The sequence below is a fragment of the Helicobacter typhlonius genome, from assembly GCF_001460635.1.
Taxonomy (GTDB): Bacteria; Campylobacterota; Campylobacteria; order Campylobacterales; family Helicobacteraceae; genus Helicobacter_C; species Helicobacter_C typhlonius.
Map to the genome: position 1 here is coordinate 1,266,393 of NZ_LN907858.1, position 115,343 is coordinate 1,381,735.

The following is a 115,343-nucleotide window of genomic DNA, read 5'->3' on the forward strand; positions in this document are numbered from 1 at the left end:
TTGTGATTGTATTCTTATCTACACTCATCTCAATGCCCGCAGGGATAGGATAAATCACAGGGTGAGAAAATCCTAGAGCCATTTCAAGATTCTTACCACTCACACTTGCTTTGTAACCAACACCATTAATCTCAAGCACTTTTGTGAATCCTTGAGACAAACCAATCACAATATTATTCGCCAATGCACGATAAGTTCCCCAATATGCACGAGACTGCGCTTGAGAATCAATACATTCAAAGCTTAACGTATCACCTTGTAAATCAATCTTAACACGTCCGTGCGTTTCAAGCTCTTTTTGCTCTTTAGCACCCTTAAACACAACTTTACTCCCTTGTAAAGAGACTTCAACACCCTTTGGGATATTAATAGGTTTTTTTCCAACTCTTGACATATCTTTCTCCTACCATATACTGCAAAGTGCTTCGCCACCGACATTAGCACGATACGCATCATCATTAGAAATCACACCTTTGCTCGTGCTTACCACTATCGTGCCATAGCCATTTTTAAAACGTTTTAGCTCATTTCTACCCTTATATACACGTCTTCCGGGTTTGCTAATGCGCTTAATCTCACTAATCGCGCTTTTACCGCGCTCATCATAAGCAAGCTGCACCATAATAGATTGTTTGCCATCTTTATCATTAACCTTATAATCCTTAATAAAACCCTTTGCCTTAAATACTTCTAGCACAGATACGACAATCTTTGCGTAATACAATGTAGTAACCTCTAGTCTCCTCATAGAAGCATTACGAATACGCGTCAAAGAATCTGCAATAATATCATTTACCATTTTCTCTCCTTACCAACTTGCTTTACGAAGCCCGGGTATTAAACCCTCATTACCCATTTTGCGTAAGCATACCCTACACAAACCAAAATCTCTATAAACAGAATGCGGTCGCCCACACACTTGACATCTCGTATAGGCTCTCGCGCTAAACTTTGCCTTTCTTTTTGCCTTTGCAATAATTGATTTTTTCGCCATTTTATCGTCCTTTCGCAAAAGGCATACCAAGAAGTTCAAGCAACTTGAAAGCCTCTTTATCACTTTGAGTAGAAGTTACAAATGTAATATTCATTCCGTGAGTTACCATAATGTCATCATATACAACCTCTGGAAACATCAACTGCTCATTTAAGCCAAAGCTATAATTGCCTCTTCCGTCAAAACCATTGCGCTTCACACCTCTAAAGTCTTTCACACGAGGCAAAGCTATAACAATGAGTTTTTCAAGGAAGTTATACATCATTTTACCACGAAGCGTTACTTTCACACCCATAGGCATTCCCTCACGCATTTTGAATCCTGCGACAGATTTTTTTGCGATAGTGATAACTGCCTTTTGCCCTGCGATAAGCGAAATGGTATCTGCGATATTTTGCATCACTTTAGAATCTTTTGCATAATCTCCAGCACCAACGCTAATAACAATCTTTTCTAATTTTGGTAAAAGCATAGGATTGCTGATATTAAGCTCACTTTTAAGCTGTGGGATAATCTCATTTTTATATTTTTCTCTTAGAGCAAACATCAATTATCTCCTTGTGCTTTTTTCACATTCGAAATACTCATTGGCATTTCTTTTGTGATAAAGCCACCTTTTGGATTTTTCTCACTTGATTTTACAGATTTTTTTGCGACTTTACACCCTTCCACGATTACCTGTGCTTTTTTGGGTAAGACTTGCAAAACTTTCGCCTTTGTGCCCTTATTATCGCCCGCAATGACTTGCACCATATCACCTTTTTTAATTTTAAACTTTGCCACTATAACACCTCCGGAGCTAACGATACTATTTTCATAAAATTCGCGTATCGCACTTCTCTACTTACTGGTCCAAAGATTCTTGTGCCAATAGGTTCTTTCTTCGCATCAAGAATCACCGCCGCATTATCATCAAAGCGCACTAAAGAACCATTTTCTCTATGAATCTCTTTTTTTGTTCGCACGACAACCGCCTTGACAACCTGTCCTTTTTTCACCTTTCCATTGGGGATAGCTTTTTTCACAGATGCGACAATCACATCACCCACACGCGCATATCGTCTATGGCTACCGCCTAGAATCTTAATGCACATAATTTCCTTTGCACCGCTATTATCTGCAACATTTAATCTTGTAAAACTCTGTATCATAGCTCTACTCCCGCGGTAATAATTTCTTTAAATCTAGACGCCTTTGTTTTAGAAATAGGCTTACACTCAATCGCACTTACCACATCACCGATTTTTGCACTATGATTCTCATCGTGTATAGTGTATTTTTTGAAACGTTTAACAATCTTACGATATTTCGCGTGAACCACCTTGCGCTCCACCAAAATAACTATACTCTTATCACCAGCTTTGCTGATAACCCTACCTTGAATCACTCTCTTATGTGCTTGTTTTTCACTCATATTCAATCCTTCTTCGCACTTAAGGCTGTATTAATTCTTGCAATATCCTTGCGGATTATTTTGATTTCGCCAGGATTGGTAAGCTGCATTGTTTTAAGTTGCAATCTTTTTTCAAAAAGCAACGACTTTTTCTCTTTCAACATCTTTTGCAATTCTGCAATGTCCTTATCTTTCAAATCAATAAATTTCATTTTCACTCTCGCTGGTTATGATTTTGGTTCTAAAGGGAAGTTTGCTTTGAGCCAAAGCTAAAGCTTCTCTTGCTAAAGCTTCATCAATTCCCGCCATTTCGTATATCATACGACCGGGCTTGATGTTCATTACCCATTTTTCTACACCACCTTTACCTTTACCCATTCTCGTTTCAAGTGGTTTAGCGGTAAGTGGTTTATCGGGAAATACGCGTATCCACACTTTTCCAGCTCTCTTAGTATGTCTTGTCATAGCAATACGAGCAGATTCGATTTGACGAGAGTCGATTCTGCCGTGTTCTACAGCCTTAATCCCAATATCTCCAAATGCTAGCTTCGCACCGCGGAAAGACTTTCCACGATTGCGCCCTTTCATTTGTTTTCTATATTTTGTTCGTTTTGGCATTAACATAATCTATTGTCTCCCTCTTCGTGATTTAGGACGTGATTCTTTATCGCCACTTTTGCTTTCCTCTTTTTTGTCTGGCAAAATACCCTTGTGTAGCACTTCACCCTTGAAAATCCATACCTTCACGCCAATAATTCCATAAGTCGTCATCGCCTCGGCAAAGCCATAATCAATCTTTGCGCGAAGTGTGTGAAGAGGTACACGACCTTCCATATACCACTCTGTGCGAGCCATTTCAGCCCCAGCCAAACGACCCGAAACTTTGACTTTGATGCCCTTTACACCAGCTTTCATTGCTGCTTGCATTACCTTTTTCATTGCGCGTCTAAAGGCTACGCGTTTTTCAAGCTGTGTTGCGATATTTTCCGCTGCAAGTTGAGCATTCGCTTGGGGACGCTTCGCCTCTTTAATATTAATGAATACTTCTTTATTAAGAATCTTTTTCAAAGCTTCTTTATGTTTATCAATATCCACACCCTTTTTACCAATAATCAAACCCGGACGAGAAGCCACAACGGTTACGCGAATCTTATTTGCCGCACGCTCAATAATAATTTCGCTCACCCCCGCATAATACATCTCACGTTTTAAAAACTTGCGAATCTTGTGGTCTTCTAAAATATTTGAAGGTGTCGTTTGAGACACTGAAAACCATCGAGAAGACCAGTTACGATTAATGCCCAATCTCAAACCTATTGGATTAACTTTTTGACCCATTGCTATTTTTCCTCACCTTCAGTTTTTTTTGTGCTTACCTTCTTGGCATCTTCTGTTTTTTTCGCTGTTGTTTTTGCCTTAGATTCAGTTTTTACCTCTGCCTTTGGCTTAGTAGCAGTTTTTACTTTAGTGGATTCTTTCGCCTCTATTCTTTTACCTGAATCCTTTTGCTTTGGAGCTTCCACACTTTTCTTTGCTCCCTTGCTTGTGCCAACTTCCACTAGGATATGTGCCGTTGGTTTGCGAATAGGAGTAGCTCTCCCCTTTGCGCGAGGCATAAAGCGTCTAAGCACAGGACCAGCATCAATACGACAAGAAGTAATAATCACATCTTGTGCATCATAACCACCATTTGCCACTGCCGAAGCAATTACCTTTGAAATTAATTTTGCTGCTTTGTTTGGAGTAAATTCCAAACTTGCAATCGCAACTTCAGCATTCATACCTTGCACTTCTCTTGCAATAAGTCGCGCCTTTGTCGGGGATAATCGAATATATCTTAATAATGCTCTACTCATCTCAACCCCTTACTTCCCAATTTTCTTTTGGACACTGCCCTTGTGTCCTTTGAAAGTGCGTGTGGGTGCAAACTCGCCAAGCTTGTAACCAACGTGGTTTTCAGTAATATATACAGGAACGAACGCTCTACCATTATGGACATTAAAAGTCAGCCCTATCATATCAGGCAAAATAGTGCTGCGTCTTGACCAAGTTTTGATAGGTTTATTATCCTTACCTTGCTTTGCTTTCTCAACTTTCTTGACGAGGTAATCATCAATAAATGGACCCTTTTTAATTGATCTTGCCATATTTCCTACCTTATTTTTTCTTTCTTGAAATAATCAATCTATCACTCGCTTTTTTCTTACGAGTTTTAAAGCCTTTTGCCGGAGTTCCCCAAGGAGATACAGGATGTCCGCTAGAACCGGTTTTACCCTCACCACCGCCGTGTGGGTGATCCACAGGGTTCATAGCACTACCACGCGTTTGTGGGCGAATACCACGATGACGATTGCGTCCTGCCTTACCAATAGAGATATTGATAAAATCCTCGTTGCCAACAACACCAATAGTCGCCATACATTCTTCTAAAATATACCTCATCTCACCACTTGGCATACGTAAGATAATGTATTTACCTTCGCGTCCCATAATCTGCGCACTCGCACCCGCACTTCTAGCGAGTTGTCCGCCCGCACCCGGGTACATTTCTATATTATGCACGATTGTCCCAATAGGTATGCTTTTTAGCTTCATCGCAAAACCTGTCTTAATATCAAGTCCAGATTCCGCAGAAAGCACTGTATCGCCTACATTTAAGCCACTAGGTTGAATAATGTAGCGTTTATCACCATCAGCATAATTGACAAGAGCAATACGACAATTTCTGTATGGGTCATACTCTATTGCAGCTACTTTGCCTTGTATGTTGAACTTATTGCGCTTAAAGTCAATAATTCTGTATAACTTTTTCGCACCACCTTCTTTATGACGACTTGTAATGCGCCCATTATTATTACGCCCTGCAGTTACAGGAAGCTTTACAAGCAAACCTCTTACACTTGCTTTGCCTGTAATATCACTTGAGCTAAGATTGCTCATAAACCTACGACTTGGGGTATAGGGCTTATAAGTTTTGACTGCCATATTTTCTCCTTACACCGATAGCGCATCAAGTTTTGCGCCCTCTGGAATCTTTACATAAAATTTTTTAAATGAAGTCCTTTGACCAATCTTGCCCCTAAATCGCTTTACTTTGCCTTCTTGTCGCAAAGAGTTGATTCTAAGAGGAGTAATGCCAAAATACTCTTTAAAAATTCCTTTCAATTGATTTTTGCTCACATTTGTAGCAGTCTGCACAACAAGCACACCGCTTTCTTGCATCGATAGCGACTTTTCAGTATAGAGGATTGACTTAATATCTGTAATATCTGCCATTTTATTTCCCCTCCTTTCCTGTGATAATTTCATCAAAAACAGCCTTTTCAATCACAACCGAGCGGAATGTAGCCACCAAATATGCGTTTAGTTCGTTTGCATCAGCCAAATAGCATTGTTGCAAATTTCTAAAAGCAAGGAAAGTTTGCTCATCACTAAGCTGTGTAACAAACAAAGCATTGCGTTTGTTTAATGCCTTAAACATCGCATACGCATCTTTTGTCTTGCCACTTGGTAATGATATAGAATCTACGACAAAGAGTGCGCCCTCTTGTGCCTTTTGATACAAAGCGCATTCTAAGGCTAAACGCTTTTGTTTTTTGTTGATTTTAAGATTATAGTTTTTATCATTACTTGGTCCGTGTGCTACACCACCACCTACAAACACAGGAGATGTGATACTTCCTGCACGAGCGCGACCACCACCTTTTTGATTCCACGGCTTCTTACCACCGCCACTTACTTCACCTCGTTTTTTAGCATAAGCATTGTTTGCTCGAAGTGAAGCGAGATAAGACTTCACATACAAATACAAATTGTGCTCTTTTACTTGTGAATACTTTTCGGGCAATGTAAGCTCACCACTCTGTGCGAACTTTTCATTTAATACGATTACTTTACTCATATTGCTACCTTATTTTATGATTTGTATTCTGCCAAATGCACCATTGTGTCCAGCCACAGAGCCTTTAAGCACCAAAATAGCACTTTGCTTATCAAATGATAGAACATCATTTTTTGCACTTACAAGCTCATTCCCATAGTGTCCAGCCATTTTTTTACCCGGCTGAACGCGTCCGGGCCACTCGCGATTTCCAATAGAGCCTAAACGTCTGTGGAATCTACTTCCGTGCGCGCCGGGACCACCTTGAAAATTCCAACGTTTCATAGCACCGCTAAATCCTCGTCCCTTTGTCTTAAAGCGTACTTGCACGCGCTTTGCCTCGCCTAAATTACTTGTATCAAGCTCGCCTAGCTCTTTATTGCTTACCTTAAGTGTTGCGAAACGATTAAACTCTTTGCTAAGATTATATTTCTTTTGTTGCCCCGCAATGGCTCTATTATTCACCTTGCCTTGTGAGTAAGCCACAAGTGCTTTGCCATTATCATATATCTCGCATACTTTCGCCCCAAGCACACGCAAAAGCGTTACTGCTTCACTTTTTGCGCCTATGGTGCGACTCATACCGATTTTTTCAACTATAAATTCCATATCCTCAATCCTTACATCTTATTTACTTACTCATAGACATTACTTCAACATCTACTTCCGGTGCCAAATCAAGCTTCATAAGGCTATCCACGGTATCAGGAGTCGCTGACATAATATCAATAATGCGATGATGCACTCTAATTTCAAACTGCTCACGCGAATCTTTATTGATATGTGGCGAACGCAAAACGGTGTATCTCTTCTTTTTGGTAGGAAGTGGCACGGGACCTCTTATCTCTGAACCTGTCCTTTTAACTGCTTCTATAATAGATGCGACCGATCTATCAAGAACTCTATGGTCATAAGCTTTAAGCCTAAGTCGTATTCTTTCCATATTTTTTCCTTATATCCTTAAAGAACTCATCAAAATCATTTTTGATGTTTTTTTGAGCGCGTGATTATAGTCAATTTTGCAAAAATAAGTCAAGCATTTTGCCTATTTTTGCCTACTTTTTCATTTTTTAACTTCCTTAGTATAAGGAAAATAAAACATTGCTCTTTTCACTTTTACAAAGAATCTTTTAAGGTAATATTCAAACATTTTTTCTCCTTGATTAACAATTTTCAAATTTCCATAATGTTACACTAAATCCTAGCTCTTTATCAAACTCTTGGCTAAATCTTTCGCACCTTTGAAATCCACCTTACCCGAGCCAAGCACGGGGATAGATTCCACTCTTAGAATCTTAGATGGCTTAAAAAGTGCTGGGATTTGCGCTTCTTTGTGCAAAACTTAGGCAATGAAATCAATGAGAAGTTTTTTGAAGCACTTGGCTTTAATCCTGAAACTAGGGGTTCTAGAGATAACTTTAATGAAAAAACAATTGATATATTTTTTAAGGAGCTTTTAGCACACTACCCTAAAGAAATTTTCACTGATAAAAAAATGTTGGGTTTTTTTATTAATACGGATTTAATTTACATACTTTTTAATAATGGCATAGAGGTGGATTTACAAGGGGTGGAAATTAACCCTAGAGCTATTGATTATTACCTTGATAAATACTTGCCAAAATTTTTAAAATTTTTAGAGCTTCATCTTTTACAAGCAGATACTATAGTTGAACATTATATTTATTATCCAAGAGATACTTTCGTGAAAGTGAGTGTTTTGCTTTTGTTTCTCGATGAGTTCAAAAATAAACTTACAAACAATAATATCCAAAAAATCTTAAAGCAGTTTGCAAAAAATGGTATAGATGTGAAAAAACTCGGCACTTATGAAGGAAAGAATCTCTATGAGATACTAGAGGATAGTGAGCATAAAGAGGAGATTTTATCCTTACTAAAGATAAAATGATGTAATCCTTTACATTCACACATTGAGGAGCTTTTGTGCTAAATCTTTCGCACCTTTGAAATCCACCTTACCCGAGCCAAGCACGGGGATAGATTCCACTCTTAGAATCTTAGATGGCTTAAAAAGTGCTGGGATTTGCACTTCTTTGATAATTTTTTCTATTTTTTCATATTCTGTCTTTTCACCGCTCACAAGAAGAATGACACTCTCGCCCTTTTTGCTATCATCTATCGCTGTGGCAACATATTTAAGCCCATCATCAATCTCATATTTTTTGATAAGCTTTGCAATCTCTTCCTCAATCCCACCAAGACTTACCATTTCCCCACCAATTTTTGCAAAACGCGAATATCTATCCACAATATGAATGAATCCATCGGCATCTAAATGCCCCTTATCGCCACTTTTATACCACCTAATCCCATCAATTTCTACAATCACCTCTTTGGTTTTTTCCTCATCATTGAGATACCCTACCATTACTTGATGTCCGCCGATAAGTATCAACCCGTCCTCGCCCACAGGCATTTCCTGCATAGTATTTGGCTCAACAATTCTAATGGCACTTCCGGGCAAAGGCATACCCACGCTGCCCTCCTTACTTGCTTTATGTAATTCCCAATTATCCACATCAAATTCACTCGGTAGATTCACACTTGCCACAGGTGTAGTCTCTGTCGCACCATAGCCTTCATAGATTTCTTTATTAAACTTCATCACAAAGGCTTCTTTTACATCTTTTTTGAGTTTTTCCGCTCCCGCTACCACAAGTCGCAAAGAATCAAACATAAGCTTATCTACCTTATTACTACGCGCATAAATACCCAAAAACGTAGAAGTGCCGCACATCACACTCACTTTGTTTTTTGCTATTGCCTTAGCAACGCCTATTGCATCAGTTGGGTCTGCGTGTGTAACAGAGAGCATACCCTCAAGCAAAGGCATAAGTGTAGTAACGGTTAAACCAAAGGCGTGAAATGGTGGCAAAGACGAAAGCATAGAATCCCCATCGCGCGCGTGAATGACATCAGAAATTTGCAAAATATTGCTCATAATATTTAAATGTGAAAGCATTACACCTTTTGGCTTACCCTCACTCCCACTACTAAAAAGAATTGCGGCTATATCTGTGTTTTTCTGCGCTTTTATATAAAACCATTTAAGCATAAAAGAGGGCAATAAAATCGCTTGAGCCATTTTACACACAAAATCAAGCTTATTTGCTTTAACCTTATCAACTAAATCCTCCATATATAACACTCTCACATTTTGCGAGAAATTTAAACTCACGCCCTTGCCTTCAAGTTTATCCATAAATTTTTGTGAAGTATAAATTGTCTGAATTTGTGCGGATTTAATAGCAGCATCAATCGCCTTTTGTCCAGCCGTGAAATTAAGATTCACAATGGTTTTTGTCGCCATAAGCAAAGAAAGATTACATAATGCACTTGCAAGTGAGGCAGGAAGTATAATTCCCACATTTTGCTGCTCCTTTGTCTGCTCTGCAAAAAGCTTAGAGAGAATAAGTGTAAGGCTAAGCATTCGCGTATAACTCATAGAACCACTTAGGCTATCTATAATAGCCACTTCACTTCCCCACTTCTTTGCAGAATCTACCCACGCCTTGCCAAGTGTAGGCAAGACTTCGCATTGAGATTTCCACGCACTAAAAGATAACTCAAACACTTTAGCCTTAACCTGCTGTGCGTTAGAGTGAATATCTAAAGATTCTCCAAAAGCAATCGTGATATTGCGTTTAGCAAAGCTTTTGCGTCTTTCTTGGAATCCTTGATGAGAGTGTGAAAATGCACTCCCCCATAAACCGCGTATATAAAAGGGCAATATTACAGCTTGATTTTCATTTACATTTTTAGCAGCAAGTTCAAAGCCATTTTTAAAGGTATTTAAATGCCCGTGTCGCGATATTGCACCTTCCGGAAAAATACATACCATATGCCCTTGTATGAGTTTTTGTGCAATAGATTCTAAAGCTTTTCTGCTTCCGGCATTTGAGACAGGAATCACACCAAAAAAATCAAGAAAAATGCGTATATACCACCTATCATAATAACTCCGCTCCATTACAAAATACACCTTACGCGGTAGTGCCAACTGCACCATAGCCCAATCTATGAAAGATATATGATTGCCAAGTAATAATACGCCGCCTCGTTCAGGGACATTTTCAAAACCCTCTACATTTAAGCGGTATCTTTGAAAAAATGCAAGAGTAACAAGCATTCTTACAAGCGAAAAGGGCAAAAGCTTCACAACATAAATTGCCCCACACAATGCGACAATCATACAAAAATAAAAAAGATACACTACATCAATATTACCTAAAGATACAAGAGTGCCTATAAGCAAAAATAAAAGCATAGCAATATTTTGCACGAAATTATTACCTGCTAGAATCTTGCCTAACTCACCCTCTTTGGCGTGGAATTGTATTAAAGCATTAAGCGGAACTATAAAAAGTGCGCCACCCACACCAAAAAAGAAAAAGAGCACAGCATAAGATGTAAGAGAAGAAAAACTTAAAATCAGCATAGTAGTTATACAAATAAATCCTGCCCCAATAGGGATAAGCCCTGTTTCAATATATTGCTTTGAAAATCGTCCCGCAATAATAGAGCCTATAATAATTCCAAAGCCCGAACAAGCAATAATCATCTGCACCTTAAAGGTATTTAACTCCGCAAAAGTCATCTTTACATAAGTCGGAAAAGTCGCTAAAAGTAATTGAGAGATAGACCAAAATACAGCTATGCCTATTACAGATAACCAAATATTACGATGAGAAGTGAGTAATTTAAAATTTGCTTTTAATAAAGAACCTCTCAAATATGCTTCCTTATCAAAAACCTCTTGTGTGCGTTGCGTAAGTGTGGGAAGGGTATAGCATAAATATAATTCTATTAGAGCACACGCAATAAGCACAAAACCAAGCGGAGCAACACTTTGCAAAATCTCACCTTTTTGTGCTAGGAATCCTAAATCACTCAAAGCATACAAAGATTCAAATAGAAGTGAGAAAACGCTCATACCTGCTAAAATAGCTACAATCGCTACTGCCTGCATCACACCATTTCCCCACGCAAGTAAATCCTTACCTACCAAATCTTTGATAAAGCCATATTTTGCAGGAGAATAAATCGCCGATTGAGCTGCCATAAACAAAGTAGCTATAAAAGCAAACCAAAAATAACCCAAAAAATAACACAACGCAATAATGATACTAAGCAACAAGCCAAACCACGCACATATACGCATAACAACATTTTTAGGATATTTATCAGCCAAGAAACCAGAAGGAGAAAAAAGAAATATAAAAGGAAGTAAGATAAGTGCGTTAATAATGCTTGTTAAGAGTGTAAGTTCGCTTCCATCATAGACTTTATAAATTGTATTTTGAATAGTGATTTTATGCCCTAAATCCATAAAAGCATTGATAAAAGCCACAACGATAAATGGCAAAAATCCCGTGATTTTCCATAGTCTATTCATACAATCTCCTTAGTTTATTCACTCTGCTACGCATTTTATTCTATTCTATCCAAGATTTCATAACATAGAAGATTCTATTTGAGTTTAAGAATCTCCCACCCAAATGCGCATTTCAAACCATAATATTTATATGATAATTCAAAGCGATTGCAAGTTTTTAGCATCTGGTGAGAAAATTTATAACTTTAGATTACACAAAAGCACCCATATTTATTTCACTAACCACGAAAACTAGATTCTAGCGTGTAAGGCGCGTATTGCTATTTTGAAAAAAATATACTATAATCACGGCTTTTGTGTGTGGGCTACAGATATCATAGATGTGGCTTAAGATTCTTAAAATAAGATGATTCTAAAATCAATTTAAGATGTGTTTTTTAATGAGGATTTACAAGATACGAGAATTCTCATTGCGCTATTTGCACATTTTGGGTTTCCAAGCACACAATCAATAAAAGCACAAAACAAAGGATTTAAAAAATGGCATTTTTTAAGACTACCCTACCCATTATCCCAGACAATGTGCCAATCCACCACATCGACAACACGCCGCAGTTAAAGAGAGCTAAAGGATTATTTATCGCTGTTTTGATACTCAATATACTCTATATATGTTTTGCCTTTAGTTTTGCACTTAGTAGTATCGCTACTGCTGAGGGAATATTATTGAACTATGAAGAGGTAATGAAAGATGTGATGTTTTACGCATACATTGTTAATTTTATATCAGTCATTGGCGTTTTTTTTGCTCTTTTTTACATATCAAAGCTAAGTTTGAGAAGGAGAGCTTTTAATCTCTACATAGCGTTGTTTGTCATTTCAGCTATTATAAATTGTATTAGCTTTTTTGGTAGAAACGACTTATACACGCTTGAAAATATGGAATTAAATACTTTTATTGTGTTGTATTTGATTTTTATACTTATCGCAATCCCTGTGTGTATTTATTTGCAATGGCAGCTTAGCAAAGAACTAAGCTTTGTTTTGCACGATGGATTATTCTTTCAAGGATTTAAGATACTTATTGTGAGCGTCATTGGTCTCATTTTGATGTATATTGTTATGATTTCTGTGCTGATTTTTGATAGTATGGCAATACTCGTGATTGCTCTCATTGGACTTATGAGCTTTAGCATACTTGCTATTGTTGGTGGAATTATGTTTCTTATCGCTATTTTTAGAATCCGCCAAGTCGTAGCCTATGGCGAAAATATACGCAATCCTATCTCATAAGATACAGCAATGCAACAAGAAACATTAAGCGTAGATATTTATTGTAAGAAAGAGCTAAAAGACTCTATTGTAGATATGCTATTAGAGGACGGATATGATGATTTTTTTTATATCCAGTGTGAAAAATATGCCTCAAGCTCATTCCTTAAAAGCACCATAGAGCAAGTAAGTGGTAGGCAGGAATATGGACTATTTAGAATGTTTCTAAGCGACCAGCAAGGTGTGCGTTCTGTAATAAATAAGCTTTTCCAAGCCTTTGGCACAGATAATGTGAGAATCTACACACATTCTGTATTTTCGCCTTTGGAGTTCACTACTAACGCGAAAGAAACCTAAAGTCTAGATTCTATATGATTATACCTCTTTAACCCAAGTGAGACAAAACCAAAACATTTCTTTTTGTGGGGGGGGGCAGAACTAAGTCTTTTTAGGGCTAAAACTTTTATAAGTAACCTTTTATCCTCTCAACACTTTTGGTAGAGTTATCCCAATCTGCCCTTGATACTTACCATTCTTATCCTTATAGCTTACCTCACAAGACTCATCGCCCTCAAGGAAAAGCACCTGCGCTATACCCTCATTGGCATAAATTTTTGCCGGAAGCGGCGTAGTGTTGCTAATCTCAATCGTGATATGCCCCTCAAATTCGGGTTCAAAAGGTGTAACATTGACGATTATCCCACAGCGCGCATAGGTGCTTTTACCTAGACAAATCGCCAAAACATTGCGCGGGATTCTAAAATATTCTATTGTGCGTGCAAGAGCAAAGGAGTTTGGAGGCACGAGGCAAAAGCCCTCCTTACTTGCATCTACCTCCACAACATTGCGTTCATCAAAGCTTTTAGGATCAACCAAAGTTGCGCCGATATTTGTAAAAATCATAAATTCGTGTCCCACGCGAATATCATACCCATAGCTTGAAAGTCCATAACTTACGATATTTTTTCCCACTTGCTTTTCACAAAATGGCTCAATCATACCATTTTTACTCATTTCTTTAATCCACAAATCCGACTTTAACCCCATTGCAAACCTCACTTTTATAAATTGTTTTTTTTAAAAAATCGTGTTATTATAGCAAATTAAATTCACTCTAAAAGGTGCGACAATGAATCTACAAGAAATAAAAAAAATTATGGAACTTTTTGATAACAGCAACATAGCGAAGTTTCAGCTTAAGCAAGAAGGTATCGAACTCAAGCTCCAAAAAGCTACTGCTTGTAATGTAGTGCAGTCTCTCCCACAAGTTACCACACAAACCATTCCACAAGCTCCAGTAGCTACCGAATCTAGTGCGCCGAGTGCGCCACAAAGCGCTTCGAAAGAAAGTAGTGGCGTTTTTGTTACTTCACCAATGGTAGGGACTTTCTACCGCTCGCCAAGCCCAGGCGCGGCTCCCTATGTGAATGTTGGGGATATTGTGAAAAAGGGGCAAACCGTTGGGATTATCGAAGCAATGAAAATTATGAATGAAATCGAAGCAGATTTTGACTGCAAAATTGTCGCGCTTGAAGTCAATGATGGGCAACCGGTAGAATATGGTGCAAATCTCATCAAAGTCGAAAAACTCTAAGGCAAAGTAATGAGTATTGAGAAAAAGAATATACAAAAGATTCTTATTGCAAACCGCGGTGAAATCACGCTACGCGCAATTAGAACAATTCAGGAAATGGGAAAAGAGGCAATCGCTATCTATTCAACCGCAGACAAAGATGCCTATTATCTTGATGTAGCAGATGCAAAAATCTGCGTAGGTGGGGACAAATCGAATGAGAGCTATCTCAATATCCCAGCAATTATGAGCGCGGCAGAGCTTTTAAAAGCTGATGCGATTTTTCCGGGTTATGGATTTTTAAGTGAGAATCAAAACTTTGTGGAGATTTGCTCTCATCACGGCATAGAGTTTATTGGTCCAACCGCTGATGTTATGGTGCTAATGAGCGATAAATCGAAAGCAAAAGATGTAATGAAAGAAGCGGGTGTGCCGGTGATTTTAGGAAGTGATGGTGCGCTTAAGGACTATAAGGAGGCGCAAAAAATCGCTGATGAAATTGGCTATCCCGTGATTCTAAAGGCTGCTGCGGGTGGTGGTGGTAGAGGTATGCGCGTGGTAGAAAAGCCAGAAATGCTTAAGAATCTCTATCTCGCGGCTGAATCTGAAGCTGTTAGCGCATTTGGTGATGGCACAATCTATATGGAGAAATTTATCCGCAATCCTAAACATATTGAGGTGCAGATTCTAGCCGATAAGCACGGCAATGTGTTGCATATCGGTGAGCGCGACTGCTCCGCACAAAGACGTCAGCAAAAACTCATCGAAGAATCTCCAGCAATTGTACTTAAACCTGAAGTGCGCAAAAGGCTTCTTGAAACCGCAGTAAAAGCAGCGCAATACATCAAATATGTGGGCGCGGGGACTTTTGAGTTTTTACTCGATGCGAATTATGAGGATTTCTATTTTATGGAGATGAATACACGCTTACAGGTCGAACACACCGTGAGTGAAATGGTAAGCGGACTTGATTTGGTGGAGTGGATGATACGCATAGCAGAGGGAGAGAAGCTCCCAAATCAAGAAAGCATTAGCTTTAAAGGACATTCTATTGAGTGCCGAATCACCGCCGAAGATCCAGAAAAATTCTACCCTTGCCCGGGTAAAATCACAAAATGGGTAGCACCGGGTGGGGCGAATGTGCGCCTTGATACTCACGCGTATGGTGGATATGTCGTGCCAATGCACTATGATTCTATGATTGGCAAACTCATCGTGTGGGGCAAGGATAGAACCCAAGCCATTAATCGTATGCACCGAGCTTTGAGGGAATTTTGTGTCGAGGGCGTAAAAACAACTATTCCCTTTCACATCAAGATGATGCAAAATCGAGATTTTATTGCTTCAAATATTCACACGAAATATTTGGAACAAAATATGCTTAATTTAGAGCAGTAGGCGAGGATGAGGATTTATTTTACTTAAAGGAGCAAGTATGAAAATTAGCAATACAACACAAAAGCTCGCCCAAGAAGAACTAAGAAGAGACGAGCTAAAAAAACAAGACAATAAGGTAAAGCAAACTCAAGCCGCGCAAAAAAGTGCTGTTGCAAGTAGTGTGGGCAAAAGTGCAGATACAAGCGAGATGAGCAATAACCCACTTGCACAGGATATTAAGAGGATTAATAGCGACATCGGTAAGCTTCAGGTCGCGCAAAAATCACTCAAATCCATAGAGCCAGATGCAAAGAAAATACTAGAACTTTCTAAGGATTATGAGGAAAGCCTAGACAAAACAGAACAAAGTAGCATAAAAGAAGAAATAAGCACATTAAAAAAAGGTATAGAATCTATACTCAAAGGGGCTACTTTTGAGGGTTCTAGCGTATTTAATAAAAACATCAAGGACAACAAAGAGCGAGTGATTTTTGACGCACAAAAACTTGATACAAAGCTCATAAATAATGACGCACAAAAGTTTTATGATGTATTAAAGGAGCAACAAAGTCAGATTCAAGACGCTATCCAAACCCTGCAAGGACAAGCGCAAGAAAGCACAGGCAAACTTGCTTCAAAGGACATTAAGATAGATAAAAATCACAGCACAGAAAGCACTGATGGTTCATTCCTTAAGAAATTTAGCTCACTTTTCCGCGCCTCGCACAATGCAGAAAAATTAAACAATCAGCGAGTGCAAGAGCTTTTAGCTTAGTTTGCCCTAGATTCAAAAGTAATGCCTGTGATACCTTATAGTAGGCAACTCATCGAGCAAGACGATATAGACGCACTTTGCTCTCTTGCACGCTCATCTCATCTCACACAAGGCAATATGACAAAAATCTTTGAAACCGCGATATGTGAAAAATCTAACGCACAATATGCCATTACCTTTAATTCCGCTACCTCCGCACTATATGCGCTTTATGGCGCCTTTATGTATAAATATTTCCCGCAGTATTTAGATTCTAAAAATTCCCAAACAAATACATTCATAGAGGAAATATATTTTGTTACCTCGCCCATAAGCTTTGTGGCTACGACTAATATGATGCTGCAGTGGGGGATTAAACCCATTTTTTGTGATGTAAAGAGCGATGGCAATATTGATGAAAATATCTTAGAAACCTTGCTCACCACGCATAGCAAACGAGATTCTATAAAGGCGATTGTAAGCGTGGATTATGCTGGTAAAAGTGTAGAGATAGAATCCTTACGTGCAATCGCAAACAAACATAATCTTTTATTGTTTTCCGATAGCTCCCATTCATTTGGTGGTAGCTACAATGGCTCTCCTATAGGCTCTCTCGCCGATGCGACTATTTTTAGCTTCCACGCGGTAAAGCCTATCACAACCGCAGAGGGCGGTGCATTAGTAACTAATGATAAAGATTTAGCGCATTATGCGAGGCTTTTGCTCTCTCACGGCGTGGAAAAGCAGGGTTTATGGCACTATGACTGCACACTTGCTGGTATGAATTTTCGTCTAAGTGATCTTGGCTCGGCACTCGGGCTTAGTCAGTTTCAAAAGATTGAACGTTTTATCGCACATCGCCATCAAATCGCACTTTTTTATGATGAGTTTTTTAAGGACAATATACACTTTCATACCATTCCCATAGATTCACACATTGTGAGCACTCATCATCTCTACCCGATTTTGCTACTCCCACACCTCCATACTCATAAGGAGCAAATCTTTAAATCCTTACAGGCACAAGGACTTGGTGTGCAGGTGCATTACAAACCCATTTATCAATTTAGCCTTTATAAGAATCTTTTTGGTGAGATGAGTTTGCCTAATGCCGATAATTTTTATCTCTCTACCCTCTCTATCCCTTGTCATCAGGCTTTGAGTATGGAACAGGCACAAGATATAGCCAATATTGTTTTGAAAGAATGCAATAAAATCCGCTAATCCACAAAGCGCAAAAAAGCCATCGCTACTCATAGATTTAAACAATACACAATAGATTCAAAAAAGCACCAAACTCGCTTAATCCTCGCATACGCGCATAAAACAATGTATTATTTACTTTCTTTCAATACAATTTAGCATATATTGTTCATTTCATTACACAATGGAGATTATTATGTTTAATCGTCTCTCGCTTCGAATCAAATTAGCTTCTCTTGTCTTTGCTTCCACTATTAGTTTTGCTGTGCTTGTTGTATTTGTATTTGTCGAACAAGAAGAACTCGCACAGCAAGCAAGTGATCATTTATATCAAGTCATTCAAACAGAAGTCGAGCAACGTATAAAACTCTCTACAGATTTACTCGCAGAGTCGCTTGGCACACTCGTCAAGGGACGTAATGAAGCCGAGCAGATTCGCATTATCGCTGAAGCCATAGAGGATTTTCGCTTTGAAGATGATAAATCTGGTTATTTTTTCGCCTATAAAGAATATGTCCCTGTGGCTCACCCTACGCGCAAAGACTTAATTGGCAAATCTCTTGCGCAGACCAAAGATGCAAATGGCGTATATTATGTGCGAGAGCTTTATGATAGCGCAAAAACGCAGACAAAAGAGGGAAAATTCGTGCATTTTGTGTTTTCAAAGCCTATGCCTAATGGTTCTTTAGATAATGCACCAAAAATCGCCTATGCCGCGCTCATACCAAACACACAAGATATTTGGCTATCTACTGGCGTATATATAGATACCCTAGGCATTTATACACAGGATATTTCATCGATTCTTATAGATTTGGTGCATAGCACAATGGGAGAGGCTGTCATCATAGGCTTATGTGTATTTATTTGTGTGTTTGTGCCACTGATTATACTTTTCTACCGCTCATTGTTTAGGAGCGTTCGTGTCTTGCGAGAGAACTTGACTTTATTCTTTAAATATCTTAGCCACGAGAGCACTAAGATAGACATCATTGAGCTTGAAGGCAAAGATGAGTTTGCGCAAATGGTGCGTGATATTAAAGAAAATATCAAAGATGTAACCACAGGCTTAGAGCAAGACCAAAAGCTTGTAAAGCAGTCTTTGCAGGTTATTGAAAGGGCAAAACAAGGATATGCTGACACGCTTATTGAACTTAAAGGACATAATCCCGAATTGAATAAATTACGAGATTCTATGAATGACCTTTTAGAACTTCTCCAAAATGCGGTAGGAAAGAATCTCCCAGAGATTGTTCGTGTATTCGATAGCTATACTAAACTAGACTTCACCACAGAAGTAAAAGATGCAAGTGGTAGAGTAGAAGTTGTTACAAATACTCTAGGCGAAGAGATTAGAAAAATGCTCTCTACAAGTGCTGCCTTTGCTCAAACATTAGGTAATGAAGCACAAGGCTTACAAGAAGCAGTGAATAAACTCACAAATCTTACAAACTCTCAAGCAAGTAGCTTAGAACAAACAGCTCAAGCAGTAGAAGAAATTACTTCATCTATGCAAAATGTAAGCAGTAAGACAAGTGAAGTCATTCAACAAAGTGAAGATATTAAAAATGTCATTGGCATTATTAGAGACATTGCAGACCAAACAAACTTACTTGCTCTTAATGCAGCAATAGAAGCTGCACGTGCAGGAGAGCACGGAAGAGGATTTGCTGTTGTTGCTGATGAAGTAAGAAAACTAGCAGAGCGCACTCAAAAATCTCTAGGTGAGATTGAAGCCAATACAAATCTCTTGGTTCAATCTATTAATGATATGGGTGAATCTATTAGAGAGCAAACAACTGGTGTTACTCAAATTAATGATGCTATATCACATTTAGAATCTGTAACACAAGAGAATGTTGAGATTGCTAATGCAAGCTCAGAGATTAGTGAAAGAGTAGATAAAGTAGCTAAAGATATTCTAGATGATGTGAATAAGAAGAAGTTCTAAGCTCTAAGTAGGGCTTAAAAGTTTGCTTGGCTCTAGTAGCTAAGAGTCATCAAAAACTAGGGCTTTATCTAAAGACTTTAGCTCTATGGGCTATGAGCTAATAGATGAAGTTTTAGACTAAAAGTCTCTAGTGGCTCTTATGTCCTCTATGATAGAAAAATTTAAAGCAACCAATTTGCTTTAAATCCCAAAGACTACTCTTGCCCTAGTAAGTATGCTATTGGATAAAAGAAATGCTTAACTCATTAAAATAGGGATTGTGCCTAAGATAGAAAGAGCACTAGCCATAGCTCTTGCGAGATTCTATAAAGATTTAATATTCTTTAGGGTAGAAAGAAAAGAGCAATCTAACCAAAAGAGGCTTTATTATAAAACACACAAAAGATTATCTCAATTCCCCAAACATCATTAGCCATAAACCAAAGTAATAAGATAAGATTGTTAAGCTTCCCAAAACTCATAAAGGCTAAAATAACGATGTATCCCATAAAAACTATAACTAAAATAATTCCTAAAGGGTTTTTATGATGCTTCAAGACTCTTGGGCTTCTTTGAGAAATGCCACTCCATATATTAAGATGAATAAATAATGCTACTTACTCAAAATGGAATTTGTGTGCTATGAGCTTGGCTCTTTGAAAATGCTCCTTATTTAAAGATTCTTATAAGATTTATCAAATCTCACTTCTTTTAGAAACTTTGCCAAAGTATATTAGAATAAGAAAGACATTAAAGCAAATAAGTAGCATTTACTTATTTGCTTTAATGTCTTTGTGATACTTACTTATCTTTGCTTTACTTTTATATATAAACAAAATACTTTATAAAAGCTTTATCCTTATATTTAGAATAATCTACTCCATAGAAATGGCTTTTAATAAGGATTTAGAATCTAGCTTAGGCAATCCTTGAAAACGAGTAAAAACAATAAAGATAAAGCACAAGTAAAAGCATTAAGGAATCTAGGATAAATGGCTATTATTCTAAGAATGATGATAAAGTCATAAGGAGAATGATTAAGTGCAGTGGCAAAACCACAGAGCCACACTTATATATTTATCCCCTTTTATTTGAAATATACCGCTCACGCACTTAAAAAACTTTTTGTGAAAGAAAGATTCTATCTCATCTTACCTCTCACTTAGAATCTTCATCTTGCCATTTTCTACGACTACATACATATCTTTCTTGCCATTTGAGTTAAAGCTTGGTTTGCCATTGAGAAATGCCTTATAATCCTGCATAAAGCTTATGCGATACATATTGCGGTGCTCCTCATTTGGATAAATCGAAACATTTATATGTGAAATGTGTATGCTCTTGCTCTCATTCTTAGCAAAAATAAGCCTTTTATGCTCCTTAAATGCCTTGAAGCTCATACCATCTGGGCGATAGAAATTCTGCTCATCATAAAAGCTTAAATAAGTTTGCAAGTCGCTTTTTTGCCACACATTTTTCCATTGATACAAACTAGAGAGCACAATAGCAAGTTCATCGGTATTTGTTGGCTTAAACTTATCCTCATAAGTAATTAACATCGTTTTTTGCCAATCAATAAGCTTGTCATATTTTTTTAGAATCTCATTATCAATGGCGATACACCCGCGCGTATTAAGCTCTTCCCTATCACCATTAAGTGGTAAGCCGTGTATCCAGATTCCCCCGCCTGTCTTTTTCAAAGATCTATCATACACATTAGGATAGCTTGTAGCAAATGCGAGTGGTCCATAATATTGATCTAACCCCGTTAAACGCGCGTTCAAATCATATGAGCCAATGGGTGTGGTTAAATCGCCCTCTTTTTTCTTATTCCCCTTACCCTTTGCCACAAGCGCACTTGAAGTGCCAAGCTCCTTTAGCTTTGCATTTTGCAATTCGTAAAGAGTGAGTGAGGGCATACTCTTGTTTGATACAAACAAAAATTTCATATCCTCAAAATATCCATATTCTGTGCTATTGTCCTTCAAATATTCCGCCCAATACTCCTTGTTGAGCAGATATTCCTCGAGTATGCCTTCCACCGCTCCTATACCATTTTTTTTGTATTCATTGACAAGCTTTAGCATTTGCGCATCAATACCAAACACGCTTGAGAACCCCACAGCTACGCACAAGAGCCATTTTACTAATGCATTCATTCTTCACTACTCCTTTTTGCATTATTCATTAAAATCATATCCAATTTTTTTCAACACATCTTTTTGTTTGCTCCAGCCTTTTTGCACTACCACATCAAGCTGTAAAAACACATTCTTGCCACTAAAAACCTGCATTTTTTCTCTCGCACCTATGCCTATGCGTTTGATGCTTGAGCCCTCCTTGCCAATCACAACCGCCTTTTGACTATGCTTTTCTACAATGATATGCGCGTGGATTCTATCAAGCTTTTGATTTTCTTTGAAGCTTTTTATCAGCACATCGGCTTCATATGGAATCTCATCGCTAAGATTCTCAAAAAGACTTTCCCGTATCATTTCTTTATAAATTTCTTTAAGATTTACAGGTGTAAGTAACTCTTCATCATAAAAAAATGGCGCAAAAGGTAAGTGCATAGCGACTTGACGCAAAATATAATCCCTATCAAATCCCTTTTTCACGCTTATAGGGATGAGCTCAAGAAAATACGTATCATAGGCTTGATACTGCGCGATTTTTAGCAAAAGCTGCTCCTTACTACAAGTATCACTTTTTGTTAAAAGCAGTATGTGTGCCAAACCACCACTTAGGCGCAAAAATTCCTCATAATGCGCCACCTCATCGCTCACAGGCGCGAGATAAAGTGCCAAATCACAATCCCCCATAGCCTTTAGGGCTTGTGAAAGCATATACTGATTCAAAAGCTTTTCATTATGATGAATACCCGGCGTATCCACAAACACAATCTGTGCGTGCAATGGAGGATATGGCACAATCATTTGCATTTGTTTGCGCGTGGCATTTGCCTTGTGTGATACAAGCGCAATCCTCTCTCCCAAAAGTGCATTAAGCAAAGTAGATTTTCCCGCATTTGGTCTGCCCAGTGTAGCGACAAACCCCGCACGAGTATGCGAATCCTGTGCCTTATGCTTTGGTAGAGGCTCTAGCGTAGGTTTTGAAGTATGTGTGGATTCCATAGATTCTAAAGTATATATCGCGCTAAATCAACATTCTCTACCAAATCCGCCAACGCCTCACGCACCATTTCACCACTTATCTCTACTTCCTTGCCCCTGTATTTATCCACATCAAAGCTAATATCCTCCAAAACTCGCTCTATGGTCGTGTGTAGTCGCCTTGCACCAATATCCTCTGTGCGCTCATTTGCATTATGTGAAAGCCGAGCCAACTCTCTAATCGCCTCATCGCTAAATTCAAGACATATATCCTCTGTATCAAGTAAAAGCTGATATTGCCGCAAAAGAGAACTTTTTGTTTGGGTGAGGATTCTATATAAACTCTCCTCATCAAGTGTGCTTAGCTCCACGCGCAATGGAAATCTTCCCTGCAACTCCGGGATTAAATCACTCGGTTTGCTAAAATGAAACGCTCCCGCCGCGATGAATAAAATATAATCTGTCTTAATCTGCCCATATTTAGTATTGACGACACTTCCCTCTACGATAGGGAGCAAATCCCGCTGTACACCCTCTTTGCTAGGGTCTTGCCTTGAGCTATCTTTATGCCCAAGTGCCACCTTATCAATTTCATCGATAAAAATCACACCGCTTTGCTCTGCTCTCCTTAGCCCCTCCGAGCGGATATTCTCCGTGTCAAGCACAGATTCTGTTGCTTCATTTGTGAGGGCTTCTTTCGCCTCTTTCACACTCATTTCTTTCTTAACTTTATCTTGCGTAACATTGAGCACTTTGAATATAGATTCTTGCATTTTAACCATATCCGGTGGGAGATTATCATCACTGATATTTTGTTTTTTGCTTATCTCCACTTCTATCATCAAGTCATCGACTTCACCCTTAATTACGCGCTGCTTCATTTTCGCAAAACTTATATCATACTCGCTTTTTTTCGCATCACTCGCGCCGCTTGGCAATGGTGGGAGCAGTTTTTGAGTAATTTTTTCGATGATATAGTCATTAATTTGCGCCTGTGCTTTTTGTCTATGCTCATTTTCGACAAGATTTACACTTGCAAGGACCAAATCCCTTACCATAGATTCTACATCTCGACCCACAAAACCCACTTCTGTGTATTTACTCGCCTCAACCTTCACAAAGGGCAATCCCATCATTTTTGCCATTCGTCTTGCAATTTCTGTCTTACCCACACCTGTTGAGCCAATCATAAGAATATTTTTTGGCGTAATCTCCTCCTGCACCTCTTTATCGAGCTTCATTCTTCTATAACGATTTCGTAAAGCAATGGCAACTGCCTTTTTTGCCTCATACTGACCGATGATGTAGCCATCAAGGTAGCTTACAATTTCTTTTGGTGTCATATTTTCTTTCATATACACTCCATTTTATAATTCCAAAATCTTAATCTGCGTATTTGTATAAATACATATCTCCCCTGCGATACGCAAAGATTGCTCAACAAGCTCCTTTGGTGCTAAATTGCTATGTGCATTTAATGCCCGAGCCGCACTTAATGCGTAATTCCCACCACTGCCGATAGCAGCGATTTGTCCATCTTCTGGCTCTACCACATCGCCACTTCCGCTTAAAATAAAGATATGCTCTTTATTAAGCACTATCATCATCGCTTCTAATTTACGCAGATATTTATCGCTTCGCCACTGCTTTGCAAACTCCATTACACTACGCACCAAGTCGCCCTTGCGCCCTTCCAAAATGCGCTCAAATGTATCAAAGAGGCTAAACGCATCGGCGGTGCTTCCAGCAAACCCACTAAGAATTTGCCCATTGTAAAGGGTGCGGATTTTTGTCGCATTCCCTTTTAATACACAATTTCCAAAGGTTACCTGCCCGTCTCCGCCAATAATTGCGCATTGTTTGCCATTATATTCGCCCCGAAAGCCAAGTATGGTGGTCGCCTCAAACATATTTATTCCTTAATGGATTTTATTGTAAGCTTGAGAGTTGCATTGATACTATGCCCCAATTTTACTTGCACTTCAAATTCCCCTGTGTGCTTTATGGCTTGAGGTATGTCAATATGCTTTTTATCAATCTCTATCTTGTGTTCGCTCAAAACCACAGCAATCTCATCTTTAGTAATTGAGCCAAAAAGCGTATCGTTCGCACCCACTTTTTTATGCAAAGTGAGTTTTAAAGATTCTATACTTTGTTTAAGTTGCTTGAGTTCTGCAATCTCTAGTGCCTCTATTTCTTGCTGTTTTTTGATTTGTGCTTTATATTTGTTTATTACCTCATTTGTTGCGCGCTGTGCCTTACCCTTAGCAATAAGAAAATTTTGACCATAGCCATCTTTTACCTCAACAATTTCTCCTTTTTTGCCACAACCCTGCACATTTTCTAAAAGCAAAACTTTCATATTTTCTCCATTTTGTTATAATGGGCGAAATTATAACTCAAAGTAGCCACATTTATGTTAAACATACTGCAAAAAACTTATCCAAATGCCCTATCAATCCACATTCAACACAAAAATATAGCCTACCCGCGCATTGTGATTAAAAACAATCTCTCTATGTATGTGCGCGTGCCACTACATTTTTCACATACGCGTTTGCTCGACTTTGTGATGAATAATCACTTGTGGATAGAATCCACACTGCATAAACTTAAAAACAATCGTATCAATTTACAAACTTGCCTAGAAAATCACAACAATCAAATACTTATTTTTGGCAAATGGTATAAATTGCATCAAATCCACACCTTATCCCCTCAAGCACTCAATTTAAGCCCCAACACATTAGATTCTATCCCAAAGACTTCTTCACTACAAGCAAGGCTTAAGGCTTTACTTTTTGCCTACATTGGCATCAAGGTAGATTCACAAGCAATGCTTATGGGCTTAGAATATCGCTCGGTGAAAATCACTCAAGCCCTATCACGCTTTGGGAGTTGTAGCGGTAAAAACCGCCTCTGCTTTTCCTTTATGCTAATTTTTGCCAAACAGACATTAATTGATTATGTGATTATCCACGAACTAGCCCATATCGTGCATAAAAATCACTCTAAAGCTTTTTGGAATCTTGTGATACAATACTGCCCTGATGCCAAAATATTGCGCGAAAATTTGCGACAAGAGGCTAGAATCTACCCCGCACTTTTACAATATCTAAAGGAGCTAGAATGAAGAATATTCTATGGAGTGTATGTATAGCTGCGAATCTATTTGCCGGAGAATGGGTGATGTTTTCAGATGGCAAAGACACCTATATCTACTCGCAAAATAGCGGAGAGATTTATATTCGTCATCATTTGGGTAAGAAAAATTATGAAGATATATTTGTCAAAATGCCCCGCGGTATGCTTCCTAATGAGATAAATAAAAATCAAGCAGCCACTGCACCCACCACACCAATGGCACCCACTAAACCAAACACAAATGCACTTAAAGATTTTCAGCTCGAGGCACTCAAAAAATCCCAAGAGATACTACACTCTGCTATTGAGTAGCTGTAATTTTTTTAAGCTCATTATAGAGAGCTAGAATCTGCTCCTTCTTTTCATAAAAGCTATTGTTATTAACCACAAGATACGCACTAGATTCCATAATCACTTCATCAATTTTAAGATTATTTTGCGCCATAGTGCTGCCAGTCTCCACAATATCTACAATCGCATCGCTTAAACCCACAAGCGGGGCTAACTCAATCGAACCATAGAGTTTCAAAGATTCGATAGACACAGCTTTGTTTGCAAAATATTTGCGCGTGATATTTGGCATTTTTGTCGCAATCTTTAACTTTGGCTTTTGATAATCTAGACTCTTTCCTACAGGTGAGCCAACCACAACCTTACACTTGCCAAAGCCAAGATTCAAAAGCCGCACGATATTAGCCTCTTGCTCCTCAATCACATCTAGTCCCACAATCCCCACATCAGCCGCCTGATGAAAGACATAGGTCGGCACATCTTGACTACGTACAAGCAAAAAAGTAAAATCATTATGTTCTAAAATTAATTTCCTATCGTCAAAAACAAAATTCCCACTATAAAGTCGTTCAAATAATGCTAAACTCTCTTGTGCTATGCGCCCTTTAGGCAAGGCTATTTTTATCATTTTTCTCTCCTTTCTCTTTTAGAATCTTCCAAATTTTTTAAAGTCTAATTCGCTCATATATGCTTTTGTAAGACTTTTTGCATACCCTTAAACACGAGCGTATTATCATAAATTGCGTTTTCAAAAAAACGTGCAAAAAACTTGCCATCACCCCCTGTGAAATACAATTTCTTTGTGCGTGAGGTATTTTTAATCATTAAAACCACGCTTTTAAGCACACCAAAACTTATGGCATCTGTCGTGTTTTGAGGGAGATTTGCTAGATTCACAGCCATTTCTATACTGCGGTCTAACACGGGCGAAATCTCCGCATACATCTTTCTATATGCCTCCAACCCGGGCATAATATAGCCACCGATATGTATGCCTGAATCCATCACATCAATCGTCATCGCGCTACCCGCGTCAATAATCACTCCATCATCAATCGCCCTGCACGCTGCCTTTCTATCCACGCCTAAGCCTGCATATCCGCTCTCTACCTCAATATGCCCACCTACATTTATACAATAGGGGTGCGAGGCAAGCAGACAGCGCTCAAATCGCTCATTCACGCTAATATAATAAATAGGAATATCGCTTCTTTTTTTTGTGAGCGAATATGGCTTTTCTTTCCATATCTTGCCATTATGGTAAAAATGCAAAAAAGTATTGCCTATATCACACAGAAGCATTATTAAAACCTCTTATATACTTTATCATAAAATATCGTATTTCGATTATAAAAAAGGCTTTTTTTCTTAGACAGATTATGCTTATATACCATAGGGGCAAAATCATCGAAACTTAAAGCGATGAGATAACCACCCTTTTCGAGCGTATAAAGCGTATTGTCTGCAATCACAATGCCACTTAGCACCGCAAAAGGCAGTCGCACCTTACGCAAGAGTTTCAAAGTATGATCAAACTCTAAAATCTCCCCCTCAATGCTAAGCACATATACCTTATTATCATAAAACAACACATCACGCGAATCTATATCATATTTAAAGCTCCTATCATCGATAATCGCACTCACTCTCTTTGCAGTCGCCGCCAAGAGATAATTATCTTTCGCATACATATAAATCACATTACTAAAAAACTTGTCACTTACGATTAAAATATCTTTAATAATCTTATTTTGTGCCTTATCATAGACAAGAATCTTTCCTTCCAAATCAGGAAAAATAACATACTTATCGCCAATTTGCGGTGAAGCAATATAGGAGTTTATCGCTAGGACAGGCGAAAGTTTTTGAGAGAAAAGATCTTTTTTTTGTGCTATATCATAATAAACTATGGTGTTATCAATCAGCACCAAGGCAAGTTCATTACCCTTAATATCAGCAGAGAGCGCACATTTATCAAAAGGTATGCTTTGTAAAAAATCGTGTGCAGATTCCATAATCAAAATTTCCCCACACCCCTTTTGCAACACATAAGTGTTTTTATCCTCTGCTAAAAATTTATGATTAGATTCCAAAATAATAGGTGTGATGCCACGTGTATAGCTCACTAGCGTATTGTCTTTAAGTATTGCGCCCTCACGCGTAGCACTCTTTATGGGTGCGCTCAACTTGTCGCTAAAATTTACCTTGCCACTAATGATTTTAGGCTCAAAATGTTTTTTCGAGCTACAACCAGATATGATGAAAGCGCACACGCAAGTGCAATAAATGAGATTTTTAAAAATCATATTTTTGATATATTTTTGCGACATCAATTACTCTCTTTTTGACGATACGCCCAAATGCTTTAGACTCACAGCCTCTGCCCAAAATAGGCTATTTTCAGGTATAAGCATAAGCTTTTGATGAGCCTCATCTGCTTTATTAAAAGTAAAAAGCAAATACGCTTCCTGTAAAAGGGCAAGATTTCTTAAACCCCTTAAACTCGTGTGCTCAAGCATTGCAACGCGATTTTTCAAAGCTTCAGAATCTACATTAGAGCTTATCTCACCCGATGAAGCAGTATGAGATTCTACAAACGCGGTTGCTTGTAGAGAAGCTACCTCATAAGCAGCCAAGGAGCGCACAAAGGAATTATTAGAAATTGCTAACTCTTTGTAAGTCTCTATATCATTATCTGCATTAAAAAAGCGATACATATCATACAACTCCGGGCTTTTGTTTTTGAGCGTAGCTAATGCCTCCTCATCACTGCTATTGATGAGGATCTTTGCATACGCACTTGTCGCTTCATCTGCGCGTTTAGATTCTATATATCCGCTCACATACCAGCCTAAGAGCGCGCATACAGCAAGTGCAAAAATCGCTATGAAATACTTGCGATATCGCTTCCATAAAATCTCCAGCGCAAACGCACTCTCTAGAATCTTCTCATCTCTATCAAAAGATTCTTTGACATTTTTTAAATTTGATTGCAAACTCATTTATTCTCCTTTATATCACTTCACACCAGAAGAGCCAAAGCCCCTGTCTCCGCGCTCACTTTCCTCTAGATTCTCCACTTCGATAAAAACCGCTTGAGTTACCTCGCTTATCACCGCTTGAGCAATTCTATCACCCGCACAAATATGAAAATCCTCATCGGCGTGATTGACAAGAATTACCTTAATTTCTCCACGATAATCACTATCAATCGTGCCAGGGGTATTTAACACAGATATACCATTTTTGAGTGCCAAGCCACTGCGTGGGCGCACCTGCACTTCAAAGCCAGATTCTATTTCAAAAGCTAAGCCCGTTTCGATGAGTGCTCTACTTCTCGCACCCAATACAAAATCCTTGAGTGCGTGTAGATCAAAACCAGCAGCCTGTGCGCTTTGATAGCTTGGAATAATGGCTTTTTGATGAAGTTTTTTGATTTTGATATAAGCTTGTTTCATCACTCACCTTTAAAATTAATCTCTCTATAAAAAACTTCTAAGATTTCAAATTCATTCTCACCACTCGGTAGCATTATACTTACCTCATCACCCTCTTTTTTGCCAATGAGAGCCTTTGCGATAGGTGAAGACACAGAGATAAGCCCCCTAGATGGGTCGCTCTCCATTGAGCCTACCAATGTATAGATAAACTCCTTGTCAGTATCAAGATTCACAATTTTCACACTTGAGCCAAAACTTACTTTGTCGTGTGGCAAACTCGCGGGATCAATAATTTGCGCATTTGCCAACATCTGCCCTAACTCGTTTATACGCGCCTCAATAAAGGCTTGTTTCTCTCGTGCAGCGTGATATTCTGCATTTTCTTTTAAATCCCCGTGGCTTCGTGCTACATCGATTTCCACCACGATACGCGGACGCTCCACTTCTTTAAGATTCTTAAGCTCTGCGCACAGCTTCTCATAGCCATAATTCGTCATTGGTTCTGTCGCCATTACTCCTCCCAAAAATCATAATTTACAATAAACCTACCATTTTAGCTAAAGTAAAAAAACAAGGGCTAAATACTACATTTTTGCGCAATATAACGCACGGCTTCAAGTGCGTTCTCGCATATGAGTGCATTTTGGGCTTCTAGGCTTTTTCTATCGCCAAAGCCACACAGCACACCCACAGATTGAATCTGCGCATTTTTAGCAGCACAAATATCAAGCGAAGTATCGCCCACCATAAAGATTCTATCCTGCGCTATGCCCCTTTGCGCAACGCGTAAATGCTCCAACATCTTTAAAATGGGTTCAGCATCGGGCTTGGGGCGACTCACAGATTCAATACCAATAATACCATCAAAATACTGCCACACACCGAGCTTTTCTAATAGAATCTGCGAAAAATCTCCGCGCTTTGTTGTTACGACACCAAGATACGCAAAGTCATAAGCCTCAATCACCGCTTCTTTTGCGTGAGGGATTAAATGTGTGCCAGCCTCCATAAGAGTGCGGTAGCAGATTCTATAATGGCGCACATATTCATCAACTTCTGTATGCAATACACCATTTTGCATAAACATATTTTCTAAAGTATGCCCGATTGTTTTAATTACTTCCTCACGACTTGGAGCGACTTTGCCCATACTCTTATATGCCTCGCAAAAACTCGCATAAATCGCCTGTGTAGAATCTACAAGTGTCCCGTCCAAATCAAAAAGCACAATGGCATTTTTTGCCTTATCTTGCATCTGTCTATCCTTTGTTATTTTTGAAAGGCAGTATTATAATATTTTTAGATTCTATTTACACACATTACAGGTAATTTCACACTACATTATATAATTTAAAATATATATGTAAAACCCAAAAAGTTAAAAAATATTTTTATAAGTTTGATTTTTATCAAATAGCACGATGAGAATAAGCATTAAAGTGCTAAAAGGCATTTGGAGAGACCAAATGTATACAAATTTCAAGGAGGTTTTATGACAAACAAGATGCAAAATAAGCCTACCCTTTCACGCCGCGACTTTATCAAAAGTGCGGCAGCGGCTTCAGCAGCAGCAAGTGTGGGGCTAAGTATCCCAAGCGTAATGAGTGCAGAGGCACAAGAGGCACAAAAGCTATGGAAATGGGATAAATCTGTGTGTAGATTCTGTGGAACAGGCTGTGGCATTATGGTAGCCACACAAAAAGACGCGCAAGGCAAGGCAAAAATTGTAGCCGTCAAGGGTGATCCCGAAGCACCTGTAAATCGAGGCTTGAATTGTATCAAAGGATACTTTTGCGCCAAAATTATGTATGGAGCAGATAGACTTACAAAACCTCTTTTGCGCGTAAATAGCAATGGAGAATTTGACAAAAAAGGAAAATTTGCGCCTGTAAGCTGGAAAAGGGCGTTTGATGAGATGGAAAAGCAATTCAAAAAAGCTTACAACGAACTAGGACCAACAGGCATAGGTGTTTTTGGCTCTGGGCAATACACCGTGCAAGAGGGTTATGCAGCAGTAAAGCTCATTAAAGGTGGCTTTAGAAGTAATAACATTGATCCTAACGCAAGGCATTGTATGGCGAGTGCGGTTGTTGGTTTCATAGAGACATTTGGTATCGATGAACCCGCTGGGTGCTATGATGATATTGAGCTTACCGATACGATTATCACTTGGGGTGCGAATATGGCTGAAATGCACCCTGTGCTATGGAGTCGTGTGAGCGATAGAAAACTTAGCAATAGCAATGTAAAGATTATCAATCTCTCCACTTTCACTAACCGCACATCGGATTTAGCGGATATTGAAATCATCTTTAAGCCTCACACTGATTTGGCGATTTGGAATTATCTTGCGCGTGAGATTATCAATCGTAACGCCGTAGATGAAAACTTTGTCAAAGAAAATTGTGTATTTAGCACAGGCTTTGTGAATATTGGCTATGGTATGCGAAATAATCCTAATCACCCAAAATTTAAAGATTCAGAAAAAGACATTGTTGCTAAGGAAGTTTCAAAAATTGTAAGCGAAGATGAGGGTATCACACTACAATACCTTGGTATCAAAGCGGGTGATGAGATGAAAATGGATAAAGCTGGTGCAGCTGGCAATCACTGGGGCATTAGCTTTGAGGACTTCAAAAAAGGCTTAGAACCTTATACACTTGATTTTGTAGCAAATCTCGCTAAGGGTAACCCCGATGAAAGTATAGAATCTTTCAAGCAAAAGCTTCAAACAATGGCGGATTACTATATCGATAAAAGTCGCAAAGTCGTAAGTTTTTGGACAATGGGTATGAATCAACACCAAAGAGGCACTTGGGTCAATGAGCAAAGCTATATGGTGCATATGCTCCTTGGCAAACAAGCAAAACCCGGCAGTGGTGCATTCTCACTCACAGGACAACCAAGTGCGTGTGGAACAGCGCGTGAGGTTGGGACATTTGCACACCGCCTCCCTGCGGATATGGTAGTAGCAAATCCAAAACATAGAGAGATGACTGAAAAAATATGGAAGCTTCCCGCTGGAACGCTCAATGGCAAAATAGGCTCACCATTTTTGAAAATTATGCGTGATTTGGAAGATTCTAAAATCAAATGGGCGTGGGTTCACGTAAATAACCCGTGGCAAAATACTGCTAATGCTAATCACTGGATTGCTGCAGCAAGGGAGCAAGATAACTTTATTGTTGTAAGCGAATGCTATCCGGGCATAAGCGCAAAAGTCGCGGATTTGATTTTGCCAACAGCAATGATTTATGAAAAATGGGGTGCATATGGTAACGCCGAGAGACGCACACAACATTGGAAACAACAAGTTGTCGCACCGGGTGAGGCGATGACTGATGTATGGCAAATACTCGAATTTTCTAAGAGATTCAAACTTAGCGAAGTGTGGGCTAAAGAATACGCTGACCTTGATTTGAAGCCGGTTTTAGAAGATGCTAAGGCTATGGGTTACAAAGAAGATGATACGCTCTTTGATGTGCTCTTTGCAAACAAGGACGCAAAAGCCTTTAGTGTAGAAGATTCTATGTTAAAAAATGAACTCAACACCGAAGTTTTGGGCGATTATCGCAATGTAGAGGGAAGTGATGGCGAAGTCTTTAGGGGCTATGGATTCTTTGTCCATAAATATTTGTGGGAAGAATATCGCCAATTTGGCTTAGGACACGCACACGATTTAGCGGATTTTGACACCTATCATCGTGTGAGAGGCTTACGATGGCCTGTAGTCAATGGCAAAGAAACACAATGGAGATTTAACGCAAAATACGACTTCTACGCACAAAAGCTCGGTAATGGCAAGGCGTTTGCATTCTATGGTAATCAAGGCAAAAGTATGCCTGCTGGCTCACTTCAAGCACCAAATGATGATAAAGTGAGTATTGATAATAAGGCAAAAATTTTCTTGCGCCCTTATATGGACCCTTGCGAAATGCCCGATAAAACATATCCTTTATGGCTTTGCACCGGACGTGTGCTTGAGCATTGGCACTCTGGCACGATGACTATGCGTGTGCCTGAACTCTATCGTGCTGTGCCTGAAGCACTCTGCTATATGCACCCTGAAGACGCAAAGGCACAGAATCTTGAACAAAATCAAGTCGTGTGGGTAGAATCTCGCCGTGGCAAAGTCAAGGCAAAACTTGATTTACGCGGACGAAATCGCCCACCAAAAGGGCTTATTTATGTGCCTTGGTTTGATGAAAATGTATTCATCAATAAAGTGTGCCTTGATGCGACTTGTCCTATTTCAAAACAAACAGACTTTAAAAAATGCGCTGTGAAAGTATATAAAGCATAAGGATAAAATGTGCAAAAAGACACAAAGCCACAGAATCCGCAGAGACGACAAGCTCTACTCAAAATAGGACAAAACGCAGGTTTTGCTCTATTTGGCGCGTTTGTTTGGGGAGCGTATGTCAATGTCGCTAAGGCTGGGAATGCAAATATTTTGCGCCCACCCGGTGCGAGTAAAAATGACGCTGAATTTATATCAAGCTGCATTAAATGTGGTTTGTGTGTAGAGGCGTGTCCTTTTTATACGCTTAAACTTGCAACGCCAAATGATGATACCACGCTTGGCACACCATTTTTTGAGGCAAGGAAAGTGCCTTGCTATATGTGTAAGGACATTCCTTGTGCGGAGGCTTGTCCCACCGATGCGCTTCAGCTTGAGCGTCTGTATCAGCCAAAGAAGCCCGATACAGACAAAAGTTACACAGAGGCGGATATTAATAACGCCACAATGGGTGTAGCAATTGTAGATTCAAAGCATTGCGTAGCTTATGCAGGGATTCAATGTGATGCGTGCTACCGCGCCTGTCCGATTATTGATAAGGCAATAAGCCTCGAATATAAGCGCAATGAGCGCACCGGCAAACACGGCTTTTTGCTACCCATTGTAGATAGCGACTACTGCACTGGTTGCGGTATGTGTGAAAAAGCCTGTGTTACAGAGCTTCCTACGATTATTGTCTTACCTCGTAGCGTTGCACTGGGCAAAATGGGGACAAACTATATCAAGGGTTGGGATAAGACTGATGAAAATCGGCTTTTTGAGCTTAAAGAGCAAAGTAAGTCTAAAAATACTGCACCAAAGGACACTCTAGACTATCTTAATCGCTCACTAGGAGAGATAGAATGAAATATACAAAATTCAAATATCTCTTTCTTAGGCGGGTGATGCAGATTCTTATCCTCGTGTTTTTTGTGCTAGGGAATTACTCTATTGCGACATTGAAAAATGTCCAAAGCAAGGAACAAAGAGGTGTCTTTGGTGGCAATATAGAATCTTTCATCGGGGATTCTAGCTCAATCGTGGCAAAAGAACAAAGTGCGCTAAGCAATATCGCACAGGGCAATCTTAGCCACGCAAAATGGTTTGGTATGGTAAATCTCACCGACCCATTAAGCGCACTACAAATTTTCCTCGCAGGTGGTGGATTTGCACTTGATGTCGCGCTTGGAGTGTTGCTTGTCGTGTTTATTTATGGGGTATTTTTAGGACGCGCGTATTGCGCCTTTGTTTGCCCTATGAATCTTGTAACTGATTTTGCCAACTTCTTGCGTGAGAAGCTAGGATTCAATCAGGCTCGGCACATACTCGCTATTCCTCGCTCCACACGATTTGTGATTTTAGCGATAGGATTAGTGCTTAGCGCGATAAGCGGTGTGGCAGCTTTCGAGCTACTTAGCCCCATTTCTATGCTTCATCGTGGGCTTATTTTTGGTATGGGCTTTGGAATCTTTGCCATTTTGGCGGTGTTTGTGTTTGATTTGTTTGTGCTAAAAAATGGCTTTTGTGGGCATATCTGTCCGCTTGGAGCAATGTATTCACTCATTGGCAAATTTGCACTTTTGCGCGTATATCACGTAAAAGATAATTGCACCAAATGTATGCAATGTGTGCGCATTTGTCCAGAGCCTGAAGTGCTAAAACCCATTGGTAAAACAGAGGGCGCATTAAAAGATATAGCGTGTTTGCGCTGTGGTAGGTGTATTGAGGTGTGCGATGATGACGCACTAAAATTTAGTATTGTGAATTTCACACAAAAGGAGAAAAAATGAAAAAATACATTCAGGGCTTAATGATAGGCTTAGTTGGATTGGCATTTTTTGCGTGTTCGGATTCTACAGAATCTAAGGGCGATAATGCACCTAAAGAAATACAAAGTGGCGAAATGCTTAAAGATAATGAGATTGGGTTGAGAAAAGTGGATTTGCAAGATGAAAAAGATGTCAAATTGCTTCAATACGCATATCCTAATGCTTCTGCTGGTGAAAGCACACCTATTGAACGTTCATTTGAAAATGCACCGCCTATGATTTCCCATAGCATAGAGGATATGCTCCCTATCACACAGGATAACAATCAATGCCTTGCGTGCCACGACCCGGCTATTGCAAAAGATGTAGGCGCAGTGGCTGCTCCGGCTTCACACACTTATGATTTACGCACAAATAAGGATTTAGCAGGTGTCTCTCCAGCGCGATTTAATTGTGTGCTATGCCATACGCCACAAGCCGAAGTATCGCCAACAATTGCAAATACTTTCTCGCCTGACTTCCGCACACAAGGTTCTAAAAATTCATCGAATCTGCTTGATGTGCTTAACGAAGGTGTCAAGTAAGAATGTGCAGATTCTGTGTTCCATTACTCGCCTTGCTTTGTATGCTGCCCCTATGGGCGCAGTATGGCGCGAATAGTGGATTGACAAAGCCGATTGTTATAGAAAGCACAAATGCACAGATAATCCATACGAGCGCGATTATCACGCATATAAGTAGCTTTAATAATCAAATCTTCGTGGGTAATGCCAGTGGTGGCATCGATGTGTTTAGCCTTGATAAAAGTAAAAGGGCGCATAAGGCATATAGCCTCACTTTGCCCCTCGTGAAAGATTATTTTGACAATGACTTTGCGCCACGCGTGTTTGATATTACAACCTTTGATGGCAAAACACTTTTTGTGCTAAGTGAGGCTTCACGCGGTGGAAAGCAGATTCTCAAAATCTCCGCTATGCAAGAAGCAGAGGTGATTTACCAAACGACCACTTCACCTAAGCGCATTATCGCCTTTGATAAAGACAAACTCGTTGTTGGTTTTTTGAGTAATGAAATTGGGCTTTTTGATATAAAAAACGCGAATTTTATCTATATGAGCCACCCTAGCCTTGCTGGTTTTTCGGATTTATGCGTGAATGCACCATTTATCTTTAGCACCGATGAATCCGGTATAGTCAATGTGCTTAATGTGTCTAATGGTGAGCTACTTGCACGACTTGAAAACATCAATAAGGACAATAACTACCAAATCGCCTCTGCGCGTGATAAGATTCTAACTGCGGGTGCAGATAGGCAAATGGGCGTTTATACTTTTAGCACACAGCCACAAAATAGCACACAAAAAGCGCAATTTAGCCTAAAAAATGCTGCAAGTATAAAAAGTCATTTTCTTATCTACGCGGTGGGAATCTCACCACAAGCAAATTTTGGGGCATTTAGCAAAAATGAACAAAACGACATAGGCGTGATACATTTGCCCACTATGCGCGAAATTTACACATTGAAAGGCACAACCTCGCTTATTAATAGCATTATTTTTTATGATGAGAAAACAATCATTAGCGGAAGTGATGATAAAAGTATGATTATTTGGCAACTAAAGGACTAAGATGAATATTTCAAGCATTATTGTAAAAACCACAGAAGAGCATTTTGAATCCGTGAAAGAGGTAATAGATGAACTGCAAAATTGTGAGATTTATATCGCAGATAAGCCCACACATCAGCTTATTGTAGTAGTAGAAGCCCCTAGCACAGAGGAGGAAATCGCCCTCAATAAACATATAGAATCCTTGCGCGGTGTGATAAGTGCGAATATGCACTACGCTTATCAAGAAAGCGAAATTAACGCGCAGCTTAAAAACATAGATGGTGGTGTAAGTGAATTTCTCAATAATGATTCTATCCCTATTGAAAACATCGCATATTCTGGCTCTGTGGCACATCTTATGGGTAAAAAACGCAAAAAATAGTGCTTATTGCATTAAAGTATCTAAGCCTAAATTTAAAGCATAAGGAATAGAGCTCCCGTGATTTTGCCCCATTAACTCAACAAATACAATACTTTTGGGATTGGGTGCGCTCTTTTGCAAAGCTTGCACAATCTCTTCAATCTTGTATTTTGCTTGTCTTTGAGAATTTGCCTCTAAACTACCACGAGTGGAAATAATAGAATCTGGATAATGCGTTATCTCAAGAGGTAAGGTTATAAATTTCCCCTCACCCCACCAAAGTGAAGGCGAAGCACAAACATAATGGCTAAAACTTCGCGGCTTATGCAAAAGTGTATATAACACAAAAAGCCCGCCAAAAGAATGTCCAAAAAGTAGCTCTTTATGAGGTATACCAAATCGCTTATGTATCAATGGTTGGACTTTTTGCGTGATAAAATCTAAAAATATATTGATTCCACCGCCACCACTAAATGAATCCCGCAATTCTTTAGAAAGCAAAGGCGTATAATCATAAGTGCGCGATGCCCTATCAAAAGCCAATGTGCTATCGTGCCCGATTCCTACGATGATAGGCAATGATTGAAAAGGCTGTGTAGATTCTTTTTTGGCAATTTCATTGAGTAACAAGGGGAAAAACGCATTGCCATCTAGCATATAAAATACACTTGTTTTATCTTTTTTATGCTTTGGAATAGCGATGTAAATATTATAGAATCTGCCCTGCGTATTTTGTAAGCGTATAGATTCTATTGCAAAAAGTGCCTTTGCTTCTTGGGTGATAGGCGAGATTTCTTGCGAGGGTGCGCCAAACGCAGAGGAGCAAAGCAACACGATTAATATCGTTATTTTGCAGATTCTCATCAAAGCTCTTTTAATGGTGCAACCCACTCTCATACATCATATATTGGAATCTTTGGGCTATCATTTGAGCCCGCTGCATTATTACTACGATATGCTCCTCTTTTGCATACACTGCCCTCAAACTCTCCTCAAAGAGACTAAGCCACACATTAAAAAGTTCGCGTGGAAAAGGTGGCAAATCAAGGTGAGCTTTGAGCGGTTGCCCATTATAATCGCCCATACTCAAAAGCATACCTTGCCAAAAATTTGCAATCTTTGCCTTATGTGCTTCCCATACCTCATCGCTTGTGCCAACTTTGGTATTAAAAATTTCGCCAAGCCCACTTTTATCCGCACGCACCTTAGCATAAAAAATATCCATAAGCTGACGGATAGAATCCACATTAATTTCTTCAAACATCTTTTCTCCTTATTTTAAAAATAACGCAAGCTTTAGCAAAATAAAAACCACCAAGCTTACAAACAATACCATACTGACTATCTCTATGCTCATCATTTCCTCCTTACACTTACACATAAAATGCCACTTTTGCCAATAGCACAATGAATAACCCAAGAAATAAGGCAATGGGGTGAATCACTTTTGCCAAAGGATTCTTAAGCCCTAAAAACTTGCAGCTTAGCGAGATAACCACCATTAATACAATGGCGAATGCAAGGCACATTTTTATAAGCAAAAAGATTTGAAACGATGTCTCAAAAAAGCCTTGATTACCGCCGATATAGCGACTTATCATCGCTCCACCTGTCAGCACCAAGAAAAGCAGACATAAAGGCATTATCTTTACGCCCCTTTTGCTTATTACGCCAAATACCTTATCAGCAATCTCATCGCCTAGAATCCTCCTCAAAGGAGTGAGTAGCACCACATCAGTAAAAATATAGCCTAAAAATATTATCACACACAACAAATGGAGTGTGAGAAAATAGGGATAAAGTGCTTCCACAAAACCTCCCATATACTCTTTTTGGATTTAAAATACAAAATCTTAAAGCAAAATATATAAAAAAACATTGATATAGGTTAAGATTTGCTACAATATATCCATAAATCTATACAGAGGCGACCCCTTATGCAGCGACTTTTTGACACCCTCACACATATCGGGCAAAAACGGCATTACAATGCAGGAGAGCTACTCTTTTTTGAGGGAGAATGTGTATCCTCTTTGCTTTTACTCACTCAAGGCGAGGTGCGCCTCTATAAAAGCAAAACAGATATTGATGATAGTGAATGCACCCTGCATATCATCACTGCACCTTCTCTTATTGCTGAAATGCCCTTTTTTATGCGATTAAAATATCCATCAAATGCACAATGTATGCAGCCTTGCGAAATCATCAAGATTCGGCTTGAGATCTTTCATACACATATTTTGCAAGATGTGCAAATGTGCTCACTTTTTATCACTTCTTTATGCCACAAGATACAAATCTTAGAATCTCACATCAATGCACACAATCAAAACTTGCAAACACGGCTTTTAGCCTATCTCAATGCGCATAAAGATTTACTCCACACACAAACTCAAAGGCAAATTGCCCAAAGTCTCAATGTCTCTCCAGAGTCGCTCTCGCGCACCCTTAAGATGCTTAAAAATAAAGGCATCATTACTACAATCAAGGGCAAGATTCAGATTCTATGAGCTAGATTTAGCACACCATAGCGAAACTCATAGATAATCACACCAATCACCACCACACTTGAACACACAAGAGAAAGCGGATAAGAAAACCACACGCCAAAAACACCATAATAATAAGACAAAACAAAAAGTAAAATACTCACAAAAATGAGATTATAAGAGAGTGTGATAAGAAAAGAGCTTTTTGGACGTTGGATTGATTGAAAAAATATTGCACTCACAATATTAAATCCTAAAAATATATAGCCTATAAAATACACTTTCATTGCTTCAAGGGTTGGCTCTAAAATCATTTCTTGCCCACTTTTTAAAAAAAGTTTGACGAGCATAGAATCTATACTCATAAATACTGCATAAACTAAAATGCCTAAAGCAGTAGCAAAGCCCACTCCAAAAGCATAAATCCCCCTCACTCGCTTCATCTCTCCAGCTCCATAGTTATAGCTTGCTACAGGCTGCACACCTTGAGCGCAAGAGAGTAAAATTGTAAAACAAACTACACCCACATACATCACGATACTATAAATAGCAAGATAGCTCACTTTCATCTCTTCGCTTTCAGCTAAAGCTTTCAATGTGTGATTAAACATAATCATTACAAATGCTACGCTAAGCTCAGAAATGCTTTGAGGCACACCATTTTTTGCAGAAGCAAACACAGCATTGAGTGAAAAACGCCATACAAAATAAATGCGCCCTCTTTTACGCACAAAATGGCTTAAAAGTATCATCATACCTAATCCGTGTCCCATAGCAGTAGCAAGTGCAGAGCCAAACATACCAAGCTCTAACACAAATAAAAAAATATAATTTAATACAATATTTGATGCAGAGCCAATAATCATCGCCATCATTGCCAAAATCGGGCGTTTATCATTAATCACAAAAATATCAAGCAAAGGGTGAAGCACCATAATCACAGCACTCAAAAAAATCACTTGCAAATACTCTACTACATAGGGCAGCACCAACTCATTTGCCCCAAGTGCAAGAGCGACTTTTTCTACGCAGAAAAAAAGAATTACGCCGATAATGACAGAAGAGAGGGTAGCAAAATAAAATACCGAGCTAAACATTAATCTTGCACGGTTATCTTGTCCTTTACCCAAAAAATACGAAGCAATAGAAGCAGCTCCTAAGCCAAAGAGTAATTCAAAAGCAATGAGAGCAGGAAATATAGGCCAACATAGCCCAATAGCAGCAAGTGCATTTTCACCAAGCTTTTTCCCCACAAAAATACCATCAATGGTTGAATAAGTTGAAAGCGCAAGCATTGCGCATAAATTAGGGATAAAAAAATAAAAAAAGAGCTTATAAATAGAATCTGTGCGCATATTGACTTTATCCGCTGCCACGCTCATTTTCACTCCTTTTGTAGATTCAAAATAAATATAAAACCTGTGATAAAACATAGAATCTAATGCGCTGTGCTAAAGTGCTAGAATCTGCGCCCTAGCAAACGCGCAATAAAATGCTATTTTTCACTCTCTCTAAGATATGCTAACGCCCTCTCATAATCTTGTGGCGTATCAATCCCCACGCTTTTTGTTTCTACCACCGCTAAAGCAATAGTTTTTCTATGATAAATTGCGCGAAGCTGCTCTAATTTCTCTATATCCTCTATTGGGCTTTTTGGCAAGGAGCAAAACTCCTGCAAAGTCTTTGCATAAAAGCCATAAATTCCCAAATGCCCCAAATATGGAAAATGCTGCATAGTCTTGCTATCTTTATCGCGGTGAAATGGAATAGTAGCACGAGAGAAATAAATCGCCTCATTATGCGCGTTTAACACGACTTTAACAAGATTAGAATCCACGCTAGAAGATTCAGAAATCACCTTTGCTAAAGTCCCCATAAAAGGCTTTTTTTCTTTCATTAAGGCAATGAGTGTGGAAATAACATTATGTTCCAAAAATGGCTCATCAGCTTGAATATTAAGAATAACCTCATTATCGCTCAATCCGAGTTTTTTACTTGCCTCTGCACATCTATCTGTGCCGCTACTATGACTTTTAGCTGTCATTACACAAGGAATCTTATGTGTTTTACATACAGATGCTATTTGTTCATCATCACACGCCACCACAACAGAATCTACCTGCTGTGCATTAAGTGCTGTGCGCACGACCATAGGCAACCCACCTATATCACATAATACTTTTTTTGGGAATCGTGTAGATTCTAATCTTGCAGGAATAATAATCATCTTTGCCTCCTTATGCCTAAAGTTTTGTGAAATTGTAGCTTGATTGAGATAAAATCAAACACAAAATACAGCTTAAATTTATGAATCCTTAGGTGAAAAAGCATAACATTTGCTCATCACAAAACCAACGCATACATACACTACACCGCCGACAATTTGTGCAAAATAAGGATTCATATCTAAGATTCTATATGCAAAGCTCATCACAAAAAATTGTGCTACATACGCCACACCCATAGCTAAAGCAAAACGAGGTAAATCGCGTTTATGAGAAGAAGGCGAAGCAAAGGTAAAAGTTTTATTCAATATATAAGAAACCACAAAACCCACACCATAGCCTATTGCATTTGCCACTTCTGGCACAATGCCACACCATAGTGCAAAAAATATCACGCCATAGCCAACGCAAGTATTTACTACTCCTACGCTTAAGTATTTAATACCTGCTTTATGCCACGGATTTTTCATTTATGCTCCAGATTTGTATTGTTTTGCCATATCCAAATTTTAGCAAAAATTAGAATGTAAATTTCAAATGTTTTATTTTCTTTTTGATAAGGGAGGGACAAAAATACGCTGTGGGTTAAAGTAGCTTCGCATAAATGCAAAATCGCTCCCTTTATAATCCCCTGCCCTTGCAAGGCTTTAAAAGTTTGGCTTCACGCACACAATTATTTTATTGCTTATAAAAATATCTCACAGCCAAAAGCAAATGAATCACTTACTCTACCACAAAGCTTTTCACACCAAAATAATGCGCGTAAGTCGTATTAGGCCACTCATTTGGATTGTCTCCGGGATTGCCCCAATCGCCATAATTTTTATAAAATGAAGCAAAGGTAGAAGCACTCACTTTCACATCTTCTATGCCTTGAGCTTTTTGCGCTTGAATAGAATCTACCATATTGTTCCACTTTATACGCCCATCAATATATGCACTTAGCACAAAAATCCCATAAGCACAACATAAAGCAATGATTGATATTTGAATAATTTTTGCTATGCGCTCACTGCCTAAAGATTCCATAAACTGCTGATAGACAAAAACAATCATTACAAATTCAATCAATACATAGCCAAGCTTAGCGCGTGATGGCAAACCTACTTGAATCGTAGTGCCTACAAGCAGACAAAAGAGTAAAAATGCAATGAATAATTTAATAAAAAGCTTACACATTGCCTCATCATTTCTCTTATAATAAAAATAAGCAAATCCCACAAAAAAACACCCAGCAATGACAAAAGCAACAATGCCAATAAAATCACTTGCAAATGGTAAAAAATGCTTATGATTTTTTACCATTACAAAAAATACAACCACAGCAAAAATAAAAATTAAAGATATAAATTTTTTAGCCCTTTCTTTATAACATACAAAAAGGATTGACACTATGATTATCACAGGTAAATAACCAACAAACTTTGCATAAGTAATACTTAAATGTCGCATTTTCTCACCAAAACTCATCGCAATAATGTCTCTTAGTGTGTAAAAAGAATCCTTACCAAAAAGTTCCCACCATACAGCTACTCTTTTAGCGTGTCCGGGGCTTAGATAAAGCACAAACCAGCCAAGTGTAAAAGCCACAAGCCCAGCATAATACCACACAGGCAAATGCACTCTTTTATAGAGGGCATATATAAAAAATCCTATATGCACGATGATTGCCACAACACCTATCATTTCGCTACTCATACCAGCAATAAAACATAAAATCATAAAGAGAAGAGCTTTGCCTAGCTCTTTTACAACATTTGATTTACAAATACCTTTAGAATCTTGCTCGAAAATATCTCCCCAAAATAAACGATAAGGGATAAAGCTACAAAGCAAGGCACAATACGCCCACAAATAATTTAAACTCCCAGCAGCCCAAAGGAAAATCGAACCAAAAGCACTCTGAAACATTAGCACAAACATTAAAAGACTTAATATCACCACATCATTAAAATCGCGTGGCAATCGCCCAAATATAAAAACAAAAAATAAAAATACAAATCCCACGCCCATAAGGGTATTAAGAATCACAAAATAAACACTCGGTGCAAGAGCTCCCACACAAGCAGTTCTTAGCATTTCAAAGATTCTACCATTCCAATTCATATAGCTATGCCACGCACCGCTTAAGCCCTCACTCACTGCACCCAAATCATCACTTTGCGTAGGAAAAAGCGCGTTTAAAACAAGAAAGAATCCGCCTATAAAGACAGAAAAAATAATTACGCTTTTAAGCCCCCCCCGAGCGAGCGCGTTACGACTGATTATTTTCATTTTCACTCCTTTATTAATTTTATTTAATGTATGCAAACTACCGAATCTTAGGCGTTAAAACTATACTTGTTAAACCGCCCAATTTCTCATATAATATTTTCACATCATAACTATCCAAAGCACATTCAAATTTCTCATTCACAACAAAGTCTATCTTATCATAAACAGACATTATAGAGGATAAATCTTCACAAGATTCTATAAACATCACTTTTAAGTCCTTAGACAAATAAGGCATAATAAGCGAAACATAATAAGTAGAATTTTCAATCAATACAATTTGAGGAATCACCATATCTTTATACTCTTTAGTCAGTGTGAATCTATAACCTTGAAGCGTATCTATTTTTTGCTTATCAAATGGCATTATACTTCCTATAAACCATAAAGCTATTATAACCCCCCCCCCCCCCGAACATATTGAGGAACAGAGTGAGATAGTAGATGATAAAGGCTCACCAACGCAAAGTTAAGCAAAAGGAATAAAAGAGGAAAAATAGACATAATATAGCGCAAGTCTTTGTAGGGGGCTACAAAAATTACAACAAAAGCCCAAAGGAGTGCACAAATACCAAAAAGCAAAGCTATAAGTTGCGGATTCAAGCCAACATCATCACTCTTAAAATACACAAGAATTGCGGAGCGATATTTTAGGGCATATACACAGGCTAGACATAAACCAAAAAGGCCAAAAATAACCACACTATACGAGAGATAATGAGTGAATATGTCAAAAAATTGAGTGCATATTTGATAAAAATTTTCTATCACATACTCTAAACTTAGCTTATCTCCTACTTCCTTGCCCCTACCTCCAACAAAACCAGAGAAATAATTAGGATACAAAAGCTTAGATAAAAGCAATGAATATATAAAAGTAGTAGCAAAAAAGAGTTTATCTTTATATGCCTTTGCACGATATGCCCATAGAGTCGCTAAAAAGTAAATCATCACTACAAATATAAGAGCAAAATATCCGCTTAAGAGTGCAAAAGCTGTGCAAATAGCTAAAATCAACACTTCATATGACAATAGCCTTACACAAACAAAAAGCACACAGCCTATTACATATACAAGCACAAGCATCACATAAAGCTTATATGATATGTGAAGTGTGTAGGCGATATTGCCTATGATTTCACCTTTTTGTATGTCTTTGGTGCTATCAAATTGCAAATAACGGGGATTCTTATCTTGATGAATAGGAGGAGATAAAACCTGAGAAGTAAATTTCATAGAATCTAGCATAGGCTCTATAACAATATAAGGACTATGGTCTCTAAAAATAGAGCTTGAAAAGAGCATTTTACCCTCTATCTTATAATGAATCTCTTTTGTCTCTATGTTTGATTCTGTATTTATTTCTATATTGTGAGCCACCACTTGTGCATATCGTATCTCATTGGTAAAAAACCTTAATGCAAAACAAAATCCAAAGGCAAAAATGATACATATACTCCATATTTTTATGTATTTTTTTAGCTTGAGCGCAAAATCTTTATTATCTAAAAAAGGTATATTAAATGATGTGTTTTTAAAAGATTGTAATATCCTCACAAAAACATAGCAAAGCAGTAAAAAACTCATCTCTTGCAGGGCATAGGGTCTCAAAAAAAGAGTATTATTTATGCTCGCAGGATTTAAAAAGGCTAAAGCCAAAAAGTATAAAAGAAAATAATTAAAGCCAAATAACCGCACATAAAGCATAAATGCCAAAACAAAAGAGCAAGTAAAAAAGACAAAATTAAGGCTAATGCCCCGATAAAAAGTCTGTTTTAAATCAGTATGAATAAAGCCAATATGCCACAAACGCAAAAGAGAATAGTATAAATTTGTATGTGGGTCATCGCGATTATTAACATATAGTTTTTTCACATCACTTAATGCGCCACTCAATGAGCTATCATTCCATAATGTCATATGTTGCAACTGCTTAGCAGTATAGATTTTATGTGGCTCAAAATTTTTGCCCCAGCCATATTCATTGTATTCGGATAACACAATGGAGAGTATTTCATCCATATGCGCTACTTGCTTAAATTCTAAAAAATAAAGCCTCAAGCCAAAAGCCACACAAAAGACAAAAAATGCTAAAAAAGCAATGATTTTTACTTGACTTAGAATTTTTTGCTGCATTCTTTACCTTTATGAAAATCCTGCACGTTATCTTTTAGCTCATCATTTCTTGTATCCTCGCTCATATCTCGTGCGATATAATGTGGGCGAGATTTTACTTGCTCATAGATTCTTGCGATATACTCGCCAATAACACCAAGTATGATAAGCTGAACTCCACCCAAAAAGGCTATCCACGCTACAAGTGAAGTCCAACCAGCCACAGCATTGTGAAAAATAAGTGTGCTTATCACTGCATAACACCCATAGCCCAAACTTAGCGCACTCATCACAAAGCCCAACACAAAAGCCACGCGTAAAGGCATAGTGCTAAAGCTAATAAAGCCCTCAATGGCATATTTAAAAAGTTTCCAAAAGCTCCAGCCACTATTACCCTGTGTGCGTGGAATATACTCATATTCTAAGCCAATTTTTTTAAAGCCAACCCATTCAAACATTGCCTTTGAAAAACGATGATACTCACTCATACTCAAAAGGGCATTCACAACTTGCCTATCCATAAGGCGAAAATCTCTCACGCCAGATTCTAAATGCACTTGCGAAATGAGATTGCTTAAAATATAAAATCCCTCGCTAAGCTTAGCCCTTATAAAACTCTCTCCCGCACGAGAGATTCGTCTTGCATATATAATGTCTGCTTCCTTATCCTGCCATTTTTTATACATTTCAAGCAGCATCGTCGGTGGGTCTTGTAAATCCGCGTCAATAAGTGCTACACAGTCGCCCTTACTTGCTTGCAATCCAGCATATATGGCACTTTCTTTACCAAAATTGCGTGAGAAATCAATAATTTTTATTTTGCATTGAGCGGGGGGGGGGGATAGAAAGAAAAGCAGAATCTTGAATATCGCAACTGCCCTCTTGTGCATTTTGCAAAGAACGAAGTATTTGCAATGTGTTATCACTACTTCCATCATTAACAAAAATGAGTTCAAATACACTTTGAGAATATGTTTTTGAAATATCCTCAAAAACTGCAAAAATATTCTTACAAAATGAAAGTAAACTATCTGCCTCATTATAGCAAGGCACGATAAGAGAAAGCTTTGCCACTTCATTCCTTTAAACAAAATGAGGCGTATTATAACACATTATCAACGCACTCGCAATACATAAAAATGCAGAGGTAGAGCATATACGTTTTGTGAAAGTATCACATCACCTTGTGTTAGTCCTAAAAATTGCAATGTGGCTTTCAAAAAAGTTTTAAGTCCAAGTAATGGCACATTATAGCCCTGCTCTGCGCTAAAAAGCAACTCATATTTTTCGTTTAAAGATTCTAAATCAAAATTATATGCACTATAAGGGGTTGCAATCACCAAATCTCCACTTTGTTTAGCAATAGCCTCATTGTTTTGAAACACACTCCAATGTGCATTACCATTAAATCTATCCACAAAGCGCGAATCGACAGCATCGCTTGAATACAAATCAAAATCTTGCGCCCCATAATATGTAAGCCACTTACCAAAGCTATGATAAACCTCTACATAGCTTACCCTATCCACGCCCTCAAGGAAGATTCTATTATGCGGGTGATTATGTGTATAATCACTCACAAAGCTAAGTGTGGCTTGAAAATTTGGCGGGACAAATTTATAATGCGCCCATATATACGCAGATACAAAAAGTGTATTTCCCACAAACATAAAAGCACAGAGTGCAAGAATCACTTTATACCATTTATGCTGCCACCATAAAAGAAAACTCGCACCAATGACAATAAGGGTAAATACATACGCAGGTAAAAGATAATGATGAGAGGAAAGCTTGAGCACCGCATATTCACAAAGCAAAATCGCACTGCTCCAAATACTCGCATCAAGCAGGGGGATAAAGGGTTGCTTTTTGATAAGCACCGCATAGATTCTATATATTAATGCACTAAAGATTATCCCACACAAAAAAGGTTCATTGCATAGATATGTAAAAAGAGATTTAGCAAAGGTAAGAAGCGCGCTATAAGGCGTATCTCCATAGAATCCTGAATCTTGTTTTTGTAATAAAACAACAAAAACATATACAACAAACCATACAATCGTGCTAAGAATAAGCCCCATATCAAAAAGCTTTATATGAATCTTACACTTTGTATGTGAAAAATACACACAAAAAAGATGCACGAATGCAAAAGCTATTATCATCGCAAAAGTCGTTTCTTTATAATACAAAGACACATTAGCACAGATTAAACCAACAAGAAGCATAAGGCTAGAAGTGCGTGTATTTTTGGATTCCAATACAAAAGCATAGCTCATAAGAAAAAGACTCAAAAATACAAACTCCATACGCTCTGGCACAAAAAGCCTAAGCCACGAACCAATAAAACTAGGAGAAAGAAGCAAAAGCACAAGAAGTATATCCACTACATAGGGGACTTTCTGCATAGCATATGCTTTATGTGAATGCGAAGTAGATTCTAAAATATGCGCGATAAAAATCCTCATCGCATAGCGCAAAGCAAAAATCACCACAAACACACATAAGGCATTAAAAGTATAAAATACTGCTGCTTTTACGCCAAAAGCCGCTGATAGTAGATTTAGCTCTTGCCCATCAAGCGGAAAGAATCTGCCAATATTTGGCTGAATAAAAAAACCTATATTTTGTCCTACAAGAAGTGTTTGTGTAAGTATGTGGTCATCTATAACACTAAAAGCCGAGTGATACATTATCAAAAACGCATACAAACATACAAAAAGAAAAAAGCCTATATGCCACCATAAAGGAGCTTTAGCTAATAAGTTGCCCCCCCCCCCCGATACTGATTTGCAACATACTCATCGCTACTCCTTATGAAAATGTCTTTAGCAAAATTATGAGAGCGTGAGTATAATGCAAAGATTCTTAGAATCTTATTTGGCTATAAATTTTTGCGTGGATTTGCAATGTCTTCTATGAAATATCTCGGTCGGTGCTTTGATTCTGCGTAAATCTTGCCAATATATTCGCCGATAACACCAAGGCTCAAAAGCTGAATCCCGCTAAAAAAGCAAAGCGGTATCATCGTGGAAGCCCAGCCATACATAACGCCACTTGTAAAAAGCTTGACATAAAGCACCCAAGCACCAAGCCCAATGGAAAGCAAGAAAAACACCACGCCTAGCACACTCACAAGCCGCAATGGCGTAACACTAAAGCTTGTAATGCCATTCCACGCAAAAGAAAGCATTTTCATTAAAGGATATTTGCTCTCTCCTGCAAATCGCTCCAGCCTATCGTATTCCACCACATCGCTTTTAAAGCCAAGTAATGGCACAATGCCACGCAAAAAGAGATTGACTTCATTAAAGTTAAGAAGTGATTTGATAGCTCTTGCAGAAAGCAGCCGATAATCAGCGTGATTGTAGGTGATTTTTACACCCATTAATGCCATTAATTTATAGAATCCAAGTGCGGTATATTTTTTGAAAAAGCTATCTGTATCACGCTTTTTTCTTACCCCATAAATCACCTCTGCACCTGCTTTTGCCTTTCTCACAAATTCATCAATCACCGAAATATCATCTTGCAAATCACAATCTATGCTAATGGCACAATCGCTTTTGTCCGCCACATATTCTAATCCCGCTAAAAGCGCGTTTTGATGTCCATAGTTGCGTGAGAGTTTAATTGCGCTTATTGCTATATATTCTGTTTTGCCTACTTGAGGTTGTGAGGCTTTAGAATCTATATCTGTGCTAAGCTGCTGTGTAGATTCTAATCTCATAGTATCGCGCGAAATATCTTGCAAAATCTCCCAAGTCTTATCCTTGCTTCCATCATCAATAAAGCAAATAAAACTCTCACGCGCAATCTCACCTTGCTTTACCAACTCTCCAAGCACAAGCTGTAGCTCTCTGCAAGTTTGCAATATCACCGCTTCTTCATTATGCGCAGGAATTACGATAGCAAGACGCATTACACACCCCCTCGCACGACAAAACACAATAAAGACATTAACAAAAATAAGGCAAAAAAGCCAAACGCACTAAAAAATGATAAATGTGTTAATAAAAATAAAGAAACAAAAAAGGAGTTAATTTTTAGCGGGGGGGGGGGCAAACACAAGATTAGTCAAGGGAGAAAAGAGGCATTGTATAGTTTTTATAGATTTTATAGAATCTGCGCTTTGCAAAGAAATAAGATTCACAAAAAAAGCAAATTTTAAATGTAAAGTTTTAGCGTGTTTTACTCGTGTATATATCCTCTGCACTTTCTACCTTTATATTTTCTTAGCTTGAGGCTTTAAAGTCGTGGATTCTAATACCTTTGGGCTTAGAATCTTCTAAAGCCATTGCTTAGGATTTGTCATCATATCTCACATAATCCTTTTTAATCAGCAAAAGGAGAAAATAATTAAATCCGCCGTGGCAAAGTGTGCATACCCATAAAGATTCACTCATCTCATACAAAAATCCCAAAAGCAGCCCCTGCGCGCATACTTCAAGCAACATAAGCGGTTTTTTGTAATACGAAAAATGCACGAGTGTAAAAAGAATAGTTGCAAGAATAAGTCCAAAATGATATTGTAAAACCCCTCGAAAAATCAGCTCCTCCGCCAAGGCGTTGATAAGAAAAAATGGCACCATAAAATACATATTTGCGCTTTTTGCAAAGATAAATACATTTTCATCATATATTTTATGGCACGGAAACTGCAAAAATATCCACATTATCACAGACGCCATTACAAACCCAAAGCAGAGCCAGAGCAGACTTTGAAGTGAAAGGATAAAGGGATAGAGTCCCACAAGCTCCCCATTTAAGCGAAAAATTGCAAAATAATATACCGCGCACGCAAAAACCAACAAACACAGAGAAAGCCCCGCCTGTATCGCTATGGATTTATACTCACTCACACAAACCCTTTTTTTTTTTTTATTATTTTTTGCTTTAATAAATATTCTCTATCTGCATTTGAAGCACATTGCGCTTCAAATGCCATTATTGGCGTAATTTATTATTTATGATTTTCACATTTTTGGGTAAATTTTAGAATCTAGCTCTTATGCTTACGCAAACATACACCTTCATATAAACGCACATTTATGCAAAGATTCTATAAAATTCTTAAGCAAAATCCCTAAATAGTTTGCCTATATCTACATTGCAAACAACTTTATCGGCGCATTTTTTATAAATTTCATTTGCACCACTTATCAAATCATCGCTTGAAATGCCGTGGCTAATGGAGATTTTTGCCTCCAAATACGCACTTAAATTATCAAATATCTTCAAAAATTCCCCATAAATGGGATTATTCTCATTATGATTAAAACGCTCCATTAGCTCCTCGCCACTTACAGTATTATGAGGAAAATGCTCAATCATATAGCGATTAGCAAATTCATTTTGTGTAAAATAAGTAATATCTTCTGCAATATTAGGCGGTACAATCGCTAGAATCTTTTTTTTCACAGCCTCTTCTTCAATCTCTTTAATCAGTCTATCAAGCCCTTTTACACTGCGTTTAATAGGCGAGATAATATCACGCGTTAGAATCTCAGGCAAATCGTGAAAAAGCCCACATAAAAAATGATTAATACGCATTTTCTCACAACAGCCTATATCAAAACTTATCAAATATGCACTTAAAGCCACAATAAGCGTATGTCCTAGCACTGAAGTAGCTGGGATTCTCGGTGTTTGACTCCACCGCTTTTGGAATCTAAGCTGCCCAAACATCGCAACAAGCTCACGCACATTTTCATAGAGCATAATCTCACGCATTCCCACCAAATGATAATGCTCCTCTACCTGCTTATTAATAATATCGCGAATATTTTGCACATCATACATATAAGGATTAAAGTGATAAATAATATCAAACTCCCATTTAGACGCATAATAATGCGAGGCTTTGAGAATCTGCTTTTCAAGGTTAGTTTTGGTGCTTATGAGATATTCTTTCATTTTTGGAAAAAACTCATACATACTTAAATCGGATTCTAATTGCTCGCATACAAACTCTACAAGCTCTTTATTATGCGTTTCTTGCAATTTATGAAACACAGGAGGCTTAATATCTGTTAAAACAATGCGTTCAAAAAACTCAAAGCAAAATTGCAATATCAATCTTTCCCAATCAATACTTTTGCCATTATTTTCCTCATACTTTGCCAAAATATAAGCAATCACAATTTTATGCGCTTGTTTATCTAGCTCTACAAATTCCACAGGTGTAGCTTGGTCATTCCAGCGGCGAATACTTGCAGCAACAAAAATCCTCTTTAATAATCCCGCACTTAAGCGTGGCGATTTTAAACCTATATTGTGATTATGTGAATCCATAATATTCCTTTTGGTGATGTTGTCTTTATGGCATTATTGGGATAGATTCTAACATATTTAAGGGCTTTATTTGAAAGCATATATAAAATTTGATACCATTAGTGAATCTTTTGGTAGCAAACGCGTAAAGGGAGGAGCGATGAATATTTTTAAGACAAATGATAAAAGTAATTATTTTGAAAGCGATATAAATGCCTATATCAACCCTCCACCAAAAATCCCTTGGTTTTTAAGATTCCCAATGTGGATAGCAAAAAAGAAGCTCAAAAAAGATTTGCTTCTACCAAAGATTCTATCGTGGAGTCCTAAAACCGCTATAAGCTCGGCGGTAATGGAAACTTTCATCACGCACGATGATATAGAAGTGCCTAAGAGACTTTTAAAACTTATTAGAATCCACATTTCTATTGATGTCGCTTGTCCTTTTTGTATTGATATGAATAGTTTTGAATACGATAAGGACTGCATTACAGAGGAAGAAATAAGGGTGCTACAAAGTATGGATATTGATAGTTGCCCAAGCTTTTCGCATAGGGAGAAAGTCGCCCTGCGCTATATATCTGCTATCACAAAAACACCGCTTGTGATAAGTGAGGAGCTCATCAAAGAGGTAAAAAAGGAATATTCCCAAAGGGCGATTTTAATCCTCGCAGCGACTGCAGCGCAAGTGAATTATTGGGCTAGGCTCATACGCGCACTAGGTGTGCCAACGGCAGGATTCACAAATCTATGCAGGATTGAAAGGAGCGAGTGAGGGCATTAGCCTTTCGCTCTTTTCATATTTCTAACCCACCCACCATACCCCAACATCTCATATTTTACATTTCATATCCCACCCCACAACCCCCATTAATTTACTTCATATAATTGACACATAGATATAATGTTTGTATGCTCTGTATTGACACTTCTTGCTTAAGACTACAACACGCCATTTTTATATTTTAATTTTTAAAATTGAAGGAAATTTAATGCAACCATCGGGATTAAAACAAATTGTCATTTTTATATATTCTGCGCTGCTTTTTGCTGTAAGCTATTTTACGCTCATCGCTGTTTTATGTTTTTTCCTTAAGATTCCTGTGCTTACAAATACTGAAATTTAGCTTAAAGATATGTATAAAATTAAAGATATGATTAATGATAAGCTAACTACAAAACAAAGGCTTATTGTCATAAGTGGTTCTAACTCACTCTTTGGCTTAAATGGAGCAATGATTGAAGCTAATACTCAATTTAGATTTATTAGGTTTGCCTATAAATTATCATATAGAATTTAACTATTATTCAAATAATGCCCCGACAAAAGGATACTGGATATGCTAAGTTGGGGAGATGGATATTATAAATATATAAACATATATAGATGTAGCATTAGCACTCCTCCACAATAACCATAAACAAACACTATCACAGATCATACACTTCATAAAATACACATATCAATCCAATCAATCTAATATTCAAGCAAATATGGAAAAGATTGTAAATCAAGAAAACACAATATCACAAAATCCCTCTATTCACGAAGAAATGATAACACTTCCTTGTCAGGCAGCGAAATGGGCAGGTTATAATTATAAGTCTTCAAGCCCTAATGGTGATTTTTGCTCACAAGAAAATAGCAAACCTTTTTACACAGAATCTGCCTATCTTAATACACACTTAGAAGTATCCTCTTTTTTCTCGGTGAATATAAACGACTAAAAGACTTTTGCAGATTCTAAAAATATAAAAATCTTTCTCTTTTATCCCGTAACTATGGAGAATTCTTTATTTAATCTCACAGATATTAAAACTTTTCAAAAAATTGAAAATCTTACATCTCAACTTGCCACCCATAATATCAATATTTATGGAGATTTTAGAGATTCTCATAATGTTCGCACAAGTATATTTATCAAACAATTACTCCAACTGCCGATACATTGAAAGTATCCTAAACACAATATGCAAATGCGTATAATTTGCGATTTTGTAACTAAGAGACATTACAATTTCGCATTTATTTTAATCCTTTAAGGAGTCATAATGAAATTACTCTACACTCTTTTATGTGTCGCTCTCTGTATTTTTAGTCTCAATGCTTGTAGTAGCAAAAAGCAGCCTGTTGGCAATTTTCAAAGTGTAGAATGTCGCACAATTTGTAGCAACAATCAATGCACCCAGCAATGTATTAGCGCAAGTGGAGATTATTACAAAAAATAATCATCAATACATATCCTAACACTATGTTTGAATCTGCTTATAATCTCATCTTTAAACGTTTTATTTATGTCTATGACGCTGGATTTTTGGGGCTTTTCTATGCGTTTAAGGCAATGATTGCTATCTGTATTAGTGGGCTACTCTGCTACCTGCTGCTAGGCACTCCGGTGATGATTTGGGCAGTGATGATGGCAATGTATGTTTTTTTTCTCAATGGATTCACAAGCAATAAAGATATGGATTGGCAATATCTTGTGCTTTTTGTCATCTTTGTGTGCGCACTCATACCTGTTTTTGGGCTGTGGGAGGAGAGTTTATGGCTTATTATCCCCTCAATGCTCCTTGCCTTTGGTATTGGTATTGGCGAAGTGTATGATAACGACTTGCCAAAGGTGCTTACACTCGCACTTGTTAATGCGCTTGTAGCAAATATTTATGCCGGCTCACACCCTGATGTGCCACTATGGCATTGTATGGGTGCAGCTCTGCTCGGTGGGAGCGTGAGTATAGGGGTGAGACTCTTTATATCTTTTGGGCAGTATGGTAGATTCATACAGACGCAATTTGTCGCTCAACTCTTTGAAATCTCTATGATGTGCGAGAATCTTGGCACAAAAAATTATGAGACGCTCAAATCTCAAGCCCTTAATCATATCTCTTTACTCAAATCAAAACTCACTTCTGCTTCGGCAAAAATCAAGGACGCACATCTTATCAAAAACCACAAACGCGCCCTCTTTTATCTCTATAAGCTCGAAAGTGTATGCTATGTGCTTGATTTAATGAATTATTATTTTTTACACAATCACTCAAAAGCATTGCAAGAAGCACAAAAAGAAATGGCATATAACCTCAACGAACTTTCACATATTTTTTATGGAAAAAAGCCAAATATCACAAAGCATTGCTTAGAATCTGCGCTGAAAAATAATGCAGATTCACAATGGATTAATGCACTTAAAATTTTCTACTCAAAAGTAGAATCTTTTACGCGTCTCTCATCTTTGCAATCTCAAGCCTTTGTAGAAAATACAAGCACAAAAAGTTTTACAGAAATGTATGCTTCACTCAAACATAATCCTGCACCTTTTTTTTATGGCGTGAGATATGCTGTGGCGATTGGCTGTGCGATGTTTTTCGCGCAATTTTTTCAAATCAATCACGGCGCGTGGATAGCCCTAGGTGTAATTTCTATGATGCACCAAAACATTGGCTCAATCAAATCCGCGGGCAAAGATTCTATATTTGGCAGTTTCATCGGCTTGATACTTGGCATTAGTTTGGTGCTTATCTTTGGCGATTCGCCTCTGCTTTTGTGGATTTTTATCCCTAATTTATTTTTGGTGGTGTATTTTAAAACCTATCCCTTTATGCTATGGTCTATGGTGCTTATGCTCGAGCTTGTGCTAATGTTTGCGCTTTTGGATAGCAATTTTATCGAGCTTATCCTCTATCGTTTTGGAGATATTTTACTTGGATTTTTACTTGCATTTTGTATCTCTAAAATTATCTATCCACATTATAGTGCCAATGAACTTATCCCGCAAACGACATTATGCTTAGAATCTTTTGCTGCACTTGTAACAAGCATAGAAGATTCCAATGGCTACACACTTACGTGCCAAAATCAACTTATGCGCTCTCTTGATGAACTTTCTTCTTTTATCAAAGAAAGTCGCGAAGAAAAAAAGCTTTATGGGGAGCAGATTTTGCAAGGTTTTGCGAATCTCGCTGATGACTTCACGCATTTAAAAGAATCGCTTTTCACATTATGTGAAAAAATCACCCTACAAAATACAAATGATATGCTTTTAAAAAATGACTTAAAGGCTTTGCGTGTGCGATTTTCTATGCTTTGTGCAATGCTAGATTCTAAACCTTATTATTTTAAAACCGATGAAGATGAGCGATTCTTACTCAAAGACAATCAAATTTATCCCATTGTGCGCGAAATTTTTGATTTACAAAACAAGATTTACACTTTTTTGCATACCACACTTGGCAAATAATGTTGTGTTTGCACTTATTAAGATTATAGGCGCAAGATTCTTAGCAAATACTGCCTCTATTTTTATACTACTTCAAGCCATTGAGGCAAGTAGATTCTAAATCTATCTTGGATAAGCACATTTTGCATCATATCACCTTTAAAAGCCACGCGCCCTATTTCGTGCGTCTTTGCGAGTGTAGTTAGGGCAAGTGAGAGAATCTCACATATCGAGCTTATTGCGCCATAGGCTACACCCTGCATATGAAGCCCACCGAGCAAATAGCACAATGGTAGGCGCAATGATTTGTCAATTTCAATATTATAAGCGGGTGTGAGCTTCATATCAAGTTTGCTAATATGGGGGAAAAGGTAGCCCTGCGCGTGTGAAGCTACATCAAGCGCATTCATATCCTCGCCATACATTTGGGCAATAAGGAGTAAAATATCGCTCATATTAGATGACATCTCACCTTGCACCTTGGGCATTGCAATCTCTGCAAGTTGTCTCTGCACACGCCATTTGGCATAGTTTTCTACAAGTCTCGCACTAAGCTTATTTTTGGAGCTAAGGAATGTCAAAAGTGTGGGAAAATCCGCCTCAAAGGTGCAAGTGATGAGATTCTGCGGAGATTGTGAGGTAAAATCTTTATAAATCTCCTCATAAGTCTCCCTATAAATCATAGTCGGCGCATTGCTTTGTAAAACGAGCGTGAGTGTATCCTGTGGTATTTGCTCCGCGAGGCTATGCACGATTGGAAGCGACAAAAGCCTTTGAGGTTCTTTAATGTAGGCATTTTCATTATTCAAGGGCTCTTCAATGCACCCAAAACTATCCCAAAAATTTGGCTCACTACACGCGATACAGCCGTGCCCTGCACGCACAGGCCAACTTGTCCTTGCATTGAATTTAACCTTAGGGCAATTATTAAGCACATAAGGTCCCTTGCACCCAACTTTATACAAACAATAACCATCTTGTAAATGTGGGTCATCAAAACTCTGCGCGAAGTCCCCAGATTCAAACTTTGCCTTTCTCTCGCATAAGTCGTGGAGATTCTTACCATAGCTCCATAATGGGCGATTAAACCTATCAAGTTCGGGTAATTCTCGCAGTAGAATAAAGTATATTAGGCTACCCACGATATTTGTCTCGCTTGGCGGACAGCCGGGAATATTGACGACTTTTTGTGCAAGAAAAGTATCTATACCCACAGAATGCGTGGGATTAGGCATAGCCGCTTGCACACCACCAAAGCTCGAGCAAGTGCCTACCGCAAAAATCGCCTGTGCACATTCTGCCATTTCTTTACATTCTTGTTCTCCACTCACACTATCGGCACCAGAAGTCATAAAATAGGCATTGTCTCCAAGCGATACGCCACCCTCAATGACTAAGATAAAATCCTTTTCTAGTGCGTTATGGAGCAATTCTTTCGCGCTAAATCCCACTGCGCCCATAATAGTTTCGTGGTATTCTAATGAGATGTGATTAAAGATAAGAGATTCTACACCGGGCTTATCAAGGCGCAAAAAACTCTCGCTACAACCGGTGCATTCCGCCATATGAAGCCATATAACAGGCACAGGAGGTTTTAAAGATAGAATCTTCTCGCATATCTCCACGCCCTCTTTGGGTATGCCTATGAACGCACAAATGCGAGTTATCCATTCCTTATCGACCTCACATCTAGGCTCTGTGTAGGTGGATTCTAAACTTTGTAAATGCTGACGCAAGGATTCTAAAATCAGGGCTTTATCCATTCAACACTCCTATTTTTGACTTCATATCCTATCGTGCTTTGCCCTATTCTATCGTATTAATCGGCTCACTCACGGATTGGGTATTGTTTTCATCATTTGTAGTCTCATCATTAGAATCTGCCTCATCTGCTTTATTTACTTCATCTGCTTTGTTTGCCTTATCTGTTTCATCTACTACATTTTGTGTCTCTTGTGTCTCTATCACATCTTTTGGAGGTTTGGGCGTGATAATATCTGCGCTAGGCTTTTTAGGCTTTTGCATATTTTGAGCGAGTTTATTTGAAAGGAAGCAATCTACATAGATTCTATACATAAATGGCTCACTCGCCTTAATATTTGGCACAATCACCGCAAAATCCTTTGTCTCGCCCACCTTAATATCCATTTCAACATTCACGCCAAATTCGCTTTGAGGCAAAATATCATTAAGGATTTTTATCAGCTTACTACCTTTCTCATCACGCACCTGTGCCACCGCCACATAGCATTCATTTATATCGACTTTGCCCTTATGCGTAATCTCACCAGCAACAAAGAATCCCTGCGTATATTGCATAGGGTGCGCGGAAGTGATATTCACATCAATGGGATACAAAATCTTTTGCATAACAAAATGAAGCACGAAAGGTGTAGAAAATATTACGACAACCGATAGAAAAAAGAAAAAATATGGGATAAACTTACGCCCTCTTAGCAAAAGCCCAAGCGTAAAAATCATAATAAAAACAAAAAAAATCGCCATAATCGTAGCAATTTCATACAGCGAAAAATAGGAGATAATCTGCAAAAGGAGTGTTTTAAGATTCTCAAGCATTGATTTCCCTTAAGATGAGCTACGCGAAGCTTTTTCCTCTATGCCACTTTGTCCCGTGCGCCTTTGCAACTCTTGCAAAACCCTTTCAGGTGCAATATACACAGAAGCCAAGCCAACAAGCGTATGGTAGAGTAAATCCGCGCATTCATAGATAATCGCCTCTTCCTCTTTGTCTTTAAGTGCGAAGCAAAACTCCCCCGCCTCCTCTATGATTTTCTTGCCTATACCATTTACACCTTTGGCAAGGAGAGAGGCACTATAACTGCGCTCTGTGCTTTCGTTTCTACGCGATTGTATTGTATGATAAAGCTCATCGAATATGTGGTAGATTCCCTGCGCGTGAGGTTGCTTTAGAATCTGCTTTGGCTCACTCCCTCTTAAATCAATACTCTTAAAAAAGCAACTTTTCTCGCCTGTATGGCAAGCCACACCGACCTGCTCCACGATGAAAAGCAGACTATCATCATCACAATCTAAACATATCTCACTAATCTTTTGTATGTGTCCGCTCTGCTCACCCTTTTGCCAGATTCTCTGCTTGGAGCGCGAAAAATAATGCGCGATGCGAGTATTTGTGCTTAGCTCTAAAGATTCTTTAGAAGAATAAGCTAGCATTAGAATCTCCCCACTGCCCTGCTCCTGCACAATAGTAGGGATTAGCTCATATCGCTTCCAATCAATTTGCCCAAGCACATTTTGCATTGACTACTGCCCCACAACCGCGTTTTTCTGCTTACTTTTTGAATCCACCCAAATATTTGGCACTGCTCCACCGGGGGTAAGGAAAATCTGCGCATTATTATTCTCTTTCAATGCCTCGTTAAACTTGCCTTGCATTTCAATTTGGCGCAGCTCAAGCAATCGCTGTGAAAGACTTTCATTGACAAGGCGGTTTGCCTCACTTTGACCCTTTGCCTCAATTTCTAGCGCATCCGCCTTACCTTTTGCGCGCTCACGCAAAGCATTTGCCTCTTCTTTTGCTTTTTGTGCATCTCTTTTAGCAAGTTCCACGCCCTCAATACGCGTTTTTACCTGCTCTGGCAATACAATCTCGCGCAACTGAATCGACACAAGCTTTACAGGTTGATTTGGGGTCGCATCAAGCTTTGCCTGAAAACCTGTGTGAATGAGGTTTGCTACCTCATCGCGTTTTGTAGGAAGCTCCTCTGTGGGATAATTCCCCACCGCACTACGCACGACATCACGAATCACAGGATTAATGATTTTTTGTTCCCACGCCGTGCCATATTCTGCGATTGTTGCAGGGACTTTCTCACGCTCGAGCTGATACTGCACGGTGAGTTCGATAGAAATTGTCATACCGCTCGTATCCATCACATTAATCGCGTCATTACGCAAAATGCTTTGCTCGCGTCCAATATTCCCCATATCCTCAATACGCGAGAAGTTAATCGTGCGCACCTTTGTATCCACGATAATCACATTTTGGATAATTGGCACAAAAAAGTGCAAACCTGGGTCGAGCGGCTTAGGGTCGTATTTACCGGTAGTTACCTTGATACCCACCTCACCCGCATTGATAATCACAAAAGGACGAGCAGCTATAAAAATCACTACAAACAATATGACGATAATAAGCACTCCTAGCGACTTGCCACTTGGCATTGAAGGCATAGGGAAAGATTCTATATTGAATCCACCACCATTACCACTATTGTTCCTGCCACCATTGTTTGGGCGATTATTATTGTTGCCATTGCCTCGTGGTGGCTCATTTCTCTGCTCTGCTTTTTCATCATTTTGTGCGCGTTTTTTCTTTAAATGTTCGTTTAAATCAATAGGCATTGCCTCTCCTTTAGTCAATATAAGTTAGATAGTGGGCATATTTTGGATTCTCACCATTGACAAGTGCAAAAAATGATTCTTGAAGTTTTTTTGTCATTGCTCCAGCTTTGCCATTGCCAATCACGCGTGCATCAAGCTCACGCACCGGCGTAATCTCCGCAGCTGTGCCGGTAAAAAATGCCTCATCAGCAATATAGACTTCATCGCGTGTAATACGTCTTTGCTCGATTGGAATCCCCATATCCCTTGCAAGTTCTATGGTCGTGGCTTGGGTGATAGATTCTAAAGTATTATCATAAGGTGGCGTGATGAGTTTGCCATTTCTTACGATAAAAAAGCACTCACCACTTCCTTCGGCTACAAATCCATTATCATCAAGCAACAACGCCTCATCACAACCGCAAGAAATTGCCTCGTGCTTTGCCATTTGTGAGTTAAGATAGTTTGCCGCTACCTTTGCCTTACCCATAAAGGCTTTTATAGGATTGCGCACAAAGGAGCTTGTTTTTACCTTTATACCATTTTCTATGCCATCTTCACCCAAATACGCACCCCATTCCCACGCGGCGATTGCCACATTCACCGGCGCATTGATGTGATTAATCCCCATTACACCATAGCCCAAATAAATGAGTGGTCGAATATACACATTACCTTTATAATCATCTCGGTTTGCTCTCAAAAGCTCTACTTGCGCTTTTTCTAGCTCCTCTTGCGTATATGGGGATTTGATACACACGATTTTTGCAGAATCTAAAAGTCGTCTCGTATGCTCTTTAAGACGAAAAATTGCTAATCCGCGCTTTGTCATATACGCCCTTGTGCCCTCAAACAAGGCATTACCATAATGCAAAGTATGTGTTAAAACATGCGTTGTCGCTTCTGCCCAAGGGACAAGTTTGCCATCTTTCCAAATATATTTTGATTCTTTCATTAAATATGCCTCCGCTTGTCGTAAAATATGCGCGATTATAGCAAAAGTTTTGTAATATTCTAGTGGAGTGTGTGCATTTTGTCCTCAAGCAGCAAATATTGCGTGATTTTAGTATCTAGTGTGGATTCTATCTGTGCTAATTCCTCTGCTAAAGTCAATACACCCTGCTTCTCATACTCTTTTGGATTGCTTAGAATTTCTTGCAAGTCTTTTTGTCTTTTTTCAAGCTCTTCTATCTCTTTTGGCAATGTTTGCAGGGCAAGATTCTCTTTATAGCTTAACTTTGTGGGCTTTTTAGAATCTACCCTGTCTTGGGCTTTTTGGGGAGATTGTGTATTTTTAGATTCTATTATCTCCGCGCTCTCATAAGATGTAATCTCATTTAACTCTTTAGCAATCTGCAGATATTCACTATAAGGCATATAGCTCTGTGTGATTTTGCCATTACCCTCAAAAACGAGAATCTTTTGGGCAAGTTTATCGACAAAATACCTATCGTGACTTACAAAAATGACTGCACAAGAAAGGCTTAAAAGATACTCTTCAATAATATTAATCGTCTGTATGTCAAGGTCGTTTGTCGGCTCATCAAGGATAAAAACATCAACCTCTTTAGTGAAAAGCAGTGCCAAAGCCACGCGATTTCTTTCTCCACCACTTAATGCGCCAATTTTTTGAAAAAGCTGCTCTTTTGGAAAAAGAAAATTTTTCAAATATCCATAGACGTGCATATGCTTACCACGCACATTGATATGCTCTCCGCCATTTGGGCAAAAGGTCTCAAGCAAGTCTTTATCGTGTTCTAACATACTCGTGTGTTGGTCAAAATAACCAATGCGTATATCGCCAACCTTTATCAGTCCCGAATCCGCCTTTTGCTCCCTAAGTAATAATTTAAGCAAACTCGACTTACCCGTGCCATTTCTACCCACGATACCAATTTTATCACGAGCCAAGATTCTAAGGCTTAAGTCATCTATGAGGCACTTGCCACCTATGCTTTTATGCAAATGCTCAATTTCAAAAAGGCATTTTTGATTATTGCTGCTTTGTGTGCTGTTAAAGGATTTTTGCTCCCTCTCTAATTCAAGGCGCATTTTACGCAAAATCGCGGGATTTTTTTTCACTTCCTCACGCATAGCCAAGATTCTATCTTTCCTACCCTCATTTCGCTTTAGACGTGCTTTCACACCGCGCCTTAGCCATTCCTCCTCACTTTTTAGAATCTTGAGAAGCTTTTGATGAGCCTTATCCATATTTTGCAATATCTCCGCCTTTTTAGCAAGATAATCCATATATCCACCATCAAAGCTTCTAGCAGCACCATTATCAAGCTCTATAATGCGCGTGGCTACTTTATCGATAAAATATCTATCGTGGCTGATAAATACGACACTTAGACCAGATGAAGCGATAAAATCCTCCAAAAATTCCACCATTTGCACATCAAGATGATTTGTGGGCTCATCAAGGAGCAAAATATCGCAGGGCTGCAAGAGCAGACTAGCTAATGCTATACGCTTTTGCTCACCACCACTCAAAGAATTAGCAAGTCTATCCCTAAAAGTTTCTAACTCAAAACGCGTGAGAATCTCCTCGATTAACCCTTGTAAATCCCAGCCCCTATACGCGCTAAGATACGCACTCAATCGCTCATACTCCTCTAGCACCTCACTGCCTAGATTCTCATTTGTAGCCATTAATTTATGGAGTGCTTCTACTCGCTCATTAGCAGCTTTTAGCTCACTCATACTTTCAAGTAATACATCGCTAGTCGTAGCTTGTGGTGGGAAAATGGGTTTTTGTGGGAGGGATAGAATCTTAAGATTCTTAATGCTTATGCGCTCTCCGCTATCAATATCTATTTTTGCGCTGATAATGCCTAAAAGGCTCGATTTGCCCGAGCCATTCTGCCCGACAATCGCAATTTTCTCGCCCTTTGTAATATTAACGCAGATACGATTGAGGATAATCTTATGCTCATACTGCTTACTTACATCTTGCAGGGAGAGCAGATTCATTGTGGGTCAAAAGTCTTAATTTGCGCCATTGATAAAATCGCAAAATTTGTCTCTTTGTTGCGCTTAGATTCTTTACCTATTTTGATAATTCCCGCAGGTGTGCCAAATCGCAGTTCTGAATCTATATAGATAAGCTCATATTTTTGACGATTGACGGCACTGAAATATTCTATCTCTTTGTGAAAAGGCACGACATTATAAAACTTGCTCTTTGTCATAATCTTCACCTTAAGTTCAAGGCAAAAATCCGGATTATCAGAGAAAATCAAAAAATTTTTCATATTTTTTTGCACATACTTGTTATAATGCTGATACACAACATATTCATTATCGCGTAGCTTTGATTTATCAAGCATTTTTACGTGATTACCCAGGAAAGTCATTGCGCAAAATGGGCTATTAATGTTATGCTTAAAAAATACATTTTTAATCGCAAGTGAAGACATACCAAGCTGCCATAGCTTATTGTCAATATGCGTGGCACACACATCCATAGCATCCTTTGTCTTGCCAATGAGAATCTCATACATTTTATTAAAGACACTTTCAAACTTTTTAAGATTGTCTTTTTTGAATCCATCGGCAAGTCCCTTTAGCCTCTCATGAACTTCAGTCAATACTTTAATATCAGCCTCTGCCTTAGCCACAATCGACATCGTGCGCTTCTTTTTCTCTTCTAACACCGCTGGATCACCCTTTTTTGCGTCAATCTTAGCCTGAATCGAGCGAAGCTCCATAGCCCCCACGCGAATCTTATTCTGCATTGAAAGCTTTTTTTCATTGAAGCTCTCAATCGCCCTCAATACGCCTTTGTAGTGATACTGCGCATCAAGAAAACACTCTTGATAGATTTTATCCGCGGTAAGATTCACATTGGTTTGAAACTGCTTATAAGAATACTCAAGCTTTGTGAGTACCTGTAAATTATCGGCAAAAACATCTATAGTAATGTGTCTATCGTTAAATACAAGATAATCAATCGCCTTTGTAAGATAAGGCTTCACAATGGTGTAGTTAATCCTCTTTTGGTGTTCATCTTCGCTATCTGTATTCTCCTCCATACCCTTTATAGAGGTAAGCGCATTAAACTCCTCCTTAAAATACTCTTTTATTGTATCTTGTATCGGTGTGCTAATCTCAATACTGCTTAACTTGAAATAATCCGTCTCTTCAAAAATCTTCTTGGCTATATTACCCTTTGCATCTATTTCTTTGCTTTTAAGCTCATCATCGGTATTTGTGCGCCAAAAGTCAATCTCGCGTATGAGCCCACCTTCTGGGAAAGCCTGGTATTTTGAAGCCTTACAGCTTGTAACCCTGCTCCCATTACCATCTTCATCGTCAAGGCGAAACTCTACCAACAAGCCAGCACTTGGCATTACGCGTTTGTCGTGCCAATTTTTACTACGCAACTCAAAAATTTTCTTTGTAGCATTGATAATTACGCCATTTTTGGTTTGGTTTGAATATCTCAAAATCTTGCCGTGCACTTTGCGCTCCTTACACTTAATGCAGCGATGAATCTAAGTTGCAAAATCCTTTAAGATTCATTAACGCCTAAAATTCACATCAAAATTTTGTATTCTAGCTAAAAAAAATAAAAAAATCATTTATGAAATCTACAAAATCTTTATGATATAATGAGCGACTTAGTTTCTGCCATAAATTTAGTATCAAAATTTTACAAAAATAAACAGGCTACAAAGGATTCTCATCAAACGCTTAAGATTAGATAAAAGATTATCCGTATTTATTAGTATTGCTCTTGTGCTAGTGATTTTCTCCATAGCAACACTTCTTGGCGATATTATAGGGGCTTTTGGCGTATTTTGCTCGTATGTAAATGTAGGTATCTTTGGCTATATTGGCTATATTTTAATGCCTTTTTTACTCTTTGTGTTATATAGATTTTATAAAAACCCTGTGATAGACTTTAGACGACTTGAAATCGCTGTATCTTTTTGCCTCTTTTTCCTCGCACTTTTACTCTTGCAATCTCTCATTTTTAGCACAGGGCATTTTGGCAATGCCATAATAGCTGCATTTATGCGTTATATCAACACATTTGGGGTATGGGCAATCGATATATTTTTATTCGTATTCGCGTGGCTTATTTTCACAAATCGCAATCTCGCCCTCCTCTCAAAGCAAACAAAACATAAATGCCTTGTAGCGCGAGATGTCATCGTGCATTTTGCTATTACATATTTTCATATCACAAAATCCTTTGTCTTACGCCAAATCTCGCATATTACCCCGCACATAAAGAAGCTCTTTGGCAAAAAAACGCAAGATGTGCTTGACTTGCAACAAGCCAAGCAAGAGCGGACGACAAAGGCGTATTATGATTTTAGAGATGTAGTTATAGAAGAGGGATTTGATGAAATACACAAAGGCACGGCGCGCGTAGAATCTAACTCTTTAGAATCCCAACCCCTAGAATCTACCCTTTCAAATCCAATCTCAAACCCTGCTCAAACCCCTGCACCTTTAGATATAGTGCTAGATTCTATTCCTGCACTTTCCACCCAAAGCGCACAGATGCAAAACGCTCAACCGCCAATAAACACAGAAGGCACAAAGCCCGAAATGAAGCAAAAATCAGTGCGCATAGAGATTGTAGAATCTACTGGACAAGAAATGAAATTGCAAGATTTTTTTGCAAATCAAATCCAAGAGCATAAAGATATGCTAAGAAGCCTCAACAAGCACATCGCTCTTACAGACCCGGCGATAAAGCCTACCCAAGCGACACTTTTCGTGCAAGATTCACAAAAATCTACACAAGAGGACAACACACCAGAGCAAAGCACATCATCAACCTACACCGGCACAGGCACTATCCCTACACCTCCTCCGCGTCCGGCTAATCCAAGTGTGTTTTTACAGATGAGCAGCAATAACATACAAAAGGATTCAAAAGATTTGCTAGAGAGCTTGATAAAAGATAACAACATACAGGCTTCCAAGTCCCCGGGCATTAGACTATCTCCCAAGAAAGAGGCGACAAGTTCTACACATACAGAATCTACGCAACCACAACAAATCCAAACGGGCGAGGATTCTAAAAACTTAGCGCAAAAGAGCCTTATGCACCCTCATACACAATCTACACAAAAAGACATTACGCAAAAGAGCCAAATAATAGAATCTAAAGAGCCGACATATTCGGCTTTGCATACGCCATTTACACCTATAATGCCACTCTCAAGCACACAAACACAAGATTCTAAACCTGCGGCACAAAGCATACAGGAGCAATCCACCAAAATTACAGAGACAGAAAGCATAGTTTCTAAAACACCCATAAGTGTAAATGCAAAACCACAAATAGAATCTAAGGCGCAAGTCCAAGCAACACCAAAAAAATATCAATCTCCAAGCCTCTTTACCCCTATGCAACCACTAGAGCTTGATATACAAGAAATCACCCCCTCTACGAAAAAGAATGAGAATCCTACACAATGGGTGGATTCTATCGTGCAAGAAATCCCAACACAAAAAGAAGTGCATAAGGAAAGGCATTATGAGCGTATAAAAGAGATTGAGGAAAATAAGCACCTTTTAGATACACTCGAGTATGGCAAGGTGCAAAAGCCTACAATTTTTAAACTTCCACCCACAAGCCTACTCAATAAGCCGCCAAACGAACATATTGATATTGATGAAAATGAGATAGATAGAAAAAGTGAGAATCTCCTTGCAAAACTCAAGGTTTTTCGCATAGATGGTGATATTGTGCGCAATTATTCCGGTCCTATTGTTACAACCTTTGAATTTCGCCCCGCGCCCGATGTGAGGGTAAATAGAATCCTCACTCTAGGTGATGATTTAGCAATGGCACTAAGTGCGCGCTCAATACGCATACAAGCCCCTGTGCCAGGCAAAGATGTCGTAGGGATAGAGATTCCAAACAATACCACGCAAACCATTTATTTACGCGAGATTTTAGAATCCGATGTGTTTAAAACTTCCACTTCGCCGCTTACTCTCGCACTCGGCAAGGATATTATCGGCAATCCTTTTGTTACAGATTTAAAAAAAGCACCGCATCTGCTTATTGCGGGAACAACAGGAAGTGGTAAGAGTGTGGGGTTGAATGCGATGATTCTCTCGCTGCTTTATAAAAACACTCCCGATACGCTCAAACTCCTAATGATTGACCCAAAGAAAGTGGAGTTTAGCATTTATGGAGATATTCCTCATCTTATTACGCCAATTATTTCTGAAGCTAAAAAAGCAATTACCGCCCTTAATAGTGCGGTAAGCGAAATGGAGCGGCGACTTGATTTGATGAGTGAAGTGGGAGCTAGGGATATTGATACATATAATCGCAAAATGATAGACGATAATGGCAAAACGCTCCCTTATCTTGTTATCATCATCGATGAATTAGCCGATTTGATGATGACAGGAGGCAAAGAAGTGGAGTTTGCCCTTGCGCGTGTCGCACAAATGGGACGCGCCTCTGGAATCCACCTCATCATAGCGACCCAACGACCGAGTGTAGATGTGATTACTGGACTTATCAAGGCGAACTTGCCCTCACGCATTAGCTACAAGGTGGGGAGCAAAATAGATTCTAAAGTTATTCTTGATGGCTTTGGTGCCGAATCTCTGCTCGGCAGAGGTGATATGCTTTTCAAGCTAGCTGATAGAATGATACGACTTCACGCGCCTTGGAGCACAGAAGATGAAATAGAAGAAGTTGCGGATTTTATCAAATCACAACAAAAAGTAGAGTATGACAAAGACTTTATGCCTGATGAAAAAGATGAAATAAGCCAAAGTGTCGAAACTTCAGCGAGTAGCGATGATATAGCAAAGGCAAAAAGCATTTTCTTAGAGGATAATAAAACCTCGATTAGCTTTTTACAAAGGAAGCTCAAAATAGGCTACAACAAAGCCGCAGAAATCGTAGAGCAGCTTGAAAAAGAGGGCTTTTTGTCTAAACCAAATGCAAGAGGTGTGCGCGAAATCATCGGTAAATAATGCGCTGTGGCTTCTAAAATTTACACGATTAAGAATCTGTGAGATTTAAATTTTTTAGAAACAAACTTTTCAAAGTTCATAAGATTCTAAAATCATTAGAAAATCTGCTTCGTAATGCTAGAAAATGGGTAAAAGTCAAGGCTTAATAAATATTTATTTTAAACTTATACAATACCACACAAATAATTTAATATTTAAGGAGTATTTTATGAAATATATTCTATGTGTATGTATTCTTGCACTCTCTAACTTATGCGCGATTGATTTTTTAGAAGCACCCAAAGCACAAAAACGCATTAATCCACAAGTAGGCAATGATACAATTTATTCTTTTAACTCTTCGATCGAAGAAGCTAAAAAAGCGGTGGTTAATATCTCCACGCAAAAAAATGTGAGCAATCAAATCCCAAATCACCCAATGTTTAACGACCCATTTTTTCAGCAATTTTTCGGTGATATTTATGGGCAGATTCCAAAAGACCGCATAGAGCGCAGTTTAGGCAGTGGCGTAATCATCTCGAGCAATGGCTACATCATTACAAATAATCACGTGATTGAGGATGCAGACAAGGTGCTTGTCTCACTCTCAAATAGCACAAAAGAATATACAGCAAAAGTTGTGGGCACGGACGCGCGTAGCGATTTAGCAGTGATTAAAATTGACGTGAACAACCTCTCGCCTATTAGTTTTGCCGATAGCTCAAATGTGCTCATCGGCGATGTGGTATTTGCGATTGGGAATCCTTTCGGTGTGGGAGAGAGTATCACGCAAGGCATTGTTTCAGCACTCAATAAAAGCGGAATTGGCATTAACGACTATGAAAACTTTATCCAAACTGACGCTTCAATCAATCCGGGCAATTCCGGCGGTGCGCTGGTGGATTCACGAGGTGCGCTCATTGGTATCAATACCGCCATTCTCTCGCGCACAGGTGGAAATCACGGCATAGGCTTTGCCATACCTTCAGATATGGTAAAAAAAATCGCTAAAGAACTCGTAGAGAAAGGAAGTATTAAGCGAGGATTCTTGGGTGTTGGGATTCAAGATATTAGCAAAGATTTAAAGGAAAGCTATGGTGATAATACTGGCGCGGTTGTCATTAGTCTCGAACCTCAATCCCCTGCGGCAAAGGCGGGGCTTATGGTGTGGGACCTCATCACACACGTAAATGGCAAAAAAGTTTCAAGTGCAGCAGAGCTAAGAAATCTTATCGGTTTGCTTTCTCCAAATGAAAGAGTGGTAGTGAAGTTCATCCGCGATAAACAAGAGCGCGTGGCACAAATCACACTTGCCGAACTCCTAGATGATAAGTCAAAGCCATCATCACCTGCAACACAAAACACACCCAGCGGTGCAGGAATAGAGGGGTTGAGTGTCGAAGAGCTCACTCCAGCATTGAAGCAAAAGTATAGAATCCCAAACAATATAGAGGGTGTCATCATTTCGCGTGTGAATCCAAACTCAAAGGCTAAGGAAGCGGGATTTGAGGTGGGTGATATTATCGCGCAAGTGGAGAATATCAGCATAAAAAAGCCTGCTGATTTAAGCAATGCTTTTGCGCGATTAAAGGGCAAAAATAAGCGGGTTCTCGTATATAGCAGTAGCGGCACGAAAACTATACTCATTAAATAGGAAATCTACCACAATGGCAACACTTGATGCGAAGCAGTTGGCACTTATTAAAGAGAGTCTCTATAAATACTGCGGCATTTATCTAAGTGATACAAAGCTCACAATGATAAAAAATAGAATCTACTCTCTTATGCGCGAGACGCATATGCTCAATATAAACGAACTCTTGTTAAGTATTGAAAATAATAACAATATCCAACAAAAATTCATTAATAGCTTCACAACAAACAAAACTGACTTTTTCCGCGAATATCCACATTTCCAAGATATGATTGACCGCTCGTTGCCCGTGCTTTTTAAGCTCAATCGCCCTATTAAGATTTTTTGCTGTGCGAGTTCTACAGGACAGGAGCCTTATTCTATCGCTATGAGTGTGCTATACGCACAAAAGCTTTACAAGACAAATGTGCCCGTGAGTATTGTAGCCACTGATATTGATACCGATGTGCTACAAAAGGCGAGGGAGGGCATTTACACAATTGATTTTAAAGTTGATAAATTCCCTGCTTGGTGCAACCTTGATGAATATTTTGACTCGCTTGATGATGGCAAAAATCCAAATATACGTCTCCTCAAGGTCAAAGACAAGCTTAAATCGATGGTTACCTTTAAAAAGCTCAATCTTTTCAACAAGCACTATCCATTTATGAATAATGAATTTGACATATTATTCTGTCGCAATGTGCTTATTTATTTCAAACAAAAAGACCAACTTGACATTTTAACACGTCTCATCAATACCTTGCGCATTGATGGGGTATTTTATCTCGGGCATTCCGAAATTCTCTATGATCTAGAGGATAAATTCGAAAGGCTTGGCAATAAAACTTTTATCAAAATTAAAGGTATAAAATGATAACAGCAGATGCAGTAAAATACCATCCAGACGAGATACTAAAGAGCAATCCTTGCAAGATTACTCGTAGCAAACTTGTAGTTATTGGGGCTTCTACGGGCGGGATTGATGCACTTTCTTACATTTTCTCTCGCTTGCCAGAGCAGCTACCGCCCATAGCAGTGGTACAACATATCCCGCAAAGCTTTGGCTCCTCATTTATTAAGCGACTAGATTCTATATCCAAACTTAATGTCTGTGAAGTAGCCAAAAAAATGGCTATGAAAAACAACTTTGTATATATCGCGGGAGGCGATAGACATATGATTATTGATTTTGCAATGGGTGCATATTATGCTTGTCCACTTGATGAGGAAAAGCGCATTTCGCGCCATAAGCCGAGTGTGGATATTTTATTTCGTAGCACAAATAACGCAGCCGGGGCATCTGCACTCGGCATTATCCTCACCGGTATGGGTGATGATGGCTGTATAGGGCTAAAAGAACTATATGATAATGGAGCGCATACATTAGCAGAAAATGAAAAAGATTGTGTTGTCTTTGGTATGCCTAAAAAAGCCATTGAAATGGGTGCAGTGAGGGAAATTCTAAGCCTTGATATGATTATATCACGCATTGTGAGCTATGCAAACACACCAATCAAACAACTTAAAGAATCTCCACAAACACCAGAGTCATAATTGCACTAAAATATATGAAAAATATGTGTGAGCTTGTTTTGAGTATATCTACTCTCACATACTTATGCTCCTCATAACGCCAAAACCGCTTCTTTATCTATGGTTTTACTTCAACCCAAATTCTGCGAGAATATCACAAGGTATCCACATAATATCCAAAATACGATGATAGTTATGGGTTGATTATTAAAATAAGATTTTTGTATCCCTATCATAGCGCAAAACCCTCATTGATGTGTAGCAAAAATTCGTGCTAAATTTTGCGAATTTTGTCTCTTTTATACGCGTTTTATGCGCCTTGTTATACTTTTCATTGCCACCTTTGATATATTTATGAATCTAACAACCAGCTAAGATTCTTACGCGGCAAAGCACATTGTATCTTTTTTAAGCCTTAAGGCTACTATCTCTTAATTATCTCCCATTGATATTTTTTGAGCTCCTCACACGCCTTTTTATCACTCTTAAAATAGCATTGACGTTGCAAGTCCTCATATTTTTGCAGTTCGCTCTCTTGCTCTTGCTGTGTTTGTTGCACCTGCACTGCCTCTACTTTTCGCCCTTGCTCTAGCTTTTTCTCCTGTCTCTGCTTACTCTGCTCTTTATATGTCTGCATTTCCTTTTTTTGCATTTGACTTCCAATATAGAGAAACAAGCAAATACACAGCATTAATATCACATCAAGTTTGCGTAGTTTTTTTATCCGCTCACAGAATCCACACTTCATTTTATTCCTTTTATGCCTGTTTATGTAGCTTTTTGCGCAAAAATACCATTATGCTTTCCATTACATCGTCCCAATCCTTGCTCGGTGAAAGCACAGATTCTTTATCGCCATTAGGATACACAAAGGTAATGTTTTGCCCATAGTGCAGAATCTGCTTGAGTTTGCATTGATTTGCCAAAACCTTAATGCGTATAAGCTCCAAAAATGTTTCACTCGCCTCATCAAGTGCGCCAAATCTATCAAAAATTTCAGATTCTATATCATTGACTGCACTTATATTTTCACAAAGCGAAAGTCGCCGATAAAGCTCTAGGCGCAATTTATCACTTGCTATAAGTTGCGGATTGAGATAGGCATTGAGATTAAGTTTTATATCGCATTGGACTTGCTGCACACTGCCCTTGCCACTTAAATGATTAATACACTCTTCAAGCAAACGCAAATATAATCCATAACCAATGTTTTTAATATGTCCGCTTTGAGCAATGCCTAGCAGATTACCACCACCACGAATTTCTAAATCATAATATGCAAGATTTTCACCACTACCAAGATAAGAGTTTTTCTCTAATGCCATCAGTCGTTTTTTGGATTCTGGCGTAATAACCTCCATATCCTCTACAAGAAAATAGCAAAATCCCTCTTTATTGCCTCGCCCTACACGCCCTCGTAATTGATGCAAATCAGCTATACCAAATCTATCAGCACTTGCTACGATAATCGTATTTGCATTAGGCAAGTGAATCCCAGATTCTACAATACTCGTGCAAAGCAAAAGATTGTATTTTTTTTGCGCAAAATCATACATTATCTCCTCACTTTTTGCATTATCGATTTGAGAATGCAAAATAGCAATTGTAAGGTCGGGCAAAAGTGCTTGTAATTCTTTTGCTTTTTTTTCAATACTTGCGATATTGTTATGGATATAAAAAACCTGCCCTCCACGGCGCAATTCACGCAAAATCACTTCCTTAAGAAGTGAAGACTTGCCACTTTTGATAAAAGTGCGCACAGGGATTCTATCCACAGGAGGCGTGTGGAGTGAGCTAAGAGATTTGATTTGAGAAAGAGCCATATTCAATGTGCGCGGAATGGGTGTGGCACTCATACTCAAAAGGTGAGTATTTGCACAAAGTTCCTTAATGCGCTCTTTTTGCTTCACACCAAATTTATGCTCCTCATCAACAACAATAAGTCCTAGATTACTAAATTCTGTGCCAAAAAGCGCGTGAGTGCCGATAACAACCTGTATATTTCCATTTTTTAACGCACTAAACAAAGCCTTTTTTTCATTATTTTTTATGAATCTATCACATCGTCCTATTTTTATCCCAAATGGCTCTAAACGCGCTTTAAGATTCTGATAATGCTGGGCGCAAAGCAAAGTTGTAGGCACAATCATCGCCGCTTGATACCCACTAAGACATACAGCATAGATTGCATTCATCGCTACCTCCGTCTTGCCAAAGCCCACATCACCACTCAAAAGCCTATCCATTACCCTGCCCGAAGAGAGGTCTGCATAAATTTCATTAATACTTCGGGCTTGGTCGCTTGTGAGTGTAAAATCACACGCATTTGCAAAAAGCACAAGTGCAGGATTTTGTGTATCAATTTTTGCACCCTGCAAAAGATTGCGCTTGGCTGCAAGTTCGATGATACCATTTGCAATTTCTAAAAGTTTTACCCTTACCTTTTGTTTAAGCTTTGCAAAACTCCCTTTGCCTAGTCTATCAATTATTGGAATCTGCCCAGAATCTACCACATACCTATCAATCATATTAAGATTTTCAACCGGCAATAAAAGCTTATCTTCCCCCTGATACGCAATTTCTATAAAATCCCTTACCACTCCAGCAATATGCGCACTTTTCAATCCAATAAACTGCCCTATACCATATTCACTATGCACGACATATTCACCTTGAGAAATTTCATTAAGCTTTAAGGTGGGTTTTTTGTGCTTAATTTTAGGACTAAATGTATTAAGAGAAAGGAGCAATTCATTTGGCGTGATAAGATTCACAATAGCATTAGAATGCTTTATCTCCACACCCTGCAAATCTGCCTTATCAAAGGCTTTTAACTTAATATCATTTGATGTAAGCAATGTAATTTTGCGATTGCTATGAGCCTTGAGGAGCGAGATGAGATTTTTAGGATTAAAAGCTATATCATTATAGCCCTCTATCTCTTCACACAGGGACAAAGATTCTATTTTATCTAGTGCAATGGCTTCTTGCATAGAATCTAAGCCATAAATCTCCCTTGCCTCACTAAGCGCACAGGGCGTGAGTAAAGTCGCATATTGCAAGGGCAAAAAATGCGCCCTCTCACCTAGAAACCAAAGTCCAAACGAAGCTACATTTTTATTAAATCCCTCAAAGTCGCTACCCTGCACAAGATGTTCTAATGCGCTATTTTCCTGCGTGTCAAGCGAAAAAAGCGCGGGAAGTATTTCGAGCTGCGTGATATTATCAGCGGGATTACTCATCTGCGTCCGTGTATCAAAACATCGTATATTCTCTATCTCATCATCAAAAAACGCAATGCGGTAGGGATTTTTACTCTGGGGTATAAAAATATCGATAATATCCCCTCGAAAGCTCACCTCACCTTCTAGCTCCACCACCTCCACACATTCATAGCCATACTCGATAATGCGCTCCTTGATAGAGCTAAAATTGTAATGTTGGCTAACATTGAGCATGAAGCTTTGTAAAATATCCGCCTTAGGCAGAGCATAAAGCACACTCGTAATGGGAGAAACAAGAATCTTGGGCTCTTTTGCGGCATAAAAACCGCGCAAAGTATGTAGGGTATGTAAAAATTCCTCGCGGAATGAGCTCAAATCATCACCATAACGAATAGGAAGCTCAGGCAAAACAAAAGGGGAGATTCTAAACAAACTAAAAACCTCGCAAGCATCTTGAGCTTGTTTAGAATCTTTAGTTAGCAGCAATTCATATGAAAAACTGCCCGCTTTGAGAAGTTTATACAGATAAGATTGTATCAAACCTCTCTCCAGTATTATTTATCTTTTTTTGATAACCCAAGTGCAGCGATATCAGCCTTACTTGCATTTGGACCCTTTACCTTGCTTTCACCCACAAATACACCTTTGCGCTCAATGACAAATTCGCTTGTCGTAGCTGTGCCTTCTACGCGCCCTTGCGGCTTGATTTCAAGTGTTGATGAGACAACATTACCCACGAAACGTCCGCTAACAATAAGTGAGCTTGTATCTATTTCGCCATGCACAACACCATTTTTACCAATCATCACGGTGTCTTTAGAGTGAATATTCCCCTCAAACTCGCCATCAATATGCAATCTACAATCCGTGTTGATTTCTCCCTTAATTTTCGTGCCCTGCGCGATGATAGTCGCTCCACCGCCACTTGTATTTACTCCATCAGGTTGTTTATTGTCGCTAACAAAGATTGCCATGCTACACTCCTTTCTTTTTCAAAAATTGAATCAAAATTACTCATCTTCCAATCCATAAAACTTGAAGGATTAATCACTTGACCTAAAAATCGTATTTCATAGTGAAGATGAGGTCCTGTGCTTCGTCCTGTATTGCCACTATAAGCAATAAGCTGCCCACGTTTGACAAACATTCCTTTCTGCACCACTATTTTACTCAAATGTGCATAATAAGTCATAAACCCAAGTGAATGATCTATTTTAACAAGATAACCATAACCACCGGTTGAGAATCTTGCTTCATTGACCACACCATTGGCAGTAGCATACACCGGCGTACCAACAGACATAGCAAAATCAACGCCTGTGTGCAAATGCCTCGTAAAAAGCAGCGGATGCACCCTATAACCATAAGGAGCAGAGATATGATGATGGGTTTCGGTAGGATAACCATTTGGGATAAATTTCATCACAAAAACCTTTTGCGTGCCTGTGAGCGAGGCAACATCTATGCGAGATTCTAAATTATCCCCTGTGCTTTTAGAATCAATAGACACACCAATGATAGATTCTAAATCCTCCACTTTGCTATCGACTTGCGAAATTTCCTCGATTCTTTGCTCGATTTGATTATTAAGCGATTCATTTTTAGCAATCATTTTTTCATATCGCTTCATAATTTTTTCATTCAACTCTGATATTTTGTGAATCTCCGCGCTAAAGGTTTTTATTGATACTATGCCAAAAATCACAAATGTGATAATAAAAATAACGAGATACAGCGCAACCTGTCTAAAAATAGAATTTACATTAATGTAGCGCGACCCATTTTGGTCGGTAATCATCAAAATAAGGCGTTTACTCTTAGGATTCATCGTTTAATAAGCGGGAATCTCATTGTTTTGGTAACTTACACGATAGTTTTTGAGCTGAATTAAATCATCAAGCGCCCATATTAGACTTTTCCAATCAATTGCACTATTCACACCAATAACTTGCGCGAAATTGTCGCTATTCCAGTCAGTATAACTCGCCACAGGCAAAGCAGAATCTACAAAATGTAAATCATAATAGAGACTTAGTTTTGAGCCACTATAACCAATCACTTGTCCTTTAATCACAAAATCGCCTTTTTGCACGACCGCCTTACCCAAATGCCTATAGCTTGATGCGAATCCATAAGAATGCTGAATCTGCACGAGATGATTTTCACTTCCTGCTACACGCACTGAATCTACAATGCCATTTGCAGTAGCATACACGGGTGTGCTTTGATTGAGTGTATAAGCTGAAGTATTTTTGTGAGGGAAAGTCTTTGAGGCAAAGCTATCCACAGGGTCTCCATTAGGAATAATTTTTAGAAGTATATCTTTTTGTGAAGATGTGAGTGCATCGAAATCTATGTCTTGGTTATTATATACCTCGTGATTGCGCTTGGAAACATTGACGATGTTTTCAAGTTCATTGATTTTATTATTGACTTTGAGGAGCTCATCTGTCTTGTAGTCGATATCGCGCTCAAGCTCACTATTTTTTTCATAAATATCTTGGAAGTTCTCGCGCACCTGCATATTGTTCGCCAAAATCACCTCAAGCTCACTCATCAAAAAATGCGCTGCTATGAGATACGATACCACCACTACCACAATACTTGCCACCAAAAATAATGCCACTTTTTGAATCAAGCGATGCACACTAAATTGTCTTGAGCCATTATCATCAATAATAGAAATCATCAATCTATCTTGCACTACATTCCTTTGTATTGTTGTAAAAATAATTCTACCACACTAAAAGAGCCAAACACAAGGTATTGCTCTTCATCGTTTATTTTTCTAAGCTCAAAGTCTTCATACTCTACCCCTAGGGTCTGTAATATATGGACTAATTTCTCCCTCGGACAAATGCGAGTTCGCTCCGCGTAAAGTATTAAAACTTTCTTAATGATTGGCAAAAGCTCACGCAAAATTGCCTCAATATCCTTATCTGCGTAACTATTATACACAAGAATCACTTGTTTTCCGCTAAGATATTCGCACAAAACCTTTGCACCATCAAGATTATGCCCCACATCAAGGACAATATTGCTTTTAAATCTTTCACATCGCCCACGAAGACAAAGTATAGGCAGAGAGTTAAAATCAAAATTCATTCCATAATGCCACATTACGCGCATAGCATTATGGAGATTCTCGCGCAAGAATGACGGGAGCGTGTATCTTTGGCAATATTCCGTAAAATCCTGAGCTTCATCACGCAAACGCTTATCCGCGTGTATGTCCTGCCATAATTCGCATTCTAAGCCCTTTTGTGTGGCTAAATTCAGAGCCAAGTTCTCCACTTCTTTGTGATTTTGCCTCGCAAGAATCACACGCCCACTCATCGCCTTAAGCTTTGTGAGTGCAATTTCCCCCAAGCTCTCGCCCAGCATATCTTTATGGTCTAGCCCAATGAGCGTAAAAACACTTATATCCGCGCTTATCACAGAAGTAGAATCATACTCGCCACCAACACCAGCTTCAAGCACGAGATATTCACAATCTCGAGCGAGAAGCAAGGCAAGGAAGGTCGCATATTCAAAATAACTCGCCTCACGCACAGATTCAATACCCCATAGAATCTTATGCGCTAATTCCAGCTCGTTCTCATCAATATCCCCGCAATAATCCTCCCTACACACAAAAAAACGTTCATTGAAGCTAAAGATATGGGGAGAGCTAAAATGTAACACTCTCTTTTTATGCTGTGCTAATCCCATAGTAAGAAATCTCCCAGTGCTACCCTTGCCATTTGTCCCCATTATGTGGATTACCTTACACTTTTTGTTAAAAATAGTTTCAAAGCCCAGCAGGGGTGCAATGTGCTTGTAAATTCTATGGACACGCATCACATCAAAAGGCGCGTATTCTGCACCCTTGCTTAAAAGCACATCTTTCAGGCTCATTTGCGAGATTTTAGGATTTTGCGATTTTATACAATCTTGCGCATTTCCAACATTCTGTGTTTTTTGCACTTCAACCACCCTTAATAGATACCGCGTTTTGTGTCGTATAGAATCTTATTTTTTCTCATCATAAAATTCCCCATAATACGCCACTTGCGAGATAAATTTATCTAATGCCATATGCGCCGCATTCGCCACAGATTCTAAACGATATTGGTCAAATATGATTGTAGAGGTAAAATCTGCACTATAATCATAATAACCTGTATTGCTCACATCAAAACTCTTACCTTGTGCATTTTCAAAATGAATATCAAGCACAATATTTGTGCGATAGTAGCTCACAAAACCCTGTTGATTGTAAGCCACAGGCGTTTGTGTAATGCTTTTCACATTGATTGTGAGAAAGCTCTGCGCCTCCCTCTTACTCTTTAACCGACTACCAAATCGCTTAATTACCGCATTATTCACCCTATCTTTGATATTTGCGCCCGATTCAGGTATAGAGGAATTAACAATAATATCCACATACACACCATCATTAAAAATACTCTGTGCATAATGGCTCACAGGCTGATATCCACAGCCCACAAAAAGCCACGCAAAAGTGCAAAATACTACATATCTCACGCAAGAAAAAAAATAGTCTTTCATCATTTCACCACAAGATTCACAAGCTTATTTGGCACGACTATTTCTTTCACAATCTCCACATCAACAAGCCATTTTTCAACACTTTGCTTTGCCTTAGCGATGATTTCATCTTTATCTAATCCCAAAGGAAGCTCGATTTCTGCGCGTTTTTTGCCATTAATCGTTACCGCATACACTACCTCATCTTTATGCAACGCCGCCTCATCAACACTAATGGGTGCAAAGTTTGTGAGGTTAAAATATTTTTGGCTCAACTCCCAGCAGATATGAGGCACGATAGGCTCTAGAATATGCAGCAAGATAAAATAACCCTCGCTCCATACCTGTGCATTTTCCTGCTCACTCAAGGCATTAAAAGCCTCCATAGCTGCGGCAATAAGGGTATTAAAAGGATAACCAACCTGCTTTTTGCTAAAAATATCTACGCTTTTTTGTAATGCCTCATACACCTTTTGGCGCGCATATTGCTCGTTTTTGGTAAGGTTTGCGTGAGCAATACGAGGCAAAACCTCACAAGATTCTATATTTTCCGACCTATCCCATAGTCGCTTTAAGAATCTATACGCCCCCTCTAACGCACTATCATTCCACTCAAGCTCCCGCATAGGTGGAGCGGCAAAAAGCACAAAAAGTCTTGCGCTATCTGCGCCAAAGCGCGCGATAATCTCATTTGGATTGACGACATTTCCCTTAGATTTTGACATTTTCGCGCCGTTTTTCAGCACCATACCCTGTGTGAGGAGATTTGCAAAAGGCTCATCAATCTCCACATAGCCCAAATCACGCAACACTTTGGTAAAAAAGCGCGCATACAGCAAGTGCAAAATTGCGTGTTCTATACCACCCACATACTCATCGACATTAAGCCAATAGGCTAAATGCTCCTTATCAAAGGGCTTTTGCACCCACATTGTAGGGGGTGTCGTGTAGCGCAGAAAATACCAGCTCGACTGCACGAAAGTATCCATTGTATCACTCTCTCTTAGAGCCTTTGCGCCACATTTTGGACAAGCACAATGCTTCCAAGTGGGGTGCTTATCTAAGGGATTCCCCTCACCATCAATAGTTACATCAAAAGGCAAGGTAATAGGCAAATTCTCAATCTTTTCAGGCACAATGCCACAAGTTTCACAATGTACCATAGGAATAGGCGCACCCCAATATCGCTGCCTAGAGACGCCCCAATCGCGCAAACGATACATAATCACACCCTTGCCCTTACCCTCTTTCTCAAAAAGCGCAATGATGCGTTCCTTTGCTTCCGCACTGCTTAGTCCATTAAACGCACCGCTATTAATGAGATAGCCCTCCTCAATATCTACTACCGAATCTGCTCCTGAAAAATCCTGTATAGATTCAGAATCTTTATCCTTTGCAAGCACGCATTTAAGCGGGAGATTATAAGCTCTGGCAAAAGCAAAATCCCGCTCATCGTGCATAGGCACACTCATAATCGCCCCGCTCCCATATTCCATAAGCACGAAATTTGCCACCCACACGGGTATTTCCTCATTTGTCAGCGGGTGAATCACGCGCACACCCAAATCAAAGCCTATTTTTTCCCTTTGCGCCCTATCTCGCGCATTTGTGTTTTTAATGGCATTAATAGATTCTATCAGTTTGCAATCAAGCGCGTTTTGGGCGATAAGTGCCTCAATAATGCTATGTTCTGGAGCCAAGGCACAATAAGTAACGCCAAAAATCGTATCCGCGCGAGTGGTAAAAACCTCAAGCCTTGTTATCTCGCCACCCACTTTTTTTATTGAATCTTCGCTCAATTCAAAGCTAAAGCTCAAGCCCTTTGATTTGCCTATCCAATTTCTCTGCATAGTCAGCACCTGCGACGACCAGTGCCCCTCTAAATCATCTAAACACGAAAGCAACTCGTCAGCATAATCCGTAATTTTAATATAGTATTGAAACATCTGCTTTTGCACCACGGGTGTATCACAACGCCAGCATTTGCCCTCTATAACTTGCTCATTTGCTAGGATTGTTTTATCATTAGGGCAGTAATTAAGATAAGCTTCTTTACGATAAATCAGTCCCTTTTCCCACATTTTGATAAAAAATTCCTGCTCAAAGCGCGTATAGAGTGTATCGCTCGTGGCAAATTCCCTCTCTTGCGAAAAACTAAGCCCGAGTGTGGCAAGCTCCGCCCTCATTGTGTCAATATTGCTATAAGTCCAAGTTTTGGGGTGGCTTTTATGCTTTATCGCAGCATTTTCAGCAGGCATACCAAAGGCGTCCCAACCCATAGGGTGAAGCACATTGTATCCGCTTTGTCGATAATGCCTAGCGAGCGCATCGCCTATGCAATAGTTTCGCACGTGCCCCATATGAATCGCCCCACTTGGGTAGGGAAACATACTTAGGATGTATTTTTTCTTAGAATTTATAGAATCTATCTCTTTAGGCTCAAAGCTCTTGTGTTCCTGCCAATAGTGTTGCCACTTGGATTCTATCTCTTTGGGATTGTATTCACTTGCCATATCTCACTCGCTTTCTTTAAATGTAGAATAAAAAAGGCATTATAAATAAAAAGCTTAAATCAGCAAGGGCTTCTTATCTAAGTAATCTTACCTACGCACTTTTTGCTAAAACTTAAAAATTATTAAGAATTCTATATCTGTGCTTTGTCAAGGGCTTTATACAATTTAACAATTCTTGCTACAATTGCAGGTTTATACTAGATTCTATATCACAAACATAAAGGTAAGTAGATTTGACTTTTGATACGACAAAGATTCTCAATAAGACTCTACCATTTCTAAAAAATTTCTCACAAAGCAAGGAGATGATTGTTGTCATCTTTATTATGCTTATTGTGAGTATTATTGTCGTGCCGCTACCTAGTCAAGTGCTTGATTTTTTATTAAGTATCTCTATTGCACTCTCTTTACTTATTATTTTTATCACACTCTATGTAGATAAAGCCACAGAATTTTCTGCTTTTCCTACAATTTTGCTTATCGTTACACTCTATCGCCTCGCCCTCAATGTCGCCACCACGCGTATGATTCTAAGCGAGGGGCATAATGGTGTGGAGGCGGTGAGTAGTATTGTGGCTGCATTTGGGCATTTTGTCGTGGGGGGCAATTATGTCATTGGTATCATTGTCTTTACCATACTTGTGATTGTGAATCTCATCGTTATTACAAATGGTTCTACACGCGTAACAGAGGTGCGAGCGAGATTTACACTTGATGCAATGCCCGGTAAGCAAATGGCGATTGATGCAGATTTAAATGCCGGACTTATCGGGCAAGAGGAGGCGCAAAGAAGACGCGATGCCCTCTCACAAGAGGCAGACTTTTATGGCACAATGGACGGAGCGAGTAAGTTTGTCAAGGGTGATGCGATTGCCTCTATCATCATTACAATCGTAAATATCATTGGCGGATTCCTTATCGGTGTGTTTGAACACGGAATGTCAGCCAAACAGAGTGCGGAGACTTTTACTATTCTTACTATTGGCGATGGACTTGTGGGGCAGATTCCAGCACTCATAGTTGCTACAGCCACAGGTATCATCACCACACGTGCCGCAAAAAGCTCACAGACAAATTTTGCCGGAGATATTATCACGCAAATTGCAAACAGCGCAAAGATTCTAGTAATTGTGGGATTTATATTAATCCTCTTTGCGCTCGTGCCCGGATTGCCAATTTCACTTGGTTTTGTAGGAGGATTTTTCCTCGTTGTAGCGTGGCTCACAAGCCGAGAGGATTTAAGCAGTATATTTGCCACCATAGAAAAATGGATAAACAAAAAAGATACAAGCGCTGCAACTAGCCAAGAAGCGAACAAGGAACGCGAGATTGATATATCCCAGCATAAAGCCCAAAGAGTGCAAAAAACAGATGAGGAGATTAAAAAAGAAGAGGAAAATATCATCAATGAGGCTTTGAAAGTAGAAACTTTGGAGATTTATTTGGGCTATGGGCTTATCCGCCTTGCTGATGTGAAGCAAAATGGCGACTTGTTAGAGAGAATCCGTGCTATGCGTAAAAATATCGCTTCAGATTATGGATTCTTAGTGCCACAAATCCGCATTAAAGACAATTTGAATCTGCAACCAAACGACTATGTTATTTTGCTTAAAGGCGTAAAAATCGGTGGTGGTTCGGTAATGCCAGATAAATTTTTAGCAATGGATACAGGTATGGTAGGACAGCCCATTGAGGGTATCCCCACCAAAGAACCAGCCTTTAATATGGACGCACTATGGATAGACCCAAAAGACAAGGAAGACGCGATTATTCAAGGCTATAACATCATTGATCCTTCTACGATTATCACCACACATTTGACCGAGCTCGTCAAAACCTATGCGGAGGACTTCATCACGCGTGATGAAGTAAAAATGCTCCTTGATAAACACGCACAAAACTTCCCGGTAGTCGTGAGCGAAGCCTCCAAGATTCCAATGAGCACGATTTTGTATGTGTTGCGTGATTTGCTCCACGAGCGCATTCCTATCAAAGATTTGCCTACGATTTTAGAAAGTATTATTGATACTTATCCGGTTTTGCAAAATGATACCGAAAGTATCGTAGAGCAAGTCCGCGCAAGACTTTCGCGCACAATCACTGATATTTTCAAGGGGCAAGATGATAGCCTCAAAATCTTTACGATGTCTCTTGCTACCGAGCAATACCTCATCGACAGGCTAAAAGAGCAGCCAAATGGCAAAACTTTCCTTTTGCATTCAAATGATGTGCAAAAACTCGTCCAAGCCGTAGAAGAAGAGAATCTCGCACTCTTACAGCAAAAAAATATTATGCCAATTTTATTTGTGGATTATAGAATCCGCAAACCTTTGGTAAAACTACTAGAATCTTTTAATATCAAAAATACTATACTTGGCAATGCAGAAATCGACCCGAATGTTAAGTTTGAAGTGCTCGGCACGATTGACATACAATTTTAAGGATAAATAATGAAAGTTTTTCATCTCTCACACACAGATTTGGACGGCTATGGCTGCCAATTCATCGCTAAAGAATTTTTCACAGACATCACTTTTTACAATGCAAACTATGGCAAAGAAGTGCTCGTGCGTATAAATAGCATACTCGATAGCATAGCACATTCTCACACCGATAACGCCTACGCGCTTTTGAGTGCAAAATTTGGCAAGGTTGCTAAGAATCCACAAAAGGTGGATTCAAATCAAAAATATCTCATTTTAATCACTGATTTGAATCTTACTCTAAGCGAGGCAAATCACCTCTATCAACGCATAGGAGAGCTTAAAATCACAGGATTTGATATAGAAGTTTTACTGCTTGATCATCATATCAGCGGACAAGAATGTGCCGATAAATATCAATGGTATCACCTTGATGATACGCGCTGTGCCTCTAAAATTACTTTTGATACCCTAAGAGAACTTTACCCAATCCTTGATTCTAATCGCTTAGAATGGATTTCAAATCTCACTAATATGATTAACTCCGTGGATATTTGGCTTGAAGATGGCTATAAATTTGACTTTGGCAAAGTTGCTATGGGCGCGATTAGTGGGAGTTTTGAGCTTAATCGATTTATGTTTGACAAAGAGCATAGGGATTATAAATTTGCCATTATTGAATCTATGAAAGAATTTTTAGAATCCCCAAATGGCGAGGTGGATTTTGATAACGCACTCTTTTGCATTAAAAAGCGTATTTTGGGGGGAGACCCGCAAAAGCAAACAATGGATAATATCATCTCTCACGCACAGGTAGAACTCCTTAGCAGCAAAAAAGAGCTTTGTAGTATTCATTATGAGGATAAAAAAGGCTTTTTAAGTTACTCTATGGGAGGCATTAGCGTTTTAGCAAATCTCTTTTTGCGCTTCAATCCCGAGTATGATTTCTATATTGATGTAAATCCGCGTGGGAATGTCTCATTACGCGCAAATGGAAATTGCGATGTGAGTCTTATCAGCAAAGAGTGCTTTAATGGTGGAGGACATAAAAACGCCTCTGGTGGCAAGATAGACGGATTTAAAGAAAGCTTTGCCTATGCAGATATTAAAACGCAAGTAGAATATATCTTAAATAAGGAGGAACACTAATGAGTATTGATGAAAAAGTCGATGACGAATTAGCACTTGAAATGAGCCTTGAGGAAATGGCAATGGAAGTGATTGATATGCTCGGTGTCGCGCTGTATTTTGCCGGAGCAAAAAAACCTCACATAGAAAAGCTTATTGAATTATATTCTTCACAAATGGATAAGTTCTATGAGCTTTTGCCAGAAGATGCTGCCTATGGACGCGATGAGATGATAGAGATTATCAAATCCCTTAAGAATGATTATCCACAATTTTTTCATTCATAAATGGCTCTAAACTAATGGCTACAACTCTTTCGTGTGCAATCCTCTTTAGCGGCAATGGCAGCAATATGCAGCATTTAATTGAATCTTTGCACCATAAAAGATTCAAATCTAGGCAAAAAGATACCGCACAAGAATATGAGATTGAAATAACACTCACTTTGTGTAACAACCCTTCTGCATATGGTATCACGCGCACAAAAAATCTTGGCGTTCCTTGCGAGATTCTCCCTCATAAACATTTTGCAACGCGTGAAGATTTTGATAAAGCAATGATAAATATTTTACATACTCATAAAATTGAATATATCTTTTTGGCTGGATTTATGAGGATTCTTACCCCTGCTTTCACGCAAAAATTTAAGATTATTAATATACATCCCTCTTTTTTGCCTGAATACAAAGGTGCGCACGCCATAAAAGATAGCTTTTACTCCTCTAGTAGTTATGGCGGCGTGAGTGTGCATTGGGTCAATGAGGAGCTTGATGGCGGAGAGGTTATCCTGCAAGAAAAAGTTGTAAAGCTCCCAAACGACAACCTAGAAACTTTTGAGGCAAGAATCCACGAATGCGAATACAGCCTTTACCCCCGCGCGATTTTACACGCCTTAGGATTAAACGAGGCGGTTTCTCAAGATTTTAGGGCAACAGATTCCATAAGAACAGAATCCAAACTCACAGATTCTCACATCACAGAATCCACAAGTTTTTCTCCCGCACAAAGCAAAACTTCCACACACAAAGTTTCACAATGAGTGGCACCATAGAAATACTAAGCACATTTAGCATTTTTGCTCTGCTTATTCTTTTTGCCTCGCCCATTAGCTCCCTTACGCGTATTCCTATTGTTGTAGTGGAGATGATTTTGGGTGCGTTAGCAGGACACTTTTTTGGCTTTATTCACGATATTGAGGAGATTAATATCATTGCAGAAGTAGGCTTTTTATTTTTGATGTTTTTATGCGGCTTGGAGGTAGATATCAAATCCTTTACAAATCTCGGTGCGCCATTTTTGCTCCGTACATTCGCATATTTTTGCATTCTCTACGGCATTGCTTGCATTGTCGTATTGAGCGCAGGACTTTCTTATATCTATATTGCCGCTCTACCTGTGATGAGTCTAGGAATGATTGTGGCACTCATAAAAGACTATGGTAAAGAACAACCTTGGCTTGATTTAGCACTCAAAATTGGCATTTTAGGGGAACTTGTCAGTATCACTGCGCTCGTGATTGTCGATGGGGCATTAAGGCACGGTGTAGGGAGCAATCTCGGGTATAAACTCCTTATTCTCGTGCTCTTTTTGGTATTTGTAATTTTAGGATTTAGAATGGCAAAGGTGCTTTTTTGGTGGATACCGCAGGTGCGCTTTTTATTTTTGCCAAAAGATGATAGTAACTCGCAAGATTTGCGCTTTGTCTTTTTGCTCCTCTTTGGCTTTGTGTTGCTTATGATGATACTTGATATAAAGGCGGTGCTTGGGGCATTTTTAGCCGGGACAATTCTTAGCACGTTTTTTAAACACAAGGCAGAATTGCCACAGAATCTACACCATTTTGGCTTTGGCTTTCTCGTGCCATTTTTCTTCGTGCATATCGGCTCTACGCTCAATCTTGATGCCCTCTTTAGCGACACGGAGATTCTCACTTATGCCCTATACCTTATCATCGGTATGCTTACATTGCGCCTCATTAGTGCAAGTATTGTCTTTGGTAAATATTTTAAAAGTGCAAAATTTACACTCCTTTTTGCGCTAAGCGATTCTATGCCACTTACCTTTCTTATCGCCACTGCTACTTTAGGTAAAAGTATCGGGGAACTCAATGATACGCTTTATACGTCATTTGTGCTTGGTGCGATTTTAGAGGGTATTATTTTTAGTGTGCTTATTAAAATTGTATATGTATTTTGGAAAACACCCCAAAAGGAGAAATAATGCAAAATCCTGCCCCTACTCGCCAAACTTGGAGCTCTAGTCTCACTTATGTTTTAACCGTTGCAGGAGCGACTATTGGCTTTGGAGCAACTTGGAGATTCCCATATCTTGTAGGAGAAAATGGTGGTGGTGCGTATGTGCTTGTTTTTATTCTTGCAATGATTTTAGTAGGAATCCCCGTGATTTGGGTAGAAAATGTCATTGGCAGACGCGCACATAAAAACGCAATTGATGCCTTTGGTGGAGAGATAGAAGGCAAAAGCATTCCGCATATCTATAAAATCATTGGCTATTGTGGCATTGCAGGGGCATTTGGGATTATGGCATATTATATGGTGCTAGGCGGCTGGGTGATTACTTATATCACAAGTATCCTAAGTGGCGAGCTTAATCTCTCCTCGCCCATTGATAAAGAACTTGCCCAAAGCTTTTATAATGCCAAAATAGAGCATAATCCGCTAATGATTGGCATTTGGACAAGTGTATTTGTCGCTATAAATTGGGTAATTCTCAAAAAAGGCATCATTGATGGCATTGAGCGCAGTATGAAATATCTTATGCCCTTGCTTTTTATCTGTTTATTTATTATCGTTATCCGCAATCTTACGCTTCCGGGTGCAATGGAGGGCGTGAGATTCTATCTTTTGCCCGATTTTAGCAAAATCACACCTAAGCTTTTCATTGATGTGCTAGGGCAAGTGTTTTTTGCACTTTCCTTAGGTTTTGGCGTGATGATTACACTTAGCTCCTATCTACAAAAAAATGAAAATATGATTAAAACCGCTGTTGCCACCGGTGTGCTTAATACACTTATCGCACTCTTAGCTGGATTTATGATTTTTCCCTCACTCTTTAGTTTTGGACTAGAACCAAATCAAGGACCAAGCCTTGTATTTCAAACCCTCCCTATTGTGTTTTCACATATTTATTTTGGTAATGTCCTCGCCCTTATCTTTTTCCTGCTTTTAATTACTGCAGCACTTACTACTTCTTTGCCCATTTATGAAGTGATTATTACCGCCTTATATGAAAAGTGTAATATCTCACGCACCAATGCAATTAATATCACACTTGGCTTTATTTTCATATGTGGGAATCTCCCTTGTATCCTCTCTTATGGAGCTTGGGAGCATATCACTTGGAATGGCAAAAATATCTTTGATAGCTTTGATTTTATCAGCGGCAATATTCTCTTTGTGCTCACTTCTCTTGGCACATTACTTTTTGTGGGTTGGATTTTAAAAGATGAAGCAAAAAAAGAGTTAAGCAACAATGGCACACTTAATCCGCACCTTGTAAATATATGGTATGCGTATGTTAAATATATCTTGCCCTTCGTGATTGTGCTGATTTTTATTGCTGGTGTATTTCCCGATACACTCAACAAACTCTTACGCTCATTCGCAGCACTATTGTAGATAAGTTAAGGAATCTTTATGGACACACAGCATTTTCATTCTTATGCCGCATCACTTCAAAGCATACTTGCTACAAATTCCCATAATGAGCATTCTTTTCGCACACCTTTAGAGATATTGCTTAATGCCCTCAAAAATGACGAAAAAATGATGATAATTCACGAGCCAAAGGCTGAAATCGGGCAAGGCAACATTCGCCCTGATTACAAAGTCTATAAGCGTATAGATTCTAAGAGTGAGTTAAGCTACAATGCCCTTATGGGCTTTATAGAGTGTAAAAAATGGGGTGAAGATTTACAATCACACATCAGTGGCAAACAAATTGATAAATATCTCTCTATTTGCCCAAACATCTTGCTTACAAATTATAATCACTTTATTCTTATAAGTTTTGGCAAAAAGATTGCTGAAGCTACACTTTTTTCTTATGGATTAGAATCTCATCTCTTTAGCAAAGAGAAAGATATAGCACAAATTACCACATTTTATAACCTCCTCAATGACTTTTTTAACGCCTCACAAGTGAATATTAAAAGCAAAGCCGAAGTGATTAAAATCCTTAGCACACAGAGCTTTTACCTCTCTCTCAAAATAAGAGAATCTTATCAAACCCAAGAGAAGCGCACGAGCTTTCATAAATTTTTTGAAAAAACTTATGAGACTTTTAGAAATATCACGCGTTATACATTTGAGCTTGAAGATTTTTGCGACATTTTGGCACAAAGCGTTGTGTATGGACTACTTGTAGCGCATTTAGAAAGTCAAAGCATAAATGGCAAAGAATACAAAAATATAGAGATTACACAATTAGAAAGCTTTGTGAATCTTTTGCCTAAAGAGTTTTCACTTCTTAGTGAGTTTATTTACTTCTCTATTCCTAGTTTTTATATTCCAGATTCTGTCGCTTACGCGTTAGAAAACATCAAAAAAGCCATTGCGCTTATTGATAAACCCACTCTTGCAAAAGCCCTCAATACGCAAATAGAATCTATTTCTATTTACCTCTATGAGGATTTTTTAAAGGCTTATGATGAGCTAAGAGGCACAGAAAAGCGCAAAGAGGGCGGTGTATTTTATACGCCAGATGAAGTGGTAAGCTGTATTACCTACTCTTTGAATGAGATTTTAAAAAAAGATTTTGGCAAAGAAAAAGGCTTTGCGGATAAAGAAGTCAAAGTGCTAGATTTTGCCACAGGCACAGGGAGCTTTTTAGCTAAAGTCTTTGAGATTATCTTAAATGAAGAACAAAGCAAGGTTTTTCAAATCGCAAGTATTAAAGATAAATTTTTAAAAGATATTTATGGCTTTGAGCTAAGCTTCGTGCCTTATATTGTCGCGCATATTAAGTTAAGCTCTATCCTTAAAAATGCAGGGTTTAAAGACTTTGATAACGAGCATAAATTACAAATTTTCTTAACAAATACCCTTGATTTAAGCCCAAATGCAGACTATACAATGAGTATGCCTTTAGTTTTGCTTGAAGAACAAGATATTGAGGCTCGGAGGATTAAGCATAGGGAAGAAGTGCTCGTCATTTTAGGAAATCCCCCTTACAACAATAAAAGCAAAAACAATCTTCCCGAAATTACTCGTCTCTTAACAAAATATAAAGAAGGATTAAATGAGACGAAAATAAATCTTGATGATGATTATATTAAATTTATCCGCTTTGCGCAATGGAAGCTTTTAGAGCGCACTGACCCAGACCCAAAAGAAGCACTCCTTTTTGCAGAATCTGCCTACAATGGACTTATGGGATTTATTACTAACAACTCTTTTATTTGGGGGCGCACACATCGCAAAATGAGGCAATCACTCTTTGAAAGCTTTGATAGAATCTATATCATCAATCTCCACGGCGATAGTGAAAAAGATAGCAAAGGTGATGAAAATGTCTTTGATATACGCGTGGGCGTGTGTATCAGCCTCTTTGTCAAATACCCACAAGAGCATAAAGATGCCGCGTCTAAACTTTTCTACTACTCCACCGCAGATAATGGCATTTTTAAAAGAGTGGATAAATACAATCTCTTAAATGAAGTAGCCTCTCAAGGCTTAGATTCTATCCATTGGCAAGAGCTAGAGCCTAAAGAGCCTTATTTTTGGTTTATCAAACGCGATTTGGAAAATGATGAATATGAAAACTTTTGGGCTTTAACTGAAGATAAGGCTTTAGGGGATTCTAAAAGTTTATTTCAACTAGCAGGGAGTGGTATCAAAACAGATAGAGATGAATTATCTATTCATTTTAACGAACAGAATCTCCTGCAAGTGCTAAAAGATTTCAAAGAATTAGATTCTGAAACTATCAAAGAAAAATATGAAGTTGAAGATTCAAATGCTTGGCAACTCCAAAAAGCTAAAGATGATATTAATACAAATCAGGGAAAAAATGTGCTTATTGCTTATCGCCCTTTTGATAAACGCCTTACTTATTACACAGGCAAACAAGGTTTTCTATCTCGTCCGCGTTTTCAAACAGTGCAACATTTTTTACAAGGTGAAAATATCGGAATCTGTTTTACTAAAGATTATTCAGGCTATTATGACGCACCGCTTATAAGTGATTTACCCATTGACATTCACTATAATGGCGGACAAGCCTATATCGCTCCACTCTATCGCTATGAATCGACTACTAATGATGACAAACAAACGCACAAAATAGAGAAAGTCCCTAATTTCACAGAATCTTTTAAGCAATACTGCCAAAGCCATACGATTTTAAAAGATAAAAGCCCCGAGTCTATTTTGTGCTTTATCTATGCGAATTTATACAACCCAAACTATCGCCAAAAATATGCCGAATATCTTAAAATTGGCTTCCCTCGAATCAATTTTGACATCTCTCAAAAGACATTTGACAAGCTAGAATCTTTAGGAGAGAGGCTTATGCGCTTGCACTTAATGCGCCAAATCCCACAAGATTCTAGCATTATGTTAAACTTTAGAAATGATAAGCATAATACGAACTTTACTATCAAAAAACTTAGCGGCAAAGAGCGATATATAAATTCTTTGCTTATCTTAAATGATGATTTGCATATTAAAGGCATTACACAAGAAGTGTATGATTATACTATCGGTGGATACAAGGTGATTGAAAAATGGCTCAATTATCGTGCAAATTATGAATGCTCCAAAGACGAAATACAACACTTAGTAGATGTGTGCAAAATACTCAAGGCTACCATAGAGCTAGAAAAAGATATTGCTTTATGTTAAGAATCTGCTGTGTTTTGTGTCTGTTTATATGTGTAGGTTTGAGCGAGGGTAAAACCTACGCTCTTAGCATTTATGGCACGCCAAAATATCCTCAAAACTTCACACATTTTGATTATGCTAATCCCAATGCCCCAAAAGGTGGCACACTCAAAGGCTTTGCGCTTGGCACTTTTGATAGCCTCAATCCCTTTGTGCAAAAGGGCAATGCGGCTGCGGAGCTTAGCACACTTGTGTATAACACACTTACCATTCAAAGCCTAGATGAGCCTTTTAGCGAATATGGGCTAATTGCAGATTCTATGACAAGGGGGAGAGATTTCATTATCTTTCATATCAATCCACAGGCGAAATTTAGCGATGGTGTGAGAGTGAGTGCAAAAGATGTCGCATTTAGTTTTGAGACACTAATGACTAAGGGCAAAATAGAGTTTAAACGATATTATGCTGATGTCAAAAGCATAAAGGTGCTAAATGAGAATGAAGTAGCGTTTTATTTTAAAAGCGATTCTAACAAAGAGTTGCCACTCATTTTGGGGCAGCTACCCATTTTGCCTGCACATATTTATCTTAAAAATGGCAAAAATACTTTTGGCGATAATCCTTTGGATTTACCCATAGGCAGTGGCGCGTATAGAGTGAAAAAATTTGACCTAGGACGAAGTATTACCTATGAGCGCAACCCTCACTATTGGGCGGCAAATCACCCCACGCAAAAGGGACGATTCAACTTTGATGAGATTATCATCGAATACTACAAGGACGCCTCGGTGGCGCAAAATGCTTTTATGGCTGGAGAGTATGACTACCGCATAGAATCTTCAGCAAAAGTATGGGCAAACGACTATGAGGGCAAGGCAAAAAAAGAGGGAAAAATTATTTTGCAGAGCTTCAAACACCAGCTTCCAAGCACATTTCAAGGCTTTTTTTTCAATACGAGAAATCCTCTTTTTGCCGATATAAGAGTGCGGGAAGCTTTGCTTTATGCGTTTGATTTTGAATGGAGTAATAAAAATTTATTTTTTAATCAATATGAACGCACGAAACATATTTTTAATAACTCCCCTTTTGCTTCCTCTAGCATTCCCACAGGTAGAGAAAAAGAGATTTTGGAAGAATATAAATCTAAGCTTAATCCTAGAATCTTTACCCAAAGCTATATTATCCCCCGCACAGATGGAGCAAAAGTGCGTGGGGAAAATTTAAGAGAGAATCTCAAATATGCAAGAGATTTACTTAAAAATGCGGGATTTTATATTAAAAATGGCAGACTTTATTCACCACAAGGCAAACCTTTTACTTTTGAAATTCTTATATCATATGAAGCTTTTGAGCGTATTTGCTTGCCTTTTGTAAAAAATCTCCAAAAGCTTGGTATTACTGCTACGATTAAAAAAGTAGATGATTCGCAATATATTAATCGTGTGCGGCATTTCAAATATGATATGGTCATTGAGCTTTTAGGGCAAAGCCTTTTTCCGGGCAATGAGCAAAATTACTATTGGAGCTCTGCAGTGGCAGATACAAGCGGGAGCAAAAATTTTGCAGGCGTAAAAGATGCTGTGGTAGATGATTTAATTCAAAGATTATTAAATGCTACGAATGAAAAAGAGCGCATAGCTATTGGCAGAGCAATGGATAGAATCTTGCTGTGGGGATTCTATGCTATCCCACATTTTAATCTGCCTGCTTTTCGTGTGGCATATTGGCGCAAAATTGAGATGCCAAGCATTGCTCCACCCTATGGCATTGACCCATATTTATGGTGGATAAATACCGAGTAAAAATGCTAAAGGCAAGTGCGTAAAAGCGCGGATTGTTTTATTATAAATCTAAAATCTTAAAACCTAAAATACTAAATAAGCTCACAAAAAGGAGGCTATGCTATAATGTGCCAATTCAAGATATAGACGATTATGTAATCTCATTATAAGGTGCGTTTGCTTTAACGCGTAAATTGAAAAAATAAAGAATTTTAAGAAGATTTGAAAAAAAGGAAACAAATGAAAGAATCTCCTAGTAATGTAATGATATTGCGCTCTCTTACCACTAGACGCGACAAAGTTATTTTGTTTGCATTATTTCTCGCCACTATCGTGCTCTCCCTCATTGAAACCATAGGCATTAGTATCATTATGCCTTTTATCACTTTTGCGAGTAATCCACAAATGATTTTTTCACATTGGAGCTCGGCTTGGATTTATGAAAAACTCAACCTCACTAGCACAATGCAATTTATGTATGTATTTAGCTTTGCACTTATTGCATTCTATTTTTTTCGCGCATTTTATAATGCCTTTTATAGCTACGCATTGGTGCGTTTTTCTTATGGGAAATATCATTTTTTTGCCTATCGATTATTTTGTAAAAGTGTAGAATTAAATTATCTTGATTTTACAGCTAAAAACACAGACAAGATTCGTCAAAGCATTATAAGGGAAGCATTTAATGTTTCAAATTACTTACAAAATCTTTTGCAAACAAGTGCGGAGTTTTTTACCATTATCCTTATGTATGCCCTGCTCCTTGTTGTAAGTTGGAAAATGACTTTAGTGCTTACCTTTTTGCTTGGTGTGCAAGTGCTGTTTATCCTTAAAGTCCTCACAAAAAGGATAAAGCATAAGGGTGAAATTCGTGTGGAAGCAGATAGCAAACTCAATGAAAGCCTTACTAGAACCTTTGGCAATTTTAAGTTTATCAAGCTTAAAGGTAATCAAAAAGAGGTGCTTGAAACTTTTGAACTCCTCTCGCGTGAGCGCACACAAGCAGAAATCACTACTCAATCACTCTTTCCCTTACCGCGTCTTGTTCTTGAAACCATTGGATTTAGTGTGCTTATCGCCTGTGTGGCTTATATTCTTTTTAAATACGAAGATGCAAGTGCTGTGATACCTATTATCTCAATGTATGCCCTAGCTCTTTATAGAATCCTCCCCGCCATTACACGCATTGTCAGCAATCTTAATACAATGAGTTATTTTAGCTCAAGTGTAAAAAATGTATATGAAAATCTCATCTATCATACCGAATACGAAGACAATGAGCCTTGTGAATTTAAAGATTCTATTACACTTAAAAATATAGATTTTGCATATATGGAAGAAAAGCCAATTTTAAAAAATTTCTCACTTACTATCCAAAAAGGTGAAAAAGTCGCTTTCATAGGAGAGAGTGGAGCAGGGAAAAGCACTTTGGTGGATATTATCATCGGTATTTATAAGCCTCAAAAAGGACAATTACTTGTGGATAATGTGCCTATTAACAATCACAATCTCCGCTCTTGGCGTAAAAAAATTGGCTATATTCCACAAAGCATTTATCTCTTTGATGGTAGCGTGGCGGAAAATGTCGCCTTTGGTAGCCAAATGGATAGAGAAAAGGTAAAAATCGCCTGTAAAAAGGCGCAGATTCTGGACTTTTTAGAGCAGCATAATGGCATAGATACTCGCGTGGGTGAAGGGGGTATTTTGTTAAGTGGCGGACAAAAACAAAGAATAGGTATTGCTAGAGCAATTTATGATGACCCAGAGATTCTTGTGCTTGATGAAGCCACCTCCGCACTTGATAACCAAACAGAATCCGATATTATGGAGGAAATTTATGATGTCGCGAATAATAAAACACTCCTTATCATCGCCCACCGCCTTAGCACGATAGAAAAATGTGAGCGTAAGATTGCTTTAAAAGCAAGCAGGGGGGGGGCAATAATGAATAAGTATAAGGATACAAATGAAGCATTATCTTGATTTTATTCAAAGCAAAAATTTACAAAACAATGAAATTTTTAGTTTTCTCAAATGTGATGAAAATGAGGGGAAAATTTTGCAATTTATGGCACATTCGCTTATGGCAGGAGAAAATGACTTTATCGTGCATAGCCTTTTGGTTAAAATTTTTCATAAAAACAAAGCACCAAAAGAATCTTATCTGGAATACTTACCCCATATTCGCAATCTCATTGAGCTTGGCTGGGTTAATCAAAGCACATTTTTGCAAACTAAGTCCGCGGATATTACCCTGCTTGAACTCTACAATGAAAGCATATGCCTCTCGCACACATTTTTAAAGCTCCTCGAAGATGGCTCGCCCAATGCCGATTTGCCTGAAATCACAGCCTACGAAGACCATTTAGAATATCTCAAAGATCGTTTTACGCATATTGATTTACTTTATAAAATCAGCGCGTTGAAATTTTCACAAAAGATTCACACACCTTCACTTTCTCGGGCAAATCATCGCTTAAAACTTTTGGAGGAGAGTATAGAAGCGCGTTTAAAACTCACACACAAGGATATAGGTATCCTTAAACTCATCAAGGATTATCATTTAGACAAGAAAGAACAAATCATTTTTTTTGCCCTGCTTAAGGAAGAGTATTCGGGCGGTGATGAGAGTCTGCGCGATATGAACACACTTTTGGAGCTTGTAAGCCTTGATGAGTATGATAAAATTAAAAATCGCTCTCTGCTTGATGAAAATGCCACGCTCGTGCAAAAAGGCTTAATCGATTATGATGAGTTGCTTAGCCCATTTGGTGGCATATCGCGCCATTTCTTTATCCCAGAGGACATCTTGCAGGGCATTATCCACCCAAATAAAAAGAAAAAGCGCGTAAAGCTCAATCTCCCCTCGCTCATCAAGGAACAGGAGATTTTCGAACTCTTAGAGCCAAAATATGATTTAAAAGATATTGTGCTTGATAAGAATGCAAAAGAAATAGTTGAAAATCTCCTTGCGCAGGCAAACAGCGAAGTATCGCATTTACTTAAGCTTTGGGGGATAAGGGATAAGAAAAAGGGCATTAGCGCGAAGATTCTACTTTATGGTGCACCCGGCACAGGCAAAACAATCACAGCCCTAGCCCTTGCCAAGAGCCTAAAGAAGCAGATTCTAAGCTTTGACTGCTCCAAGATTCTATCGATGTATGTAGGGGAATCCGAAAAAAATGTGCGCAAAATCTTTGATAGTTACCAAGAAATTTGTAAAAAAATTAAAAATGAGCCTATTTTACTCCTTGATGAAGCCGACCAATTCCTTAGCACACGCGGAAGTGTCGCACACAGCGCAGACAAAATGCACAACCAAATGCAAAATATTTTTTTAGAGCAAATTGAGCGATTTGATGGAATCTTAATTGCCACGACAAACTTACTTGAAAATGTCGATGGCGCATTTTCAAGACGTTTTGAATACAAAATTCCTTTTAAGCGACCAAACAAGATTCAAAGAGAGGAGCTATGGCTTAAGCATCTCCCCAAAAACGCGCCTTTTGGCTCATCTACGCGGGAGGAGTTTGCTTATATTCTAAGTGAGTATGACTTAAGCGGGGGGCAAATCGCACTCATAGTAAAAAATACTGCCTACAAAGTCGCCACAAAAGTGCAACCCATCTTTGCTCAAGAGGATTTTATCACTCAAATCAAAGCCGAGCTAAGCGGAAATTTTGATGGCACTAAGAGTATGGGTTTTGGGCGGTAAGATTCTAAGAATCTATAAGATAAAAATCCTTTAGGAAGCCCTAAAATCCCTGTTACAAATATTCTATTTTCTTTTTCTTGTAAGGATAGGGGGGCAACGATATATCTCGCCCTTTTCTCTAATGGAATCCCATAATTTAGGATACTTGCCTCATCGCATATTATGGTAGAGTTTAGAAGCTGGGTCATAATCAAATCGCTCATTAATAAGCGCGGAGCGAGGATAAACTCCCGCACAGAATCTTCTTTAAAATCTTTATTTGCTAAACTTGAAAAATCATTCATCGTGTTTTTGGTGGGCGCATAGCATTAAGCAGCGCAAGGAGTGCTATTCCCACATCGCCAAACACCGCAAGCCACATATTTGCAATACCCATTATGCCTAGAATAATCAGCACGAGCTTACTTCCAAGCGCAAAAATAATATTTTGCCAAGTGAGTTTGCGTGTATGAAAGGCAATGCGCAAAGCCGATACAATGCCCCGTAGCGAGTGATGTTGCAAGATAATATCAGCACTCTCTTTACTAATATCATTGCCATTCTCGCCGGTGTTGATACTTATCCCCACATCGCTACGACTAAGCACGATAGAATCATTAATGCCATCGCCCACAAAGGCAGTTTTGCCCTCCCACTGCGCCATAAGATTAAGGAGCATTTGCTCCTTTTGTGCGGGGAGCAAATGCCCATACGCATAGCCTATGCCTAGCTCTTTTGCCACACAATCCACGCTGTGCTGATTATCGCCACTTAAAATCGCAAAATGCTCTATGCCATATTTTTTGAGACTTTGCAAATCCTCCTTGACATTCTCTTTAAGCGTATCGCCAATGAGAATATACCCCGCATGCACGCCATTATGCGCGACATAGACAATCGTATTTGCGCTTTGCTGCGTCTCAAACCCAATGTGCCTTTCTTGCAATAATATAGCATTACCAACAAGAATCTCCCCCCTGTCGCACACTACCACCACGCCTTTGCCACTGATTTCCTCATAAGATTCAATATGAGTTTGTATATGTATATGATTTTTGATACAAGTTGCGATAGGGTGATTTGAATTTTGCTCCGCAATTGCGGCAAGTTCTAAAAGCAAAGATTCTGTATAATCCTTGCTTGGCGAGATATGTAAAATTTCAAAGCTCCCTTTTGTAAGTGTGCCTGTTTTATCAAAAACGATATTTTTTACCTTGCAAAGTGTCTCGAGGTAAATCGCCCCCTTACACAACACACCCTCCCTACTTGCGCGACCAAGCCCTACAAAGTATCCTAGAGGCACAGCCAAAACGAGTGCGCAAGGACAACTTACCATCATCACCACGAGTGCGCGATAAATCCACTCGTGCCACTCGCCATTAAAAAGCGGCGGGATAATCCCAACGCATATAGATATCGCAAAAATAATAGGTGTATAAACACTTGCAAAGGAAGTAATAATCTTTTGCGTTTTTGCCTTGTTTTTAGTCGCCTCCTGCGTGAGCTTGGCTATTTTTGCAATATGCGAGTTTGCAAAGGGCTTCTCCACACTCACTTCGAGCAACGCACTCGTGTTTATACCCCCAGCCATAATAGAATCTCCCTCTTTCACGCTCACAGGCACACTCTCGCCATTAATTGAGCGCATATCAATGTAACTTTTACCCTTGAGGATTACGCTATCGGTGGGAATTTTCTCGCCCACCTTGATGAGTGCCACATCGCCTACTTGCAACGCCTCCGGATGCAAGTCAATTAAAGTATCATTCTCTTTTTTATGTGCAATATCGGGGATTACCTGCACCAGCGCGCTAATGGAGTTTTGAGACCTTTGCACAGCAAGAGATTCTAAATACTCTCCCACGCGGAAAAAGAGTAGGACAGCCACCGCCTCGCTCACTTCACCGATGCACCACGCGGCGATTGTGGCAAAGAACATTAGAGTGTGCTCATCAAAGAAAACCTTGTTTTTGCAGTTATGCCAAAATGTGCTAAACATAGGCTTACCCGCACTTAGATAAATCAACGCAAGGACAATGATTATAATCTCATTAATAAAAGGGACAAAATCAAAAAATGAACTATATAGAGCGACCATACACAGCCCATAAAGTGCGATTAAAAAAATGACAAAGTAAGGTTTTTCTACTTCTTCACTCTCACAACTCACACAACCAAGAGGATTCAAATCTGCTTGGCTATGTGAGTGAATCTCTACATTTTTTTCCATTCATAACCTTTTAGTGAAAATTTTTAAGATTATAGCATACAAAAAGTAAATACTTATAGGGGGTATATGTATTATTTCATTATTTTAAAAATTTGCTCGTACTTTTGTGCAAGATTCACAAATATTATACGCTTATGCTATAATCTCTCAAAGCTTTGCACTTAAAGGAATCCTGTGCCACGAAAATCTGCCACAAAGCCACACATAGAATCCAACACGGATACGCAAAAACAAAAAAATGTGGCAAAAAAATCTCCCAAACAACACATTGAAAAAATAAAAGATTCTCAATCTACGCAAATGAAAGATTCTACTAGCCCTCTGTCCGCACCCATAAGCACAAATACACCCGCAAACACGCGCAAGGCAACAAGGCATTATGCGCGTATAAAAAGGAGGGCAAAGGCGCACAGAATCTACACGAGATTTACACACACGACAAAAAGGCAAGGGGTAAAAATCATTATCGGTATGTTTGTGGCACTTCTCTTTGGGATACTTGCAGCTATTTTATCGCATTTGTATCTCCAAGCTTCTTTTAAGGTTTCAGCCCTCCTTGGCATTATCGCCCTACTCGTTACTCTTTGGACAAACAAAGCCCTGCCTTTAGGCGTAGTATCGCTCTTGCCTATTATCCTTTTCCCTAGTTTTGGCATTTTAGATACGCAAAGCGCGACCGCAAACTATGCAAACCCTATCATCTATCTATTCTTAGGTGGCTTTATGCTCGCCACAGCGACAGAAAAAATCGGCTTACACAAAGTTATTGCAAAAAGATTCTTAAGCCTTTTCCCCAACACACCAAAAGGCATCATCTCCGCGCTTGGACTTGCTGCCTGCGTGCTTGGGACTGCACTTTCAAACTCCACCACTGCTATTTTACTCTTACCCATCGCGCTTTCTATCACGCAAGAATATGCCCTCAAAATGCGCTTTTTACTCGCAGTCGCCTTTGGCGCGAGCATTAGCGGGATTACCACACCCATTGGCTCACCGCCTAATCTTATTTTTCTAGGTTTCTTAGAAAAACTAGGCTTTGATGGCATTAGTTTTACAACTTGGATTTTTATGATGGCACCACTTACTTGCCTTATGCTCTATGCAATGATTTATATCCTTTCATACAAAAGCGGCGAATATCAGCTCGAAGTGAATGCTTTTAGTGATGTGCAAACTACTGCGGCACATAAAAGACTGCTCTTTTGTATAGTCGCGCTTTTACTTTTACTCTTTATTAATTCCCCTATTAAACCCTTTTACAATGGGCTAGGGCTAAATGAAAATATAATTTTACTCGCCTTTGGGCTTTTGATGTTTGTGCCAAAAATCGGCTTTTTAGATTGGGACGATTCTAAATCTATCCCCTATGAGTTGATTTTTTTGTTTGGGGCAGGATTCTGTATCGCTACTGCTTTTTCACAATCCGAACTAGGCGGTATATTTGAAGACTACTTTAGACAATTTGAGAATCTACCTTTCATTGTATTCTTATTTATCGCGTGTGTATGCGCGATTATCGCCACAGGATTTTTAAGCACAACCGCGCTTATTGCGATTTTATTGCCTATCATCTACACAGCCACGCAGTCTTTCCTCAAAGGCAGCGAACCCACGATTACAATGCTTGCAATTACAATATGTGCGAGTTTTTCATTTATGATTCCCATATCCACGCCGCCAAATGCCATTGTCTTTGCCAAAGGCAATATAAAAGCTTGGGATATGGTGCGCTTTGGCTTTTTACTTAGCGTGGTTGGTATCGTGCTTGTAACACTCTTTGCATTTGTGTATTGGCGTTGGTTTTTAGGATAGTAATTCTTAAGATAAATATGCCAAAAATCGCGGAGTTTTGCTCATAAATCCCCTACGCGTACAAATTCATCATTTTGGGTGCGAAGCGGTCATATATTTTAATAGTCTCCCCCCCCCCCCTTAAATCTAGATTCAAAAATCGACTGCATACGCGTTAAGATGTTAAAGAAAATATCAATTTCTTGCTGTGTGCAACTTTTAAGTATTTCTTGGTCTATTTGTTTGATTGCACTCTTCATAAATGAAAGTGCCTTTTGTCCATTCTCTGTGAGTAAAAGGGAAATATCACGCCGATTGTTTGGCTGATTTTTGATACAAAAACCCTTTTTAACGAGGGAATTTACCTCACGTGAAATGGTGGCTTTATTTTTATTGAGCTTTGTGGCGATTTGAGTAATACAGACTTGACTATCCTCTTCAATGATAAACAAAATAACGCCCTGTTCGAAAGTGAGATTATACATTTTGAGATTATCAATGAAAAACATATGCATATATTTTTCTGTTTTACCAATTTGATACCAAATAGAATGCTGCACTTTACTTCCCTTAAGCTAAACTAAGGGAGTATTATATCAAAGTTTGTTATAATTCTGCGCTTAGGTATAGTAGGTGGTTGCTTTTGCATATGCAAAAGAGGAAAGTCCGAGCTACAAAGACAGGATTCCATTTAACTAATGGCTAGGGTAACCTAAGGGAAAGTGCAACAGAAAATAACCGCTTTTGTGAAAATACAAAAGTAAGGGTGAAAAGGTGGGGTAAGAGCCTACCGATTGTGTAGTAATATGCAATGCTCTGCAAACCCAATTCGTAGCAAGAAGAGTATGGTTAAAGTCTTATATATAACTCTTCGCTTGAGATATGTTGCAAAACATATCCTAGATAAATAGCCACCCACGACAGAACTCGGCTTATCGCTATGCCTAACATCTTTGCCATTTTTGCATTTCTTTTTATTTTTGCCTTGCCTCAAAAATCTCGCTCCTTATTTCAAGGTGAGAATTGAAAATTTCAAAAAACATAACTTCATTGCATAAAACCTCACTTTTAGCAATTCGCTCGTATTTTATAGGGAGCAAAATATACATTAGATTTGTGGCTTCCCCTGCATATAAAGTCAGCTTAAGACCTAATCTTCACTCTCCTCATTATTTGCGCCTATGCCCTTACAATTATTCTAGTGTAGCACACATACATCGATTAGATTAATTTTAATCACTCATTGCAAAAGTAGCTTTTATTAAAAGCTTTTTAGTTTTGCAGATTCTATTTTGTGAAATTTTAGAATCTAAAACTTCGCTTTGTTGCTTATCTCCATATCATTGCTATATAGCACCTCACGCACAACCTTGCCATTGTCGTCAAACTCTTTAGCAGTGCCATTTTTCTTACCGCCCCTATACTCAAGAGTGTGCCACAGCCTACCTGCTGTATCATAGATTCTCATCTCACCCTCTTGTGCGCCATTTGCGAAATTCATCTCGCTTTTTAGTTTGCCACTTTTTACCTCAAAAATGCGACATAGTCCGTGCAAAAGCCCATTTTTATAATACGCCTCATACACAAGCACACCCTCTTGGGAGAAAATTTGATACAAGCCCTCTTTTTTATTATCGATATAAAATGCTACTTGCGCTACACCACCCCCAAGATAATAGAGCGTTTCCTTGCCGTGCTTTATTTTCGTATCTGGCTTATATGTAATTATCGCTTCATAGGTGTGTCCATCCTCTTCCACCTCTTCTTTCCTCTGCTCTCCGTTAATGTTTTCAAGCATATTCTGCGTGTATTTGCTATCTGTATCGGCAGGTTTAGATGTTTTTTTTGTGCTAGATTCCAAAGCCTTTGTAGAATCTGGTGTTTTTTTATGCTCTTGTTTTTTAGATTCTATCAAAGACTTCTGTGTGTTTGCCTGTGAGGTTTTTTGCGGAGTATTTTGTAGATTTTTTTGCGGAGATTTTGTATTTTGTGATTTCGCACTTGTGTGTTGTGTAGGCTGTGCTGGTGGTGTTGGCTCTTGCTCTGCACACGCATAGAATCCACCCGCGCACACAGCCACTACGATGAGATATATCCATTTTAGCTTTTTCACTTCCTTCCTCCCTAGTAGCACGCACTCCAACGGCAATTTTTCTCCTCAATCACAACATTATTGGTATATTTTTTCATCGTTTGTTTTTTGCCCTCTTTATACAGGGTTTCATATGTGATATTGCCCTGCTTGTCAAATTCCTTTCTCACACCATTAAGTTTATCATCTTTATAGCTAAACTCTGCTTGCAACACGCCATTATCATAATACTTTTTTCCCTCGCCCTCGCGCTTATTGAAAGCATACTCTTGCTCGCTTTGAATCTTACCATCATTATAATATATCACGCGCTTCCCTACCTCAATACCCTCTGTGTAGGTGCGCCTCTCCTGCAATGCGCCATTAGCATAATATGAAAGCACCTCGCCATCATATTTGCCATTTTTGTAAAAAGCCTTAAACAGCAAAGTGCCATTTTGCGCGATTTTCACCTGTCTGCCACATTTTGTAGTCGTGCCCTTGCAATAATGCGTCTTAATTGTCATAGGAGCGTTTTTATCGCCTGTGTAGGAGATTCTAAGGTCATACTCTGTATTTACCTCCGCGCTAAGCAATAAAGGAAATAGCACAAATAGTGCAATTTTACATCTCATAGCCCACTCCTTTTTTAACTTTTTAAAATCCTAGATTTATTCTCTTGAAAATCTAATCTTATCTTATAAACTTAAAATCTGCCCTAAATTTAGTTTTTTAATCGCATAATATCCGCTCCAAGTTGGCGCATTTTATTTTCAATCTGCTCATAACCTCTATCGAGATGATAGATTCTGTGAATATTCGTGGTCCCCTCACTTACAAGAGCTGCTACGATGAGCGCGGAGCTAGCACGCAAATCCGAAGACATCACATCAGCGCCGTGCAACAGAGTTTTGCCATTAATTCTAGCGTGATTGCCTTTAAGTGAAATATCCGCGCCGAGCCGTTGCAACTCACTCACGTGCATAAAGCGATTTTCAAAAAGTCGCTCCTCAATCACACTTGTGCCATTGCATTGTGTAGCGAGTGCCATGAATTGCGCCTGCATATCGGTTGGGAATCCGGGATATTCTGTTGTTACAATCTCAAAGGGCATTAGGGATTTCGCGGGAAGCAAGGTAAGGGCATTAGATTCTTTAATAAAGCTAAAACCAATCTCTTCTAGCTTGTCTGTGATTGCTGCAAGGTGCGTGTTTTTTACATTTTGTAATGTGATAGAAGAGTTTGTAATCGCACCCGCACACAGATAAGTTCCTGCTTCGATTCTATCGGGTATGACTTCAATAGGTGCAAAGTCAATCAACTCTCCACCTGTGCCATAAATAACAAGTTCATTGCTCCCAATACCCTCAATTTTCACGCCACTAGCGGATAGAATCTCGCAAAGCTGTACGACTTCAGGCTCTTTAGCCGCGTTGATGATGCGCGTTGTACCGTGAGCAAGGGCTGCTGCCATAATCACATTTTCACTACCTGTAACGGTGATTTTGTCAAAGAAAATATCCGCACCTTTTAAACCACCCTTTACCTCCGCAATGATATATCCCCCCTCTATGTGGATATTCGCACCAAGATTCTGCATAGCCTTGATATGCAAATCCACAGGACGCGCACCAATCGCACAACCACCGGGCAAACTTACCTCGCAGTAGCCAAAACGCGCAAGGAGCGGTCCTAGCACGAGGATAGAGGCGCGCATTTTACGCACAATATCATAAATCGCACGTGTATGCACGATGTGTTCGGCTCTAGATACAAGCGTGTTATTATTCTGCCACGCAATATTCACACCTAAATGTTCTAAAAGCTTTGCGAGTGTTTTTACATCGGCGACATCAGGGAGATTACTAATACTCACTTCATTTTTGCTTAAAAGTGTGGCGGCAAGTATAGGGAGGGCTGAATTTTTCGCACCAGAAATATTTACACTGCCTTTGAGTGAATCTGTTTTGTGAATTTGTAAATAATCCATATTAATCCTTTTTTATATTTTCTCATTTGCCTTCTCTTTTTTGCAGGGCTTTTCCTATGGCTTCTCTAATATTCACCTTGCTATCGGGATTTGCATTCTCTAGTGTATCTTGGAGATTCACAACCTCATCGACTTCCATAAGATTCATATTCGCCGCAAAGCGCGATATTACATCTACCCATAGCTCATAGTCTTCCCCATCTTTTGGGTAGGTTTTAAAACTACTCATAAAATCATTAAAAACTGCCCTTAGCTTGTCCTTGTCATTGACATTTTTATTGATCTCTTCGGATATATCTTTGAGGTGATTCACCACCACTTCTACTTTTTCGGTATCAAGTGCAGCCGCAAAAAGCCCACTAAAAATAATAGGTAAGCATAGCAAAAAAAAGCATAACCAACAAATAACATAAAAACTAAGATTAAACATTTGCGTTTAAAGCCTGATAAAAATCTATAGTTGCTTTAACATAACCATCAATACTCCCGCAATCATAACGTTTGCCTTGAAACTTATATGCTAAGACGCGTCCCTTTTTACTTTGCTCTAAAAGTGCATCAGTGATTTGAATCTCGCCTTTTTTACCGGGCTTTGTAACGCGTAAAATATCAAAAATATCGGGTGTGAGAATATAGCGACCGATAATAGCAAGATTACTCGGGGCTTTATCTATACTTGGCTTTTCTATCATATCATTTGCACGATACACACAAGATTCTATTTCCTCGCCTTGTATAATGCCGTATTTATCCACTTCGTTTTTTTCGACTTCCTCAATGGCGATAATACAACAACGATATTTTTCATAGAGATTCACCATTTGAGAAAGCACCCCTGCGCCATTTTCATTAAAGCATAAGTCGTCTGCGAGGATTACTGCAAAAGCTTCGTTGCCAATCAATGTTTCACCCGTAAGTATAGCGTGCCCCAAACCTTTCATCTCATTTTGCCTCGTATATGAAAAAGTGCAAGATTTGGTGAGTTTGCGGATACCGCTTAAAAGTTTGTCCTTATCTGTGTTTGCGATTTGGTGCTCTAACTCGTAATTGATGTCAAAATGATCTTCAATGCTTCTTTTTCCCCGTCCTGTTACAATTCCTATATCCTTGCACCCAGCTTCTAGTGCCTCTTCCACACCATATTGAATCAAGGGCTTTGTGAGGATTGGGAGCATTTCTTTTGGCATCGCCTTTGTAGCGGGTAAAAAACGTGTGCCATATCCTGCGGCAGGAAATAGACATTTGTGTATCATATAATCTCCTTTAATTCACAAGCGTTTGCTTAAGATAATCTTCTAAATTGATATGATTCCCAAAACTCCCTTGATAAACAATATAATTTGCCAAAACTCTTAACCCATAATCACGAGATTCTTTATAGGGGATAAGCTCCATAGACAGCCACGGCTCATAATTGCGCTTTTTTATGAATAATTTTTTTGTTTTGAGTGCGCGGCGCAAAAAGCCCGGACCGCCATTATATGCATATGAGACAAAAAGCGGGTGTTTAAATTCACGCGATAAATCATTAAGATAAAATGTTCCAAACTCAAGCGCGGTAACGGGGTCAAACATATCCTCTAGCTTAATATTATCGCGTTTAAGGCTTTTAGCAAAGGGTTCTACATTAAAGGGCATTATCTGCATCATACCAAGCGCATACGAAGTTGAAACAAGGGCTGGCAAAAGTATGCTTTCTTGCTTTGCAATCGCGTAAGTAAAGGCTTTTTGTGAATCATCTCGCCACTTGATTTTATCGCTAAAAGGCGTGATGAAATAATTTACTTTAAAATTATTTATCTGCGTGAGGATATAGGCATAGTGTGCGCTCGTATCCTCATAGGCAAAATGTTTGCTTAATTCTCTCAAATCTTTTTCACTTTTTACTTGCGAAAGATTCTCTTTGAGCATTTGCCATTGAAAAGGGTCTTTAATGTCAAACTTTGGTTTTTTACTTGAGAGTTTGCCAAGATTTGTTACGACTTGATAGCTCGGCTCTACATTAAGCTTTTGATTTGCATAAATCGTGTAAATGTCTATATTTGTGCTACTTGAGAGCTCTTTTAGCACCCCTTCATCTTGACTTAAAAAATACTGCCACAGCAAAGTGCGATTTCTTTGCATAGGTGTATTTGCCTTTTTATAGGCATTTTGAAAGTATTTTAACGCCGCATTTGGCTGATTATACAAAATCTCATTAAGTCCAAGCATAAACAATGTATAAGAATCCGCACCTGTGATATTTGCACCTATAAGGGATTCTTTAAACTTCTCATAACTTTTATCTTGTGTGATGAGAATGCTTTGAAGCATATTATTAAAGGCTTGATTGTTTTCATCGGCGAGTTTTTTAAGTGCTTGAGGCTTGATTGTTTGATTAAGAATCTGTGTGCGTTGATTTGCCCTCAAAGCACGATAAATAGTAGCAAAGTTTTTTGCATCACTTTGTAGCATAGCTGTTAGAATCTGCGGGGAGCTTAGAATCTCGATACGTTTTCTATACGTTGGATCACTTTGAAATTTTTTAAGTAAAAAATCTTTATTTTTCTGTGGCATTGAAGGGATATTAGCGATATTTAGCCCCGCCTTGATACACGCAATATCTTGCGTTTTTAGCTTCTCAAAACTTAGACGCTGACAATACAGATTGCGCGGCAATTCACTCACCTTGCCCTTTGCACTCATTAGATTATTAAGTTTTGCAGTTCTGCGAAATATCAAATCATAAGCTTTGAGCGCATCTTGCAAACTCGTGCGTTCATCACTCAAAAATTGCCAAATGTAAAAATCTCTCGCCAAGCCCTTGGGTTTAGATTCTAAAAACTCAAGTGTTATGGTCGTGGTGTAACCTATACTACAAAGAAGCACCAACAAAACGCATATTCTTTTCATCAACCACCCCTAGATATGCACACTCTGCGCGTATTTTAATAGAATCTGCACTAAAAACAAATCAATGAATTTTAGCATAACTGCCACAATAAGTGGCGAAAAATCAATCCCGCTTATCGTGGTAGGCATTATCCTGCGTAGCCTCGCATATACGGGCTGTGTAAGGCGATTAAGCACTTGCACGATAGGATTATAGGGGTCGGGGCGCACCCAGCTAATGAGTGCGGCAATGACAATCACCCATATATATAAATTGATGAGCATACTCAATATACTAGCCAATGCCTGTAAAAAAGTGCCTATAACCATAACCTCTCCACTGCTTTATTTAGTCTGCTATCTTAGAATAATCTTGTGAATCCAAAGTAACAATATCACGCAAGAAAAAGCGCAAATAAGGATAAAGTTCGCTTAACTCTAAGCCGTGAGTTGTGCCTGTGAGTAAGATTCTAAGAGGCTTGAAAAATCTCTTGCCTTTTAGATTACTTTTTTGCAAAAGCGCGTTTTTCATACTCTCATAGTCTTTTAAATCCTCGCTGTGAGATTCTATCATCTCGCGCAAAAACGCATAAAGCATCCTACATTCTTGCTCGTAACTCTCATCATTTTCTTTTTGCATAATATTCTTTGGTGCAAAAATGCACCCAATCTTCGCGCGTATTTCGTTGAGCGTGCTTGCCTCTTGCAAATGTAGCTTTGCCAAAGCCCCAACGCTTGGATCTTTACTATCAAGCAATAGAGCAAATTCCTGCTCATTGAGTGTTTTGAAATGCTCTCTATTTAAGAATCTAAGCCGCTTAATATCAAACTTCACGGGTGATTTTGCAATATGCTTAATATCAAACCACTCATAAGTATCTTGGAGCTTAAAAACCTCGCTTGGCACGTGATTTCCCATAGATACGAGATAATTGACAATTGCTTGAGGCAAGAAACCCTCCTCTAAAAGCCACGCCACTGATGATGCGCTATCACGCTTACTCATCTTGCTCCCACTCTCTCCAAGTATAATAGGCAAATGCACGTATCCTAATACCTTATCATAACCTAAAGCGCGATGAATAAGAATCTGACGAGGTGTGTTACTTACGTGGTCTTCACCACGCACAATAAAACTTATATCATACAGCATATCATCAACCGCACAGGCAAAATTATAGGTGGGGATACCATCTTCTTTTAAAATTACAAAACTATCTATTTCGTGTGCCTCAAAACGCAATGTGCCTTTGATGGCATCTTCAAAACTAATAGCCTCACTTGCTCCTCGAATACGCACCACAGGCTTAGTGTTACTTGATTTTTCAATTTCTGCCCAAGAAGGATCATAACGAAAAGGTCTTTTTTGTTCTTTTGCTTCAAGTCGTTTGGATTCTAAAAACTCTTTGGAGCAATAGCAGTAAAACGCTAAACCTTTATCAATGAGATATTGCGCAAGCTGGCGATGTTTGTCAAAGTTATCGCTTTGATAGACAAGATTATCCCACAAAAGCCCAAAAAGATTAAGAATATTAAGAATCTCCTTGTCCTTGCCCTCTATATTACGCGCAATGTCTGTGTCTTCAATGCGTATGAGGAACTTTTGTCTGCTCTGCTTAGCAATAATGTAGTTAAAAATAGCTGCGCGAAGATTCCCAATATGCATATCACCAGTGGGCGAGGGAGCAAAGCGCAACATTATTTTGCCTTAAACATTGCGGCAAATTGCGCGGGATTAAATTCTGGTGGATTTGGCTCTGTCAGGACATCGCTTAAGGTAATAAGCATTTGGCTAATTTCTTGCAACTTTTCCTCTACATAGCTCACAACCTCGCCCATATTGACTTGAGATTCTATAACTTTGCAAAGCGGCAGTGGATTTTGCACGATAAAGCTGTATTGCGTATTGTTTAAGGTTGTATCTAGTCGCGTTTCAAAAAGTCCTACGCCCATAAATGAGGCATTATCCACTATCTCTTGAATACTCACCTTGATATTTTGCATATCTTGTGCCGAAGTATTATGAGCGATTTTTAGAATCTTCCTTAGTGCGACAGAAGTGCTTTGCAGCGCACCTATGAACTCATTTGCACCCTTAATATCCTCTCCAAATTTATGGATAGAATTCGCGTTAAAAGTGCCAAGGGGTGTTTCAAACTGCGAGCCGATGTGTTTTTGAAATGTAGATAGCATATCTTGCATAGCCTAACCTCTTATTTAGCATTTTCCTGTGCGTAAGCATATTTTATTCCATTAAAGGCTTATTGTGATTTGTTTCCCATTCTTATAAGACTTCTATAATTTGCTCAAACATAAAAGTTTTTTTACTTAATTCTCCCTTTGACAAAATAAGGATTCTAAAGTTTCCCAAAGGGGTGTTTATTTTGTAGATTCTATTGTGTAAGTTTTAGAATCTCATACACAAGTGAGGTTTTAAACAAAACTTTAAAAAACCAAAATCTTGCTAATACTCTATCCCCACTTCCTTAAGCCTATCGCGGATATAGCGCATTTGAATGTTTTTATCAAAGCACCATTTGGGCGCAAGGAGGCTTTCATCGTGCGCCCCTGCACTAATTCTTTGCACGACAACATCAGGCGGGATTTTTTGCAAAGATTTCACAATGAGGTTGCTAAAACTTTCTATACTAATAGGCTCATATCGCCCATCTTTGTAAAGTTTGGCAAGTCTTGTGCCATTGACAACATACAGCGGGTGAATCTTAATGCCATTTATCCCCCATTCTAAAACCGAGTTAAGAGAATGCAGCATCATCTCTTCTGTCTCGCCCGGCAGTCCATAAATCAAATGAGCGCAGACTTTCACACCCTTTGCGCGAGTTTTTTCAAACATCTCTTTTGCACCCTCGATTTTGTGCGCGCGATTTGTGCGCTCTAATGTCTCATTATAAACAGATTGGATTCCATATTCGAGCCAAATCTCCTTGCCATTTTTGACATACTCGCCTAAAAGCTCAAGTAGCTCATCTTGCACGCAGTCAATGCGTGTGCCGATACTTAAGCCCACGACATTAGGGAAGCTTAGAGCCTTATCATAGAGGGCTTTAAGCGTATCAAATGGCGCGTAAGTATTGGTATAAGACTGAAAATACACCATATATTTACTCACACCGAATTTTCTTTGATGAAATTCACTATGCCAATAAAATTGCTCTTCAAGTTGTTTAAGCTGTATAGGAAGAAGTGGGTTTGTGCTAAGGGAGAAATTCATCTTTACTTGTGAGATTTTATCTATCTTTATGAGGCTTGGCGAGAAGCTTTCATTATCACAATAAATGCACCCACCTTTAGCAAGGCTACCATCAATATTGGGGCAAGTGAATCCCTGCAAGGAAATGGGGATTTTTCTTACCCTTGTGCCAAATCGTTTTTTAAAATATCGCCCTACACTTAGCACGAGTCGCATTGATGCCCTCTAGTATAATCATCAATATAGCATTCGTCAAAACACGCCTTGCACCAGCCTTTGCCCTCTCCGCCTATGCTCCTTACTAACCCATCAACAGAGAGGAAGCCTAGAGAATCCGCACCGATGTATTTACACACCTCTTCAATGCTTTTATTGGCACAAATGAGCTGTTCTTTGTTTGGAGTATCCACGCCATAGTAGCAAGGAGAAATAGTCGGTGGAGATGAGATGAGTAAATGAATCTTCCTTGCCCCAGCCTGACGCAAGATTCTAATAATCTGCTTACTTGTCGTGCCGCGCACCACAGAATCATCAATCACAATAATATCTTTCCCCGCAATAAGCTCCTTAATGGGATTAAGCTTTAAGCGCACCTTGAGTTCGCGCTCTTGTTGTGTTGGCTCAATAAATGTGCGCCCCACATAGTGATTGCGGATAATGCCTAGCTCAAAATCAATGCCACTTTGCTTACTATACCCAAGTGCCGCTGCCACGCCAGAATCTGGCACGGGGATTACCATATCTGCCTCTATCTTATGCTCTTTGGCAAGTTCTATACCCATTTGCTTACGCGCCTTATAGACATTGCACCCAAACACAAAACTATCGGGTCGCGCGAAATATACAAACTCAAACACACAAGGACGAGGGTAAGATTCAAAAACTTGAATGCTCTTAGGCTGCGTATCTGTGAGCGCATATGCGCCATCAAATATTAACATCTCGCCCGGATTTACTTCGCGCACAAATTCCGCGCCAATAAGGTCAAATGCGCAACTCTCACTCGCCACGACATAGCCTAGAGAGCCATCGCTATTTTGAATCTTGCCTAAGCTTAAGGGGCGTAATCCATAGCGGTCGCGTATGGCAAACATTTTGCTTCGAGAGAGAAAGACAAAGCAATATGCACCATCGACACAACCTAGCGCATCAATGATTCTATCTGTAAGTGATTGTTTTTTGCTTTGGGCGATAAGGTGGATAAGATTTTCCGTATCTAAATGACTTTGAAAAATCGCGCCCTTTTGGATAAGCTCCTTACGCACATCTTTAGCATTTGTAAGGTTTCCATTATGTGCGATTGCGATTTCGCCTAGCTCATATCGCGCGAAAATAGGCTGCGTGTCATTGATAGAATCTTCCCCTGCAGTCGAGTAACGATTATGCCCGATACTTGAGCGTCCTTGTAGTTTGTCTAATCGCTTTTGTGTAAAAATCTTTGTTACAAGCCCTGTATCTTTGATTGTGCTAATTTTTGTGCCATTACTCGTGGCTATCCCACTTGCCTCTTGCCCTCTGTGCTGCATCGCAAAAAGTGAATAATAGCTTAGCATACTCGCATTATCGACATTATACACGCCTACAACCGCACATTCTTCGTTCCAACTTTTCATACTCTTAAGCCTTGATTTCATCTTGTATGTATAATTGTATAGCAATAAAACTAAATAAGCAAATCTTTGTCTCTAAAGTGCTAGGGCGTCCTGTATGCTGTATAAACCGCTTTCTTGTTGCACTATCCAACTCGCCATATCAAGCGCACCCTTAGCAAAAGTAAGGCGCGAGGTTGCATTATGAGTAAATTCCAAATACTCGCCATCAAGATAGAATCCTACGCTATGGCGTCCGCACACATCGCCACCGCGCAAACTCATCACGCCAATTTCATTACTGCTTCGCTCACCAATTACGCCATTGCGTCCGCTTACGCGCACTTTGTCTAGGTTTAATCCTCTCGCATTCGCACAAGTCTGCGCAAGAGTGAGTGCCGTGCCTGATGGAGCATCTTTTTTATGTCGGTGGTGAATCTCACAAATTTCTATATCACTCTCTTTTAAAGTCTGCGCTACAAGTGAAACAACTTTATTCAACACAGCTATGCCCTTACTCATATTTGTCGCATATAAAATAGGCATAGTATGTGAGGCTTCTTCAATCAAATGATGTGTATCATTACTTAGTCCGGTTGTGCCTATCACAAGCGGTGTGGGATTGCCCAATGCTACTTCAAGCAAG

115 protein-coding genes and 1 other RNA gene (2 of these 116 cut by a window edge) are annotated in these 115,343 nt (G+C 38.9%); 38 read left to right on the plus strand and 78 right to left on the minus strand.

The window, feature by feature from the left end; genetic code table 11:
• The 18 genes from rplF to BN2458_RS09955 form a co-directional block, all read right to left on the minus strand.
• Positions 1-394, minus strand: partial view of a 50S ribosomal protein L6 gene (gene rplF, locus BN2458_RS06325; RefSeq protein WP_034326489.1) — the 5' portion only. Its footprint begins 143 nt before the window's first position; only the first 394 of its 537 coding nucleotides appear in the window; its start codon is at positions 392-394; its stop codon lies beyond the left edge, outside the window.
• 9 nt (positions 395-403) lie between these two features.
• On the minus strand, positions 404-799 hold the full coding sequence (rpsH, locus tag BN2458_RS06330) for a 30S ribosomal protein S8 (protein ID WP_034326492.1): 396 nt from the start codon (positions 797-799) through the stop codon (positions 404-406).
• 9 nt (positions 800-808) lie between these two features.
• Positions 809-994: a type Z 30S ribosomal protein S14 gene (locus BN2458_RS06335; protein WP_002956257.1), complete on the minus strand. Its 186-nt coding sequence runs from the start codon at positions 992-994 to the stop codon at positions 809-811.
• Between the two features lies 1 nt (position 995).
• Positions 996-1,541, minus strand: a complete 546-nt coding sequence (rplE, locus tag BN2458_RS06340) for a 50S ribosomal protein L5 (RefSeq protein WP_034342210.1) — start codon at positions 1,539-1,541, stop codon at positions 996-998.
• On the minus strand, positions 1,541-1,777 hold the full coding sequence (gene rplX, locus BN2458_RS06345; RefSeq protein WP_034326498.1) for a 50S ribosomal protein L24: 237 nt from the start codon (positions 1,775-1,777) through the stop codon (positions 1,541-1,543). Before rplX ends, rplE begins: the two co-directional genes overlap by 1 nt.
• On the minus strand, positions 1,777-2,145 hold the full coding sequence (rplN, locus tag BN2458_RS06350; RefSeq protein WP_034326501.1) for a 50S ribosomal protein L14: 369 nt from the start codon (positions 2,143-2,145) through the stop codon (positions 1,777-1,779). The genes rplX and rplN overlap by 1 nt, the downstream gene beginning before the upstream one ends.
• Positions 2,142-2,408 (minus strand): 30S ribosomal protein S17, encoded by a 267-nt coding sequence (gene rpsQ, locus BN2458_RS06355; protein ID WP_034342213.1) that lies wholly within the window; start codon positions 2,406-2,408, stop codon positions 2,142-2,144. The genes rplN and rpsQ overlap by 4 nt, the downstream gene beginning before the upstream one ends.
• Positions 2,409-2,410: 2 nt before the next feature.
• Complete coding sequence (gene rpmC / locus BN2458_RS06360; protein WP_034326507.1) at positions 2,411-2,599, minus strand: 50S ribosomal protein L29; 189 nt, start codon at positions 2,597-2,599, stop codon at positions 2,411-2,413.
• The gene (rplP, locus tag BN2458_RS06365; protein WP_034326510.1) at positions 2,586-3,011 is read right to left on the minus strand and encodes a 50S ribosomal protein L16; all 426 of its coding nucleotides are present in this window, start codon (positions 3,009-3,011) and stop codon (positions 2,586-2,588) included. Before rplP ends, rpmC begins: the two co-directional genes overlap by 14 nt.
• Before the next feature lie 3 nt (positions 3,012-3,014).
• Positions 3,015-3,725: a 30S ribosomal protein S3 gene (gene rpsC, locus BN2458_RS06370; RefSeq protein ID WP_034326512.1), complete on the minus strand. Its 711-nt coding sequence runs from the start codon at positions 3,723-3,725 to the stop codon at positions 3,015-3,017.
• 2 nt (positions 3,726-3,727) lie between these two features.
• Positions 3,728-4,243, minus strand: a complete 516-nt coding sequence (gene rplV, locus BN2458_RS06375) for a 50S ribosomal protein L22 (RefSeq protein ID WP_034326515.1) — start codon at positions 4,241-4,243, stop codon at positions 3,728-3,730.
• A gap of 9 nt (positions 4,244-4,252) precedes the next feature.
• On the minus strand, positions 4,253-4,534 hold the full coding sequence (gene rpsS / locus BN2458_RS06380; RefSeq protein ID WP_034326518.1) for a 30S ribosomal protein S19: 282 nt from the start codon (positions 4,532-4,534) through the stop codon (positions 4,253-4,255).
• 10 nt (positions 4,535-4,544) lie between these two features.
• Positions 4,545-5,372 carry a 50S ribosomal protein L2 gene (gene rplB, locus BN2458_RS06385; RefSeq protein ID WP_034326521.1) on the minus strand — a complete coding sequence of 276 codons (828 nt, stop codon included), beginning with the start codon at positions 5,370-5,372 and terminating at the stop codon, positions 4,545-4,547.
• A gap of 9 nt (positions 5,373-5,381) precedes the next feature.
• A complete protein-coding gene (locus BN2458_RS06390) occupies positions 5,382-5,663 on the minus strand; it encodes a 50S ribosomal protein L23 (RefSeq protein WP_034326524.1) in 282 nt (93 codons plus the stop codon).
• A 1-nt stretch (position 5,664) separates the two neighbouring features.
• The gene (gene rplD / locus BN2458_RS06395) at positions 5,665-6,288 is read right to left on the minus strand and encodes a 50S ribosomal protein L4 (protein ID WP_034326527.1); all 624 of its coding nucleotides are present in this window, start codon (positions 6,286-6,288) and stop codon (positions 5,665-5,667) included.
• 9 nt (positions 6,289-6,297) lie between these two features.
• Complete coding sequence (gene rplC, locus BN2458_RS06400) at positions 6,298-6,876, minus strand: 50S ribosomal protein L3 (RefSeq protein WP_034326530.1); 579 nt, start codon at positions 6,874-6,876, stop codon at positions 6,298-6,300.
• A gap of 22 nt (positions 6,877-6,898) precedes the next feature.
• Positions 6,899-7,210 (minus strand): 30S ribosomal protein S10, encoded by a 312-nt coding sequence (gene rpsJ, locus BN2458_RS06405; protein ID WP_002956243.1) that lies wholly within the window; start codon positions 7,208-7,210, stop codon positions 6,899-6,901.
• A gap of 258 nt (positions 7,211-7,468) precedes the next feature.
• Positions 7,469-7,606: a 2-acyl-glycerophospho-ethanolamine acyltransferase gene (locus BN2458_RS09955; RefSeq protein ID WP_034342216.1), complete on the minus strand. Its 138-nt coding sequence runs from the start codon at positions 7,604-7,606 to the stop codon at positions 7,469-7,471.
• Here BN2458_RS09955 and BN2458_RS06410 point away from each other — a divergent pair.
• The gene (locus BN2458_RS06410; RefSeq protein ID WP_034342218.1) at positions 7,601-8,176 is read left to right on the plus strand and encodes a hypothetical protein; all 576 of its coding nucleotides are present in this window, start codon (positions 7,601-7,603) and stop codon (positions 8,174-8,176) included. The genes BN2458_RS09955 and BN2458_RS06410 overlap by 6 nt on opposite strands.
• 15 nt (positions 8,177-8,191) lie before the next feature.
• Here the strand turns inward: BN2458_RS06410 and BN2458_RS06415 are convergent, their stop codons facing one another.
• Positions 8,192-11,683: an acyl-[ACP]--phospholipid O-acyltransferase gene (locus tag BN2458_RS06415; RefSeq protein ID WP_058122066.1), complete on the minus strand. Its 3,492-nt coding sequence runs from the start codon at positions 11,681-11,683 to the stop codon at positions 8,192-8,194.
• A gap of 480 nt (positions 11,684-12,163) precedes the next feature.
• On the opposite strand from BN2458_RS06415, the gene BN2458_RS06420 reads away from it, so the two are divergent.
• Complete coding sequence (locus BN2458_RS06420) at positions 12,164-12,916, plus strand: hypothetical protein (RefSeq protein WP_034326534.1); 753 nt, start codon at positions 12,164-12,166, stop codon at positions 12,914-12,916.
• A 9-nt stretch (positions 12,917-12,925) separates the two neighbouring features.
• Positions 12,926-13,252, plus strand: coding sequence for a DUF3240 family protein (locus tag BN2458_RS06425; RefSeq protein WP_052082042.1), 327 nt, complete (start codon positions 12,926-12,928; stop codon positions 13,250-13,252).
• A 120-nt stretch (positions 13,253-13,372) separates the two neighbouring features.
• On the opposite strand, the gene dcd is transcribed toward BN2458_RS06425, so the two are convergent.
• A complete protein-coding gene (gene dcd, locus BN2458_RS06430; RefSeq protein ID WP_034328372.1) occupies positions 13,373-13,942 on the minus strand; it encodes a dCTP deaminase in 570 nt (189 codons plus the stop codon).
• 82 nt (positions 13,943-14,024) lie between these two features.
• On the opposite strand from dcd, the gene accB reads away from it, so the two are divergent.
• From accB to BN2458_RS06455, 5 genes are all read left to right on the plus strand, one after another.
• On the plus strand, positions 14,025-14,489 hold the full coding sequence (gene accB, locus BN2458_RS06435) for an acetyl-CoA carboxylase biotin carboxyl carrier protein (protein WP_034342195.1): 465 nt from the start codon (positions 14,025-14,027) through the stop codon (positions 14,487-14,489).
• Positions 14,490-14,498: 9 nt separating this feature from the next.
• On the plus strand, positions 14,499-15,866 hold the full coding sequence (locus BN2458_RS06440) for an acetyl-CoA carboxylase biotin carboxylase subunit (RefSeq protein WP_034328370.1): 1,368 nt from the start codon (positions 14,499-14,501) through the stop codon (positions 15,864-15,866).
• A gap of 37 nt (positions 15,867-15,903) precedes the next feature.
• Positions 15,904-16,620 carry a hypothetical protein gene (locus BN2458_RS06445; protein ID WP_034328369.1) on the plus strand — a complete coding sequence of 239 codons (717 nt, stop codon included), beginning with the start codon at positions 15,904-15,906 and terminating at the stop codon, positions 16,618-16,620.
• Positions 16,621-16,641: 21 nt separating this feature from the next.
• Positions 16,642-17,823 (plus strand): UDP-4-amino-4,6-dideoxy-N-acetyl-beta-L-altrosamine transaminase, encoded by a 1,182-nt coding sequence (pseC, locus tag BN2458_RS06450; RefSeq protein ID WP_334094741.1) that lies wholly within the window; start codon positions 16,642-16,644, stop codon positions 17,821-17,823.
• Positions 17,824-17,998: 175 nt separating this feature from the next.
• Positions 17,999-19,753 carry a methyl-accepting chemotaxis protein gene (locus BN2458_RS06455; RefSeq protein ID WP_058122067.1) on the plus strand — a complete coding sequence of 585 codons (1,755 nt, stop codon included), beginning with the start codon at positions 17,999-18,001 and terminating at the stop codon, positions 19,751-19,753.
• Positions 19,754-20,883: 1,130 nt separating this feature from the next.
• Here the strand turns inward: BN2458_RS06455 and BN2458_RS06460 are convergent.
• The 5 genes from BN2458_RS06460 to rplI are packed head-to-tail and all read right to left on the minus strand — an operon-like array spanning position 20,884 to position 25,207.
• Positions 20,884-21,891 (minus strand): L,D-transpeptidase Cds6 family protein, encoded by a 1,008-nt coding sequence (locus tag BN2458_RS06460; RefSeq protein WP_034327312.1) that lies wholly within the window; start codon positions 21,889-21,891, stop codon positions 20,884-20,886.
• 21 nt (positions 21,892-21,912) lie between these two features.
• Positions 21,913-22,866: a GTPase Era gene (era, locus tag BN2458_RS06465; protein WP_081951417.1), complete on the minus strand. Its 954-nt coding sequence runs from the start codon at positions 22,864-22,866 to the stop codon at positions 21,913-21,915.
• A 5-nt stretch (positions 22,867-22,871) separates the two neighbouring features.
• Complete coding sequence (gene hslU, locus BN2458_RS06470; RefSeq protein WP_407081058.1) at positions 22,872-24,188, minus strand: HslU--HslV peptidase ATPase subunit; 1,317 nt, start codon at positions 24,186-24,188, stop codon at positions 22,872-22,874.
• Positions 24,189-24,212: 24 nt separating this feature from the next.
• The gene (gene hslV / locus BN2458_RS06475; protein ID WP_034327314.1) at positions 24,213-24,755 is read right to left on the minus strand and encodes an ATP-dependent protease subunit HslV; all 543 of its coding nucleotides are present in this window, start codon (positions 24,753-24,755) and stop codon (positions 24,213-24,215) included.
• A gap of 2 nt (positions 24,756-24,757) precedes the next feature.
• A complete protein-coding gene (gene rplI / locus BN2458_RS06480) occupies positions 24,758-25,207 on the minus strand; it encodes a 50S ribosomal protein L9 (RefSeq protein ID WP_034327315.1) in 450 nt (149 codons plus the stop codon).
• Between the two features lie 54 nt (positions 25,208-25,261).
• Between rplI and BN2458_RS06485 the strand changes: the two genes are divergently transcribed.
• A complete protein-coding gene (locus BN2458_RS06485) occupies positions 25,262-25,978 on the plus strand; it encodes a YgjP family zinc-dependent metalloprotease (protein ID WP_034343336.1) in 717 nt (238 codons plus the stop codon).
• The gene (locus BN2458_RS06490; RefSeq protein ID WP_034327317.1) at positions 25,975-26,301 is read left to right on the plus strand and encodes a hypothetical protein; all 327 of its coding nucleotides are present in this window, start codon (positions 25,975-25,977) and stop codon (positions 26,299-26,301) included. Before BN2458_RS06485 ends, BN2458_RS06490 begins: the two co-directional genes overlap by 4 nt.
• Here BN2458_RS06490 and hisG read toward each other — a convergent pair.
• From hisG to BN2458_RS06525, 7 genes are all read right to left on the minus strand, one after another.
• Positions 26,291-26,908: an ATP phosphoribosyltransferase gene (hisG, locus tag BN2458_RS06495; protein ID WP_034327318.1), complete on the minus strand. Its 618-nt coding sequence runs from the start codon at positions 26,906-26,908 to the stop codon at positions 26,291-26,293. The genes BN2458_RS06490 and hisG overlap by 11 nt on opposite strands.
• A gap of 53 nt (positions 26,909-26,961) precedes the next feature.
• Positions 26,962-27,582 carry a type III pantothenate kinase gene (locus BN2458_RS06500; protein WP_034327319.1) on the minus strand — a complete coding sequence of 207 codons (621 nt, stop codon included), beginning with the start codon at positions 27,580-27,582 and terminating at the stop codon, positions 26,962-26,964.
• 2 nt (positions 27,583-27,584) lie between these two features.
• The gene (locus tag BN2458_RS06505) at positions 27,585-28,610 is read right to left on the minus strand and encodes a plasminogen-binding protein (RefSeq protein WP_231944742.1); all 1,026 of its coding nucleotides are present in this window, start codon (positions 28,608-28,610) and stop codon (positions 27,585-27,587) included.
• A 3-nt stretch (positions 28,611-28,613) separates the two neighbouring features.
• Positions 28,614-29,282 carry a hypothetical protein gene (locus BN2458_RS06510; protein WP_034327320.1) on the minus strand — a complete coding sequence of 223 codons (669 nt, stop codon included), beginning with the start codon at positions 29,280-29,282 and terminating at the stop codon, positions 28,614-28,616.
• A 15-nt stretch (positions 29,283-29,297) separates the two neighbouring features.
• Entirely contained in the window at positions 29,298-29,738 is a 441-nt protein-coding gene (dut, locus tag BN2458_RS06515) for a dUTP diphosphatase (RefSeq protein WP_034327322.1), read from the minus strand.
• Positions 29,738-30,232 (minus strand): transcription elongation factor GreA, encoded by a 495-nt coding sequence (gene greA / locus BN2458_RS06520; RefSeq protein WP_173644081.1) that lies wholly within the window; start codon positions 30,230-30,232, stop codon positions 29,738-29,740. Before greA ends, dut begins: the two co-directional genes overlap by 1 nt.
• A gap of 65 nt (positions 30,233-30,297) precedes the next feature.
• Positions 30,298-30,975 (minus strand): HAD family hydrolase, encoded by a 678-nt coding sequence (locus tag BN2458_RS06525; protein WP_034327323.1) that lies wholly within the window; start codon positions 30,973-30,975, stop codon positions 30,298-30,300.
• Between the two features lie 237 nt (positions 30,976-31,212).
• Between BN2458_RS06525 and napA the strand changes: the two genes are divergently transcribed.
• From napA to BN2458_RS06555, 6 genes are read left to right on the plus strand one after another with little or no spacing between them, the layout of a single operon-like run.
• The gene (gene napA, locus BN2458_RS06530; RefSeq protein ID WP_034327324.1) at positions 31,213-34,023 is read left to right on the plus strand and encodes a nitrate reductase catalytic subunit NapA; all 2,811 of its coding nucleotides are present in this window, start codon (positions 31,213-31,215) and stop codon (positions 34,021-34,023) included.
• Positions 34,024-34,032: 9 nt separating this feature from the next.
• Positions 34,033-34,866, plus strand: a complete 834-nt coding sequence (gene napG, locus BN2458_RS06535) for a ferredoxin-type protein NapG (RefSeq protein ID WP_034343333.1) — start codon at positions 34,033-34,035, stop codon at positions 34,864-34,866.
• Positions 34,863-35,789, plus strand: coding sequence for a quinol dehydrogenase ferredoxin subunit NapH (gene napH / locus BN2458_RS06540; RefSeq protein WP_034327326.1), 927 nt, complete (start codon positions 34,863-34,865; stop codon positions 35,787-35,789). Before napG ends, napH begins: the two co-directional genes overlap by 4 nt.
• The gene (locus tag BN2458_RS06545; RefSeq protein ID WP_034327327.1) at positions 35,786-36,352 is read left to right on the plus strand and encodes a nitrate reductase cytochrome c-type subunit; all 567 of its coding nucleotides are present in this window, start codon (positions 35,786-35,788) and stop codon (positions 36,350-36,352) included. The genes napH and BN2458_RS06545 overlap by 4 nt, the downstream gene beginning before the upstream one ends.
• A gap of 2 nt (positions 36,353-36,354) precedes the next feature.
• Positions 36,355-37,395 (plus strand): WD40 repeat domain-containing protein, encoded by a 1,041-nt coding sequence (locus tag BN2458_RS06550; RefSeq protein ID WP_231944743.1) that lies wholly within the window; start codon positions 36,355-36,357, stop codon positions 37,393-37,395.
• A gap of 1 nt (position 37,396) precedes the next feature.
• Positions 37,397-37,759 (plus strand): chaperone NapD, encoded by a 363-nt coding sequence (locus tag BN2458_RS06555; protein ID WP_034327328.1) that lies wholly within the window; start codon positions 37,397-37,399, stop codon positions 37,757-37,759.
• A gap of 3 nt (positions 37,760-37,762) precedes the next feature.
• Here the strand turns inward: BN2458_RS06555 and BN2458_RS06560 are convergent, their stop codons facing one another.
• The 3 genes from BN2458_RS06560 to BN2458_RS06570 all read right to left on the minus strand — a co-directional run bounded on the left by BN2458_RS06560 (position 37,763) and on the right by BN2458_RS06570 (position 39,549).
• On the minus strand, positions 37,763-38,602 hold the full coding sequence (locus tag BN2458_RS06560; protein WP_052082103.1) for an alpha/beta hydrolase: 840 nt from the start codon (positions 38,600-38,602) through the stop codon (positions 37,763-37,765).
• 10 nt (positions 38,603-38,612) lie between these two features.
• Positions 38,613-39,002 carry a group III truncated hemoglobin gene (locus BN2458_RS06565; RefSeq protein ID WP_034342751.1) on the minus strand — a complete coding sequence of 130 codons (390 nt, stop codon included), beginning with the start codon at positions 39,000-39,002 and terminating at the stop codon, positions 38,613-38,615.
• Between the two features lie 109 nt (positions 39,003-39,111).
• Positions 39,112-39,549, minus strand: coding sequence for a copper resistance protein CopD (locus BN2458_RS06570; RefSeq protein WP_034343024.1), 438 nt, complete (start codon positions 39,547-39,549; stop codon positions 39,112-39,114).
• Between the two features lie 84 nt (positions 39,550-39,633).
• On the opposite strand from BN2458_RS06570, the gene BN2458_RS06575 reads away from it, so the two are divergent.
• Positions 39,634-40,248 (plus strand): Crp/Fnr family transcriptional regulator, encoded by a 615-nt coding sequence (locus BN2458_RS06575; RefSeq protein ID WP_231944744.1) that lies wholly within the window; start codon positions 39,634-39,636, stop codon positions 40,246-40,248.
• Here BN2458_RS06575 and BN2458_RS06580 read toward each other — a convergent pair.
• The 12 genes from BN2458_RS06580 to BN2458_RS06630 all read right to left on the minus strand — a co-directional run bounded on the left by BN2458_RS06580 (position 40,236) and on the right by BN2458_RS06630 (position 53,135).
• Complete coding sequence (locus tag BN2458_RS06580) at positions 40,236-41,609, minus strand: MATE family efflux transporter (RefSeq protein ID WP_034342748.1); 1,374 nt, start codon at positions 41,607-41,609, stop codon at positions 40,236-40,238. The genes BN2458_RS06575 and BN2458_RS06580 overlap by 13 nt on opposite strands.
• 113 nt (positions 41,610-41,722) lie before the next feature.
• On the minus strand, positions 41,723-42,454 hold the full coding sequence (gene kdsB / locus BN2458_RS06585) for a 3-deoxy-manno-octulosonate cytidylyltransferase (protein WP_034342745.1): 732 nt from the start codon (positions 42,452-42,454) through the stop codon (positions 41,723-41,725).
• Positions 42,455-42,532: 78 nt separating this feature from the next.
• Complete coding sequence (locus BN2458_RS06590) at positions 42,533-42,922, minus strand: GtrA family protein (RefSeq protein ID WP_034342742.1); 390 nt, start codon at positions 42,920-42,922, stop codon at positions 42,533-42,535.
• Positions 42,923-43,175: 253 nt separating this feature from the next.
• Complete coding sequence (locus BN2458_RS10415; protein ID WP_052082102.1) at positions 43,176-44,726, minus strand: DUF6056 family protein; 1,551 nt, start codon at positions 44,724-44,726, stop codon at positions 43,176-43,178.
• A 37-nt stretch (positions 44,727-44,763) separates the two neighbouring features.
• Positions 44,764-45,093: a hypothetical protein gene (locus tag BN2458_RS06600; RefSeq protein WP_058122068.1), complete on the minus strand. Its 330-nt coding sequence runs from the start codon at positions 45,091-45,093 to the stop codon at positions 44,764-44,766.
• A 26-nt stretch (positions 45,094-45,119) separates the two neighbouring features.
• The gene (locus BN2458_RS06605) at positions 45,120-46,862 is read right to left on the minus strand and encodes a hypothetical protein (RefSeq protein ID WP_058122069.1); all 1,743 of its coding nucleotides are present in this window, start codon (positions 46,860-46,862) and stop codon (positions 45,120-45,122) included.
• Positions 46,844-47,602: a glycosyltransferase gene (locus BN2458_RS06610; RefSeq protein ID WP_269147260.1), complete on the minus strand. Its 759-nt coding sequence runs from the start codon at positions 47,600-47,602 to the stop codon at positions 46,844-46,846. The genes BN2458_RS06605 and BN2458_RS06610 overlap by 19 nt, the downstream gene beginning before the upstream one ends.
• Positions 47,603-47,645: 43 nt before the next feature.
• The gene (locus tag BN2458_RS10580) at positions 47,646-47,915 is read right to left on the minus strand and encodes a glycosyltransferase (protein ID WP_269147261.1); all 270 of its coding nucleotides are present in this window, start codon (positions 47,913-47,915) and stop codon (positions 47,646-47,648) included.
• Between the two features lie 41 nt (positions 47,916-47,956).
• Positions 47,957-49,534, minus strand: a complete 1,578-nt coding sequence (locus BN2458_RS06615) for a hypothetical protein (protein WP_231944745.1) — start codon at positions 49,532-49,534, stop codon at positions 47,957-47,959.
• Positions 49,535-49,725: 191 nt separating this feature from the next.
• Entirely contained in the window at positions 49,726-50,763 is a 1,038-nt protein-coding gene (locus tag BN2458_RS06620) for a glycosyltransferase family 2 protein (RefSeq protein ID WP_034328597.1), read from the minus strand.
• Positions 50,764-51,142: 379 nt separating this feature from the next.
• Entirely contained in the window at positions 51,143-51,703 is a 561-nt protein-coding gene (locus BN2458_RS06625) for a CPBP family intramembrane glutamic endopeptidase (protein WP_058122071.1), read from the minus strand.
• Positions 51,704-51,914: 211 nt separating this feature from the next.
• Positions 51,915-53,135 carry an HD domain-containing protein gene (locus BN2458_RS06630; RefSeq protein WP_034342881.1) on the minus strand — a complete coding sequence of 407 codons (1,221 nt, stop codon included), beginning with the start codon at positions 53,133-53,135 and terminating at the stop codon, positions 51,915-51,917.
• 70 nt (positions 53,136-53,205) lie between these two features.
• Here BN2458_RS06630 and BN2458_RS06635 point away from each other — a divergent pair, with 70 nt between their 5' ends.
• The 5 genes from BN2458_RS06635 (at position 53,206) to BN2458_RS06645 (ending at position 57,352) form a co-directional block, all read left to right on the plus strand.
• Entirely contained in the window at positions 53,206-53,889 is a 684-nt protein-coding gene (locus BN2458_RS06635; protein ID WP_197631359.1) for a carboxymuconolactone decarboxylase family protein, read from the plus strand.
• 217 nt (positions 53,890-54,106) lie between these two features.
• Positions 54,107-54,241: a hypothetical protein gene (locus BN2458_RS10585; protein ID WP_268902957.1), complete on the plus strand. Its 135-nt coding sequence runs from the start codon at positions 54,107-54,109 to the stop codon at positions 54,239-54,241.
• 367 nt (positions 54,242-54,608) lie between these two features.
• A complete protein-coding gene (locus BN2458_RS06640; RefSeq protein ID WP_034326683.1) occupies positions 54,609-54,842 on the plus strand; it encodes a hypothetical protein in 234 nt (77 codons plus the stop codon).
• Between the two features lie 324 nt (positions 54,843-55,166).
• Complete coding sequence (locus tag BN2458_RS10125) at positions 55,167-55,343, plus strand: hypothetical protein (protein ID WP_162845533.1); 177 nt, start codon at positions 55,167-55,169, stop codon at positions 55,341-55,343.
• Positions 55,344-55,366: 23 nt separating this feature from the next.
• Complete coding sequence (locus BN2458_RS06645; protein ID WP_034326686.1) at positions 55,367-57,352, plus strand: FUSC family protein; 1,986 nt, start codon at positions 55,367-55,369, stop codon at positions 57,350-57,352.
• Between the two features lie 62 nt (positions 57,353-57,414).
• On the opposite strand, the gene BN2458_RS06650 is transcribed toward BN2458_RS06645, so the two are convergent.
• From BN2458_RS06650 to BN2458_RS06680, 7 genes are read right to left on the minus strand one after another with little or no spacing between them, the layout of a single operon-like run.
• Complete coding sequence (locus BN2458_RS06650; RefSeq protein WP_034326687.1) at positions 57,415-59,094, minus strand: hydrogenase small subunit; 1,680 nt, start codon at positions 59,092-59,094, stop codon at positions 57,415-57,417.
• Between the two features lie 43 nt (positions 59,095-59,137).
• Positions 59,138-59,908 carry a DUF2393 domain-containing protein gene (locus BN2458_RS06655; RefSeq protein ID WP_064504565.1) on the minus strand — a complete coding sequence of 257 codons (771 nt, stop codon included), beginning with the start codon at positions 59,906-59,908 and terminating at the stop codon, positions 59,138-59,140.
• A 9-nt stretch (positions 59,909-59,917) separates the two neighbouring features.
• Positions 59,918-60,610, minus strand: coding sequence for a bifunctional phosphoribosyl-AMP cyclohydrolase/phosphoribosyl-ATP diphosphatase HisIE (gene hisIE, locus BN2458_RS06660; protein ID WP_034326689.1), 693 nt, complete (start codon positions 60,608-60,610; stop codon positions 59,918-59,920).
• A gap of 3 nt (positions 60,611-60,613) precedes the next feature.
• Entirely contained in the window at positions 60,614-61,714 is a 1,101-nt protein-coding gene (locus BN2458_RS06665; protein WP_034326691.1) for a prohibitin family protein, read from the minus strand.
• Positions 61,715-61,724: 10 nt separating this feature from the next.
• Positions 61,725-62,648, minus strand: coding sequence for a branched-chain amino acid transaminase (locus tag BN2458_RS06670; protein ID WP_034326693.1), 924 nt, complete (start codon positions 62,646-62,648; stop codon positions 61,725-61,727).
• Between the two features lie 59 nt (positions 62,649-62,707).
• Complete coding sequence (abc-f, locus tag BN2458_RS06675; protein WP_034342945.1) at positions 62,708-64,669, minus strand: ribosomal protection-like ABC-F family protein; 1,962 nt, start codon at positions 64,667-64,669, stop codon at positions 62,708-62,710.
• A complete protein-coding gene (locus BN2458_RS06680) occupies positions 64,666-66,159 on the minus strand; it encodes a hypothetical protein (protein ID WP_034342947.1) in 1,494 nt (497 codons plus the stop codon). The genes abc-f and BN2458_RS06680 overlap by 4 nt, the downstream gene beginning before the upstream one ends.
• A gap of 277 nt (positions 66,160-66,436) precedes the next feature.
• On the opposite strand from BN2458_RS06680, the gene BN2458_RS06685 reads away from it, so the two are divergent.
• The 4 genes from BN2458_RS06685 (at position 66,437) to BN2458_RS06700 (ending at position 72,830) form a co-directional block, all read left to right on the plus strand.
• On the plus strand, positions 66,437-69,661 hold the full coding sequence (locus BN2458_RS06685) for a DNA translocase FtsK (RefSeq protein ID WP_058122072.1): 3,225 nt from the start codon (positions 66,437-66,439) through the stop codon (positions 69,659-69,661).
• 208 nt (positions 69,662-69,869) lie between these two features.
• Positions 69,870-71,294, plus strand: coding sequence for a Do family serine endopeptidase (locus tag BN2458_RS06690; protein WP_058122073.1), 1,425 nt, complete (start codon positions 69,870-69,872; stop codon positions 71,292-71,294).
• A gap of 13 nt (positions 71,295-71,307) precedes the next feature.
• Positions 71,308-72,150 carry a CheR family methyltransferase gene (locus BN2458_RS06695; protein ID WP_034326701.1) on the plus strand — a complete coding sequence of 281 codons (843 nt, stop codon included), beginning with the start codon at positions 71,308-71,310 and terminating at the stop codon, positions 72,148-72,150.
• Positions 72,147-72,830 carry a CheB methylesterase domain-containing protein gene (locus tag BN2458_RS06700; protein ID WP_034326703.1) on the plus strand — a complete coding sequence of 228 codons (684 nt, stop codon included), beginning with the start codon at positions 72,147-72,149 and terminating at the stop codon, positions 72,828-72,830. The genes BN2458_RS06695 and BN2458_RS06700 overlap by 4 nt, the downstream gene beginning before the upstream one ends.
• A gap of 403 nt (positions 72,831-73,233) precedes the next feature.
• On the opposite strand, the gene BN2458_RS06705 is transcribed toward BN2458_RS06700, so the two are convergent.
• From BN2458_RS06705 to leuS, 8 genes are read right to left on the minus strand one after another with little or no spacing between them, the layout of a single operon-like run.
• Positions 73,234-73,557, minus strand: coding sequence for a hypothetical protein (locus BN2458_RS06705; protein ID WP_034326705.1), 324 nt, complete (start codon positions 73,555-73,557; stop codon positions 73,234-73,236).
• Positions 73,558-73,567: 10 nt separating this feature from the next.
• Positions 73,568-76,573 carry a transcription-repair coupling factor gene (gene mfd, locus BN2458_RS06710; RefSeq protein WP_034343886.1) on the minus strand — a complete coding sequence of 1,002 codons (3,006 nt, stop codon included), beginning with the start codon at positions 76,571-76,573 and terminating at the stop codon, positions 73,568-73,570.
• 14 nt (positions 76,574-76,587) lie between these two features.
• On the minus strand, positions 76,588-77,007 hold the full coding sequence (locus BN2458_RS06715) for a bactofilin family protein (protein WP_034326710.1): 420 nt from the start codon (positions 77,005-77,007) through the stop codon (positions 76,588-76,590).
• The gene (locus tag BN2458_RS06720) at positions 76,965-77,861 is read right to left on the minus strand and encodes a M23 family metallopeptidase (RefSeq protein ID WP_034343888.1); all 897 of its coding nucleotides are present in this window, start codon (positions 77,859-77,861) and stop codon (positions 76,965-76,967) included. The genes BN2458_RS06715 and BN2458_RS06720 overlap by 43 nt, the downstream gene beginning before the upstream one ends.
• A gap of 3 nt (positions 77,862-77,864) precedes the next feature.
• Entirely contained in the window at positions 77,865-78,737 is an 873-nt protein-coding gene (locus BN2458_RS06725; protein WP_034343889.1) for a M23 family metallopeptidase, read from the minus strand.
• Positions 78,737-79,999: a folylpolyglutamate synthase/dihydrofolate synthase family protein gene (locus BN2458_RS06730; protein WP_231944746.1), complete on the minus strand. Its 1,263-nt coding sequence runs from the start codon at positions 79,997-79,999 to the stop codon at positions 78,737-78,739. Before BN2458_RS06730 ends, BN2458_RS06725 begins: the two co-directional genes overlap by 1 nt.
• 45 nt (positions 80,000-80,044) lie before the next feature.
• Complete coding sequence (gene lptE / locus BN2458_RS06735) at positions 80,045-80,584, minus strand: LPS assembly lipoprotein LptE (RefSeq protein ID WP_034326715.1); 540 nt, start codon at positions 80,582-80,584, stop codon at positions 80,045-80,047.
• Positions 80,584-83,076: a leucine--tRNA ligase gene (gene leuS / locus BN2458_RS06740; RefSeq protein ID WP_034326717.1), complete on the minus strand. Its 2,493-nt coding sequence runs from the start codon at positions 83,074-83,076 to the stop codon at positions 80,584-80,586. Before leuS ends, lptE begins: the two co-directional genes overlap by 1 nt.
• A gap of 233 nt (positions 83,077-83,309) precedes the next feature.
• On the opposite strand from leuS, the gene flhA reads away from it, so the two are divergent.
• The 10 genes from flhA (at position 83,310) to BN2458_RS06790 (ending at position 98,965) form a co-directional block, all read left to right on the plus strand.
• Positions 83,310-85,517, plus strand: coding sequence for a flagellar biosynthesis protein FlhA (gene flhA, locus BN2458_RS06745; RefSeq protein ID WP_034343892.1), 2,208 nt, complete (start codon positions 83,310-83,312; stop codon positions 85,515-85,517).
• Between the two features lie 9 nt (positions 85,518-85,526).
• The gene (locus tag BN2458_RS06750; RefSeq protein ID WP_034343894.1) at positions 85,527-86,648 is read left to right on the plus strand and encodes a DHH family phosphoesterase; all 1,122 of its coding nucleotides are present in this window, start codon (positions 85,527-85,529) and stop codon (positions 86,646-86,648) included.
• Positions 86,648-86,914, plus strand: coding sequence for a hypothetical protein (locus BN2458_RS06755; protein ID WP_034326720.1), 267 nt, complete (start codon positions 86,648-86,650; stop codon positions 86,912-86,914). Before BN2458_RS06750 ends, BN2458_RS06755 begins: the two co-directional genes overlap by 1 nt.
• Positions 86,915-86,928: 14 nt before the next feature.
• Complete coding sequence (gene purN / locus BN2458_RS06760) at positions 86,929-87,666, plus strand: phosphoribosylglycinamide formyltransferase (RefSeq protein WP_064504566.1); 738 nt, start codon at positions 86,929-86,931, stop codon at positions 87,664-87,666.
• Positions 87,663-88,847 carry a cation:proton antiporter gene (locus BN2458_RS06765; protein WP_034328337.1) on the plus strand — a complete coding sequence of 395 codons (1,185 nt, stop codon included), beginning with the start codon at positions 87,663-87,665 and terminating at the stop codon, positions 88,845-88,847. The genes purN and BN2458_RS06765 overlap by 4 nt, the downstream gene beginning before the upstream one ends.
• Positions 88,847-90,265: a sodium-dependent transporter gene (locus BN2458_RS06770; RefSeq protein WP_034343896.1), complete on the plus strand. Its 1,419-nt coding sequence runs from the start codon at positions 88,847-88,849 to the stop codon at positions 90,263-90,265. The genes BN2458_RS06765 and BN2458_RS06770 overlap by 1 nt, the downstream gene beginning before the upstream one ends.
• An 18-nt stretch (positions 90,266-90,283) precedes the next feature.
• Positions 90,284-93,490 carry a type ISP restriction/modification enzyme gene (locus BN2458_RS06775; RefSeq protein ID WP_034343898.1) on the plus strand — a complete coding sequence of 1,069 codons (3,207 nt, stop codon included), beginning with the start codon at positions 90,284-90,286 and terminating at the stop codon, positions 93,488-93,490.
• On the plus strand, positions 93,484-95,271 hold the full coding sequence (locus tag BN2458_RS06780; RefSeq protein WP_081951514.1) for an extracellular solute-binding protein: 1,788 nt from the start codon (positions 93,484-93,486) through the stop codon (positions 95,269-95,271). The genes BN2458_RS06775 and BN2458_RS06780 overlap by 7 nt, the downstream gene beginning before the upstream one ends.
• Before the next feature lie 219 nt (positions 95,272-95,490).
• Positions 95,491-97,233 (plus strand): ABC transporter ATP-binding protein/permease, encoded by a 1,743-nt coding sequence (locus BN2458_RS06785; protein ID WP_034343899.1) that lies wholly within the window; start codon positions 95,491-95,493, stop codon positions 97,231-97,233.
• Entirely contained in the window at positions 97,217-98,965 is a 1,749-nt protein-coding gene (locus BN2458_RS06790; protein WP_058122074.1) for an ATP-binding protein, read from the plus strand. Before BN2458_RS06785 ends, BN2458_RS06790 begins: the two co-directional genes overlap by 17 nt.
• On the opposite strand, the gene BN2458_RS09960 is transcribed toward BN2458_RS06790, so the two are convergent.
• On the minus strand, positions 98,902-99,249 hold the full coding sequence (locus BN2458_RS09960) for a hypothetical protein (RefSeq protein ID WP_138109545.1): 348 nt from the start codon (positions 99,247-99,249) through the stop codon (positions 98,902-98,904). The genes BN2458_RS06790 and BN2458_RS09960 overlap by 64 nt on opposite strands.
• Positions 99,246-101,174 (minus strand): heavy metal translocating P-type ATPase, encoded by a 1,929-nt coding sequence (locus tag BN2458_RS06795; RefSeq protein WP_058122075.1) that lies wholly within the window; start codon positions 101,172-101,174, stop codon positions 99,246-99,248. The genes BN2458_RS09960 and BN2458_RS06795 overlap by 4 nt, the downstream gene beginning before the upstream one ends.
• A gap of 471 nt (positions 101,175-101,645) precedes the next feature.
• Here BN2458_RS06795 and BN2458_RS06800 point away from each other — a divergent pair, with 471 nt between their 5' ends.
• Complete coding sequence (locus BN2458_RS06800; RefSeq protein WP_064504581.1) at positions 101,646-102,986, plus strand: SLC13 family permease; 1,341 nt, start codon at positions 101,646-101,648, stop codon at positions 102,984-102,986.
• 98 nt (positions 102,987-103,084) lie between these two features.
• Here the strand turns inward: BN2458_RS06800 and BN2458_RS06805 are convergent, their stop codons facing one another.
• Positions 103,085-103,525, minus strand: coding sequence for a MarR family winged helix-turn-helix transcriptional regulator (locus tag BN2458_RS06805; RefSeq protein WP_231944748.1), 441 nt, complete (start codon positions 103,523-103,525; stop codon positions 103,085-103,087).
• Between the two features lie 61 nt (positions 103,526-103,586).
• Here BN2458_RS06805 and rnpB point away from each other — a divergent pair.
• Positions 103,587-103,916, plus strand: an RNA gene (gene rnpB / locus BN2458_RS09550) — RNase P RNA component class A.
• A gap of 23 nt (positions 103,917-103,939) precedes the next feature.
• On the opposite strand, the gene BN2458_RS10590 is transcribed toward rnpB, so the two are convergent.
• The 13 genes from BN2458_RS10590 to dapB form a co-directional block, all read right to left on the minus strand.
• Positions 103,940-104,074, minus strand: a complete 135-nt coding sequence (locus BN2458_RS10590) for a hypothetical protein (protein ID WP_268902958.1) — start codon at positions 104,072-104,074, stop codon at positions 103,940-103,942.
• Between the two features lie 200 nt (positions 104,075-104,274).
• The gene (locus BN2458_RS06810; protein WP_052082124.1) at positions 104,275-105,078 is read right to left on the minus strand and encodes a toxin-antitoxin system YwqK family antitoxin; all 804 of its coding nucleotides are present in this window, start codon (positions 105,076-105,078) and stop codon (positions 104,275-104,277) included.
• Positions 105,079-105,089: 11 nt separating this feature from the next.
• A complete protein-coding gene (locus BN2458_RS06815; RefSeq protein WP_034327797.1) occupies positions 105,090-105,671 on the minus strand; it encodes a toxin-antitoxin system YwqK family antitoxin in 582 nt (193 codons plus the stop codon).
• An 89-nt stretch (positions 105,672-105,760) separates the two neighbouring features.
• Positions 105,761-107,026 (minus strand): UDP-N-acetylglucosamine 1-carboxyvinyltransferase, encoded by a 1,266-nt coding sequence (gene murA / locus BN2458_RS06820; protein WP_034327795.1) that lies wholly within the window; start codon positions 107,024-107,026, stop codon positions 105,761-105,763.
• A gap of 22 nt (positions 107,027-107,048) precedes the next feature.
• Positions 107,049-107,411, minus strand: a complete 363-nt coding sequence (locus BN2458_RS06825) for a hypothetical protein (RefSeq protein ID WP_231944749.1) — start codon at positions 107,409-107,411, stop codon at positions 107,049-107,051.
• A 37-nt stretch (positions 107,412-107,448) separates the two neighbouring features.
• Positions 107,449-108,279: a UTP--glucose-1-phosphate uridylyltransferase GalU gene (gene galU / locus BN2458_RS06830; protein ID WP_034342403.1), complete on the minus strand. Its 831-nt coding sequence runs from the start codon at positions 108,277-108,279 to the stop codon at positions 107,449-107,451.
• Between the two features lie 10 nt (positions 108,280-108,289).
• A complete protein-coding gene (locus tag BN2458_RS06835; RefSeq protein ID WP_034327789.1) occupies positions 108,290-109,918 on the minus strand; it encodes a lytic transglycosylase domain-containing protein in 1,629 nt (542 codons plus the stop codon).
• 9 nt (positions 109,919-109,927) lie between these two features.
• Positions 109,928-110,227 carry a YggT family protein gene (locus BN2458_RS06840; protein WP_034327788.1) on the minus strand — a complete coding sequence of 100 codons (300 nt, stop codon included), beginning with the start codon at positions 110,225-110,227 and terminating at the stop codon, positions 109,928-109,930.
• Between the two features lie 19 nt (positions 110,228-110,246).
• Complete coding sequence (gltX, locus tag BN2458_RS06845) at positions 110,247-111,596, minus strand: glutamate--tRNA ligase (protein WP_034342405.1); 1,350 nt, start codon at positions 111,594-111,596, stop codon at positions 110,247-110,249.
• Positions 111,596-112,099 (minus strand): flagellar FLiS export co-chaperone, encoded by a 504-nt coding sequence (locus BN2458_RS06850; RefSeq protein WP_052082067.1) that lies wholly within the window; start codon positions 112,097-112,099, stop codon positions 111,596-111,598. The genes gltX and BN2458_RS06850 overlap by 1 nt, the downstream gene beginning before the upstream one ends.
• 262 nt (positions 112,100-112,361) lie before the next feature.
• Positions 112,362-113,324 carry a TIGR01212 family radical SAM protein gene (locus BN2458_RS06855; RefSeq protein WP_034327783.1) on the minus strand — a complete coding sequence of 321 codons (963 nt, stop codon included), beginning with the start codon at positions 113,322-113,324 and terminating at the stop codon, positions 112,362-112,364.
• The gene (purF, locus tag BN2458_RS06860) at positions 113,309-114,721 is read right to left on the minus strand and encodes an amidophosphoribosyltransferase (RefSeq protein WP_034327780.1); all 1,413 of its coding nucleotides are present in this window, start codon (positions 114,719-114,721) and stop codon (positions 113,309-113,311) included. The genes BN2458_RS06855 and purF overlap by 16 nt, the downstream gene beginning before the upstream one ends.
• A gap of 72 nt (positions 114,722-114,793) precedes the next feature.
• Positions 114,794-115,343 carry the 3' portion of a 4-hydroxy-tetrahydrodipicolinate reductase gene (dapB, locus tag BN2458_RS06865; RefSeq protein ID WP_034327779.1) on the minus strand. It continues 218 nt past the right edge of the window, so only the last 550 of its 768 coding nucleotides appear in the window; its start codon lies beyond the right edge, outside the window — the gene reads right to left on this strand; it ends in the stop codon at positions 114,794-114,796.

Bases quoted from the DNA above. Each gene is read 5' to 3' on its own strand.
- BN2458_RS06790 (WP_058122074.1), top strand. From the start codon at position 97,217: ATGAAGCATTATCTTGATTTTATTCAAAGCAAAAATTTACAAAACAAT.
- hisG (WP_034327318.1), bottom strand. From the start codon at position 26,908: ATGATAAAAATAGCCTTGCCTAAAGGGCGCATAGCACAAGAGAGTTTA.
- BN2458_RS06800 (WP_064504581.1), top strand. From the start codon at position 101,646: ATGTTTGTGGCACTTCTCTTTGGGATACTTGCAGCTATTTTATCGCAT.
- BN2458_RS06455 (WP_058122067.1), top strand. From the start codon at position 17,999: ATGTTTAATCGTCTCTCGCTTCGAATCAAATTAGCTTCTCTTGTCTTT.
- rplP (WP_034326510.1), bottom strand. From the start codon at position 3,011: ATGTTAATGCCAAAACGAACAAAATATAGAAAACAAATGAAAGGGCGC.
- BN2458_RS09960 (WP_138109545.1), bottom strand. From the start codon at position 99,249: ATGAATGATTTTTCAAGTTTAGCAAATAAAGATTTTAAAGAAGATTCT.
- rplV (WP_034326515.1), bottom strand. From the start codon at position 4,243: ATGAGTAGAGCATTATTAAGATATATTCGATTATCCCCGACAAAGGCG.
- abc-f (WP_034342945.1), bottom strand. From the start codon at position 64,669: ATGAATCTGCTCTCCCTGCAAGATGTAAGTAAGCAGTATGAGCATAAG.
- BN2458_RS06460 (WP_034327312.1), bottom strand. From the start codon at position 21,891: ATGAATGCATTAGTAAAATGGCTCTTGTGCGTAGCTGTGGGGTTCTCA.
- BN2458_RS06485 (WP_034343336.1), top strand. From the start codon at position 25,262: ATGTTAAACATACTGCAAAAAACTTATCCAAATGCCCTATCAATCCAC.
- rpsQ (WP_034342213.1), bottom strand. From the start codon at position 2,408: ATGAGTGAAAAACAAGCACATAAGAGAGTGATTCAAGGTAGGGTTATC.
- rplD (WP_034326527.1), bottom strand. From the start codon at position 6,288: ATGAGTAAAGTAATCGTATTAAATGAAAAGTTCGCACAGAGTGGTGAG.
- BN2458_RS06590 (WP_034342742.1), bottom strand. From the start codon at position 42,922: ATGAAAAATCCGTGGCATAAAGCAGGTATTAAATACTTAAGCGTAGGA.
- rpsS (WP_034326518.1), bottom strand. From the start codon at position 4,534: ATGGCAAGATCAATTAAAAAGGGTCCATTTATTGATGATTACCTCGTC.
- rplE (WP_034342210.1), bottom strand. From the start codon at position 1,541: ATGTTTGCTCTAAGAGAAAAATATAAAAATGAGATTATCCCACAGCTT.
- dcd (WP_034328372.1), bottom strand. From the start codon at position 13,942: ATGGGGTTAAAGTCGGATTTGTGGATTAAAGAAATGAGTAAAAATGGT.
- BN2458_RS06600 (WP_058122068.1), bottom strand. From the start codon at position 45,093: ATGCCATTTGATAAGCAAAAAATAGATACGCTTCAAGGTTATAGATTC.
- lptE (WP_034326715.1), bottom strand. From the start codon at position 80,584: ATGAAAGACTATTTTTTTTCTTGCGTGAGATATGTAGTATTTTGCACT.
- BN2458_RS06390 (WP_034326524.1), bottom strand. From the start codon at position 5,663: ATGGCAGATATTACAGATATTAAGTCAATCCTCTATACTGAAAAGTCG.
- BN2458_RS06840 (WP_034327788.1), bottom strand. From the start codon at position 110,227: ATGGTTATAGGCACTTTTTTACAGGCATTGGCTAGTATATTGAGTATG.
- BN2458_RS06700 (WP_034326703.1), top strand. From the start codon at position 72,147: ATGATAACAGCAGATGCAGTAAAATACCATCCAGACGAGATACTAAAG.
- rpsH (WP_034326492.1), bottom strand. From the start codon at position 799: ATGGTAAATGATATTATTGCAGATTCTTTGACGCGTATTCGTAATGCT.
- rpmC (WP_034326507.1), bottom strand. From the start codon at position 2,599: ATGAAATTTATTGATTTGAAAGATAAGGACATTGCAGAATTGCAAAAG.
- BN2458_RS06765 (WP_034328337.1), top strand. From the start codon at position 87,663: ATGAGTGGCACCATAGAAATACTAAGCACATTTAGCATTTTTGCTCTG.
- BN2458_RS06545 (WP_034327327.1), top strand. From the start codon at position 35,786: ATGAAAAAATACATTCAGGGCTTAATGATAGGCTTAGTTGGATTGGCA.
- BN2458_RS06425 (WP_052082042.1), top strand. From the start codon at position 12,926: ATGCAACAAGAAACATTAAGCGTAGATATTTATTGTAAGAAAGAGCTA.
- BN2458_RS06775 (WP_034343898.1), top strand. From the start codon at position 90,284: ATGGACACACAGCATTTTCATTCTTATGCCGCATCACTTCAAAGCATA.
- BN2458_RS06580 (WP_034342748.1), bottom strand. From the start codon at position 41,609: ATGAGCGTGGCAGCGGATAAAGTCAATATGCGCACAGATTCTATTTAT.
- BN2458_RS06440 (WP_034328370.1), top strand. From the start codon at position 14,499: ATGAGTATTGAGAAAAAGAATATACAAAAGATTCTTATTGCAAACCGC.
- murA (WP_034327795.1), bottom strand. From the start codon at position 107,026: ATGGATTATTTACAAATTCACAAAACAGATTCACTCAAAGGCAGTGTA.
- BN2458_RS06815 (WP_034327797.1), bottom strand. From the start codon at position 105,671: ATGAGATGTAAAATTGCACTATTTGTGCTATTTCCTTTATTGCTTAGC.
- rpsJ (WP_002956243.1), bottom strand. From the start codon at position 7,210: ATGGAAAGAATACGACTTAGGCTTAAAGCTTATGACCATAGAGTTCTT.
- BN2458_RS06640 (WP_034326683.1), top strand. From the start codon at position 54,609: ATGGAAAAGATTGTAAATCAAGAAAACACAATATCACAAAATCCCTCT.
- BN2458_RS06690 (WP_058122073.1), top strand. From the start codon at position 69,870: ATGAAATATATTCTATGTGTATGTATTCTTGCACTCTCTAACTTATGC.
- BN2458_RS10590 (WP_268902958.1), bottom strand. From the start codon at position 104,074: ATGTATATTTTGCTCCCTATAAAATACGAGCGAATTGCTAAAAGTGAG.
- BN2458_RS06420 (WP_034326534.1), top strand. From the start codon at position 12,164: ATGGCATTTTTTAAGACTACCCTACCCATTATCCCAGACAATGTGCCA.
- BN2458_RS06780 (WP_081951514.1), top strand. From the start codon at position 93,484: ATGTTAAGAATCTGCTGTGTTTTGTGTCTGTTTATATGTGTAGGTTTG.
- BN2458_RS06705 (WP_034326705.1), bottom strand. From the start codon at position 73,557: ATGAAGTGTGGATTCTGTGAGCGGATAAAAAAACTACGCAAACTTGAT.
- rplI (WP_034327315.1), bottom strand. From the start codon at position 25,207: ATGAAAGTTTTGCTTTTAGAAAATGTGCAGGGTTGTGGCAAAAAAGGA.
- BN2458_RS06655 (WP_064504565.1), bottom strand. From the start codon at position 59,908: ATGCTTGAGAATCTTAAAACACTCCTTTTGCAGATTATCTCCTATTTT.
- BN2458_RS06550 (WP_231944743.1), top strand. From the start codon at position 36,355: ATGTGCAGATTCTGTGTTCCATTACTCGCCTTGCTTTGTATGCTGCCC.
- BN2458_RS06645 (WP_034326686.1), top strand. From the start codon at position 55,367: ATGTTTGAATCTGCTTATAATCTCATCTTTAAACGTTTTATTTATGTC.
- BN2458_RS06445 (WP_034328369.1), top strand. From the start codon at position 15,904: ATGAAAATTAGCAATACAACACAAAAGCTCGCCCAAGAAGAACTAAGA.
- rpsC (WP_034326512.1), bottom strand. From the start codon at position 3,725: ATGGGTCAAAAAGTTAATCCAATAGGTTTGAGATTGGGCATTAATCGT.
- BN2458_RS06615 (WP_231944745.1), bottom strand. From the start codon at position 49,534: ATGTATCACTCGGCTTTTAGTGTTATAGATGACCACATACTTACACAA.
- BN2458_RS10125 (WP_162845533.1), top strand. From the start codon at position 55,167: ATGAAATTACTCTACACTCTTTTATGTGTCGCTCTCTGTATTTTTAGT.
- napA (WP_034327324.1), top strand. From the start codon at position 31,213: ATGACAAACAAGATGCAAAATAAGCCTACCCTTTCACGCCGCGACTTT.
- rplB (WP_034326521.1), bottom strand. From the start codon at position 5,372: ATGGCAGTCAAAACTTATAAGCCCTATACCCCAAGTCGTAGGTTTATG.
- BN2458_RS06620 (WP_034328597.1), bottom strand. From the start codon at position 50,763: ATGCGTCTTGCTATCGTAATTCCTGCGCATAATGAAGAAGCGGTGATA.
- BN2458_RS06560 (WP_052082103.1), bottom strand. From the start codon at position 38,602: ATGAGAATCTGCAAAATAACGATATTAATCGTGTTGCTTTGCTCCTCT.
- kdsB (WP_034342745.1), bottom strand. From the start codon at position 42,454: ATGATTATTATTCCTGCAAGATTAGAATCTACACGATTCCCAAAAAAA.
- galU (WP_034342403.1), bottom strand. From the start codon at position 108,279: ATGATACACAAATGTCTATTTCCTGCCGCAGGATATGGCACACGTTTT.
- BN2458_RS06500 (WP_034327319.1), bottom strand. From the start codon at position 27,582: ATGCTTCTGTGTGATATAGGCAATACTTTTTTGCATTTTTACCATAAT.
- BN2458_RS06720 (WP_034343888.1), bottom strand. From the start codon at position 77,861: ATGAATCCTAAGAGTAAACGCCTTATTTTGATGATTACCGACCAAAAT.
- accB (WP_034342195.1), top strand. From the start codon at position 14,025: ATGAATCTACAAGAAATAAAAAAAATTATGGAACTTTTTGATAACAGC.
- BN2458_RS06605 (WP_058122069.1), bottom strand. From the start codon at position 46,862: ATGCAGCAAAAAATTCTAAGTCAAGTAAAAATCATTGCTTTTTTAGCA.
- napH (WP_034327326.1), top strand. From the start codon at position 34,863: ATGAAATATACAAAATTCAAATATCTCTTTCTTAGGCGGGTGATGCAG.
- BN2458_RS06650 (WP_034326687.1), bottom strand. From the start codon at position 59,094: ATGGATAAAGCCCTGATTTTAGAATCCTTGCGTCAGCATTTACAAAGT.
- BN2458_RS06505 (WP_231944742.1), bottom strand. From the start codon at position 28,610: ATGTCGCAAAAATATATCAAAAATATGATTTTTAAAAATCTCATTTAT.
- BN2458_RS06565 (WP_034342751.1), bottom strand. From the start codon at position 39,002: ATGTTTGAAGAAATTAATGTGGATTCTATCCGTCAGCTTATGGATATT.
- BN2458_RS06750 (WP_034343894.1), top strand. From the start codon at position 85,527: ATGAAAGTTTTTCATCTCTCACACACAGATTTGGACGGCTATGGCTGC.
- BN2458_RS06695 (WP_034326701.1), top strand. From the start codon at position 71,308: ATGGCAACACTTGATGCGAAGCAGTTGGCACTTATTAAAGAGAGTCTC.
- gltX (WP_034342405.1), bottom strand. From the start codon at position 111,596: ATGTTGCGCTTTGCTCCCTCGCCCACTGGTGATATGCATATTGGGAAT.
- hslV (WP_034327314.1), bottom strand. From the start codon at position 24,755: ATGTTTGAGGCGACCACCATACTTGGCTTTCGGGGCGAATATAATGGC.
- BN2458_RS06490 (WP_034327317.1), top strand. From the start codon at position 25,975: ATGAAGAATATTCTATGGAGTGTATGTATAGCTGCGAATCTATTTGCC.
- BN2458_RS10585 (WP_268902957.1), top strand. From the start codon at position 54,107: ATGCAACCATCGGGATTAAAACAAATTGTCATTTTTATATATTCTGCG.
- BN2458_RS06510 (WP_034327320.1), bottom strand. From the start codon at position 29,282: ATGAGTTTGCAATCAAATTTAAAAAATGTCAAAGAATCTTTTGATAGA.
- rplC (WP_034326530.1), bottom strand. From the start codon at position 6,876: ATGGAATTTATAGTTGAAAAAATCGGTATGAGTCGCACCATAGGCGCA.
- BN2458_RS06770 (WP_034343896.1), top strand. From the start codon at position 88,847: ATGCAAAATCCTGCCCCTACTCGCCAAACTTGGAGCTCTAGTCTCACT.
- BN2458_RS06755 (WP_034326720.1), top strand. From the start codon at position 86,648: ATGAGTATTGATGAAAAAGTCGATGACGAATTAGCACTTGAAATGAGC.
- BN2458_RS06835 (WP_034327789.1), bottom strand. From the start codon at position 109,918: ATGAAAAGAATATGCGTTTTGTTGGTGCTTCTTTGTAGTATAGGTTAC.
- BN2458_RS06555 (WP_034327328.1), top strand. From the start codon at position 37,397: ATGAATATTTCAAGCATTATTGTAAAAACCACAGAAGAGCATTTTGAA.
- purF (WP_034327780.1), bottom strand. From the start codon at position 114,721: ATGAAAAGTTGGAACGAAGAATGTGCGGTTGTAGGCGTGTATAATGTC.
- BN2458_RS06855 (WP_034327783.1), bottom strand. From the start codon at position 113,324: ATGCGACTCGTGCTAAGTGTAGGGCGATATTTTAAAAAACGATTTGGC.
- BN2458_RS10415 (WP_052082102.1), bottom strand. From the start codon at position 44,726: ATGAAAATAATCAGTCGTAACGCGCTCGCTCGGGGGGGGCTTAAAAGC.
- hslU (WP_407081058.1), bottom strand. From the start codon at position 24,188: ATGACACCAAAAGAAATTGTAAGCTACCTTGATGGCTACATCATCGGT.
- BN2458_RS06795 (WP_058122075.1), bottom strand. From the start codon at position 101,174: ATGGAAAAAAATGTAGAGATTCACTCACATAGCCAAGCAGATTTGAAT.
- purN (WP_064504566.1), top strand. From the start codon at position 86,929: ATGGCTACAACTCTTTCGTGTGCAATCCTCTTTAGCGGCAATGGCAGC.
- rplN (WP_034326501.1), bottom strand. From the start codon at position 2,145: ATGATACAGAGTTTTACAAGATTAAATGTTGCAGATAATAGCGGTGCA.
- BN2458_RS06415 (WP_058122066.1), bottom strand. From the start codon at position 11,683: ATGAATAGACTATGGAAAATCACGGGATTTTTGCCATTTATCGTTGTG.
- era (WP_081951417.1), bottom strand. From the start codon at position 22,866: ATGGAATCCACACATACTTCAAAACCTACGCTAGAGCCTCTACCAAAG.
- leuS (WP_034326717.1), bottom strand. From the start codon at position 83,076: ATGGCAAGTGAATACAATCCCAAAGAGATAGAATCCAAGTGGCAACAC.
- BN2458_RS06715 (WP_034326710.1), bottom strand. From the start codon at position 77,007: ATGGCAATCTTTGTTAGCGACAATAAACAACCTGATGGAGTAAATACA.
- BN2458_RS06525 (WP_034327323.1), bottom strand. From the start codon at position 30,975: ATGCAAGATAAGGCAAAAAATGCCATTGTGCTTTTTGATTTGGACGGG.
- BN2458_RS06665 (WP_034326691.1), bottom strand. From the start codon at position 61,714: ATGCCTATTGATTTAAACGAACATTTAAAGAAAAAACGCGCACAAAAT.
- pseC (WP_334094741.1), top strand. From the start codon at position 16,642: ATGCCTGTGATACCTTATAGTAGGCAACTCATCGAGCAAGACGATATA.
- dut (WP_034327322.1), bottom strand. From the start codon at position 29,738: ATGAAACAAGCTTATATCAAAATCAAAAAACTTCATCAAAAAGCCATT.
- greA (WP_173644081.1), bottom strand. From the start codon at position 30,232: ATGGCGACAGAACCAATGACGAATTATGGCTATGAGAAGCTGTGCGCA.
- hisIE (WP_034326689.1), bottom strand. From the start codon at position 60,610: ATGCAAAATGTGCTTGGGCAAATTGATTGGAAGCGATATGAGCTAATC.
- BN2458_RS06670 (WP_034326693.1), bottom strand. From the start codon at position 62,648: ATGAAAGAATCAAAATATATTTGGAAAGATGGCAAACTTGTCCCTTGG.
- BN2458_RS06785 (WP_034343899.1), top strand. From the start codon at position 95,491: ATGAAAGAATCTCCTAGTAATGTAATGATATTGCGCTCTCTTACCACT.
- BN2458_RS06335 (WP_002956257.1), bottom strand. From the start codon at position 994: ATGGCGAAAAAATCAATTATTGCAAAGGCAAAAAGAAAGGCAAAGTTT.
- BN2458_RS06630 (WP_034342881.1), bottom strand. From the start codon at position 53,135: ATGGATTCACATAATCACAATATAGGTTTAAAATCGCCACGCTTAAGT.
- BN2458_RS06850 (WP_052082067.1), bottom strand. From the start codon at position 112,099: ATGCAAGATATGCTATCTACATTTCAAAAACACATCGGCTCGCAGTTT.